The sequence below is a fragment of the Methylomonas methanica genome, from assembly GCF_001644035.1.
GTDB classification, from domain to species: domain Bacteria; phylum Pseudomonadota; class Gammaproteobacteria; order Methylococcales; family Methylomonadaceae; genus Methylomonas; species Methylomonas methanica_A.
Window position 1 is genome coordinate 1 of the sequence record NZ_LUUG01000057.1, and the last position, 115164, is coordinate 115164.

Consider the following 115164-nt stretch of genomic DNA (forward strand, 5'->3'; position numbering starts at 1 on the left):
ATAGCTCAGTTGGTAGAGCACGACCTTGCCAAGGTCGGGGTCGCGAGTTCGAGTCTCGTTTCCCGCTCCAAATTTAAAAAGCCGCGATTTATCGCGGCTTTTTTATTGTCCGAAGATAAGGACATTCCTCATCATCGACAAATGAGAAAGCAGAGCCGACTGAAAAATCAGCCGGCCGCCCTCGACAGCACTACCTCATACCAAAACCCGCTCAATACCGCCTTTACTGACCCGATCCAAATACCCGGTCATCCAGTTATTACCCAACACATGCTTGGCGATTTCCACGACGATGTAATCGACTTCCATCTGATCAACTTCGTCTTCGAACCGCTGCAAACCTTGCATGCACGACGGACAGGAGGTCAACATCTTCACCGCACCGTCGTAGCCATCAGCCCGCAATTTGGCGGTATCTTTCTGCAATTCTTCCGCCTTACGAAACCGAATCTGCGTGGAAATATCCGGCCGCGCCACCGCCAAGGTACCCGACTCGCCGCAACAGCGCTCGGATTTGGCAACCGGCGCGCCAATCAACTGATTGACCACTTTCATGGGGTCTTGCTGCTTGAACGGGCTATGACACGGATCGTGATATAGATAACGTGCACCATTCACCCCTTCCAGCCTGACGCCTTTTTCCAGCAGATATTCGTGAATATCGATCAAGCGGCAACCGGGAAAAATTTTCTCGAATTCGTAATCCTGCAATTGATCCTGGCAAGTACCGCAGCTGACTACTACCGTTTTGATATCCAGATAATTCAGCGTATTCGCCACGCGATGAAACAATACGCGATTATCGGTAGTGATTTTCTGCGCCTTATCGAACTGACCGCCGGCGCGTTGCGGATAGCCACAGCACAAATAACCGGGCGGCAAAACGGTTTGCACGCCAATCTCGTACAGCATCGCCTGCGTCGCCAATCCGACTTGCGAGAACAAGCGCTCGGACCCGCAGCCGGGGAAATAAAACACCGCCTCGGAATCGGTGCCGGTTTTCGTGTGATCGCGAATGATGGGCACGATTTGTCCATCTTCGATGTCCAGCAACGCCCGCGCCGTTTTCGTCGGCAAGTCTCCGGGCATTTTGCGATTCATGAAATGAATCACCTGCTCGCGCACCGGCGGCTTGCCGACCGTGGCCGGCGGCTGGGCGATCTGGACTTTGCTCCAAGGTTTTAACAGCGTATTGCCGATGCGCTGGACTTTGTAAGTCCAATCGATCATCGCCGTGCGCATGGCCTTGACCGTGTTCGGGCTGGATGCGGTCAAAAATGCGATGGCCATCGTTTTGGCCGGATTGAAACTTTGCTTACCCATCTTGCGCAGCAGATTACGCATATTCATCGACACATCGCCGAAATCAATATCCACCGGGCAAGGATTGAAGCATTTGTGGCAAACCGTGCAATGATCGGCGACGTCTTCGAACTCTTTCCAATGGGTAATTGAAATGCCGCGCCGGGTTTGTTCTTCGTACAAAAACGCTTCGATCAATAAGGAAGTCGCCAAAATTTTGTTACGCGGCGAATACAACAAATTGGCCGGCGGCACATGCGTCGAACAAACCGGTTTGCATTTGCCGCAGCGCAGACAATCCTTCACCGAATCGGAGATCGCGCCGATGTCGCTCTGCTGCATGATCAGCGATTCAAAGCCCATCAAACTAAATGAGGTGGTATAAGCCGAACGCAAGTCGGCGCCCGGCATTAATTTGCCACGATTGAAACGGCCTTCCGGGTCGATGCGGTTTTTATAAGCGTGAAAATCCGCCAATTCTTCTTCAGTCAAAAACTCGTATTTGGTGATACCGATACCGTGCTCGCCGGAAATCGCCCCGCCCAGCGAACGCGCCAAGGCCATGATCCGCGCCACGGCGGCATTGGCTTCTTGCAGCATTTCGTAATGATCGGAGTTGACCGGCAGATTCGTATGCACGTTGCCGTCGCCGGCATGCATGTGCAGAGCCACGAACACGCGGCCGCGCAGGACCTCTTTATGCAAAGCCTCGATGCGCTCGACGATGGGCCGGAAATTATCGCCTTCGAAAATTTCCCGCAAGCGTGGTAGTAATTCCTGCTTCCACGACACCCGCAACGAATAATCCTGCAAGCGATGAAACAGAATCGGCTCGGCGGCGCGATTGCTCAATTCGCCGACCTGGATACCTTGTGACTCGAAGGCTTTTTCGGCTTCGGCCAACGGCAAATCCAGACTGTCGTATACCCATTGCCAACGCGTTTTTACCGTGCCCACCGCATCCAAAGCCAAGGCTCGACGCTCGTCCAGCAGTTCGGACTTATTCACGCCTTCCTCATAGGCCCGCAACGGCAGATCGCCGCTCAGCAATTCGGTTAAGGCCCGGCACAAGCGCAATTTATTGTTTAACGACAATTCGATATTGATACGCTCGATGCCGTCGCAATAATCGCCCATGCGCGGCAAGGGGATTACCACGTCTTCGTTGATTTTAAAGGCGTTGGTATGTCTGGCAATCGCCGCCGTTCGGCCCCGATCCAGCCAGAATTTTTTACGGGTTTCCGGATTGACCGCGATAAAGCCCTCGGCACCCCGCCCATTACATAGGCGCACTACTTCCGACGCCGCCATGGCCACCTGATTTTCGTCGTCGCCGACGATGTCGCCGATCAGCACCATCTTCGGCCGACCGTGGCGTTTGGCTTTGGTGGCATAGCCAACCGCTTTCACATAGCGTTCGTCCAGATGTTCCAGACCGGCCAGCATTACCCGATTGGTACCCTCTTTCGGTAAGTCGGCCAGATAGTCGCGAATCTCGACGATCGACGGCACCGCTTCCCGCACCTGCCCGAAAAACTCCAGGCAAAACGTGCGGCTAACCGGCGGCATTTCGTGCAGAATCCAGCGCGCGGAGGTGATGATGCCGTCGCAACCCTCTTTTTGAATCCCTGGCAGACCGCCGAGAAACTTGTCGGTGACATCTTTACCCAGACCGGTCTTGCGGAAAAAACTGCCGGAAATTTCCAGGGTTTCTTCACCCAGCAATTGCTTGCCGCCGGCATCGAAGCGTTTCAGCAGAAAACCGGCTTTGTCTTGCTCGTGGATCTTGCCCAGATTGTGATTCAGGCGCTCGACTTCCAGCCAATTACCGTCCGGCGTCACCATCCGCCAGGAGGCCAGGTTGTCCAGCGCAGTCCCCCACAGCACCGCTTTTTTCCCACCGGCGTTCATCGCGATATTGCCGCCGATGCAGGAGGCATCAGCGGACGTTGGATCGCAGGCGAACACCAAGCCGGCCTGTTCGGCGGTTTCCATCACCCGTCTGGTCACCACACCGGCTCCAGTATGAATCGTCGCATACGAGCACTCCACGCCCGGCAATAGTGTATGCCGCTCCACCGCCCCCATTGCCAACAGCTTTTCGGTATTGATCACCGCGGAATATGCATTGAGAGGCACTGCACCGCCGGTGTAACCCGTGCCGCCGCCACGTGGGATGATAGTCAGGCCAAGTTCGATGCAGCCGCGCACCAAATGTCCGACTTCGTCTTCGGAGGTCGGGTACAGCACCACAAACGGATACTCGACTCGCCAGTCAGTAGCATCGGTAACGTGACTGACGCGAGCGAAGCCGTCGAAACTGATATTGTCCTTGCGGGTGTATTGCGAAAGTAAGGTCCGCACACTCCGGCGCAGTTGTGCGGTGCGTTCGAAATGGGCTTCGAATTCATTCACCGCCTGATGCGCGGCGGCGATCAATTGCGCTACGCGCTCAGCCCGCTCGGCGTGCTGGCTTTCCAACTCGGTTTGCCGGCCTTCCATCTGCCCCAAACGATGCCGCAAGGCTTGCAGCAAGGCGCGCCGCCTTTTACCGTTGTCGAGCAAATCGTCTTCGAGATAAGGATTACGTTGAACCGCCCAAATGTCGCCCAACACTTCGTAAAGCATCCGCGCGGAACGCCCGGTGATCCGCTCCTCGCGCAACGAATCAAGCACCCACCACATGTCTTCGCCAAGCAGGCGAATCACGATTTCGCGATCAGAAAACGAGGTGTAGTTATAAGGAATTTCCCGCAGTCGCGCGGGCGTTGCATCATCGGATACAGGGAATAATTGAGAAGCCACTGGTAATCGGCGCATAGGAAGTCATAATGCGCCGAATTCTAGCATGGCAGCGGATGAGGCATGATCGAAAATCAGCTCACAAACCGCGAAATATCTGAGGTTAATCGCTTTGCTAATTGAATCTGAGCTTATCTCGCAAACTCTGCAAGCCCTTGTGCACAGGATTAACTTCCAAGCCTTCCTGCACTTTTTTCAAGGCCTCCGAGCGGTCGTTCTTTTCGTAAAACTCCCACGCCTGTTGTTCCAGCGTATCGGCGATTTTATTGATACCGTCCACAGCCGCTTTATTATATGGATCGATTTTCAAAACCTCCTGGTAGGCCCAGAACGCGTTGCTACCGGTCGGCGCAGTGAGATAGCCGACATCGAAATGAATATCCGCCAACTCCAGCAAATCTTTGATTTTCTGATTTTGCTCCGGGCTTAATTCCACAGCAACCTTCACAACCTCGGTATTGGTATTTTTTTCGTTTAAGGTCCAATAGACATTCAAGCCAATTAAACAGGCAATAAACAATGCTGTCGACCATAAGCCGTAATATACCGAGGTATGCGGACCGATGGCCGTTAAAAACTCATCAATATTGGCGCTGCGATCCTCCTGCCTAAAGGCCAAAGCCTTTTGTAATCCTTTCCATTGCCGCCGCTTTAGCTGAGTGATGGGCTTGGGCTGCAAATTGACTTCCATGGCTTTTTCCGCCGACAAACGGCCGAACGGATGCTTGCCGCTTAGCAATTCGTAGGTAATACACGCCAAGGCATAAATATCGTCGCGCGGGTCCGGATCGCTATTTTGCAGTTGTTCCAGACTGGCATAGGCCGGGGTCATGGCGCCCAACGAACGGGCATTAAATATCGTCGCGTCGTGACCGTCTTTTTCACTACGACCGATGGCGCAGGCGATCCCGAAATCCAGTACTCTGATTTCGCCGTCGTCGCCGATAAATACATTGCCCGGTTTAAAGTCGGAGTGAACGATATTTTTTTTATGCGCGTGCGCCAATGCTTCTGCCATCGCACTGATGATAGGCCAGGCTTTTTTGAAGGGTAATCCGCTATCGACATGCTCGCGGATCAAATGACTGAGCGGCTTGCCCTGCAAGTACTCCATCGACATAAACACGTGAGTGCCGTCCCGATCAAAGTCGTAGACTTTGATGATGTTGGGGTGAGACAGAGTTTGCGCGCGCTTGGTCTCGCGCTGCAAGGCCACCAGCGCCATCGGATTGAATTGAAAATCCTGGTTCAGCACCTTTAAAGCCACGAACGGCTCTTTATCCGACGCCTCCACTTTGCGCAAATCGGTGGCTTTAAACACCATCCCCATACCGCCCACCCCGAGCAGCTCTTCGAGTACAAAACGGCTTTTCAAGGTACTGCCTACTGTCAGCTCGGCGCGCGGCTGCGAGGGGTCCAAGCCTTGCAATAAGGATTCGGTCGTCAGCGTAGGTGTTTGCGTAGCGGGTGAAACAGGCAGTATCGTCGCCGTTTTAGCCGGCGCGGAAACTACACTGGTCTCATCGTCTTGAACGGATACCCGCGAGGGCGCAATTTTGGTTTGATCGCCGGCAATCCGCGTTTCGTCTTGCATAGCAGATTGCAACCCGCGGTAAACATCCGCGCCAATTTTTCCGCTTCGAAATTCGTTTTCCAAGAATTGGCGGGCTGCATCTAAAACCTGTTCGGGTTCCAAGCTCAAAGCGGCCGCCACGGCCAACAAATCTTCATAGGCTATTTGAGCCTGCTGAAAGGCTTTCAATGCGAGCTCGAATCTGGACATGGCAAACAACAGTCAGGGAAAGTGTAAGGATTTTAGCCGAAGAGCTTGTTCGTGTCGCTGCAATTGCCCTTTACGGGTTAAAAACCTCCAACGCCAAAATCGCCCGCCCAAGCCCGGCAATTCACTCCGCTACTACATTTGCTAATTCGTAGGAATGACGGTCATAAGAAATTTACGTACCACAATAGAGTATGAACAAGCCTAATTGGCCGATGCCGACTCTCCAGGCAAAATTTAATTACTATTGAAAACATTGACATGCATCTATAATAAGTCGCAGAAACTATTTCGGATAAATGCTCATGAAATCACTGTTTTTTTTTGAACCCCTCTGTTCTAAAACCGCCTTTGCACGATTGAGCAAACGCCAATCCCTAACAGCAAGCTCATTAGCCGCATTGCTGCTGGCTTCGCCACTCGCCATGGGTTTGGAATTCGCGAGCGGGACATTCAATCTTACCGGCTCAGGCGCGGGTTCAGTCGGTTATCTGCCCTTTTCGCTAACGCAAACTACTTTGGTCGATATTGCCACCAGCGGCCCTACAACGGACCCCTATATTTACCTGCTGAACGGCACCGGCAATTTTACCAGCCTCTCCGTGCTTACTGCGGACGACGACGGCTGTAGCCAAATAGACTGCGGTGCGGCAGGCGCCTCTCCGGATTATAACTCGCTGATTAACGACTACCCCTTAAGCCCCGGAAGTTACACGGTGGCAGTAGCAAACTTCCCATTTTCGTCAACCGATGCTATCGCCGGATCCAATATAAACAGCAACACCGGCAACCTGTTGTTGATAGTCGGCGACTCAGGGCTGATCATTCCCGGTACCGGCACCGGCTCGGGCAGTGCAAGGTTGATTAGCTACGCGGGCAGCGGCGGGGCAGTCATTTCGCAATCGCAAATTATCGAATCCACCTCTAACGCCAGCGCGACCTCGCTGGCAATCAACAGCTTGTGCGCCTCCCCCACCAGCTCCGCTGTCATTAGCGACTGCGCCAGAATCGCCGGCCTGAGCGCGGCCGCCAAAGCCGACGTTATCGATCAAATCACTCCGGAAGAGATTAATACGATTGCAGCCACCACGGTTGCCACCTCGCGCGCCAATTTCAGCAGTGTTATGGACCGCATCGCGACCTTGCGAGCCGGCAATGCTGGCGGCATCAATCTGGGCGGCACCAAAATCGGTGGCGCCAGCGGAGATGAACTGCCGGAAATATTCCAACGTCTCGGCATCTACGGCAATATCGACGGCAGTTTCGGTAGCCGGAACCGCTCCGCCAACGAACAGGGTTACAGTTTCGACAACCAAGGGGTAACGGTCGGTGCGGATTATGCGGTCACCGACAATTTTTTTGTGGGTCTGGCATTTAACAACGCTCACAACAAAGCCGATTTCAGTAACCGCGCCGGTCAGCTTTACACGGCGGCTTATACCGGCTCGCTATACAGCACTGTCAATATTCAGGATTTTTATATCGACGCTTTAGCCAGCGTTGGCGGCATCGATTACGAATCCGAGCGGGCCATGAGTTTTTTCAACACCGCGGCGAAAGGCAGCACCTCGGGCATGCAGTATGCCTCCAGCTTGGGCGCGGGTTATAACTATCACATAGACCAGGTGGTGGTCGGGCCGTATATCGGTTTCGACTACGCCAAAACCGAAGTGGACGGCTACCGCGAATCCGGCGGTGCCAGTTTCGGCACCAGCTATGGCAAACAAAACATAGAATCCATGCTGACGAAAGCCGGCGCCAGGGCTTCCTATGCCTGGAGCTTGCCCTGGGGCGTAATCGTGCCGCAAGTTAATGCCGAATGGGTACATGAATCCAGCTATAACGCCCAAGTCAGCGTGGTACGGTTCGTGCAAAACAATGCCGGCTTCAACATCCGCTCCGACAATCCGGACCGCGATTTCATGCAACTTGGGTTTAACGTGGCCGGTCAATTTGCCGATGGCATGTCCGCTTTCGTGGCCTACAACACCATCATTGATCGGGAAAACGTTTCAAACCACGCCTTTTCCAGCGGTTTGCGGCTGTCGTTTTAAACCCGCCGGGCAAACGAATACACTGGGTCGATTGCCAGTCGGCCCCACGCTGCAAGCCTCGCAAGCAGCGTGAACTCTTCCGAATAGCATTTACTTCATGCCTGTCGAGCGGCTACATTTGCTGATTAAACTGAGTCTGCTGCTTTTCCTGGCAGCTTGCAGTACACCGGCGATGCGCCTGCATGATCAAGCCATGACATTCGGCTTTCAGCCCCTAGAAATTGAAGCCGCCGGATTCAAACTAAGCTCTTTTAGCCATTTGCCGCTCTCAGCCGGCAAACGCCTGCATGTTTACCTCGAAGGTGACGGCCGCCCTTGGGAACGTGGACTGTTTCCGGCCGCAGACCCGACTACCCGCACCTCCACCGTTCTGACATTAATGGCTTCCGACCCCGAGCCGGCTTTGTACCTGGGACGGCCATGCTACAACGGCCACGCCGACGATCCCGGCTGCTCGCAAAACTTGTGGACCGGCGCCCGCTACGGCGAACGCGTGATAGCTTCTATGACCCAAGCACTAACAGAATTCTGCACACTAAACGGTTACCGCGAAGTGGTATTGATCGGCCATAGCGGCGGCGGCACACTGGCGCTACTGATAGCCGAGCGATTGCCGCAAACCGTCGCGGTGGTGACACTGGCAGCGAATTACGACATTGATATTTGGGCCGATCATCACGGCTACCAGCGCTTGAGCGACTCGCTAAACCCGGCTAAGCGCGCCGTCAAAACCGGCATCGCGGAATGGCATCTGCTAGGCCAGCGCGATAACAACATTCCACCGGAATTGTTCCAACAAGCCCTACGGCAACGCCCCAACAGCAAGGTCGAAATCGTCGATGCCGATCACGGCCATGGCTGGCAAACCATTTGGCCGCAAATGTTAAAACACCTGGAGCACCTGCCCTAGTCATTTGCGGGCTAGCGGATTTCTGCTATGGTTGCCGGATAAAACCATTCATTCTAAGGCGGCACACCATGGCTACACAAAGAGTATTGAACCGTACGCTCGCATTGGCAATCGGCGGCATTTTAATGTCCGCATGCGCCCGCGATGTCAGCCAGGACGAAATGGCCAAGGCTACCGAAGGCTATATCGTGGCCGACACCAGCAAACTGTTTGTAGTCGATTGCTTGCTGCCCGGACAGGTACGCAAACTCGGCTCGCAGATGACCTATCTCAGTGCCCGCCGCCCGATTCGTACTACCGCCGCCGATTGCGAAGTACGCGGCGGCGAATATGTTGCGTATGATCGCGCCAACTACGCCAGCGCCTTAAATATCTGGCTACCCAAAGCCCAGGAAGGCGACGCCGCCGCCCAACTGTATGTCGGCGAGATTTTCGAAAAAGGTCTGGGCACGCAAGCCGACTATAAAGCCGCCGCGCAGTGGTACGAAAAAGCCGCCAATCAAGGTAACTCTCAAGCGCAGTTGAACTTGGGTCATCTTTACGAAAAAGGCCTGGGCGTTACCGAAGATAAGGAAGCCGCACTGCGTTGGTATCGCAAATCCGCAGGCCTTGAGGACGCCGGCATCCAGTTTGCACCAGCCGTGAATGCCCAAGCCATTGCCAACAGCGAAGAATTGGCCACCTTGCGCAGCGAAGTAGCCGAATCCCGCCGCGAAGCGGAGCAGCTGCGCGAGCAACTGCAAAGCACCCGTCAGCAAACCCTGGATCAACAGGAAAATCTGCGTAAGGCTCAAGGCGAGTTGGAAGCCTTGCGTAACAAACTGCAACAACAAAAATCCGTTACGCCTAGCGGCTCCAGCGATATTGAATCGCTGGAAAAACAATTGCGCGAAAAAGAAAGCCAGTTAAAAGACCAACAAGCCAAATTGGGCAGTTTGACGCAATCTCTCAGCCAGGAAAGACAGCGCATGAAACGCGAGTTGGAAGCGGCGCGCCAGCAAAGCCCCAGTGCTAAAGCCGTTGAAAGCAAAACTAACGATATTGAAAACAAGCTCAGCGAGAAAATCGAAACCTATCAAAAACAATCCGCGGAACTGACCGGCTGGCTAACATCATCGGACAAGCTGGATAGAAATCAAATAGATTTGCGCAAGCAGGCCTTGCAACAGCAAGCCAAGGAAATTGCCGCACTGAAAGAAAAACTGCAACAACAAAGCTCAAATCTGGTGGCCAGCGGCAACGGCCCCAACATCGAATTGCTGGAACCCGCGGTCACCGTCACCCGGGGTATACCCAGCATCCAGTTTGGCTTGGGCGAAAGCAGCAAACGTATTGTCGGCAAAATCGACGCAGCCACCGGCCTGAGCCGCTTGCTGTTGAACGACAAGGCAGTGAAAGTCGACGCCAATGGCCGTTTTGAAACCGACGTTAGCTTAAAAGGCGAAGAAACCTTGGTGCGCATCGTCGCTACCGACAAACGCAACCAGAGCAGTGACTTGAGCCTGCGCCTGCTGGCTTCCGGTAACGCAGCAGAGGCAATATTTCCGAGCAGCAACGGCAGCGAATTGAAACGCTCCGGCGATATTCAGTTCGGCAAATTCTACGCAATCATCATCGGCAATAACGAATACGGCGCTTATCCATCCTTGAAAACACCCATCGCCGACGCCAAAAGTCTGGAACTGTTGTTACGCGAACGCTACGGCTTTAAAACCAAGCTACTGATCAATGCCAATCGCCACGCGATCATGTCCGCGTTTAACGAACTGAATCAAAAACTCACCGAACAGGATAATTTACTGGTCTATTACGCCGGCCACGGCGAAATAGACAAGAAAAGCCAGACGGCCTATTGGCTACCAGTCGATTCAGAAACCGGCAATAGCGCCAACTGGATTTCCAGCCAAAGCATCACCGAGTTTTTGAGCATCATGCCGGCCAAACATATTATGGTAGTGGCCGATTCCTGCTATTCCGGCGCGTTGACTGGTTCTGCGGTAGCAAAATTGCCGGAAGGCATGGACGATGCCAAGCGCGAACGCTGGTTAAAAGCCATGAACAGCCGAAAAGCCCGCACCGTGCTGACTTCCGGCGGGGTGAAACCGGTAATGGACCAAGGCGGCGGCGACCATTCGGTGTTCGCCAATGCGTTTTTGAAAGTATTGCGCGGCAACAAACGCATCATCGAGGATTACGACATCTTCCGGGATGTGGCCAATCAAGTAAGAGCGTCGGCGGCACGCGGCGGTTTCGAACAAATGCCGCAATATGCCCCCTTGCAGCACGCCGGCCACGAAGGCAGCCCGTTCTTTTTCGTACCGGAAGTTTAGAAGGATTGGCTATTCCGATTGAAAACCGCCACCCATTTCGATAGGGTGGCACCAGAGGCGAGCAAGGTCATTGGGAACCGGCGAATTGCGAAATCGACCCCAAGCGGACACTTCAACCATCGGGCATCGTATGGCCGGTTATCGACGAGACTGCAGACTTTATCAGCCGATGCTTGCAAGCGTAAGTTAGTGCCCATGGGCGGAGCTAGTACGCGATACTTCCGGTATCCAGCGGTCGTGCTAGCAATGTGCTCAACCGGTTTTATGTATACTTCCAAACGAAATTGAAGAGCGCAGACGAGAAAGTCAGATGGCAAATAATTCAATACCTAGAGCTCGTGCCTTCTGGGAAGCACAGGATTACATGAGCGCGGTGAGGGTGGGGCTTAAGATCGTAGTGCCATCTAAGTACAAGACTTCCAGCCATTTTGCCGAAGTTTTTATTAATATTGCCTATGCGCTATTCAGCGCGTCTCAAGCTAATCTATTCAATGAATTTAAGCGCATTTTCCCAAAGTATATGGCGATCGTCGCGCCGAGGGGTGATGTTGAACCTCCTATTGGATATCACAATCATGCAGTCTTGATGCAACATAACTTATGCGCGACGATTTTTCAGTATTACGTGGACATACGCTCTATCAATGAAGTAAGAGAGGCAGCAGCACTACTCGTGAAATTTTCCGTTCTCGCGCCTAACCCATTGCTGCTGGAAGAACACAACGCAAAGCTTTTGGAAATGGCACGCCTCATCTTAACGGGGAAAGACGCTTACTTTATTGTCGGCTTCAAACTTCCGTTTGCTCTACCCGTCCCTGATGGTAGGTACGAAATGGCGCATACGGTCGGCAAAACGACGATTGCCATCGAGGGCTTCATGGCTGATGACGTGTCCTCTAGGGTGGATGATCGATATTTTTCACGAGTGGAAGTCACCATAAGAGGGTTCACTTGCACTGACAACTATTGGAATGGTCCCGACATCGATAGTGAGCATCAAGAACCACGAAATTGCCGTCTTGCTCTCTCGGTCGTGAATCGCGTTGTTCTGGAAGCGAAGTTAGCGAATGAATCACTACGGATTGTCATGGCTTCTCAGCGCGACATTGGCAACATCGTGACGACGCAGTATGACGGTGATGGTACCGAATTTCATCTATCGATTGGGTTGACGTTCGGAGGCTTCGCTCTGGTAGATACCCTGTCGCGGCAGCAGGTTACTGCTGTGCAATGTAAACTTTTGTCCGAGCGACTGTCGCTCGAAGAGATGGCGTTGTATGAAAGTCTGTATGCCCAAGCGCTGATCCAGCGAGATACTGATAACGTGGCCGGAGCGTACTATCTGTTGAACTCTGCAACAGAAGCAATGATTGACTGTTTCCTGTATTCATTGTGTGAGAAAACCGAGTTGTCCAATGAACTTGAACGCTTTTTGTTGGGGGAATCGATCTGCGCCACCTGCAAGCTATTCAAGGAGTCGCCGAATTTAGTTGACCTGCCGCGCTCGGCCAATCCACCATCGCCGTTTCAACGCCTGAAGTTTCTGCAGGAGTTAAAAATCGCTAAGAATTCTGATGTGCGGCGCCTTTGCAAATTACTTGCGATCATTCGCAACGACAGCATGCGCAATGATCTTAGTCACGGAAGAAAAGGCGGCATTCCTACAGTTGCAGTCGACAAAGCGATAGCAGCATTTCGTGACCTCAGATACGTTTTTCAGGAGTTGGAGCAGGTGAATGAACAAAACATCCGAGATTAGCTCGTCGGATGCGGTAAACAACGTGCACCGCATCGTTCGCGATTGGTGCGGTTCGTAAATTCACCACACCCCTGCTTTTGGCCGGTCCCCGCCCATGCCGGGTTTCGATTGGAGTGCCTGCCGCTTAGAAACAGGAGCGGTGGCGGATGAATTGGAATACGCAGGCAGATTAAGCAGCCGGGCAAACAACGCTTACCCGGCGGGTCTTTAAACAGCGGAAACTATCATTTCCACTTTTTCAGCAACCCTTTTAGCCCGGCAGGCTTGGCGGATTCGACTGCGGCGGCGACTGTTTCGGCAATCGGCTCGGGTTCCGCCGCTACCGGTTCAGGCTTAGCAGCAGGCTCTGCCGGTTTTTTACCGAACAAATTTTTCAGCTTACCGCCAACGCCGGCTGCCGGTTCTTTAACCGCTTCGGCGGCAGTTTCCGCGATTTCCACCACATTTTCTTTAAGCTCAACAGCCGCTTCCATTATAGGTGCGGCGATTTCTTCCAGCTCTTCCTGGATAGTCTCGGCAGCGACTTCGGTCTGTGTGCCCAGCTTTTGATCCAACTTGGCCATTTGCTGCATGGTGTTGTTCAACATTTGCTTGAACTTGCCGAAACCGCCGCTTTTCTCGGCCAATTTATCGACAGACGACTGCTTTGCCGGTGCCGGCTCGGCCACCACTGGTTTGGGCTTATCGACAACCGGCGCAACTTCCCGTTCGACCGGCTTTGGCGGCTCGACAGGCGCCTGAACCACAGCAGGTTCAGCAACCACAGCCGGGGACGGCTGGATAACGGCGGGAGCTTCGTTGATAACAACTTTTGGCTCCGGTTGCGATACCGGCTGCGAGTGAGCCACTGCGGGCACCGCCGAATGTTTGGCCGAGTCGGCGTAACGCGCCAGTTCGGTCTGATGTTTTGCCAAAGTCTCCGCTAGCAGTTTTTCGGCGCTGGCTTGTTCGCGCTCGCGCAGAATTTTTTGCTCTTCCACCGCCAATTCCAGTTTATTCAGCTGTTCGGTTTGCGACTCCAAACGTAACTGTAAAGGCCCCAATAGTGCATCTTTCTCAGCCAGTTTGGAGGTTTCCGCCCACAGGGCAAGTTGCAGCTCGGTTTTGCCTTGCTGTTCGGCTTTAAAGCGTTCGGCAATTTGCGTGGTAAGCGCGAAATATCGGGGCCATAGATCGGTCGATTGCAGATCGTTGGCGGCCGGTAACGCCGGCTCGGTCAATTCAAAACCACTCGCCAAGGTTTTGATGCTGTCGATCACTTGCCGATTAGCCTGTACTAGCATCTCTTCCAGACTCGCTGCCCGTTGCGCTTTGTCCTCAGCAGCAGTTTGGGCGTCCTGCAACTGCTCGATGTTGACAGTTAATTGCTCTTGCAAGGCTTGCTGCTGCTGTTGCGCCGCATCGAGATCGGCTTGCAAGGCCATGCGTGCTTTTAAATGGATGGCATTGGTTTTCTTTAAAAAATAAATCCTGATACTGTAAAACATCGCCGTCAACAACCACACGGCAAGCGCTAAAGCACTGGCATATTCCTGGTTTTCCAGTGTAAATCGATACCAATCCGACAGTATGCTTTGAATCATGGGCAAATAAGCTTCCATAAATAATCCTGGCTAATATAGTTTTTATAATAATGACGTAGGCTTCCGACCAGGAACAGCAGATAGCGATCCTGAAGCAGGCGGAAACCAGTATATCAGTTTGACTCTGCAACTTTACCGTAAGCTGCTGGAATACGACAGAAAAATGCCGACTAAAAAAACTGCTGCACAGTGTCTGCAGCGATTGACAGCAGCCTCGGCAAACCCAAGATTGGTTGTTTATGTCCGGGCTTTATCTTGTGTAGATTCCCGGAACGGCTTAACCTGTGGCCCTTAGTTTTTCAGTTTGGGAGACATCGATGGACGAAATCGTCAAAGCGCTGTTTAGCGCCCCTTTAGCCACGGTATTTGTGATTGCGGGCCTGATATTTCTGCTGGTCGCGGTGGTAGGTAATATCAGCGGCAAGATAGAGCCGGGCCCGAAAGGGCGAGTATTTTCAGGGATATTGGGGTTGGCGTTCGTCGTTGTCGGTTTAGCCATGCATTTCGCGCAAAATTCCGCTCAACCATCAACCACGCCGAATAGCCCGCCAGCTCTCAGTAAACCAGCAGAACAAATTGCCGTGGTGCCGCAAGCACCCCACAGCCTACCCGTTAACACCCCTGCCAACCAAGCACCAGCGACGCTCAATCTGCCGGCAAATGCCGAAATAATCGAAGCGGGTTGCAGTTTTTCCGCCGCACAGATCGAGGGCGAGCCGGGCTCGACTCATTTAGTAGCCTGCCCAGCGGAGTGTGACTCGGCCTATCAAATATTGAACGGCACTGATACCTACACCAACAATTCCTATATTTGCCTGGCCGCTATCCATGCCGGGCTGATCGGCCCTCAAGGGGGCACCGTGCAAGTGATCATCGAAAAAGGCCGCCCCGCTTACCGAGGTTCGATTCGCCATAAAATTCAGTCTTCCGATTATGGAAAGTACGAGGGGTCTTTTCGGCTCGCGCCGCCTACGCAATAGGTGTAAACAGCTTCAGCTTACTCGGTATGTCGCTAGTGGAGATTGGAGCGCAAAGGCTTAGCGACGAGCAGCTACGCAATTACTTTAAAGAAGGGAAATCACGGTGAACATATCTATGAAGGGTCTAAACACAGCCGACACACCTGGCCGGGTGTTACCCAATGAAGGAGGCTTTTAGCACACTAACCTTCACGGCATTTGCTCTGCCCATTTTCAATGGGTCGCCAAGCGCGGGCTTGTTGAATGCTTTAAAAAATACGCTGTAACCAACCCGCTGGGTATCCGATGACTAAAAAAGATCTCGCGTCAATATCCTAGGCTCTTTGCCGCTTAGCCACAGATTGCTCAAGCAGTTCTGAATATTTGCGATAATCCATTTGATAGTCTTTTTGCCACAAAGGATTGGCAAGAATATGCTCGACATCCAAGGCGTAAGGAATACGCTGACCGCGATGATCGCAAGCGCCGCCTACTTGTTGCATTTCGAAACCCTCTTTCTTAACCGCGTAAGCCAAGGATGGCGTCACCAATATGTACCACTGTTTAATATCGTTCTGCGCCGAGTAGACGACCGCAGCGCGGTACAAGCCCCACATAATGCTGCGAGTCTGATTTTTGATGGTGTGCAGATATCTGATGTTACCGCTGTCCTTGGCGGTTTGTTCCGCATCCGTATCTTGTTGCGGGAAAGCCCTTGGCGCGAAGCGTCTGGCTTCTCGCAATACGCAGAGGCGGGATATTTCTATGGATTGCTGATATTGCTGAGCGCTTATCGGTTGGTCGGGAACACATTTGGCTTCGAAAGGGAAAACGGCTTGGTTCTGATAAACCAATCGTAATGCACCCAGCCATTGCCCGGTGTATCTGTGTCGAACCATAAAATGCACGGAATGGCGATCCCACTCGTCGAATTCCATTTGTTCCGGAAAATTTTCTTTATCCTCATAACCCATTTCGTCGCAATAGACTTGGTATCTGAGGTTGTAATGAATGCGTCTGCTTTCAGGCGTGTCAGCTAAAAAAACCTCAAAACAACTATCAAATGAATGCTTTTCAGAAATCAAGATGAAACTCCATAACGTAATTAATCAAATTCCCTAAACATCCGGGCACTACTCTTCAAACTCAAAGAATTGATAACAATGGTTCTGTTATCCCCGCTCTATCAGTGAAAGACCCTATTGGCCTTTATGTACACCCAACAGTGTGTTTTTGCCAAATCTTTGCTGAATCATACTGGCGAGACGCCTACATACAATTAACAGAAAAAACCGGTTCCGACCGGAAAAACACAATGTTGGTTAGGAATCTACAGAGTCAAGATGAAGAAAAACTGTAATTTACATTAGGATAAGATGAAGATTAGATTAATTTTAGAACCAGTTGCGACGTTATTCCGCGGAAATACTGGCTTAATTGATGTCCGGAAATTATCGCGTTACGATCTGCCGTTACCGCTATTTTCAGAAATAGCGCCTACCCAATACGCTTTATGCAAACTAAAGCATCTGTTCAAACTCTGCGGCATTCTAGCGTGCATTGTCCCACCCATTTTATAGCCCAGCCATTTCAAACCGGTGCGCAAACATGCCGACGGTAGCAGCCAAGGCGCATTTTTCAGCAGATATTTCAGCTCTGACACGACAAAACGCCGGCCTTCGCCCGAAGCACCGCCAAAGGTTTGCTGCAACCAAGCGGTATGCGCATGAAACACGCCGATGTCGAAATAGCGCTTAAATTCGTCGGAAAACCCGTAATCGTGCGAATGAAACACGGCGGCATCCCCGCAATATGCCACTTTCCAGCCGTTTAGCAACATCTTGCCGACCACAAAAGTATCTTCGTTCATGATGGTGTTCAGCGGAAACCCGCCAACTCCCATTAGCGCACTGCGGCGGTAAGCGGCATAAGAGTTGGAAATAAACACCGTCTTGATACCGAATTGCGCTTTTTCTTGCAGGCTGCGCAATTGGCTTTGCGGCGGATAATTGAATAAACGGGCATGCGCGCCGATTGGCCCGGCGTTGCGATGCGGCAATTGCCGGCCATAAGCTGCGCCGACACTTTCATCAGCGAACGCTGCCACTAACTTTTCGATGGCATCGGGTTCAGCCAACAGCGCATCCTGAGTCAGAAATACCAGAATGTCCGCATCCGCCAGCCGATTCACGCCAAATTGACGGGTACCGCCATGGTTAAACTCGGACTTGGGTATTACCTGCACGTCAAAGCCCGCTTCAATCGCCAAAGCCACCGTATGGTCAGTCGATGAGGAATCTATCAGCAGTAAATAATCCGGCTTCAGCGTTTGTACGGCAAAGGCTTGCAACCACGATTCCCAAAGTTCGCCGGCATTCAGGGTCGGTACAATCAAGCCCACTTTATTCATAAGAAGAACCCTCTATCAAGGACTGCGGCAATTTAGCTTGATCGATTTTTGTCAACACTTTCCAGACTTTATCACCTAGTTTAACCGGGTCCAACTGCTGTTCGACATATTCACGGCTACGCAGCGACATTTCTTGCCAGGTCGCTTGATTGACCACTTTCGTTTGCCGCAACACAGCACAGACCGAAGTCTCGTTGCGCTCAAACACCAAACCCGCGCCATAGCTTGCCAAATGATCCCAAGCCAAGCCTTTCGCGACCAGCACCGGCCGGCCGGCTGCCATCGCTTCGGCGACCACATTGCCAAAGTTCTCGCGCATGCCGCCGGTTTCCTCTAAACCAGACGGCAACACCAGAAAATGACTGTCGGCCAACAATTGCTTTACGTCAGCAACCGGCAAATAGCCTTTGTAGCTGATAGCACCTTGCGCCTGCGCCAGCAAGGCCTGGAACTCTTCGAAATAAGCGCCATCGACACTGCGGCCGGCCACAACCAAACGGTCATTTGGCCGGCGCGTTTTTAACCAGGCCCGGATAAACGCGTTAATGCCCTTTTCTTGCTGTACATGACCCAGAAAACACAGCTGCGTGCCCTCACCTTGCGGATAGTCCGCGACTTGGAAGTCCCGACTGTCAATGCCGTTCGGCACCAATAAAACCCTGGCATCCTTCCCCAAAACATCGTTTACGCCCATCGCTTCGGTATCGCTGGTGCAATGCACCGCAAGAGCTCGGCGCAAGGTCGGAAACGTCAACCATTTGTAAAACAACCATTTGTGCGGCTTCTGCCGCCGAATCAGCGCGACATGTTCCGGCATCAACCCGCCGTGTACTGCCACCATAAACGGCCGGCGCAGCAATACGCAAAAAACGGCCGCCAAGGTCGAAGGCCAGGTGGCAATACCGTGGATATAGATCCGTGGTGCCTGCCAGCAGAGCTTGAAAATCTTAGGAATGGCTCCCAACCCGAAACCCCAACGCCGAAAAGCGTAACACCGGTAAAGTCTGGCATCGACTTGCCTGCCCAGCTTTACATCCTCCTCACGCAAGCGACCGTCTATCGACTCGTCGGTAGCGACCAGCGCCATGTTGTGGCCGCGTTCCGCCCAAGCTTTGGTCAGAACCCCACAGGTGACCGATACGCCGCCATAGCCTTTAGCCGGCGGCACATGGGTTGTGACAATACCTACATCCATTTCATTTCTCCTGAAACCGTCTTTAAATACATTTTTCTGATTTGCGGTACGCCAAAAATCCGCGCCAGATACCGACCAGGTTGTAAAACGAATACGCCAGTTTTCGCGGATTGAAGGTGATTAGCGCCAAGGCCATTTTTAACACCGGCGCGACAAACATCTTGCGCACGATGTAATACCAAATGAATAGATCATGCTGATTGGTAAACTTACGAATATAAGCGCCGATGCCGGTGGAATACATCAACATCCTGGCAGTGCCTAACTTGTAATGATCCTTGTTGGCATGAAAAATCTTGATCTCCGGCGTGTAGAACGCGTTGCCGCCAGCGCGCAACAAGCGGTACAGCAATTCAAAGCCTTCCGCGCCCGAGTATTTGGAACCGATGCCAAAATCGTGATCCAGATGAAACTGCCGCCGGTCGACCCGTTGCAGATCGAAAAACTGGGTAAACTCCACCCCCATCATCCGGAAACGGTTGAAATAGCCGGCTTTGTGGCTATTCACGCCGATACTGAAACTGGTGGCGGAAAAATCGTAGGAACCCGCCACCAGAATGGCGAGGTCTTTGCGGCGCTTAAATTCCGCCACCACTTTTTCCAACACATCCTTGTCATAGGCGCAATCGTCGTCGGGAAAGGCGACGATACGGCCCTGCGCCAGACCGATGCCGTAATCCCTGGCCCGCGCGTTGCCGGTGAAATCCACCTTTATGTGTTTGATGTCCATCAGCGCTTTGTAGGCGTCAAGGATGGCGTCGATCTTGCCGTCACGATTTTGATCGATTACGATCAATTCGAAGTTTTTATAGGTTTGAAACAGCAGGGATTTCAAAAAATCCAATACTTCGCAGTCCCTGCCCAAGGTTGCCAATACCAACGAAACTTTCATAGCGCACTCCTCGCCCTACTACCGGCTTTTGCTTGCAAATAAATCGTGGCTTCGTACCAAGTAAACATCAACGCAAACTCCAAGCCAGCCGCACCGTCCAAAAAACCGCCGCGCAATAAATAGTGATAACCAAACCGCGCCAGCACCCGCAGCCAGGAGCGTCCCAGCAATACGCTTAAGCGACCGCGCGTGGTCATCACCGCGCCGGCCGTCGGTTGCAACTGCACTTCTTGCGCGGCCTTGCCGACGTGTTTGTGCATCCACTCGATAATTTCGCCGTGATAAAAATAATGCTCGTAAGGAATCTCGGAATAGCCGATGCGGCAAGTATCCAGCACCGCTTCGCCATGCCCGGTGTGATTGCGCACAAAGCGGGTAGTCTCGCGGCGCACCAGCCTGGGGTGATAGATCGGATAGCCGGGCGCATGATTCAGACGTTTGCCGCGCAGATACAACACCGACGGCACCATCAATACATCGATGCCATTTGTCGCGGACAGCTTGGCCTCAAACCAGTCGTAAAAGGCTTGCGGATAGATTTCGTCGGCATCGACGAACAAAATCCACGGCGTGTCTATGCCGCACTGCCGAATCGCGAAATTGCGTTGTTCGGCAAAACCGGGCCATGGATTGCGATGAATCGCGCAGCCCCGTTCTTGGGCAATCGCCAGCGTGTTATCGGTACTGCCGGAATCGACAATCGCGATGGGGTAACGCTGTGGTACGCTCGCCAAACAGCGCGGCAGGTTGGCTTCCTCGTTTTGGGTCAGAATAACGACGGTCAACATGGCTTATTTCTTCACCGCATAGACGTTCAGGTAAATGCCCAAACCCAAGCCATCCATTAACGCTGCAAACGGTATCTGCGCATACTTCACCAATGTGTCGGCCAATTTTGCCAAGCCGCCTGTCAGGCCCAAGCGCTTGGATAGTGCGTTGTACTGAATCCGGGTGACTTGCTCGGTTTTAACTACCTGCAAGCCGTTGCGTTCCAGCAAGCTTTGCAGACCTTGCTCGGTAAAATAATTCACGTGTTCCGGCACCCACAGGCAGGCGTTCTCCTTGGTACCCAACAGTTTGACCAAAAACGACGCATAGTTAGGTACGGCGCACGCCAGCACGCCGCCGCTTTCCAGTAGATCGGCCACTCTGGCGATAGTGCGGTCCGGCTCAAGCAGATGCTCCAACACTTGCGACATCACCACGACGCCAAACGTCTGCTCAGGCCGATACTGCTCGAACATGATCGGCAAAGGCTGGTCGCCGTTTAAATCCTGAAACACCCGGTTTTCATACTGACCGGGATTGATGCTGACGGTGCTGTAACCCAACAAGCGTAGGGCTCGGGTATAAAAGCCAAACCCGGAACCAATATCCAAAGCACGGTGGTTGCCGGACTTGTTCAACTGGTCGGCGTGCAGCGCCATGCGCTTGGCATCGACGGTGCAGTTAGGAAATGCCGCTTCCCTGTCCAACACTTCGTCCAACGTAATCGCCTGCGTCAGCGCCTGACCGGAATATTGATAGATGGCTTGCAACCATTGGCGATGCGGCGGTTGATTCAAAAATCCGGTGCCGCAGCACGCGCAGCGATAAATCTGAAATGCTTTGCTGCTGGCGCTATCGGTATACAGGTAATCTTTTTGCCGCCAAAAACCGATTTTCTCGGCGCCGCAAGCCACGCATGCATGTAGCACTTCGCCGTATGTTTCTGTTGTCATTGTTGCGTATGTCATCGTCTCCACCGTTGTCACGCTTAAGCATCAGCCGCGAGCGGCTCTTGTCTCAATGTTTGAATAGTTCCAGGCATGGGGCTGGTGGCCGCTTGCCAGGGTTTTGCCAATATCGCCAACACCAAGGCTTCGATACCAAAATAAACCGGATTGGCCCAGGCCGCGCCAGGCAACCCGTATTGGCTAACCAGCAAGGGAATCGTAATCGCTGCCGTCACCGCACCGCACAATCGGCCTTTCAGCAAGGTTTTGGTACGCTTATGCGCCAGCAGCGGTTGCGCGACCGCCGTGCCCAAGGCATGCAAGGCACAACCCAGCGCCATGGCCGGCATTAAATCGACTGCCGCATGATAGGACTTGGCCAACACCAGGGAAGCCACCCAGTCCTTGCACAGCAGCAACAGCAACAAGCCGACCACGCCCAGGCCCGCGACGCTGGCTATCCAGAGCCATAAAATCGAAAAGGCTTTTTGCAATTGCTGTGCGGAGAAGGCCTGAAAATAGGCGGGCTGAAAGGTGCGGAGCAGCACCATCGCACTACGGTTGAAGGCCTCGTTGACGATCATATAGGTCGCGGCGTACAAACCCACATCGGCAGCGGTCAGCAGATAGCCGATCACATAACGATCACCCAAACCGTTGATCCAGAAAATCAACTCCATTGGAATTAAAGGCAAGGCATAAACCCAAACTTCGCGGCGGAAAGATCGGCTGGTGGTAGGGGGCATCCGCACGGCCTTGCGGTGCTTCACAACCACCCAAACCAGGTTGGATAGCAAGCTGGCCAGGATATAGCCCAGCAACACCCATTCCGGATTGCCGCCCAGCCACCAGACCAGCGCTATCGCCAATGCGGGCCTTAACACGCTGTCGCTGGTTTGCCAAAGACTGGCTAGGCGCTGCTTGCGCTCACCTATCGCCAATTGAATGCCCAACTCGCGCTGTACCGTAATCGCTAACAACACTCCGGCCAACAAAAACAGCACGGTGCTGGCATCAGTAAAATAGCCGTAGGCAAAACCGCCAAGCATTAGCAAAGCTATCGCCAAGCCCGTGGCTTGAAGCGTCAAGCCGGCTACCGTCGTATGCAGATTTCGGCGCTCGGCCGGATCTTGGCATTCCGGCACGATACGCATGCCGGCGCAGATAAACGGGTAAGAAAACACCGCCACACCCAGCGCGACAAAACCGTTCAACAAGGCCACTTGACCATAAACCGCCGGGCTAACCAGTTCAGTCAGTAAGCGCGTACCCAGTAACAAGGCCAGCGCCGACGCCGCCTGGCCGAACAAAGCCCAAAACGCATCACCGCATAATTTGGAATTTTTTAAGGCACTAAACATATGCAAGGGTTATCGCCAAGGCTGAGAGTAATTGGTTTGCGCGGATACCGGTGCTTGTGCCAAGTCGGAATTAACCGCATGTTTTTTCGCGGCGCAGCCTAACACCATGCCCCACAACAACATCAACAGGGCATTCTGCGGAAAGTACTCCCACATATTAAACGTCAGGCCGGCGGCGAAGATAAACATGGTCACCAGACCTTTATTAGGGTGGACAGACATCCGTGTCGTGATCCATAAAAACGTCAGATAGGCCAGTAAGCCGATCACGCCGTAACCGTTCAACAAGAACAAATACAGGCTGTCGGAATCGAACTGGCCGGGAAAATACTCGGCACCGAACAGCAGATTGACAGTATTGGAACTCAAGCCCAAGCCCCAGCCAAACAACACATCCATCGGCCCGTGCACATGATCGGCAAACACGCGCTGCCACAAGTCTATCCGGCCGTCTTGAGTGGGATCGGCATCGTCGCGGCCGCTCAACAAGGGGCTGGACGCCAAAATCAAGGCTCCCACCGCCAAAATCGGCGCCGGCATGACTAAGGCCCAGCGATCACGCGGCCTTAACGCAGCATAAACCTGAAAAAACACCACCAGCAAGGAACTGATAAACGCCGTACGCGAACCGCTGAGCAAGGCTAAAAATACACTTAACGCCAACCAGCGCCGCATACCCGGCACCAAGGCAAATACCAACGCGCAAGTCGCCATCGTCGCGCCGAACAAGTTTGGACTAACGAAGGTGCCGAACGGCCGGCCGCCGCCCAACATCGATACCCCAAACAACGGCGGTGCCCACAATGCCTGGGCGATGGCTAATACGGTCTGCAACACCAGGTAATAGCGCAGGTAGCTGGCGAACTTGTAAAGCACATAATCGCCAGCCCCCAAACGGCTGGTGACGAAACCGATCAAAGCCACCGGCAGATATTCGAACACCCGCAGGCCGGTCATCGGCACGACCAGCGGCAAATCCAGATATAAGGCATAACCCACTTCAAACAAGACATAGGTACAAATCACCCCCAGAAACGCCAACACCGAGCTGCTAAAAATCCCGTTGCGCAAACGCGGTTCCAGCCAGGCGTAAACGATCAGCACCGCCAACAAGGCCTCGCGCAGAATCCGCAAACCCATTTCCTGTTCGCCGTAGACTTCCTTGATACCTGCCCAAGCCGATTCGACCTGCGGCAGCGAGGCGACCGTTGATGCGCCGACCAACGCAATCAGCAGTATGGGCAGGTCTTTTTCCAGACGGATTCTCATCGTTGCTCGTTAAACCCGCTCATCGGTTTCAGCGGGAACCGGCAGCAATTCCCTATCCAACTGCTTACCCAACCAGTCGCCCACCGCGTGATATTTATCGCTCCAGCTGGACTCGTCCTTCGGTTCCTGATCGGCGCGTTGGTAGGCGTAACCGTAATACGGGTAGTAAGACGAGCCTTCCTTCATATCATTGATGATGAAGCCGTTGGGTTTGATACCAACCTGTTGGAAACGGCGGGCGCTGACTTCCAGTTCCTGCGCGGTGTAGCGGCCCTCTTTCACCACCAGGAAAGTGGCGTCGGCATGCTTGCCTAAAATCGCTGCATCGGTGGCGCCCAGAATCGGCGGGGAATCGATAACGATGTGGTTATAAAAACTTTTCAGTTGTTCCAGGGTTTCCGACAGCTCGCCCAGCACCAGTAATTCGGCGGGGTTTAGCACCATATTGCCGCGCGGGATCAAATCGATACCGACATCCGGCAAGCTGACGATCACTTCGCCCAGCGTAGCTCTGCCGGCCAAGAAATCGGACAAGCCCGGTTGTTTGCCTATCGAAAAAGTATCGTGTAAACGGCCATTGCGCATATCTGCGTCGATCACCAACACCCGTTTTTTTATGCTGGCCAACAAGGCCGCCAAGTTGGCACTGACAAAAGACTTACCCATGCCCGGAGCCGGACTGCTGACCATGATCACCTTGCTTTCATGCTGCGCCAAAGTGGCTTCCAGCGTGGTGCGCAAACCGCGCAGCGATTCGATGGAAATATCCAGCGGATCTTGGCTAACCAGAATGCCGTTGTCTTTATCCTTGCCCAGCAAGCGTCCCAATTTATGCTGTTTTTTACTATGCGGAATCGCGGCGAACAGCGGCAAACCCACTTGATATTCCAGCAAGGCCGGATAGTTGTCGTGGCGTTGCAAAGAGTGTCTCAGAAAAATCAACGCCGAGCCCAAGCTCAACCCCAACAAACCGGCAATCGCCAACAACAAACTAGGTTTGGGCCAATACGGTTTTTCCGGCGTGACCGCGAAATCGACGATACGCGAATTACCCAGGGAACCGGCGGCAGCGATGCGTTGTTCCTGCGCGCTGTTCAGCAAGGAGGTGTACAACTCGGTATTGACCTGCACGTCGCGCGACAAACTCACCATGTTTTGTTGGGTTTTCGGTAGATCTTTAATGCGCTTTTCCAAAGCCGCCAACTTGTTATTCACGCGTTTGATCTGAGCGTTGGTGGAGATCATGTCCGGATGCTCGGATTCCAAACGTTGGCTTTGTTCGTCGTATTTTTGTTTGAGTTGAATGCTCAGGGTTTCCATATCCGACGCCTGTTTCAACAGAATCTCTGCTTCAGCGGAAATATCCACCGCACCGTGTTGCTGGCGATACGCACTCAAACCTTGCTCGGCTTTTTCCAGGCGTTCCTTGACGATGGGCAACTGGCTTTCCAGAAAACCCAGTTTTTGCGAAGCTTCCGCCGACTCCCAGTTCACCGTGGCATTCACATAAATCGCCGCAATGTCGTTCACCGATTTAGCCAACTGCTCAGGGTCGCGACCCTTCAATTCCACGCTGAGGATGTCGGTATCCTTGGAGACTTCTTTTACCGCAAAGGCTTTTTGCAGCGTTTCGATTGCTGACAGCACGGTACGGCGGGTCAATTCGAAATGCGTACCCGGATGCGCTTCCAGGGTTTCGACTTTAATCGTCACCGGAGTTTTCTCGCCGATCTCGGCACTCAATACTTCGCCAACCTGACCCGCCAACAATTCGTCGCCGCGAGGATCGAGTAATTGGAAACGACCGTCTTCAAGCGCGATCAGGGTAAATTCTTTTTCCAAATAGCGATCAGGGACGCTGAATGCGGCGATTTTTAGTTTTTCGCCACCCCAGGCCCAGCGACTGAAGCCCCACCAGGCTTCCGCAATGCCGTCATGGGCATCATGCCGGCGCGCCAAGGTTTCACCAATAAATGGAAAAAAATAAGGCTCGGTTTCTATGGTCAAATTCAGGTTATCCACGACTTTGCCCAACACCGAACGCGAGCGCAAAATCTCAACTTCCCGTTGTGCGCGCGGACTTTCAGCTTCCGCCGGCGCTTGGTTGTTTTCGCTGCGCAGCGTCGCGGACAGCAAGGCCTTGTTTTTGTCGATTCGCAGCAAGGCGTCAGCCTTGTAAGTGCGCGGCGCCAACACCAGATATACGGTGGTAATCAGCAACACTGAACACAGCGCAATGAAAATGGTTTTACGGCCTTCTATCAACAAATCGACATAGTCACGAATACTGACGCTAGGCTCTGCCATTCGCGCCTGATTCACCGTTTGCAATACCGGCGTAGCTTCGTTTTGTGAGTAATACATTGGTTACATCCCCATCATCGCGGCTTGCGACATGATTGCGGTAAACGAGCCAGGTAAAATCTGGTTCAGCACCCGCGACCATTGCGTGACACCGGCGGTACCGATGAACAGCGTGTCGTGGGCTTGTAGCGGAAACTGATCGGCCAGAATCATCGCGTCGGGCGATTCGGCATCCAGTTGGAAAATCTCGGGATGCATGTCGCCGGCGCGAATCACATAAATATCGCCGGGCCGCGAGGTATTGAAGTCAACCCCGGAGGCCTCGGCCAAGGCTTGCGACAGACTCATGCGGCCTTTGTTGATCTGGATGGCTTGCTGGCGATTGGCCTCGCCCATCACAAACACCTTGCTGTCTTTTTGATCGCCGACATTCAGCACGTCGCCGTCTTTCAACAGCAGATTCTGGGTAGTCAGGCCTTTTTCGTACATCGACTGCACATCCAGTTTGTAGAGCTTGCCGTCGCGCGCCAACGCCACATTGGCAAAATCGGAATCTTTCGTAGAACCGCCGGCGCGGGTGATGGCTTCCGCCACAGTTAAAGGTGTTTCGTTCATGGTTTGCACGCCGGGCCGCACTACCTCACCCACCACTGCCACCCGATGTGCCTGGAAGGACAATACGCGGATATCGAGCTTGACCTTTTTGAAATATTTGGACAGCTCGCGGGTCAAATCAGCGCGGGCCTCGCTGACGGTTTTACCGGCCACGTGAATACTGCCGACATAGGGGTAATACAGGTCGCCGTTTTCGTCGACCACTTTCCCGGCCAGCTCCGGCATGATTTTCTCGCCGCCGGGATCGTTCAGTTCCGGATGCTCCCAGACCGTAATCTGCAATCTGTCCTGCGGACCGATGCGGTAGCTGGTTTTGTTGGGGTCTACGGGCGGCAGGCTGTTGATAGTTTGGCGACGGTTTGTCTCCCGATCGATGATCAAATCGGCGGTAATCGGCACGATGCGGACTTTTTCCTTTACCAACTGCCCGTCTCTATTGGTCGGCAGTTCGATTTCGGTCATGCCGTTATCGTTATTCATATCCATGCCCGGCGCCAGGAAACAACCGGGCAAGGTTAAAATCAGCATGATGGGAATCAATCTAAACATGTAAGCGTTTCCTTAGTAGGCGTTTTTATTGATAAAACCGGTCAGCACGGTGCGGAAGGCGATCTCCAGATCGAACCACAGCGACCAATGCTGGATATAATACAAATCGTGTTCGATGCGGCGGTTCAAATCGGTATCGCCGCGCCAGCCGTTGACTTGTGCCCAACCGGTGATACCGGCTTTCACCATGTGTTTTTTCATGTAGTTAGGCACTTGCTCCTTAAACACTTCGACAAAGTCAGGACGCTCCGGACGCGGACCGACCAGCGACATATCGCCGCGCAAGACGTTGATCAATTGCGGCAGTTCGTCCAGGCTGGTTTTGCGCAGGAAGGCGCCGAACGGCGTGGCGCGATTCTCGCCGGGCTTGGCCCAGACTGCGCCGGTTTTGGCTTCGGCATCGACCGGCATGGAGCGGAATTTCAGCATCGTGAACGAACGATTGTTCCAGCCCACCCGCTCCTGCCGATAAAATACCGGCCCGCGTGAACTTAACTTCACACCTACCGCCAGGAACACCATCAAAGGACTGATCAGCAATAACAAGATCAAAGCCAGCAAACGGTCTTCCACTTCCTTGATGTAGCGATTGATACCGTGCAGCGGCGACACGGAGAAATCCAGCGTGGGAATACCGGCGACGGTGTTCAAACTGAGGAATTTACTTTGTTTGAAGGCAAAACAATCGATTACCAGCCGAATACTGACCGGCAGATGGCGCAGCTGATATTGGGCGCGTTCGGTCAAGGATTCGCCTTGATAGGCCACCCATACTTCATCGATGGCTTGCGCCGCGATGATGCTTGGCAGGTCTTCCAGCTTACCGAGACGCGGCAGTGCGAAATCGCTGATAGAATTTCTATCATCACCCCTGTCGTCTACATAACCGACCACTTGCAGGCCGGCCCAGGCCGAATGATTCAGCTGCCTGGCAACCGCCACCGCCATTTGATTCAAGCCGACCATCACGATACGGCCTTGCGACCAACCGCGCGCCCGCAAAAAACCCAGCACTTGCGACAACACGCCCCGCGCCACCAGCACGAAGACCAAACCCAGCACGCCCCAGGACGCAATCCAGCGGTAACTGGAACCAAACCAAAAATGCAGCCTGACTAAAGCGACGATGGACACCACTGCCACCAAGGCCGAAATCCAGGCTCTGACGATACGGGCAAACTCACCGCGCATCGCGTCGTTACGCCAGGGCCGATATACCTGGCCAATTTCGAAGAAGATGATGGCGCCGAGTATGCCCAGCGCGATGACGATCCGATAATCCTGATCGACGACATACTCGCGCAACCAGAAATAGTGAGTCACCCAAGCGGCAGCAAACAACATGGCGACGTCGATGACGCGTAACAACAGAATTACCGTGTGACCGTACTGTTTAAAAAGCCCGTTGAAAATATTTCCCAAACCGAGTGGCATGTGTGTAACCCCTATAGCGTCTTTTTCCAATGACAAGGGTCACCGTCCCTGGAAACCCAACCTGATGCGAACGGGCTAATCATCCCTATTCGCTTAGGTATGCAGATTACAGAGTCAAGATGAGAGAAAGCCTGAGGGTTTAATTAAGATCGTATTAGGAACGGCTTAACTTTGGATGAGGGGGTTTTTGGGGAGGGCGTCTTCGGCTGGGCCAGAGTACTGGCATCCGGTGGGTCTGGTGATGGTGGCGGACGAAGTTCGGCCAATTACGGACTGATAGGGTTGATCCTTGACTGGCCGGATTATGTCATGAATTCCTCGTTTAACGCCCAGTTTCAGCCGTGGATTTTACGAAGCGAAGCGACGGCAAATAAGTCGGCTGGAAGCTATAGTCAGATTCGAATTCCATTATTAGAGTCTAGAAACTGGATTTTCAGAAGGCTCTGCGTTGCCGCAAGCTTTTTACCGTCGTTTTGTATTTCGCGAATCCAATCGATAACACCTTGCTTGATGTCCTCGCAAAATATGTCAACTTGCAACTGCAACTTCGTATCGATCATGTTGCAATGAATGACGCAATTGCGCGGGGCAACGAGAAAATGAAATCTGTCCACTGCCTCTCGCGCTCGCTGACAAGTAGTGTCATCGCTGCCTTCGTGCAGGTAAGCGCATCTCAGCGCATAACAATCGTTACCGCTAAGAAATACTTCTTCCCGGCTGTTCAACCCCGCCTGATGTGTATATTTTGGCCGGATATATCTATCAAACCAGGCTGCATAGCGCCGCTGAGAACCGTTTTCAGCTGGGTTGTCGATCTTTCCGCATATATCTGGAAGTGAAAGGGCCACGAATAGCGCGCCATACCAATTTCCGACCGCTACACTTCTATCGATGGCCTCGATAAATTCGTTCATAAGAACCTAACAAGTTATTAAGCTGTTAATCGCATATCTACTTAAAAATAACCTTTGGCATTCTATTGTGTTGATTAGCACAGAAATTTTCCTTCTGTATATCATCAGTGACAGTTAGTTGTTTCTAGTAATGGCCCAATGGCCGCCATTAAATCACGTTAGATGATAGGCCGCAAAGGGTCCAACTCGCGCATTGAACGCAAGATTTGGCGGAAATCAACTTTGAAACCTGCCTACTTAAACCAGAACTTTTAACCCACAGCCGAACTACACTCTATCCGCCAACAAACGTATCGGATGCACCAGTTTCCTTGCGGTCTCAGCGCGCTCGGTATTGAGATAAAACGCGCAGCTGAAATTGCTGCTGACCACCACATCGGCACCGGAGCCTTCGATGGCTTGGCGCTTGGCGTTGCGCAGTTGCTGTGCATTGTCGGGATGACTGAGCATATAGCTGCCGCCGGCACCGCAGCAGAGTTGATTGTCCGGCAAGGCTTCGATGTTCAAACCGGGGATTTTCCGCAGCAACTCGTGTACGGCGCGGCCGTTTTTCAACACATTACGCTGGCTGCAAGGCTCGTGTACCGCGACGTTTAAATTGGACGCTGCCGGCTCCAGCGTATCCGGCCAATGCGCCAATAAAAATTCGTTGATGTCTTGCAAACTGCGGCCGAACCAGCCGGCGGTTTCGCTATCGTCGCCTTGATACTCGCTAAGCATCGCGCCGCAACCGCTGGCGACATAGATCACCGCTTCCACTTCCAGCTGGTAAAACGCTTCGATATTTTTATCTTTTAAGGTTTGCGCGGAACAGCCGTTGTGCTGGTGAATCGCGCCGCAACAGCCCTGGCCTTCCGGCACCACGACTTCGTAGCCTATGGTATTGAGCAGTTTGATTGCGGCGCGCTGGGTGGCGCGGTCGAAATGTTCGGCCAAGCAGCCGGTAAACAAGGCTACTCGCCCGCGCTGCCGCTGGCGTCTGCCGACCGGATAAATCCCGGCCAAACTGCCCAAGGCCGGCTCGTTAAGCAAACTTTCGGCGGTAGCCAATTTTAATTTGCGTAACAAGCCGCTGGCTCTCAGCGGTTTTCGCAAACCCGAACGCAAATACAAAGACATTAAGGGCAAGAGCATGCGCCGCCGGCGTTTATGTTCGATTAGGTACATCGCCAGCTTGGCTAACCAGGACTGCGAAGCGGTTTGCTGGAGTTTCGCTCTGGCCTGATCGAACAAGGCGCCGTAACTCATCCGGCTGGGACAGGCAGTCTCGCACGCTCGACATTGCAAACAGTTGTCCAGATGCCCTCGCTCTTCCGCGCTAATGGGCACATCCTCAACCAGTACTTTGCTGATGGTGCGTATGCGTTGCCGCGGGGTTTCGGCGTCGGTTTCGAATAAACGGAAGGTCGGGCAGCTGCTAACGCACATGCCGCAGCGCATGCATTCGCTGGCTTCCGGGATATACGGACCGCTGGGCGCAGGCAAATCCGAGCCGTTATCGCCCGTAAATTCACAGATGCCAAAATCCATAATATCGAACATGTTAGCCCTCCATCATTTTTGTGTAAGCCCGGCGCAATAATTCCATTTCGGCGGGCGGACGACCGCGTAACTCCGGCAGCGTGCGCATATGGCAGCCCAAGGTCTGCATCAAGCGATGCGGCGGGTCTAATAGTTTGAACCTGGCCATGTAGACAGTGACGATGCCTTTCGGGGTATCGATGTATTCCTTATAACCGGCTTCGGCATACAGCAAATCGTTATCAAACCCCAGAATTTGATTAATGGCACTAACCAGCGTTGCCGGATGAACGGTGATTTTCCCTTCATTTACCGTCTCGTCTTCATCAAAGGCGACGGAAAGCGGCGGCAAGGAGTGCGGAAAGCACACACTGCCGGCGGCCTGTTGTGCAAACAGGGTTAGGGCACTGATATCGCCTTTGTACATCAACAACAATCTATGGCTGGCAAACACTTCCGGCACTGCAATATTCATGCACTACCCAGCGGCATAGTTGTCCCACAGCGATTTAAAACTGCTATCCAGGCGCGACAACCGGCTGTTGATCTGATCCAGCAAGGAGTAATGCGGAAAGCGCGCCTTATTGCCGTCGCGATACCATTGTTCCATCGCTTCGGTGAGCTGAGTTCTTTCGTTAAAGCAGTCGGCGATTTGCTGTTTCAACCAGCTGATACTGCTTTGCGGCACCAATTCCGCCACGCGATAGCGTAAGCCGTTATTAAAGATCCGCACACCGCCGCCCTGGGCTGCGGTGTGGTACAAGGCTTCCTGATCGACAATTTCCACGCCAGCCAGATAATCGATGCCAAACTCGTGCAACTGCGGCAGCCACGGTACGGTGGGTCCCATCAATACGGTTTTGGCGTGACTGGACAACTCTACCAAACGCGGAAAGGTTTTATTCGGAATGCTGCTGGCAGTCAGGAACACCCAATCGGCTTGCGGCAGCAAAAACTCGCACGCCGAATCCGGCAAATCGGCGGCGGACGGCTGCCGTTCCAGAATCGTTAAATGCATTTTGTCTTGATAGCGTTCGATGCCTGGATACCGACCGATCACCACCACGTTTTTGCTTTGCAATTGCGGCAGAAAATATTCGAATACCGCAAGATTTGCATGTTCGTCGTGACTATCCAGCGCAACCGATTCCGGCAAGGGTCGGGCGTTGATACAGCTATTGATCGCCGCCATGGCCACCGTCGCCTTGTAAGGCTCCCATTCGGTGATCCAGGCAGCCAAATCGGTGACCGGTTTACCGCCCAAGGTGCCGGACCACGGCAAGGTACGGGTGCTCTGCCCCGGACTCATCGCCAAGCCGGCGGTAGCCCTGCCCTTGCATTGGCACAGGGTCCAGACCACACCTATCATCAGGTTGTCCACCACGGCATCGCTGCTGCAATAATCCAGCAGCAGTTCGTACAAACGTTTTGGGTTAGCCATTGCCCCCCCCTTATTGCGGGATGTCTAGCAATTTTGCTTCGGTTTTTATATTGTCTTGCTGCCCCCAGGCATTGATGGCCTCGACGAACCATTGCTTTTTGGTCGGGTGCGGCTGCACGACATCGTATTCGGCATAAAAGCTGCCGTCGCCATGAAATTTGATCTGGCCGATGCGCTGCTTACTCGCGCTGTACCAGTAGCCCACCAGATCCTGGGTTTGAGTAAATGGATCGGTCACTAAACTGAATTCGGCGCTGTCGAATTTCGGCAAGCTGAGTTCGATTTGCAGCGGAAAGCCCAGCTTGACGATATTCTCCGTGATGCGTTGGCAAACTGTCTCGCCGAAAACCCGCCGTGCCGCTACATGCTCTGCGACCAATTCCTTACTCATGCGGCGTCCTCCATCACGGCGTCCGCCAAATCCATAATCACCGACGCACCGGAGCGGTCTTCCGGATCGAGCGCCCGCATCACCACCAAAATGGATTGCGCCTCCGCGTCCAATTGCCGGCGCAGCTTGATAAAGGCCAGGGCTTTTAAGCTATACAGGTAAAACAAGGCGATGTCGCTGGCATACATATCCCACTGACCCAACTCGCGGGCCAATTGCCGATAGTCCGCCGGAAAGTCACCCTGACGAGCGGCCTCGGTCAGCGCGGCCATCACTTCGCACTCGGCTTCCAGCAGGCGGCCTTGATAAAAATAGAATTTGTACAAGGCAAAATAAGTTTGCAGACAAGTACCATCCAAGGCTTGCGCCTGTCTGAAATATTTTTCCGCCAAGGGCTTGTCGGCATGACTGGCAGCCACCGCCATCTGCAACAGTTTATTCACTTCTTCCGGCACATCCGGACTGAATAAAACCCGCTCTTCAAAAAAGCCAAGCTGACTCATGATTTACCAAACCTCGGCTGGAGCGATCAGCGACTCAACCGGGGTACCGCCCAACAGATGTTGATCGATAATGGTTGTTACATCTGCTTTAGTGACTTTGCCGTACATAATGCCTTCCGGATAGACCAGCACGCTGGGTCCGAGCATGCAAGGCCCCATGCAACCGGTGTTGGTTAAACCGATTTTTTCGAACAGATTCCGAGCTTGGATTTGGTTCATAAACTCGTTCATTACATCGGCGCAGCCGCTGGCAGTGCAGGAGCCGCGCGGATGGCCTTGCGGACGAGCTTGAGTACAGACGAATACGTGTTTATCGGGACGAGGCATGATAGCTTTCCTTTTTTGAGATGAAAAATTGGTGTCGCTATCGCGACGGGTATTTGAATGTCGGTTCTCGCACCGACAAGCGAGATACTTTCTTTTGCTCCGCCAAAAGAAAGTATCCAAAGAAAAGGCGGCCCTGATGCCGCTGGTTCCCTGCGCTCCTCGCTTTTGAACGGGGTTGCCGAAAGGGGCTTCCCAGCCCCTGCATGCAACGCGCCGCATCCATGCGGCGCCCCTTCGGGCTGATCCGTTCAAAAGCTCCGGTGCTCGGCGCGGCATACGGGGGGATAAAACCATCCTGTTTAATAATGCCTATGAAGAAACAATATAATTTCCAGTCTAAAATTCTTTCGTTACTAACTTTGGAATAAAAATGCTTTCACAAACCCAGCTGATTCTGTCGTTTATCGCACTATTCCTCATCACTACCTCAAGCAGAGCCTGTATAAAAAACTCCAATTATTTAGTTAAAAAATCTGTTTTCTTTATCGCTTCCTGCTTTGAAAGCATTGCGATCATTGCTGCTATACACCTATATGCAGCAAATATTTTTGCTACATTCACAGCGACGATCTTTGGGCTTCTATTCATCTTCCTAGATAGCAAAAAATTTGTTATTTGCCGTTCTTGCGCGAATACAAATTTTCGAAAAAACATATTCAAAAATGAAAACTGTTCTAGCTGCAATAAACCTCTATAAAAACATCCTGCTTCAATTCAACAGAATGGTTTTCTCCTCCTATGCCGCGCCGAGCACCGCAGCGTTTATCGAGAATAGCCCGAAGGGGCACCGCATGGATGCGGTGCGTCGGCGGAGGGGCTTGGAAGCCCCTTCTGCCGACCCTCGATAAACGCTGCGGCGCGCAGGATCAAAGCGGCATCGGGGTGGCCTTTCTTTTGGTGACTTTTCTTTGGCCAAGCAAAGAAAAGTCACTCGGCTGTCGGTCCGAGAACCGACATAAAAAAGGCCGTCGCGCCAGCGACACATTATTCAGAATCCGCGTGGGCACAAAAACCGTGCCCACCCTACGCAACTAGCGACACAAACTAAGCCGCCGCCTTATGCTCATGCGTAAAACAATCCTTAGGACAAACCTTGGAACACGCCTCACAACCAATACAATCGGCGGCGTTTTTCAAGCTCATCACCATGGTGTTATCGTCATCATCTTCAAAGTCGCCGTAGTCGTCGCCAAAATCTTCGGCCGACAACGCTTCGTCTTTTTCGATCAAATCAAACACATCACGCGGACAAACTTTAAAACAACGGCCGCAGCCGATGCAGGTACGCTGATTAATATCGGTAACGTAGGACGGCGTCCAGACTGTACCGCCATAGGTAACACCGGTTACAAATTCGCTCATACTCGCCTCCTATGCCGTTTCGCTGCTGGCAGCCAAAAACTTCTTGTTGGCTTCGTCCCAGGCTTTGCAAGCATCGTAAGTCGCCTGCGCCACACCCATCAGTTCGCCATAGGCATCCGGCAGTTTGTCCTCGATCAGATCGTGGAGTACCGACGCTGCTTCATTAGCGATACGTTTGGCCTTCTTTACTTCTTTTTCCAGTGCTTTGAGTTCTTCGTCGCTCATTACTCACCTCACGCTTCGGCTACTTCTCGATAGGTTGCGATCAAGCCCAGGGCTTTTTCAATCGTTGCATCGGTTTTGGACGCCAGATCTTCCAAGCTGGGAAACCCAAAGCGATGGACATCGCGCAACACTTTATCGACCACAATCAATTTACCGACCAGGACCAAGGCCCGACCGAACCCTTCGTGGGTAATGTTGATTACCGGCACGGCCATCAGACCGCCCTTCTTCTCGATCAGCGAGGCGATGGAGTTGTAATACGCTTTCACCCGCGCCAGGGTAATTTCATCGGGATCGCCGATAATTGGAATCTCGCGTTTGCGTTCTTTGGTCATCACCAAAGGATCGATGATTTTTTCTTCCGACCATCCTTCGTAGGTATCGTAGGTATCTAGTGCGCGCAATTGTTTGACCATTTCGACAACGATATCCGAAGTCATGAAGGGGTCGCCGGCTTCGACGACTAATGCGGGTTGGGCCATGGTGGTTCTCCTAATTTAGTGTTTGATCAATTTGAATACTTTTAATGACGCTGGGTTAAACCCCGTATGCCGCGCCGAGCAACGTAGCGCTTATCGAGATCAGCCCGAAGGGGTGCGGCATGGATGCCGCACGTCGGCAGAGGGGCTGGGAAGCCCCTTCTGCCGACCCTCGATAAACGCTACGGCGCGCAGGTTCAAAGCGGCATTTCGGGTGTCGTTTCTTTTGGATACTTTTCTTTGGACAAGCAAAGAAAAGTATCGCGGTTGTCGGTCCGCGAACCGACATTAAAATCAGTCGTCGCGTCAGCGACACAAAAATCTGGCCGTTAAGTAGCCGCAACAAAATCATTCATCCCAACCTTCCTCTTCCATCGCATTAAACCGCTCCGGATTCGGTCCTTTGTGTTGGCTGATGGCTTTCGCCAGCCAGCTGGAAGGCCCGGCTTTCATTTCGGACTGCAAGTCCGAGATCAAATCCTTGATAGTACTGCCTTCGTGGACTTTGATCGGCTGGATGCCATGAGACAGGATCTGGTTAACCGCAGAGGCGCCGATGGCTAGGCAGTAAACCGCCGAGCAACCCTCCAGCAGTTGGATCTTTACCGACAACTTGTCTTCGTTGCCATCTTGCGCTAGTTCCCCAAATTGGGCAGCTTCCATCAATTCCGACTGCTCCGGATCGACTGCGTAAACGGCAAACGATTTGGCGGAGCCGAAATGCTGATCCACATGAGCCATGTCGGTAGTGGCAAAAGCGACTTTAATAGCGGTTTCCATGGAAATCCTCTGTTCGTTTGTATGCAAAACTTGTATGCGACGTGTTAATGACATGACGGCGAGCAGGCTTGACGTTCGGATTCGGGTTTTTGCGCATACGGCGAGTAATACGGCTCGATCTCTTCATGGGCAAAATTGATCACCAGATTGGCTAAATCGAACAAGGTTTGCCGGGTGCCGCGATAGCCAATCCAGGTTTTTTGATAGCCGCCGATGATGTCGTATAGCGGAAAGCCGATGCGCAAGATGGGGATGCCCAGCCGTTCGGCGCTGGCGACAGCATGCGAATTGCCGATCAGCAATTGCGCTTTGCGCTCCTTGGCCATCACTTCCAGATCTTCCAGATCGCCGATCTTGATGCTGTCTACCGGCGCCGTCGCCAACACCGGTGTGTTGCCGGCGCAGATGGCGGTCACGACTTCCGCGCCCATGCCTTGCACCAAATGAATCAGGGCATTCAGCTGATCCGGGTCGGCGGCGATAGCCACCCGCAGTTGACCGAGCATAAAATGGGTATCGAGCATCGCATCCTGCAACTGTGCGCGCTGGCGTTCGATCTTTTGCGGCACCGGCATTTCGCTGATATCGGCCAAAGTGGTAATCAACGCATCGTTGGCTTGCAAACCATACAGATGATCGAAATAGTGACTGGGCACGCCGGTTTTTTCCTGCAACAGCTCGCCGGATTTACGCAAGGATGCCCCGATAATCAAGCTGGCTCTGGCCTCGCCCAATGTCGCCAATTCCGAGACCGGCGTACCGCCGATGGTTACCGGCGAAAAGTCGTCGTCGGTCAGGCTGCCATCCAAGGAGTCGGATAAGTCCGGCACCAGGACTGGGCGTAAATTGAATTGCTCGATCAAATCCCGCAAGGCTTCCAGGTCACCCGGCGTCAACATCGGACTGACCAAACAGTTGACCTGACGTTGGCGTTTGCCCGGCTTGGTGCCGGCAGTTTCCGCGTCCGGCACCAAGGCCTTGACGATTTCGTAAATAGTAGCGGCGTAACCGGTCTCTACACAGCCGGTGAAATCCGGAGTGTTGACCGCAACGACCGCAACGTGAGCATATTCGGGGTAACGTTCGCGAAACTCGCGGACGTTACGATGCACATCGCAGCCCTGGGTTTCCGCCAAACCGGTGGTCAACACCGCAATCAAATCCGGGTTGGATTTTTCAGCGATGGCTTTGATGCCTTCGATGACATTTTCGTCTGCGCCCAATACCGAGCTGGCTTGATCCATCGCAGTGGTTTGCAACGGTATCGGCTCGCGGAAATGCCGCACGAAAAACACCTTGGCAAACGCGGTGCAACCTTGCGAACCGTGCAACATCGGGATCGCCCTGTCAAAGCCCAAGCAGGCCAAGGAGCCGCCGGTAGGCTGGCTGGCCTTTAAGGGATTGACCGACAGGGCTTTATTGCGTTTGACGATTTCGGCCATGTTATGCCGCCTGAGCCGACAAAGGCTCTGCTTGAATCTCTGTGACGGCAGACTTTTTCAGGCCGCCGGTCCGCCAAGGCGGTGTGGCCCGCACGGCTTCCCAAACCGGACTTTCCAAAGTCAAAGCCAATTGCCGGACTAACTCCAGCATGCCTTGATACCCTTCGTAACCGAATTCGCGTTCTTGGTTGATGTCCAGGAACGGAATACGGGCTTTCAATGCGGTATACATATTGCGGCCGCCGGCGATCAGGATGTCGGCTTTGTAATCGGCGACGACTTTTAACAAGGCTTTGGGACTACCGTCTTCGATCATCAGCGTGTCTTCGCCCATCAGTTCGCGAATCCGCGCCTTGTCTTCCTCTGTGGATTTTTTGGTACCGGTGGCAACCACCACCATGCCCAAATCCTGCAAGGCGGAAATGACCGACCAACTCTTCACGCCGCCGGTAAACAACAATACTCGTTTACCTTTTAGTCTTTCGCGCCAAGGCGCCAGCGCTTCGCGAATACGGTTTTCTTCGCGGGTTATGATCGCTTCGGTGCGTTCGATTAAATCGGGGTCGTTAATCACCCTAGCAAAATCACGCAAGGCTTGGCTGGTGTCGGTGATGCCGTAGAAACTGCCTTCGAACCAGGGTGTGCCATAGCTTTGTTGCAGTTTACGCGCCACGTTCACCATGGCTTTGGAACAGACCATCATGTTGACTTCAGCTTTGTGCATGGTTTGCACTTCACGGAAACGGGCGTCGCCCGATAAGGTACACAATACCCGCAGACCCATTTCGTCCAGCAGCGGCAGCACATGCCAGAACTCGCCGGCGATGTTGTACTCGCCCACCAGATTGACGTCGTGCACCTTGATGCCGGGCCGTTCGGTGCCAGGTGGCAACGGGTCGGGATCGCGGGTGCCGATCACATGATTAACCATCGCATCGCCGGCAATCCGGTTGCCCAGGTTTTTGGTGCCGTAAAAGCCGGCGCAATCGATAGGCACAACCGGCACACCCCAACGCTCGGCAGCGGATTTGCAGGTGGCGTTGATGTCGTCGCCCACCAAAGCCGGGACGCAGGTGTTATAAATGAACACCGCCGGCGGATTGTAGGTTTCGATAGCTTGTTTAATGGCGTGGAACAGGCGCTTTTCGCTGCGGCCCATCACCACGTCTTGCTCGGTTAAATCGGTGGTCATACCGATTCGGTATAATTCCGATCCGGAAGAGCGGGTGCCGCGGTTATCCCAGGAACTGCCGGCACAGGCGATAGGGCCGTGGACGATATGCGCGACGTCGGCGATCGGTAATAGTGCAATCTGTGCACCATCGAAGGCGCAACCACCTGCTGCTGAACCGGGTTTGGGTTTGGCGCAGCCGGACTTTTCCTTCTTGTTATGCTCGCAAGCCGGTTCGTCCAGCAGTTCCGCAATGTCTTTGGTCGATTTCATAACACAACCTCACGTTTTTATTAAAGCTTCAGCAACGGTTGTGCCAACTTATAAATCACTGAATTTTCTATGGTTTGAGCCAAGCCTGTTTGTAGCAAACCCGACAATCGGCCGCTAGCGCCAAACAAAATATTGTCTGAATTCGTCCGACAAGCAGGGCTGGATTTATACTTTGCCGAACAGACAGCACTCCCCCACCGTTTGCCATCGAGAGCCATGACCGCAAAGCCCAAACGCCAGCACCGCTATAACCAAGGCACGACACTTTCCGCGTGGCGCGAGGCGTTGAACCAAACCGTATTTGGTTCGGAAACTGCTGCCGGCCGGCGTTTCGATATCGCCGTGATCGTGGCGATTTTGTTGAGTATCATTGTCGTGATGCTCGACAGCGTTACCGACTTTCAACAACGCTACGCGGCAGCTTTACTCTGGGCGGAATGGTTGTTTACCGGTTTGTTTACGCTGGAGTACGCCTTGCGTTTGATTTGTGTGCGCCGCCCTTGGCTGTATGCCCGCAGTTTTTTCGGCATCGTTGACTTGTTGTCCATACTGCCGGCTTACTTGGGCTTGCTACTGCCCGGCGCGGAATACATGCTGACCTTGCGGATTTTGCGGCTGTTACGGATTTTCCGGGTACTGAAGCTTTCCGAATATCTGGAAGAAGCCGACATTCTGGTGGTGGCCTTGGTCAACAGCGTACGGAAAATAACCGTGTTTTTATATGCCGTGCTAACCCTGGTCGTGGTGTTCGGCAGCTTGATGTATGTCGTGGAAGGCCCGGCCGCCGGCTTTACCAGCATTCCCAAAGCCGTGTACTGGGCAATAGTCACCATCACCACTGTAGGTTACGGTGACATTGCCCCGAAAACGCCGATGGGGCAGATGATCGCTTCGACCATCATGATTATGGGTTACGGCATCATTGCAGTGCCAACCGGTATATACAGCGCAGAATTACTGAATACCCGCAAAAACCAGAATCTGGATAACCGCGCTTGCCCAAATTGCGGCGCCGCCAGCCACGATTTCGACGCGGCGCATTGCAAGTATTGCGGGCATCGCTTGGACGAGTGATGCCTGACATGAACGCTAAAGCGCCCGTATTGATTGTCGGCTGATGCTGGAAGAGTTTTGGCATTATCTGGGGGTGCGCGCCGCCAGCCGCGAAGCGCGCTTATTGGGTTACGCTAGGGAAATGGCGGCATTGCAAGTCCGCCATCGCCGTTGTCGCCAGGCTTGGGGCGCACATATCCAGGCAACCAAGTACGCATTGTTGAATGCTGCGCAAGCGCTGGACAAACCAGGTGGCGCCGCCCTGATTGTCGGTGGCGGCAGCGCGCACGATCTACCCATCGCCGAGTTATTGCAGCATTTCGAACAAATCGTGCTGCTGGATATCGCCTTTACTTATCAAAGCCGCCGCCTCGCCAAACATTGGCCAAACCGGGTGTTTTGTCATCTGCATGACGTCACCGGTATCGTGGACTGGCTGGTGCAACATCGGCAAATACCGCCACAAGGATTGGTACTGAATCCGATAGTCCCTAAGTTAGTAGTCAAACCACGTTGGGTCGCGTCGGTCAATTGCCTGACGCAATTGCCATTGCTGCCGTTGGATTGGTTGGCAAATGTCGGCTTGGAGACTCTGAAGTTGGAAGCTTTTGGCCGGGCCTTGATGCTGGCCCATCTACATTGGCTGGAAAGCTGGCAAACCCCGGTTTGCCTGATCACGGAAATTGAAGATCAACGTCATGGCCGCAACGGGTTGCTTGATACAACCGACTACCGGCCCGTTTTGGAGGGCTATATTCAGCATGCCAATCAGCTGGCGAGTTGGCCTTGGCCTGTAAATCCATCGGGTGAATTGCCGGACGGGGTTTGGGATTCGCGAATAGTGGCGGCCTATTTAAAATAAACCGCTGTCCTGTATGCGAGAACAAAGAGGCCGAACAGAAATAAAGCCGGATCGCCGCCTGGCAACGATCCGGCCTCTAAGATTTAAGCCCTATCAGAATGCGCAGCCGGATTTAACACCCAACTTTTTCAGAATAATCGCCATCGGACAAAAGCCGCTGAACGACGCCTGCAACAAATTGGCACCGACAAAGGCGGTGAACCACAGCCAATTCGGCGAATGCCAATGCGCCAGCGCCAGACTGATCAGGATAAACGAGCCGGCAAACGCCATAACCATGCGATCTATAGACATATAACCCCCTATTTCAAACGCACCACGCCCAGGAATTTCAATATCATGCGTTCGTAAAACGGCTCGCTGATGCCGTTTTTAATCTTGCGCATAAAATATTTCTCAAAGCCGATTTTCGCCAGATGCACCCATGTGCCATGGTTAGACCAAGTGGTATTTCTGGGCGGAATTTGCGGCACAGCCAAGAACGCCACGCCGGTATCGCCCAAATCGGCCAAGCACAATGCGCTCAGACTGGGTATATCAGACGGCTGTTTGCCGGCTAGTTCATCGCGAATGTTATGGGCCGTGGCGGTAACCATGGATTCGATCATATAACCGGTTTTGGGGGTACCGGTCGGCACCGGGGTTTTTTCCACCGGCGGCAAGGCGATGCAGACCCCAACCGCATAAATGTTTTTGTACGTCGGGTTGCGCTGATGTTGATCGACGATGACGAAACCGCGCGGATTGGTCAAACCTTCCGCGCCGGAGTGGCGCACCGCATCCACGCCGGTAAAAGCCGGCAGCATCATTGAGTGTTTAAACGGCACTTCGTGTTTTTTCTTGTCGTTACCGTCTTCATCGACCTCGGTGACATACATCATGCCGGCTTCGATGCGGTCCACCTTGGCATTGGTAATCCATTTGATGGTTTTGTCGCGTAGCGCGCTTTCCAGCAAGCCTTTGGTATCGCCGACGCCGCCCAAACCCAGGTGGCCGATATAAGGCTCCGAGGTGACAAAAGTCATCGGCACTTTGTCGCGGATTTTGCGTTTACGTAGTTCGGTTTCCAGAATCATCAGGTATTCGTAAGCCGGACCAAAGCAGGACGCACCCTGTACCGCGCCGACCACAATCGGGCCTGGGTCTGCCATGAACTTGTCCCAATCCTGCGCGGCAACTGCGGCATGATCGACATGGCAGACCGATGAGGTATGCCCACCGTGCGGCCCGAGGCCGGGTACTTCATCAAAGGCCAGGCGTGGACCGGTCGCGATAATGAGATAGTCGTATTCAACTGACGAGCCATCCGCCAGCTCAATTTTGTTGTTGGCCGGATCGACTTTTGTGGCCGCCTTTTGAATAAAGTTGATGCCTTTTTTCGCCATTACCGGCGCCAACTCGATCTTTAAGTCTTCGGGCTTGCGCCATTTCGGCGGCACCCACGGGTTGGACGGCACGAAGTGGAAAGTCGGCGAATCGGAAATCACCACAACTTCATGCGCGTTACCCACTGTTTCCTTCATTTCGTAAGCCATCGGCACACCGCCGATCCCCGCACCCAACACTATAATTCTTGCCATGACATTCTCCTCGCTGCTGTTTAGATGAACACACTCTGCGTATTTATTATTTTTATACTGTTGTTATAAGCTTCAAAACCATGCAGCTCAAGAATATTAGAACCTCCTGATGTAATCAACTGAAATATTCCCGGCTTTTGATTGCTTTTGATGCCGAGGTAGACTGAGTACAATGCCCACTACACCTAGCCTGCGGAACCCCACAATGACCGAGAAACACGATAATGAACAAGCCTGGCGCGAGAAGCTAACTCCCGAGCAATATCATGTCTGCCGGGAAAAAGGCACCGAACCGCCCTTCACCGGCAAATATACCGACTGCGACGAAGCCGGTATCTACCGCTGCGTTTGCTGCGGTCACGCCTTGTTTACCTCCGAGCAAAAATTTCACTCCGGCTGCGGCTGGCCCAGCTTTTGGGACCCGCTAAATTCGGAAAGTCTGGATCAGCATCCCGATAACAGCCATGGCATGCGCCGGGTAGAAGTGACCTGCCAATCCTGCGGCGCCCATCTGGGGCATGTGTTCGAAGACGGCCCGCAACCAACCGGACTGCGCTATTGCATCAATTCCGTGGCGCTAACGCTGGATAAGCAATGATGACAGCCCAGCACCAAGCCCAAGACTTACTGGATTTCATCGATGCCAGTCCCAGCCCTTGGCATGCGGTCGCCAGCATAGAAGGACGATTGCAGGCGCATCAATTCCAACGCATCCAGGAAAGCGAGGCATGGTCATTGGCAAGCGGCGGGCGCTACTATGTGATAAGAGACGATTCTTCCATCGCTGCATTTGTGATTGGCAAACAAGCCTTGGCGGCAACCGGCTTCAAAATACTCGGCGCCCATACCGACTCACCCGGTCTGCGCGTAAAACCGCAGCCGCTGCTGGACTCCGACAAACTGTTGCGCCTGGCCGTAGAAGTATACGGCGGCCCGATTCTCGCCACATTTGCCGACCGCGATCTGAGTCTGGCCGGCCGCATCGCCTATCTGGATAGCGACGGCAACATTGTTAGCCAGCTGCTGCGCTTCGCCGAACCTCTACTGCGCCTGCCGAATCTGGCGATTCACATGAACCGCGGCGTCAACGAAGACGGCTTAAAGCTGAAAAAGCAAAGCGAGTTGCCGCTAATTTTCTCGGCCAGTGTCGAGCAACAATTACCCACTGACAAGTTTCGGCAATTGCTGGAACACGCTAGCGGCATTGCTGCCGAGCGAATTTTAAGTTGGGAGCTGAATGCCTACGACACCCAGAAAGGTACTCTTTGGGGTGACGGACAACTGTTTTACGCCAATAGCCAATTGGACAATCTGGCCTCCTGCCATGCTGGATTGACGGCATTATTGGATCCTTCGATCCTAGATGCCAACGGCACGCTGGTCTGCGCGTTTTTCGACCATGAGGAAATCGGCAGTGAGAGCTGCAAGGGCGCGGCCGGCAGTTTCCTACCCGATGTGCTCGAGCGCATCGCCAACGCAGTCGGCAATACCCCGGACGACTACCGGCGCTCGCTAGCCAATAGCTTTATGATCAGCGCCGATATGGCGCATGCCTATCAACCCAACTTTCCCGGTGCCTACGAACCCGGCCACAAAATCATCGTCAATCACGGACCGGTCATCAAGGTAAATGTTAACCATCGTTATGCCTCTGAATGTATTTCAGAGGCTACTTTCATCCGCATTTGCCAAAAAGCCGAGGTGCCTTATCAAAAATACGCGCATCACGGCGATCTGCCCTGCGGCAGCACCATAGGCCCTATAGCCTCTGCGAAATTAGGTATCCGCAGTGTCGATGTGGGGTCGCCAATGTGGGCCATGCACAGCATTCGCGAAAGCGCCGGCGTACTCGATCATGCCTATATGATTCGGGCCTTGCGGGGATTTTTCAGCAACCGATAATTTTTCAACTATCCTTGCCTGATGATTTTATCCGGTAGGGAATAACCTTGGTTTCCGTCTTTTCCACTGATGACGCATTGTCGTTGCGGCGCGCCTTTGAGCTCGTAAAGTGGGTAATATTATTTTGCTTTGTCAGTCAGCCTTCGCCGGCAGACGAACTGAACCTGGAGTATAAGGTCAAGGCAGCCTATATTTATAACTTCACCAAATTCATTACTTGGCCGGAAAAAGCCAGCCCCACCTTTAATATCTGCATTATCGGCCACGACCCCTTCGGGAGTCTGCTGAGCCCGCTGGAGAGCAAGACCGTTCAGGAAAAACCCATTCGGTTGTTCAAGTTCGATGCGCCAAAACAGGCTAAAGATTGCGATATCGTCTATTTTGACAACCCCGAGCAGCGCGCGGACCTTGCTCTACCGGGTGTATTACTGGTCGGTTCGCTGAAAAAGTCACTGACGGTCAGCAGCGAGCCGTTTTTTGCCGAATCCGGCGGAATGATCGGCTTTGCGCTGGACGACGGCAAAGTCAAACTGCACCTCAACCTCAAGGCTTTAAAACAAAGCGGTTTTAACGTCAGCGCCAAACTCATCGAAGTTGCCATACTGGTGGAGGGGGCCGAGCATGAGTAGATTCTTCTCGCGGCTATCCATCAAAGGCAAATTGTTTAGCATCGCCATTACCTCCAGCCTGTTTTCCATGCTGTTGGCCCTGGTGATATTAGTAACGGTGAATGTTACCGAAGTGAAGCGTAAAGCCCAGAGCGATTTAATGGCCGTGGCCAGCTTGATCGCCAATCGAAGTGTCGCTGCCGTAATGTTCGACGACGCCAATTTGGCCAAGGAAAACCTGGTGTCGTTGAATAATCTCCCCGATTTGCGCAGTGCTTGCGTCTACACCAAAAGAGGTCAGTTATTTACCTCGCTGGACAAGCAATCTGCCACCTGCCCGGCCGTATCGCATGGCTTACGCAACTATTTCGATAAACTCAGCATCTATGTTTATCAGCCCATGCGTCTGGATGACGAAATCGTCGGCGGCATTTTTCTTTCCTCGGACCTCAGTGCGGCGTTCTGGCGGGAACTGCAATTTGTCGGTGTGGTACTGATCGTGTTGTTTGTCGCTTTGTCTATTACCTTTTTGCTGACCGCACCCTTATTGAACCGGGTGGCCAAACCCATCGCCCAATTGGCTAAAACCGCGCAGAAAGTCAGCCAGGAACACGACTATTCCTTGCGAGCAGCCAAGCACAGCAACGATGAAATGGGAATTCTGGTCGATGCCTTCAACGGTATGCTGGATACCGTCGAGATTCAAAACAAAGCCTTGATTAGCGTCAAAAATAATTTCCAGGCCCTGTACGACAACAATCCGACCATGGTGTTTAACCTGGATATGCAGGGGCAAATCATCTCGGTAAACCGCTTCGGCGCCCGCCAGTTGGGTTTAAGCGTTGAGGAACTGCAAGGCTGCTCTATTTTTAACTTCGCCCATCCCGAAGATATCAGCAACTGCAATCAGTTCTTCCAAATCTGCCGTAATCATCCCGAGCAAGTCCATAAGTTGGAAAGCCGTATCATCTGTCGTAATGGCAACATCATCTGGGCCAGGGAAACCGCGCGCTTGGTGAAGGATGAAAACAATCGTTCTCACCTGTTGCTGGTTTGCGAAGACATTACCGAAACCCGACGCCTGTCGGAAAAAATTGCCTATCAGGCCAGCCACGACGAATTGACAGGTCTGGTCAACCGCCGCCAATTCGATATCCATATACAGAACTTGGTGTTAGAGGCGCAAGCCAACGATAGCCACCACGTTTTGTGTTATTTAGATTTGGATCAATTCAAAATCGTCAACGATACCTGCGGCCATCTGGCTGGCGACGAGCTGCTAAGGCAGCTCGGCGAGGTACTTCGCCAACAAGTGCGCAGAATGGACATATTGGCTAGACTGGGCGGCGACGAATTCGGCATCCTGATGTCGTATTGCTCGCTCGAACAAGCCATCATCACCGGCGAAAAGCTGCGCAATGCGGTATGCGACTTCCAATTTGCTTGGGAAAACCGTAGTTTCAACATTGGGGTTAGCATTGGTATCGCCCCGATCAATCGCGCCTGCGGCAATGCCGTGGATGTATTGAAAGAAGCTGATGCCGCCTGTTACGCCGCCAAGGAAAAAGGCCGCAACCGGGTGCATATATTTAGTCCGGACGACGAAGAGCTAACGCTCCGACAAGGCGAAATGCAATGGGTGGAAAAAATCCGTCTGGGAATCGAGCGAGACCGCTTCCAGTTATTCGGCCAGCTGATTGTGCCGATCGCCGCTAATCGCGGCGGTCTGCATTTCGAAACCTTAATCCGCTACCGAGACGATCAAGATAAAGTGATTCCGCCCGGCGCCTTTCTACCCGCCGCGGAACGCTACAATATGGCTTCGCCTTTGGATCGCTGGGTAATTTCCCGTTTGTTCCAGTACCTGGCAACGACGCCCGGCTTCCTGGACCGTTTGGAAATGTGCTCGGTCAATCTGTCCGGTTTGTCCTTATCGGACCAAGCCATGCTGGGCTTTATCGACGAGCAATTCCGCAAATGGCAAATACCAACCCATAAAATTTGTTTTGAAATTACCGAAACAGCGGCCATCAGCAATCTTTCCTATGCCCGGCAATTTATCGATTCGCTGCGCCAAAAAGGCTGCTCTTTTTCCCTGGACGATTTCGGCAGCGGTTTATCGTCATTTGCTTACCTGAAGAACCTACCGGTCGATTATTTAAAAATAGACGGGCTGTTCGTGAAGGACATACTGGATGATCGTGTGGATTTGACTATGGTTAAAGCCATTAACGAGGTGGCCCACGTAATGGGCAAAAAGACCATCGCCGAGTTCGTGGAGAACCAAAATATTTTCGATCTCCTACAAACCTTGGGTGTGAATTACGCGCAAGGCTACGGTATTGCCAAACCGGTACCCCTGCGGGAATTATGAGAAACAATATGCTGAAAACAGTCAAGAAGCAGCTTTTCAAACACTCTCTGGTGCTTAGTCTAGTCGGTCAGCAGGCCCATGCAGAACAAACCGTAAACGATTTACTGGATTTATCGCCAGCGGAATTAGCCAATATTTCAGTGAGTATTGCCTCGGGCACCGCCAAACCCGTGTCGCAATCCGCCGCGGTGACCACTGTAATCACCGCCGATCAAATTGCCACGATGGGCGCTACCGATCTGCACGAAGTGCTGGAAACCGTGCCGGGCATGCATGTTACGATTCAACCGGTTACTAACGATTATAGTTACACGATGCGCGGCATGCGTAATGAAACCAATGCCGAAGTGTTGCTCATGCTCAACGGTACGCGTTTTTCGGTGCCTTATCAGGGCACGCATATGGCGGGAATGATTATTCCCGTCGAAAACATTCAACGCGTCGAAGTAATCCGCGGACCGGGGTCGGCGCTTTACGGCGCTGATGCCTTTGCGGGCGTGATTAATATTGTCACCAAAAAGGCGGCGGATATTGACGGAGCCACGGTTGGCGCGCGCGGCGGCAATGCCGATACTAAAAGCGCTTGGGGCCAATACGGCGGCAAATGGCAAGGCTGGGATGTGGCTGGCAGCCTGCAATATAGCCATAACGGGGTCGATCCGGATAGAATCATCACGGCCGACGCGCAAACCCAAGTCGACCAAGTATTGGGCACGAATATATCGCTCGCCCCCGGCCCAATGCAAACCCAAAACGAACGTTGGAACGGCCATCTCAGCTTACAGCGCAAACATTGGGATTTGGGGTTTTGGGCTTTTAACGAATCAGATTACGGCTTTCGCTCCGGCGCCTATGGTGCCCTGGATAACAAAGGCAAGGGCAATGGCAGCAATTACTTGGCGGATGTGCGTTACTCGACCGAGGACGACTTGGAGAACTGGGAATTGCAAGCCCACGCCAGCTTCTTGCATACAGATATCTCGGCCAATATATACGGTTTTCCGGCCGGTGCAATTTTACCAATCGGCGCGGACGGCAACGTCACCGACCAGCTGGCGTCGACTAGAGGCTTAATGCTATTTCCGGAGGGGCTACGTTTCGTAGCCGGTTTTAAAAATACCGTACCCAGCTTTGAGTTCACCGGTATTTACAAAGGTTTCTCCGATCATTTGATCCGCATGATCGCCGGTTTCCGCTATGAGGAAATGAACACGCAAGAAGCACGGAATTATGGCGTAGGCGTTATCAACGGCGCAGGACTATCTGCATTTCCCGCCATCAACGTTGCCGGGGGCTTACAAGACTTAACCGGAACCCCTCTCACATTTATTGACGACCATCATCGCGACATTTGGTCCGCAGCGATACAAGACGAATGGCAATTTGCCGAAGACTGGCACCTGACCACCGGTTTGCGCTTTGACCACTATTCCGACTTTGGCGGCACATTGAACCCCCGCGCCGCGCTGGTCTGGAATATCAATTCACAATTGACCACTAAATTGCTCTATGGTCAGGCTTACAGAGCCCCAAGCTTTCTCGAACAATATCAGCAAAATAGCCCGCTTTTCCTTGGCAACCCAGCTTTAAGTCCGGAAACCATTTCTACTACCGAACTGGCATTCGATTATCGTCCGACGAAGAATCTGAGAACCGCGTTGAATTTATACCATTATGAGATCCGCGATTTGATTAGCGGCCCGATTTCCGGCGCAGGCACCCTGACCGAGCGTAACACGTCAGGTCAAGACGGCTACGGCAGCGAGTTTGAATGGGATTGGAAGTTTCACTCGGATTGGAATCTACGTGGTAACTATGCGTGGCAATTTGCCCGCAACGAAGCGACTCATACCCGGGTTAGCAATGTCCCCGAACATCATGTTTACACCGCACTCGCCTGGAATTTTGCGCCAAAATGGCAGATTCAAACTCAAATCAACTGGATAGGTCACCGCCTTAGCAGCCCAGGGGATACGCGCGTTTTAAAAGATTATGAAACGGTCGATTTAACTTTAAATGCTAAAAAACTGATGGGCTATCTGGATCTAACTGCATCCGCACGGAACCTATTCGATAGCCACGGCAAGGAACCGGCTACGTCCAGCTATCCTTATAATTTGCCCATCGCCGGACAAACGTTTTATTTCGAAGCTGGTTTACACTTTTAACTAATTGCTTGAACCGAATAATTCCGGTGAATGGCGTCCAGAAGGTAAGCAACGATCTTACGGCTCAACCAAGCCTCGCCCGCAGCGACAGCGTGGATCATTCTATTGATATAAGCCGCCAGTGACAAACTGTTTTGATAGCCCTTGGCTCCGGCCAGCACGCAGTGCAGAATTTGCTCTTCATGTAAGTCATCGCCGATGATCACGATATTACTGGTTGGACTGGCCGCCAATAACAAGTTGGTATAATCAGCTGTTTGGCTACCGCGCAACGCAAAATTCAGCAAAATGATATTGGGTTGGAGCTGTTCGGCAGCATTAAGAGCCTGAATCTCATCTGAATAAAAAGCAACATCCGCTTCCGCCATCAGCATCAGTGGCTGGATTTGGCCGATGTTATCGATTACTTGAATTTTCATGATAAATCTTGCTGTCTGTTAGCTGACTGGCTTGCAACTTTGGCCGCCGGAACTAATTTGTTTAATTCCTACGGCATTTGCCCCTGACTATTAAATTCAGTTGGTAACATCGATAAATCCGTGTAATCCACGTTTAGAATCGACTGCCAGCCAACGCCGTAAGTATTGCAGCTCTTCGGTAGATTGCAATTCTTCAAGGCTTTTTTTATTTTTCAACAATCTGAACGCTGCGGAGAGTACTTTGTAATTCTCGCCCACTATACCGGCTCGTCTTAACCCTACGATGTTGAGCCGATAATGTTTCGCGGGCCGCCCACCTATCAGCATAAACGGGATCACGTCCATGTTAATCCCTGTTGTGCCTTGCACGATGGCGTAAGCGCCGATCCGGCAAAATTGATGTACGACTACCGCGCCGCCCATAAACACGTTATGGCCAACCTCAACATGACCGCCAATCGCCACATTATTGGCAAAAATAGTTTTATCGCCCACCGAGCAATCATGAGCGACGTGGCTGTTATTCATGAAATAGCAACCTGACCCGATCCGGGTAGCGCTGCCAGCAATAGTAGCCCTATGCGCGGTAAATCCTTCTCGAAACACGTTATTGTCGCCAACCTCCAGCCACGACTCGGTTTGCGCATCAAACCCCAGGTCCTGCGGCAAGCCACCCAGTACCGCGTGCGGATGTAAGACATTACCGTCGCCCATTTTGACATGCGCATGCACTACGGCATGGGCGCCTATTTGGCTATTCGCGCCAATCACAGCCCCCGCCTCGATCACCGCAAACGGCCCAACGCTGACATTTTCTCCAAGCATGGCGCCGGTTTCGATAAAAGCAGTTGGATGAATCGATGCAGTCATGGTTAGCCTCTTGGATGATGTTGGGTATGTAACGCTTTCAAACGCTGTTGGGCAATATGCGTATAAATTTGGGTAGTGGATAAATCCGAATGACCAAGCAATAGTTGTACGACTCGAAGGTCAGCACCATGATTCAACAAATGCGTGGCGAACGCATGGCGCAGTGTATGCGGCGACAGATGTTTGTCGATACCGGCAAGCGAGGCATAGCGCTTGATAATATGCCAAAAAGCCTGTCTGGTCATAGATGTGCCCCGGCTGGTAACAAACAGATAGTCGCTTTGTCTATTTCCCAGAATTGCTTGTCTGGCAGTGTTCAGATAACGCTCGGTCCAATCCATGGCTTCTTCGCCAACCGGCACCAGGCGTTCTTTGTCGCCTTTGCCGACAATACGCACGCAACCTTGCCGGAAATTGATTTGACCGAACTTAAGTTCGACTAATTCGGAAACCCGCAGCCCGGTGGCGTAAAGCATTTCGAGCATGGTTCTATCCCTGAAACCCAACTTATCGGTAATTTCCGGAGCGTTTAACAATAATTCGACGTCGGTTTCCGACAATGAATCCGGCAACGTGCGACCAAGCTGCGGCGCATCTATCAATTGGGTAGGATCAATACTGATTTTACCCTCGCGCAGCAGATAACCGTAAAAGCGCCGCAAACAGGACACTATTCTGGCCGACGAACGGCTGGTGATGCCTTGTTGCTGACGGTTAGCCAAAAAGTTTTTGATCGTGATTTCGTCAACTGCCGTTATATCCTTATCCTTCAGCCACTTCGCAAACAATTTTAGGTCGCTACCGTAAGCCGATAAAGTATTGTCGCTTAATCCAAATTCCAGCCACAACGCGTTTAAGAAAGACTCTATGGTCTGCGCCGAATTCATTCGCCGGCCAATCCCAAGCCACGCTCGTATTCAAGTAAACGGTGCTTAAGCGCGACAAACTCGCCGTCAGCCTGCCCCATAAAACCGCCGATGCCATGCTTTGCCACCACACGGTGACAGGGGATAATCCCCGCATAAGGGTTATTGCGGCAAGCTCCCGCTACTGCCCTAGGTCCTGAGCCCAACTTCTCAGCCAATCCCGAGTATGTTTCTACTTGCCCGACGGGAATGGCCAATAGCGCGCTCCAAACGGCATTGGCGTATGCGCTGCCCTGGCTTAGCAAGTTGACGTGCAGTTCAGTTTGCATCGGCTTTAACAGATAACTTTGCACGCGGGCAGCCTGCGATGACAAAGCCTTAGTTAACTCACCCCCAACGTGCCAAGAGGCATCCGTAATGATTTCACCAACCATGGTTAATCTCAATTCCGCATCGAGTAGTGGCACGGCAAGCAGGGACTCGTCGCCATCCGCAACAGTTTGCCAAACGATATGTAAAGGCATCACTTCTCTCTTGCTATCGGCAAAAAAAAAGGCAGCTAAGAGGCCGCCTTTTCTAATTAACTGATTCGCTATAAACGAACCAGATTGTAGCGTATTAAGAAAGTTTTTCTTTGATACGTGCGGCTTTACCAGCCAAATCGCGCAGATAATAAAGTTTAGCGCGACGAACGTCACCGCGACGTTTTACTTCGATACTGCCAACCGATGGACTGTGGGTTTGGAAAACACGCTCAACACCCACGCCATGCGAAATTTTTCTGACGGTAAATGCTGAATTCAAACCGCGATTACGTTTAGCAATCACGATGCCTTCAAAAGCCTGTAACCTTTCCCGCGTGCCTTCAGTTACTCTAACTTGCACCACGACAGTGTCGCCAGGTCCGAATTCCGGTACATCTTTTTTCAGCTGTTCAGCTTCCAATTCTTCAATAATTTTACTCATAACCACACCCTATTAAACAACTTCAGTTCTAAATTCTTTCAACAAAGCTTCCTGCTCTGCGCTTAATGTTACTTTTCCAAGCATATCCGGGCGCCTCGACCACGTCCGTCCCAACGCCTGCTTCATACGCCATCGTTTGATGTCGGCATGATTTCCGCCGAGTAGTACATCCGGGACGTCGCCAATATCGCTATGCTCGGGCCGCGTATAATGCGGACAATCCAACAACCCATCAAAATGCGAATCTTGTTTAGCGGATTCTTCATCGCCAAGTACGCCAGGAATTAACCTGGTAACCGCATCAATTACTATCAAGGCTGCCAGCTCGCCACCACTGATTACGTAATCCCCCAGCGACCATTCTTCGTCACAAGCATGCTGGATAAAGCGCTCGTCTATACCTTCATAGCGACCGGACACGAGGATCAATTGATCATAGCAACTCGCATCCAACAACAACTCCTGACTAAGCAAACGCCCCTGCGGACTCAAGCAAATCACTTTGCTGTTAGCCAAGACATTATGCTGTTTGGCGGCATCTACCGCGTCGAGCAAAGGTTGGCATTTCATCACCATTCCCGGCCCGCCGCCATAAGGTCTATCATCCACTGTCCGGTGTTTATCGTGCGCGTAATCCCGAGGATTCCAAACAGACAAATCAACCAAGCCGCGCTCAATTGCTCTACCAGTTACCCCGTAACCAGCGGCATCAGATACCATATCAGGAAAGAGACTGATAACATCGAAACGCATGCCTTGAGTTAAAAGTCGGGATCCCAATCGACGATAATCAGGCCATCGTCAAGATCGATTTTTAAAATAGTACTCTGCTGCAAGAAAGGAATCAGGCGCTCTACGTCGCCATCTACTACCACCAGCACGTCATTAGCGCCGGTCTCTAGCAGATAGTCAACCTTGCCTAATTTGCAACCTTCTTGATTGCGTACTTCCAGTCCGATCAGATCGGCCCAATAATATTCGCCATCGCCGGCTTTGGGTAGTTGTTGCTTGCGTATCAGAATATCCGCCCCCATCAACTCAGCGGCAAGATCTCTATCGCTAATGCCTTGCAACTCTGCCACTACTAAGCTGCCTTGCCGCCTACCACCAAGCAATTTAACTTCTTGGATTTGGCTATTCTTCTGGAGAATCCACGGCGAATACTGCAATATGTTTTCGCGGGGGTCAGTGAAAGAGTAGACTTTTACCCATCCTTTTACACCAAAAACGCCGGACACTTGGCCGACGTTCAAAAATTCCCCTGCTGGCAAAACTAAAATTAAGCGACTGCTTTATCGGCGTCTTTGATCAATCTAGCGACGCGATCAGTAGGTTGCGCGCCATTGGATTTCCAGTATTGGACGCGTTCGCTATCCAATACCAATCTTTGCTCACCACCGCGGGCTAAAGGATTGAAGAAACCTACGCGCTCAATGTAACGACCATCGCGACTGCTTCTGCTGTCGGTAACAACAACATGATAGAAAGGACGATTCTTAGCGCCGCCTCTGGACAAACGAATGCTTACCATTTGGATACCTTAAATAACATTGAATCAAAAAACTTAATCAAACTATTCTACGCGATTTTTACAATAAGTGAAGGACAAATTACGACAATCACATTCTCATGCCGCGCATATTGCTCTTCAAGCCACGCATCATGTTTGCAATATTACCCTTGCTGAATTTTTTCATCATCTTTTCCATCATTTGATGCTGCTTCAACACACGATTTACAGCCTGCAAGTCCAAACCGCAACCATCGGCGATACGTTGCTTCCGACCGCCTTTAATCAGATCGGGAAAACGCCGCTCTTGTTTGGTCATTGAGTTGATGACGGCAATCTGATGCGCCAGATCCTTGTCGTTGACTTTATCCTTAATATCTTTGGGCACGCCGCCCATACCCGGCAGCTTATCCATCATCGCGCCAAGCCCGCCCATATTCTGCATTTGTTCGAGTTGCTCCTTCAGGTCGTTCAAATCGAAGCTCTTGCCTTTTTGCAGCTTTTTGGCTAATTGCTCGGCCTTTTTCTTGTCGACATTTTGCTCGATATTCTCGATCAGCGACAACATATCGCCCATACCGAGAATACGTGAAGCCAACCGATCAGGATAGAAAGGCTCCAAAGCGTCGGTTTTTTCGCCGACACCGATAAATTTGATCGGTTTGCCGGTAATATGCCTGATGGACAGTGCCGCACCCCCGCGCGCATCGCCGTCGGCCTTGGTCAGTATCACGCCGGTCAATGGCAGAGCGTCATGAAAAGCCTTAGCGGTATTCGCGGCATCCTGGCCCGTCATGCTATCCACCACGAACAAAGTCTCAATCGGCTTGATCGCGGCATGCAAAGCCTTGATTTCAGCCATCATCTCGTCATCGACATGCAAACGACCGGCGGTATCGACGATAACCACATCTAAAAATTGACGCTTTGCCGCATCTATAGCTCTGTTAACAATGTCGACCGGATTTTCGCTGGCATCGCTTTCGAAAAACTTTAAGCCAACATCTGCGGCCAATGTCTCCAATTGCTTAATCGCCGCAGGGCGATAAACGTCAACACTAACCACCCCAACTTTTTTCTTTTTCTTTTCTTTTAGATGGCGGCCTAATTTTGCCACCGTAGTCGTTTTGCCCGCACCTTGCAGACCCGCCATCAATACGATTGCCGGCGGATTGGTACGTAGATTCAGCTCTTCGTTAGCCGAGCCCATCACCTTGACCAATTCCGACTGCACCACCTTGATCAGTGCCTGCCCAGGAGTCAAACTGGTTTGAACTTCCTGACCCAACGCGCGCTGAGTAACTTGATCGATAAAATCGGTCACCACCGGCAAAGCAACATCGGCTTCCAGCAAAGCCATTCTTACTTCGCGCATGGTGTCCTGGATATTGCTCTCGGTCAGACGACCTTGGCCTTTAATTTTTTTTAGCGTGCCACTGAGGCGATCGGATAAATTATCAAACATAGCTGCGTCTTTATTTTTCTAGGGTTCCGGCGGATGTCTGCCAACACAAACGGATTACAACAATTGGTCTGCTTAGTTTAACATAACCGTATCGCAACACCTTTTGATTATTCCCCTGCCACCGCCATGTACACCATACCCGTCGGCCTATTTTCGATATTAAGCTATGCGATTGCCGCAACATTGATCGTTAAAGAAATCTTTGGCGCCAAACAGCACCAGTTATCCATGCAACTAGCTTGGCTTGGCGCAGGGCTGCATAGTGTCTATACCGTCATGAACGTGCAAAATCATGAAGGATTCAACTTCAGCTTTTTCAGCACAGCATCGCTGGCAGGCTTGGTTATTTGCCTTCTACTGTTAATTGCCTCGCTGGACAAACCGGTAGCAAAACTTGGGGTATTGATTTTCCCAGTTGCAGCAGCGATGCTGGCTTTAGATATGAGCTATCCGGCAACACCGCACCTTCTGATCAATCATAATTGGCAGATGAGCACCCATATCTTGACATCGATATTAGCATTCAGCCTGTTAAATATTGCTGCATTACAAGCCATTTTATTGGCCATTCAGGATCAACAATTACGCCATCACCACCCCAAACGCTTTATGCTGGCTTTACCGCCTTTGCAGGCCATGGAATCGCTGCTGTTTCAAATGATTGCAACGGGATTACTGTTTTTGACCGCATCCTTGGTCACCGGCTTCTTTTTTGTTGAGGATTTATTTGCACAGCATTTGGTTCATAAAACCGTACTATCAATACTCGCCTGGATAATTTTTTCCGCACTACTGTTCGGCAGAATTCGCTACGGCTGGCGCGGACAAAGCGCAATTCAGTGGACACTCATTGGCTTTACTTCATTACTGCTGGCCTATTTCGGCAGCAAAATGGTTTTGGAATTGATATTGAAAAAAGTTTGAGCATTTAATACAGCCCAAGACTAACAGACACAATATCCGCAGCTAAAATCCGGCGGAAACCAACGCAGCCTTCATGGTCACAGCGACTTCAAGACCAGGTTTTTGAGCCAAAATATAATCCAGCATCATGCCAGCCGCATCGTAGATCCCTTGCTCCGTGTACAAATTAGCCAACTTGATTTGCACCAAAGTATCTTGAGGGAATTGACTTATGTAATTATTGTAAGCATCGATTGCGACCATAACATCACCATGTAGTCGCTGCATTTCCGCATACAAAGGCAAATAAAAGGGATTCAATTGCGACAAACACTGTAACGCCAGATTAGCAGTATGAATATCATCATTGTCGATACCGATATCTGCAATTCTTATCAGAGCCTGCTCGACCAACACCTCGCCACCGTCAACAATTTGTCTATATGCATCCAAAGCCTGAGCAGGTTTGTGTTGCAACTCAGCAGAGTAACCGGCAATCAATTGTCGATATGGCTCGACCACCTGCTGATCTTGGTACTTGTCCAGACTCGCCAGCAAATCGCTCAATTCTTCGACTTTTTTATGCTTGAACAACAAGCCCGCGCGTTGCCTCAGACTTGATAGATTTCCATGACTTTTAGCCTTGGCAAAATGCCGCGTATTTTTATCATGAACAATCTCTACGAAGCGTTTTTCAAACTCGGCAAATTCAGCCTGAACATCTGCCGGTACCTCAGCGGCAATAGCCTTCCACAATCTTACACGCCCAAAACTTCTGTCCTTTCGATATTGCTCCATTACCAAACCAAAACTCGGTACATCCGCATATTCCTGTTGTCTGGCTTCGACTCTTTCGACCGCATCATCCAACAAGCGCATCAACTTTGTTGCACCTTCCTGATAGGCGTCGTAGAAAACGTTGCCTAGCTGCTTCGCTTCTTCAGCACTCCATTCTTCATCGTTAAATGGCTTGGTCAACTTGATAAAACTTCTGATACCAAAGCTCTTTACCAGTTTGCTGTAATGCCTATGTTCTCGCTTAAACTTCTTCTCGATCTGATCTAGCCTTTTTTTATCCTTATAGTTTTCAATGACTCCATCAGCACTATACATCTCGTCGTTTATACGGCGCGCATTTTCCGCCAGACGGGCAATTCCTTTGATCTGAAATTGGGCACGCCCTATTTCATCAAGAATTTTTTTATGGTATTTATCATGTTCAGCGGATTCGCTAACTCGCTCGGCTACGATTTCTGTCACATTAATGGCGCCATCCGTAAACTCGATTTCGGATATGGGCAAATACTCGATATTGTCGACTTTGGCAGAACCGCCGGAAATATTGAAAATCCGACATCCCATTTCCGATAACTGTTTCGCCTGGAAACTTAGCGAGAGAATGGCTTGAGCGAAATCGCAACTAGTAGGCGCCATAAAACCGGCATTTGTCTCTACTTGCAACGATGTCAGATTAAAGCGTGGCCCGGCCAGTTGTTCGTCGCTACCGGTGGCGTGAGTAAAGCCTTCCTTGGTGAAGCATAAGTCTACGCCGGCGAGCACAATTCTCTTGAATCCAAAATGATACGCCACACTTAACGCCGTATTGGTCACGGTCGGCCCCGCACTGCCAATATTCGCTACGTTTAGTGGCGACGGCCACGGCAGTCGCGGACCAAGATAAAGCCCAAGGCCATGCCATTGATTCACTAAAGTTGGGACAGTGTGGTAGGAATATACAAAAATCGGCTTGCTGCTGAACTCGAGCATTTCTTTGCTGATATCGAAGCTCAGCTCAGTCGGATCCACTGAAAACACAAAATCCGGCTCGATATTGGCCTGTACTAACTGGCGAGAAATTCTGGAAACAGCAAAAACCACAACCTCGTTGCGATGCAACCTGAGCCATGGCAAAACCTCATCAAGTGAGGGGCCTCCTGCCAAAAGTAACACCGTCTTGTCGACAAAGGCCTTTTCGAGCAATTTTGCCGGCCTGCCATTATCGGCTAAATTAATAATCTGTCTGGCGATAAACGCCTCGCTACCCAACTCAACACTAATTTGCCAATGCAGTTGCGATAGCACTTCCGCGATGTACCAACTTAACTCTGCATACTCCTCTATATAATCGTCTTGCGCACAAATTGCGTTGTAGGATCGTACTGCGTTGATATATAGATAATCGTTTATTTTGAAATTTTTAATAGCCTCCGGCCATTGTTCCAAACCGATACACAGAATCTTCTCATCCAATCCATCAAGCAATTGGTTGTATTTTAACCCCTGCAATACGCCTTCCGGTTCAATGAAGATGTAGCGCGTACCTTTTGGTAAAAACTTGCTTTGCAAGTATTTTGGCAGCAACCCGGAATCCGTGCCGATAATCACATTAAGCGCATCTTCAGCAAACAGATCCTTACCGTACTTCGCGTCAAACAGCGCTTCGGCACTAACTTTATCGAAGCTGTTTCTATTTAGGTTGAAAAAATATTTTTCGCCAAAGTTATTTACGCATATTGGCCCTAAGTCATATTGTCTCACCTGATCAAGTTCATCAACCATTTGCTACTTCTTGATTAAAGTTTACGGAATCTCACTAGCTACGCATCAGCTTAGCATTCCTATATTCAAATGCACCGACTATTCAGGCTAAATACTGCGGTTACTTCTATTTCAATAATTGCAATACGCCTTGGGTTACTTGATTCGCCTGAGCCAACATCGCCGTACCCGCTTGTTGCAGAATCTGACTGCGGCTTAAATTTGCTGTTTCGGCAGCGAAATCGGCATCCATAATCCGCGAACGAGCTGAACTTTGATTTTCAATGGAAGACTGTAGATTCGATATAGTGGTGGAAAACCGATTCTGAATTGCACCTAAATTCGAACGAAATGTATCGATTCTTCTGATTGCAGTATCAATAGCATTGATTGCTGAGCGCACATTTCCAGAGGTAGCAGCTGATCCAATTGAATGCTTGTTACCAAAAAGCGCGCTCAAACTTGTCACAGCTATCAAATCGGATACCGTAACAGATATCTGATTGTCTGCTGCCGTGTTAGCTCCAATCTGAAAGTTCGCATTCTTTAAAGAACCGTTTAGAATTTTTTTGCCGTTGAATTCGGTATTCTGAATAATCCTTTTAACTTCTGCACCCAATTGCTTAAATTCGGTATGAAGCTTTTGCCTGTCTTCACCACTAACAGCCGCTCTATTGGCCGCCTGGACCGCCAAGTCTCGCATCCTCTGCAAAGTCTCAGTGATTGTACCCATCCCGGCTTCCGCAGTTTGCGCCATGGAGATACCGTCGTTGGCATTGCGCATGGCAACAGTCATACCGCGAATTTGCGATGTCATCCGGTCGGCAATCGCCAAACCGGCGGCATCGTCTTTAGCACTATTGACTCTAAGACCTGATGATAAGCGCTCCATAGACATTTGCAGACTATCGTTAGTCCGCGTCAGAAACTTCTGACTATTCAATGACGCGATATTTGTATTGATGACCATTGATGATGGCATGATCGTTCTCCCGGTTGATACTAAATGGAATAGGCATTATTGCCGCCACTAAACATCAATCACTTTTCATGCCAATATATAAAAATCCCTTTTAAATTCAACAATTAACAAAACAAGAGCTCTCTCAATATCATCAAACACAACTGAAACACACCTGATTAAAGCCCGTTTTGCCGCTTAACCAGCCTTTAGGCAATTAGAACGACATTTTTTTGACTCCCCCCCCTCCGAAAACCATTGCCTAGAAAAACCACATGTCAAATACCTCACAACAAAGCCTAAAAACAAAATTAAAATCAATAACATGGAAAATTTTCGCGTAATTTGAAAATCGATATTTTAATGGATGAAAGGGTTACGAAAATATCGAGGAAAATTGTGAGCTAGAATCCGACAAACAATTGCCGGCCACAAAAGTGGAAGAGAAATGGAAGCGGCATTTCGTTGCCGCTAGGACAACGATCAATGAAATTAAGGGGTATATCGATACGCTGAAAAGCGTGTTTTCGGGATGATCTGGAAAAATACGAGGATAGGCCTGAGCTAGCCGACTTAATAACTGCTATAAGCCAGCATTGCCTTACGGCCACGGTCCAATACCGATTGCTGGGTAGCCGAGCGCATTTTTTGCTCTTCGATATAAGAAATAAAAACAGCATCTTGCTCAAGCATGGACTGAGCTAATTGCTTTAAAAGAAGTTTTTTAGGCTCGGAAAAGGCCGCAGTGGTCACAAAAAACTGTTCTAAATAATTTTGCCTGACGTCCAAAATATCAGCCAGACGCTCCCATTCCGCCTTTACCATGCAATCTTGAATAGTATTGGCAAAACCTTGCAACTGCTGTTGCCACTCCAAGAAATCAGCATCCGCGTCATCGACAGACATTAGGCAATCGCGTCCCAAGCTTCTTTAACCTCTTTCATCAACACAGTTACCTCATTCAATATGTCTTCGCTGTTTTCACTACTCGCCTGTAGCAACCTAAAATTGATGTAATCGTACAATTGGCGAAGATTGGCAGCAATTTCACCACCCTGCTCTAAGTCAAGCACCTCATTTAGACCGCCGACTATGCCGATTGCCTTGGATATATAGATGCTTTTCGCTTCCATATCGCCATGAGTAATTGCACCTTTAGCAGAATTGATTCGAGCCAAAAATCCTTCCATCAACATTTGTATCAATCGATGGGGAGATTCCTCGCCAAAATTGCTGGAGGTATGAACCTCAGCATATTGTCTAGCGCCTTTTCTATGAGCATCAACGTACATGGGAAAAAACCTCTATATTACAAATTGTTGATCCAGTTACTTAAAAAAGAACCGGTTGATTTAAATTTGCCGACTGTAACATCCATCGCTGTAAATTGTTTTTGCAATGTCTTTTGTAGATTATCTAATCTAATCTGCACATCGGCTCTGCGATCTCCCAAGGTAGACAGTTGTTTTTTCAGCGATGTTTGCTGACTATCCAAAGGTCCACCCGATTGCAACAAATTATCCAATTTTGAGTAAAGCCGAGTCGCCACACCGTCAGACGACGAAAACACATCGCTGACCGACTGTAAACTGGCGCTCAATGCAGTGTTAAGCTGCGTGCTATCCAATGACATCACACCATCTTTATCTATCTTCACGCCTATCATGGCTAATGAATTGTAATTCCCGGTCGCGGACGAAACCGGATTTGTCGAATCTTGTCTGATCTGTGAGTTCACATAACGCAGCGTTGCATCGCCGATTAGCGCGCCATTTCCGGAACTGCTACCGCTGGAGCCGCCACCGTATTTACCCAAATCTTTGGCAGTCGTGTGTAGCTTGTTGTATGCGGTTACGAAACTTGTCAGAGTTTTATTGATAGCTTCATTATCCAAACTGACATCAACGTTCACCTTGGTCCCCACTTGAGCGGATTTCAAGTCTAAAGTCAGACCTTGTACTACGTCGGTTATCGAATTGGTGCTGCGCGTTGCGGTCTGACCATCGACTTTGATAATAGCGTCGGCAGCGGTCGCCTGAGCGCTCAAATTGGAGGAAAAAACCTGTGACAATCCAGACGTATCGGTGTTGTTTCCATCGTCGTCACTACCTGTCACGGTAAATGCGTTTGCAAGCCCGGAGTTTTTGGCTGTGAGGACCAGCTTGGAAATTGTACCGGTGCCGGTGGAGTTGTCGACGTTAACGATACTCGCGGTAACGGAGGTATTACCGGAAGCGTTGTTGATGGCATCTCTTATGCCTGTCAACGTATTATTACTGGAACCAACCGTCACGTTGAACGAGACACCCGCTGTGGTAGCAATAGTCAAAGATCCCGTGCCAACGGTGGCAGCCGAACTGGCAAACTCCGCTGAAATGGATTTTTGCGCCTTTGCCAATTGGGTAACTTCCAGGGCATAAGAGCCGGCCACGGATCCCGCGCCAGCGGCAACTTTTAAGATTGACTCGTCGGCAGACGCGGCTTTATGCGTTTTGAACAGATTTCCATCTTTGAGTTTGTTTACCGCAGTCTGAAAATCAGACAACGCGCTTTTCAAGCTGCCAATCCCACTCAGCCTAGTATTTACCGAGTCTTCTTGTCGTTGAATAGCATTTAGTGCCGGCTGCCCGTCAGCCGCCACTAATTGCGTTACTAGGGAGTTAATATCGATACCGCTACCAATACCCGTTGACGATACTATGCTCATGGCACTCTCCTCATCCGACTAACTTACTAAGCACGATCCTGAATCATAGAGCCTTGTTGGCCATCCAACTCCTGCATTCTTCTGATAAACGCCAGCATTTCTTCGGAGGGAATTTGCCGCACAACATCGCCAGTTTCACTATCGACAACTTTCACCACTAATTCCTTGGTTGAATCGTCTACTTTGAATTGGAGATTGCGGTTAACTGATTGAAGCAGCGAATTTCCTCTATCCGCAGCTTTTTTCACCGAATCGAAAGAAGGCTTGGCTTCATTCTGTTTGTCCTGCTCTTGGTTCGAAATTGAAGAGGACACAGTCGAATCACTTTGCAAAGCGGAAACACCAAGGCTGCGCTTTTCAGCGTCGGCCTTGGCACCCGCAAATGATTTTTCATCCGTTTGCTTATCGGCTTTAGCAACAGTCACGGGAGATAGCTTTAACACATTTGAAATCTCACTGTTCATGACATTCACCTTATGCTTTTCGTATTAAATGGGAGGTTACGGTCCGCAACCTCCCTATCAAAACTACCTTAGCAAACTCAACACGGACTGACCGGACTGATTAGCCTGCGCCAACATCGCTGTACCAGCTTGTTGCAAAATTTGCGTTTTACTCAAATTGGATGTTTCAGTTGCAAAATCGGTATCCAGGATTCGGGATCTAGCAGCACTTTGATTTTCTATGGAAGACTGCAAGTTAGCAACAGTAGTCATAAACCGATTTTGAATCGCACCCAAGGTTGATCTGAAAGTATCGATCTTTTTAATCGCACTATCAATAGCTGATATTGCTGACCTGACTTTAGCAGAAGCTGCACCCGATCCAATTGAGTAACCAGCGGCCCCAAACAAGGCACTAAGGCTATTAACTTTTTCCAAGTTAGAAACAGTAACAGAGACTTGGTTGTCGGTCGTAGTATTAGCACCCACTTGGAAGTTGGCACCTGCCAAGGAACCATTCAGAATTTTCTTACCGTTGAATTCGGTGTTCTGAATAATCCTTTTAATCTCCAGACCAAGCTGCTTAAATTCAGTCTGCAACTTATCCCTGTCTGAACCACTTACTGCGGCCCTGTTGGCTGCTTGAACAGCAAGGTCACGCATCCGTTGCAGAGTTTCGGTAACGGCGCCCATACCAGATTCAGCTGTTTGCGCCATCGAAATACCGTCGTTGGCGTTTCTGACCGCCACGGTCATACCACGGATTTGCGACGTCATTTTATCGCTGATCGCCAGACCGGCCGCGTCGTCCCTTGCAGAGTTAATTCTCAAACCAGATGACAAGCGTTCCATTGAGGTCGCTAGCGAATCGTTGGTTTTATTTAAAAAACGTTGACTGTTCAACGAATTGACGTTTGTACTGATTACCATTGCCATGATGCTACCCTCCAAATTTCGAGAACGTTCAGCGCTTCGAAAATTTTGTGTTGTGTTGAATTAAAAAGATTTGTTTCAAACTCGAATGATGTATCGGCCCGGGTTTGGAGAACTTTAACCCTCTAATTCAGAAATATTGGGCGAACTCACCCTGTGCTCTTAAAAAATCGGCTTCGCGGCCAATGTCCAGCCAGTAGTCATTGACCGGAAACATAGATACTGTCTCGCCTCGGGCCACTTGCTGGTTCAATAAAGTCGGCATATCCAACTTTTTCTCGGCCGCGATACTGTTGATCAAACTGTGATCCAGCACATAAATTCCCGCGTTGGCCAAACAACTTTGCAACGGCTTTTCCTCGATACCGATGACACGTTGTTGTTCCAAAGTAACCACGCCGTAAGGAATTTGGTACTCGTACTGCCGCACGCATAGCGTCGCTATGGCTTGTTGTTCGTTGTGGTAGGCCAGCAATCTGGAAAAATCGACCTGGGTCAGAATATCGCCGTTCATCACGATCAGCGGCACGTCGGGCAGATTATCCGGCATCAAGCCAATAGCACCGGCCGTACCCATTGGCTCCGTCTCGTCGATATAATCGATTTTGATTCCCCAACGCCCACCATCACCGAAATAGTCTTTTATCTGCTGCGCCCGATAATGCACAGCGATGTAAAACTGCCGAAAACCCGACTTGACGAAATTTTCGATAATGGTTTCCAGAATCGGCTTACCGCCGATTTCCAACAACGGCTTCGGGCAATCGTCTGTATACGGCCGTAAGCGGGTACCGAATCCTCCAGCCATTAAAAACACCGGATTAGGAAACGTCGGCTGCTTGTAGAGTGCTTGCAACGATTCCAGTCGCACCACCCGCCCCTGATCGTCCACCACAGGCAATTGATAGAGATGATGGCCTTCCATCATCGCAATCAACTGGGTTTTGCTATCCTGCAAGGCGGCAACTTTCGGGCGTTTATTCATCACCTCGCCAACAGGATGCTCTAGGGATAATCCCCGAATCAAGGCTCGGCGGATATCACCATCCGTGACAGCTCCCAGCAACCGCTCTTGTTCGTCCACCACCAAGGCGATCTGTAACGCCGCGCGATCAATCACCTCGATAGTCGCCCGCAATGTCGCTTCCGGTCGAATCAATACCTGTTGCCAATGCTGTCTCATCTGTTAATCCTGTTCCAAATCCTGTACAAGCGAACGGGCCGGATAGACAATCCTGCTGCATCCTACATCTCGAGTCACCACACTCCCTGCGCCAATTACACTACCGGAACCGATACGTATGCCTTGAATAATGGTCGCACCGGTGCCAATATGCACCTTATCGCCCAATTCCACCCCACCGCTCAACACCGCACCTGGTGCTATGTGCACATCACAACCAATCCGGCAATCGTGTTCCACTATCGCCCCGCTGTTAATAATACAGTTTTCAGCAATTTCCGTGCCTGACTGAATAATGACGCCTGCCATCAGCTGCACCCCTTCTGCCAACACTACATCGGTCGCCGTAAAAGCGCGTGGATCGATAAGCGTGCGAAAACGATAACCCTGCGCACGGCATTTCTCGAATAAAGCCGCGCGCAGACCGGCGTCCCTAGGCAAAGATCCTATACCATTGACTAACTCAACACTATCCGCCGGATAAGCCCATATCGCCGAATCGTCACCTAGGATGTTCACGCCCAAATACTCGCTGCCCGCCAAGCGGTTGGGATCTGCGAGGCCCAGTACCTCTACATCCAGGCGCCGCAGCATATCCAACAAAACCCGCGCGTGACCGCCGCTACCCAGCAAAATAACCGGCTTGCTCATTCGATCAAATCATCCGTCTGATAATCCTGGTGGCTGGTGTGGCCGAGCAATCGCCAATATTCCATCGGACTCACCCCGGTTCCAGGCCGCTTGCTTGTCAAATTTTCGGCACTGAATTTTTCGCCGGCTGTTATAGAAGCAGCTGCAACCAAACTTTTGCGAGCGACAATGCGATTTTGTAACTCCACGGCTTGCGGCATTTTGCTAGGCCGACCTAACGCTTGCTCGACCGCGCGAATATCCAGCACCATTTGTTTCAATTCGTCCGGCTCCAACGACACCTGATGATCAGGGCCTTTTTGACGACGATCCAGCGTGAAATGCTTTTCGATAACGACCGCACCACGCGCGACAGCGGCAATCGGCACCACCAGGCCCTCGGTGTGGTCGGAGTAACCAATTGGCAAGCCAAAAGCCTGCTGCAATACATCCATCGCCCGCAAATTCACGTCAGCCATAGGCGTTGGGTATTCGCTGGTGCAATGCAGCAAACTGACTTTTTCTTTTAAAACGGCTTGACCGGCCTCTGCGCTGTAGGCTTTTTGAAACGCCGCCTGCGACGGTTGCTCCCAACCCAGAAAACCAAACGCCAACACCCCCAACGCTGCTTCCACTTCCCCCAAGGTGGCCATGCCAGTAGAGACAATAATATCCTTGCCGGTTTGGGCATGGGCCAGCAAAAAGGGGCCGTTGGTAATCTCGCCGGACGGAACTTTCAGCTTAGCGATTCCGAGTTCATCCACCAAAAACGCCAGACTGTCAAAATCGAACGCGGTCGACAAAAACTCGATATCCTGGTTTTGGCAATAGTCGCGCAACTGAAAATGAAACTCATATTTCAGCTCGAGCTTGCGCAGCATCTCTAATTGGCTCTCGGCCGCGCCCGTGGTTTGTTTTTGGTACTCGGCCTTGCTTGCCGACTGGGTGACCAGTTTCTCGGCTTTGAAGGTTTGGAACTTCACCGCGTCGGCACCCGCAGCCACAGCGGCATCGACCAGTTGCATGGCGGTTTGCAAACTGCCGTTGTGATTCACACCCGCCTCGGCAATGATAAAAACACTCATGCAACCACCTTTAAGTCGTAAAAATGCTTTTTCAGCAGCCCATCCAAAGGCGTCTGTTTGAGTAAATCTTTAATCTTCAGCGACGCCCCGCCTTGACCGTACGGGTTTTCAGCGTGCGCCAAGGTGTTGGCAAACGCCCCGGAAAACACTTTTAGCAATGCATCGCGGATCGCACCGGTATGCGGCGAACAATGCAATACGCTATCCGCACAGATTCGTCCCCGCTGGCGATCACCAATATTGACGGTGGCAACCTTAAATGCCGGCGCTTCTAAAATACCGCTGGAAGAATTGCCCACCACAGCATCGACCAGCTTCAACGCAGATAGATAGCGTTGAGAGCCCATGGAAACAAAGCTGACCACCCGATCCGCATGACGTTGCCGATAATCTTCTATCATCCCGGCAATAGCCCTGCCATCAGCATCGGCATTGGCGTGGGTAAATATGATATGCAGATTGTCGAAGCCATCTAAAGCCCCCAATAGCTGTTCAAACTGTTCGGTAGCAGTGGCAGTTTCCAATGTAACCGGATGAAAGGTGACCAACAAATTATGTGCGCCAAACTTAAAATCGAGTACCTGTTCCAGCTGCTCTTTATCCAGCAACGGCAAGCGATAAACATTATCCAAACCTGGCGCGCCGACGTTGAACACCCAACTGGGCTGCTCGCCGAGTTGAATTACCCGCTGCCGGTAAATCTCGGTTGAAGTGAAATGTAGATGAGACATTTTGGTAATGGCATGGCGAATCGCATCGTCCACCGCGCCTTCGGTGAGTTCCCCGCCGTGGATATGTGCAATGGGTATCCGTTGATTCATTGCCGCTTGAACCGCAGCAAAAATCTCGAACCTATCACCCAGCACCACCAGCAAATCGGGCTCTAAGTCGGCCAGCGCGTCGGCAAAGCCAATCAGCCCTAAACCCATAGCTTTGCTGATCCCGGCCGGAGTATCCGACGACAGCAGCATTTCCACCTTGCGAGAAATCGAAAAACCATCGGCGGCAATTTGTTGCCAGGTCAAACCGAACTCCGGCGACAAGTGCATGCCGGTAACCACTAATTGCAATTCCAGTTCGGTATCGGCCTGAAGCTCTTTCAGCAGCCAGTACAACAGGCCATATTCGGCGCGCGAGCCGGTCACCACGCAAATTTTACGCGCCGTCATAACACCACGCTGCTGGGAATATTCACCAGTCTCTGCGCCAAGCGCTGGGATTCCGGTAAACCGTCATGCTGGCATTGGCTGTACATTGGTAAGCTGGACATCAACTCCCACAACGGCCGAGTCATCACCCCTTGAGCGTTGCTGTCGGTCAAAAACTGCTCGCGCTCGCCAGCGTCGTTGAGCAATAGTGCATTTAACCAATAATTCGACTGGGCGCCATTTGGTTCTTGGACAATCTCAACGCCGGCGCGCCTGCTCCAGGTAATGTAACGTTCGGCTAGTTCGCGCTTACGCTGGATAAACAAGGGCATCTGCTCGAGTTGGGCCAACCCCAGCGCTGCATTCAGATTAGGCATCCGGTAGTTGTAGCCGATTTGATCGTGCGTGAATTTCCAAGCATGCGGCAGTTTGGCGGTGGTAGTCAGATGTTTGGCTTGCCGAGCCAGCTCGTCATCATCAGTCAGTATCATACCGCCGCCGCCGGTGGTGATGATTTTGTTACCGTTGAAACTCAGCACACCCAATTTGCCAAAGGTACCGCAATGTTTCGCCGGCGTAGGTGCGAATTCATTCGCACTCGCAGCCGACGGGTCGAATGAATTCGACCCTACAATACAACTGCCCAGCGCTTCGGCAGCATCTTCGACGACGGGAATTTGATACTGATTACAGACCTGCAACAATGTAGCCATGTCGCACGGATGACCAAAGGTATGCATAGGCAGACAAGCGGCTATGCGCTTGCCGCTAAGTTTGTTCCAGACGCCGTCCTCACGCAATTCGGCAAATTCGGCGAGAAAATCCGCCAGCGCCTGCGCTGATAACCCCAGCGTCGCCGTGTCAACATCCACAAACACCGGCTCGGCACCACAGTAATGAATCGCGTTGCAGGTCGCAACAAAGGTCACAGCCTGAGTAAGCACTTCTTCGCCCGGCTTAACGCCTGCCAACAACAGCGCCACATGTAACGCGGAAGTGCCGTTGACAGCGGCAATCGCATGCTTCGCTCCGGTGTATTCGGCTATTTTGGTTTCAAATTGGCTGACATAGGGGCCAACGCTAGACACGAAAGTGCTGTCGATCACATCCAGCAGATACTGCTTTTCATTGCCGGCAAAGCGCGGCTCGTGTAGCGGAATAAAATCATTAGTTTGATAAATCTCGCGGACCAGGCGGATAAAACTGTCAAACATTGTAAATATCCGCTTTGTATCTTTTCAGGTTGTCAGCGCTGCCGAACCAAGCCACGGTGCGGCGCAAACCTTCTTCCAAACTCACTTGTGGCGCAAAATTCGTCAGTTGCTTGATCTTGCTGTTGTCGCACCACAAGCGGTTCACTTCCGATTTTTCCGGCCTCAGCCTTTGCTCATCAACCAAAAACTCGACATCGCTACCCATGATGCCTTTAATCAGATTTAACGTTTCGCCAACCGAGATTTCGAAGTTCGAGCCGATATTGACCGTTTCGCCTATGGCTTGCTCCGCTTCGGCCAAGGCGATAAAGCCCCGGCAGGTATCTTCCACGTAATTGAAGTCGCGGGTCGGCGAGGCATCGCCGAGTTGAATCTGCTTTTTACCGTTAGCAATCTGGGTGATGATGGTCGGAATCACCGCCCGCGCCGATTGCCTCGGACCATAGGTATTGAACGGCCGAGCTATGGTCAACGGCAGATTGAAGGCATTGAAAAAACTCATCGCCATTGCGTCAGCAGCGATTTTCGACGCGCTGTAGGGCGACTGGGGTTGTAACGGATGCTTCTCGTCTATCGGCACATATTGCGCAGTGCCGTACACTTCGCTGGTGGAGGTGTGAATCACTCGCGCGACGCCATTGTCCCGCGCCGCCTGACAAATATTCAGGGTGCCGCGGACATTGGTATCGACATAACTGTCCGGGGCCTGATACGAGTATGGGATGGCGATCAACGCCGCCAGATGATACACGGTGTCGATATCACGGCAGGCAAGCCGGCAAAACTGCGGGTCGCGGACATCGCCGCAAATCACTTCAATCTCGTGTTTACAGGCCGCATCCTCCAGCCAACCCCAATTGTTGAAGGAGTTGTACTGCGCCAGCGCCCGCACCTGAAAGCCGCGCGCCACCAACATTTCAGTAAGATGCGAGCCGATAAAACCGTCGGCGCCAGTGACTAAAACCTTGTTCATACCAGTCCTTGTTTAATAAAAGCCTCCGCGATAGCCCAGTCTTCTTCGGTGTCTATATCCAGACTTTGGATTGCATTCATGATCAGCGGCATTGTTCTTTCGGGATAAAACGATTTATGTTCGAGCAGGTGCATGGTTTTGCAGCAATACATCGCACCATTGGGTGTCAATAAGGGTTGGACCTGCTGACGCGTAGTCTGGACCGGCTTGGCCTTGTTCAGCGGCGACAAAAAACCGGCATCGCAACGAAACAGTGTGCTCAAGTCGCGGTGGATTTCTTTGCAAGCAACCACCGCATCGGCTGTTCCCGACTCCAGCATGGTCCACGCCTGATGGATTATAGCCGGGGAACGGAAAGGGGACGTCGGTTGTAGCCACATTAGCTGGTCCGGTAAATAGCCATACGCTTGTTGAAACCAAAGCAAAGCATGTTCTACAACCTGGAGGGCCGATGCGGTATCCGTCGCGCAATCATCGGGACGAATAAATGGCGCTTCCAGGCCTATTTGCGCGGCCACCTCTACATATTTCTGCGAATCGGTCGATAAGATGCTCAGACAACCGGGCAAACTAGCTTGCGCTATCGCTTGCGCGGTCCAGGCAAGCAACGGTTTGCCGCCGAGTAACTTGATATTTTTATCCGGCAAGCCTTTTGAGCCGCTCCGAGCCGGAACGACAACGAGTGTGTTAATTTGCATTCCCGTGGTTTAATTTGTCTTGAAGAATTGGAACTGTACATAAGAATAGACCAATCTGCTTTAGCTTTCGGGTCCGCTATCGGCCCCATCAAAACTGGATTTGATACGCTGCAATTATGACTTCGCGACGCTTACGCGCGGCAATATTCATGCCTCGCGCCAACACATTCTACTTATCTTTATTATTCGGTTTAAAAAGAGGCCTGGAACAACACAACGTCGAAGTGTTTGCCTCCGTCAGCCATTATGACGAACCCTGCCTGCTGGAATTTTGCCATCAGTTCAAACCCGATCTGATCTTTGAAATGAACCGTGCCCGCAGTGCCTTACCCAATCTGCCGGCCCACATCAAGCACATCGCCTGGATTGTGGACACCCTGGGCCATACCGTAGATTACTACCATGGCAGCGACATAACCTATTTTTTCGGCGGCAATTGGAAACGCGCGTTTACTGCCGACGGTGGTTTGGTGGACTGGTTGCCGCCGGGTACCTGTGAAACTAGTTATAGCTTTCAACCGCAACCACCGATCTCGGATTTTTCGTTTGTCGGCCATATTCCCAAACCCTGGACCGAGGAAGAGTTGTCGCGAGAAATTTGCCGATATCAACAAGAACCCATCAACTTCGGCAGGCTGCACGACGAACTGATCGATTATTGGCAAAACATCAGTTTCGAAAACTTTGAGAACATAACTTATCTAAACTCTGCTTACCAATTGATCGAAGAACGTTACGGCCATACGGTGGAGATCGCCGATCAAAGGCTACGCTACGATCTGGGCTGTCGCATGATCAGACTACGAAATCGTCATCAGTTGATGTCTCTAGTCCTGGAAAACTCGGCGTCAGTGAGGATTTACGGCTCGGAAAATTGGAAGGACTGGCCGCAATACCGCCCTCACTATCATCACTTTGTCGACCACAGTTATGAGTTAAAGCAAATTTATCAGTCCACCAAATTGAATCTGCATGAAGGTGTTGGCCCGCATTTTCGGGTATTTGATGCCATGTCGGCCGGTGGCCTGATGTTCGTAAAGCGGACACCGGACGATAAAGCGGAGGGCGGCATCCTGGAAATCTTCGAACCTTTCGTGCATTACGTGCCGTTTTCGGAACACGATTTAGCCGAACACGCCGAGAAATATTTGCACGACGCACAAGCTCGACAAATAATCGTCACCAACGCCGCCCAACAAATCCAGGCCAAACATACCTGGACTCAGCGTGCCGCCAAGATCATCAAGGACTATTACCATGTGGTCTGATCCCGAACTACCGGCACAGTTGGCTATGACCGAGTTTTACGCCGAACATGTACACAGCCATATCCACGCCGATCCGCAGCAGACTTTGCAAAAGTATCGACGCAGAATTTGCTCCGAACTGGCCAAATTCGATATTTCGATAGAACAACTCCGCGACAAAACCATACTCGATATCGGTTCGGGCTGGCAGGCCATCGTCTTCCAGGAACTGGGTTGCCGGCAGGTTTACCACCTGGATATCAATTCCAAACACGTCGATTTTCTAAATCGTTACATCGCTGAAAACGGCATAAAAAATATTATCAGTGAACAAGCTGATATCAGCTGCTCGCTGGGTTCCGCGCAACACATTGATCTGGCCTTCGTCGCCGGGGTTTATCATCACCTAGCAGACCGCGAAGGCTTTCTCGGCAAACTATTGCCGAACATGGCCGCAAACAGCGACATTTTATTCAGGGTTTACCGCGCCGGAACCTGGAGCCGCTGGCTGGTGGCAATGTTAAGAACCGCCAGCATCGGCAGATTAACGCCGGAACAGCTGCTAAGCGCTTACCGCCTGTTACATCCCTACGCACTGGACAATCAGTTTGTCGGCGACTTGATTGATGACCTGTTGACCCCGCAATGGCTAGCATTTCGGCCACAGCAATTCATCGCCGATGCCGAACGACTAAAGTTACAGTGGCAGTGTTCGGCTGCGGCATTTGACTTCGATTTCTCGGACCAGGACGAAAACTTTCGCGTGAAATGGCATATAGACGACCCTGTCGCGATCAACCTAAGCAACCGGCTAATCGCAACCGGCCAAGCCCTTACCGAGAACGCTATGCCTACACCGGAAATCGCCGAGCTGGCCGGCAAATTGACCAAGCTTTTGACAAGCCTTAGCCATTACCCCGGGCGCGACGCGGCCACCGTACTCGTAGCATTGTATTTTTTGGTCAGAAAGCACCGCGGCGTCGATGCCTATCGCGGGCAAATCGCCGATGCCACATCCAATCCCAACCTGGCGGATTGGCGTATCGCGCAATTAGACGCCTCGTTAACCTATTTCCGCGACTGGCTTAGCCAATGAATATACTGGGCATTACCTCCGGCAGCGAAAGCGGCGTTTGCCTGTTTCAGAATGGTCGAATAGTTTTGGCGGTGAGTGAAGAACGTTTAACTCGCAAAAAATTTGACGATAGTTTTCCCGCGTGCTCAATAGCCTGGATCCTGCAAGAAACTGGCTTGTTGTGCAGCGATATTGACTTGATCTGTTACGGCTTCAGTCAAGACTTTGCTGACAGCGATGCCGAACAAGCCTATATCGACAGCTTACTGTCAGCGGAAACCACTACCGACGAAACCACTCGCGCCATCATCAGGCAACGCGTCGAAACCGAACGGCAAATCGACAAAACCAAACGCCGGGCATTTTTCGCGGCAATCCGCGACCTGTTTCCGGCTACGCCGATTTACAATTGCAGCCACCACCAATCCCATCAGGCAGCGGCTTTTGCACCATCGCCATTTGCCCAGGCACTCGTAATTACCGCCGACGGCCGCGGCGACTTTAAATCGCTGACCATTAGCCACGGCGACCGCAGCAACGGTATCAAAGAGCTCTATGCCAGCCCTAGTTGGCGCAGCCTGGGTTATTTTTATGGCCGCATCACCCATTTGTGCGGCTTCAGCGCCAATCGCCATGAGGGCAAAGTCACCGGCTTGGCCGCTTTAGGCGATCCACAAGCCGCGCAAGACTTTATCGGGCAGATCATTCGTTTGGAGGATGAGGTAATTTGTCCGGCGTTCGGCGAGCTCTACACCCCGTTTTTCAGCAATTATTCGGCGGCATTGACCGGACAGGCAGCGCGCTTCAAACGCGACGATTTGGCCGCCGCCGCGCAGCAACAGCTGGAGAATATCGTCTGCCGCTTAATCGAAAAACACGCCAAATCCACCGGCTTAAAGCAAATCTGCTTGGCAGGCGGCGTCTTTGCCAACGTTAAATTAAACCAGAAAATCCGTCAGCTAGACTGTGTCGACGAGGTATTCATCTATCCAGCCATGAGCGATGCCGGCATCTGTGCCGGCAGTGTTTATCATTACTTGTTGAGTAAGGCGGAAGTTCCGGCCTTACTTGATCATGTCTATCTGGGCCCAAAGTGCGAACTATCGACCGATGCCAATGCCTGGCTCAAACATGGCGTTCGCGCAGTGGTCGAAGTCAATGCAATCGAAAAGCTGATAAGCATTCTGCAGAACCAGGCTATCGTCGGCCTCGTATCGGGTCGCAGCGAATTCGGCCCCCGGGCCTTGGGGCATAGAAGTATTTTGGCCTCGGCGCGGGATAGAAATATCACTGCCAAAATCAATCATAGCTTGCAACGCGATGATTTCATGCCTTTTGCACCCAGCATAGCGGAAGACCTAGCGGACCGTTGCCTACAAAATTATCAGAACACCTGTTTATCCGCTGAATTTATGACGCTGAGTTTTCCGGTTACCGCTGAGTTCAGCTTAAATTCACCCGCAGCAATTCATGTAGACCACACCGTCAGGCCGCAGATCGTCACCCGGAAAGCCAACCCATTTTTTTATGATTTGTTGATGGCCTGGCACGAAAAAACCGGTGGGCTATGCCTATTGAATACGTCTTTCAATATGCACGAAGACCCCATCGTTAACAGTGCCGAAGGCATCATCAAAGCGCTCGAACATGGCGCTGTTGATTGGGTATTTAGCCTACCCAATCTATTTCTGAGTTATTCACAAGACGTTATGAAATGAACAAACCGGCGACATTCTCGGATTTGCAAAATACCGCGAAGCATCACCATTGCATACACCCCTGGGCCGATCTCTGGATCAATGCCGCAGGGCACGTCACCTGCTGCCCGCAAAACCGTAGCCTCTTCGGTAATATTCATCAACACAGTATCGAACAACTCTGGAATTCGGACGCCGCACAAACTGTTCGAAGGCTGATAGCAGAGGGAGATTACATAGCCGCCGGCTGTGAAATCGAGTGTCCCTATTTGCGTGGCCGTAAGGACGCACCAGAGGAGCCGCCGCCAGCGAACGAATTGATTAACTTGGACTTCGAACTGCCCGTCGCAGAGTCTGCCATGCAGCGCAATATCGCCACGGTCATCGCCGAATACAGCAATAAGTCGCAAGTGCTGTCCGGCTTGCCAATCTATGTGGACACCCAGCCGGTATTACGCTGCAATGCCGACTGCATAATGTGTCCGCAACCGCACATGAGCGACATGCGGCATTCGGAGGAAATATTGCAAAAACTGGAAACACTGCGAGCAACAGCCAAAGTATTCCGTTGGCAAGGCGGCGAGGTATTCAGCAGCAAGCGCTTTTTCCATTATCTGCATCAATTCGACACGACCGACAATCCCGATCTCGTCAAATATGTGATCACCAACGGCAGCCTGCTGACCGAAGAGCGGATTGCCGCGCTGACCGACCATGACAATCCTGTGTTTTTTCTGCTGTCGATAGACGGCGTTCAGCAATCGACATTCGAAAAAATACGGCTAGGGCTGAGTTACCGGCAAGTGATGGCGACATTGCACTTTTTGGCATCGGCTCAAGCGACTAATCGGAGCGGCCGTAAACTGGTCCGTTGGAACTATGTGGTGATGAACAGCACCTTGGCTGAGATGCGTACCGCCATAGATCTGGCAGATGACTTAAAAGTTGACTTGAATTTTGCTGCGCTGCAAGGCGATTACCCCGAGGAAAACATTTTCCGCTATCCGTTGCACGATATTGATACTTTGCTGGATAGATTTGCCGACCTGGCGACTTACAGCAGCAGCAAATCCATTCAGGTAGACGGGCTTTCAGGGCTAAGTTACCGGCTAAGACAACACCTTTCAGAGCCGCACGGCTAATAACTTTCGGAAAGGCGGTTCAATTCGTCCTTCAGACTGAATTTGGGTGAGAACTGCCAGGTCCGAGACTCAAGCCGAATCCGCCCAATATCCTGCACCACACCGTGCACAGCGTAATCGATACGCGAATTGGACTTAAAACTGGATACGACCAAGGCCGCCAACTCTTCGGCGGTGTAAGACTCATCCGACCATAATTCGAAACACCGCTGCCTATGTCCTGATGTTTGCAGCAGCATAACAATATCCAAAATCGAATCGATGACATCCTGGATGTGAGTAAAATGAAAGCGGGTTTGGTTATTCAACACTCTTACCGCCTGATTTTGCTTGGCGCGTTTTACAAACGTCGGCAACAACTTGTTGACGTGATCGCGCTTTCCACCGTAAACATCCGAAAGCCGGCAAATCGCTAAAGGCATCTCATAACTATTGGCAAAAGCCAACAGCAGTTGCTCGGCAGATTTCTTGGATATTGCATAGATGTGATCGACATTGACCTGAGTGTCGTCCAAAGTATCGTAGTAACTGACTTCGCGGGTGCTAAGATAGATAATCAAAGGCTTGCGAGCCGCTCCGGCGAGTAACTCTATCAAGTTGGTGGTAGCCAGAACCGTGGAGTTGATGCAGTCCATCGGGTTGGCTCGAGCATCGCTAACCCGTGATACGCCGGCAGCATGCACCACAATATCTATATCGGTCAGTAACGGTGCCAAGCCACTCCTGTCCAGTAAATCCAAATGATGAAACCGAATACCTAGCGATGCAAACTCGTCGGCGGTGTCGGCGTGCGGCATCATTCTGTCCACGCCCGCAACCCGATAGCCTGCTTTCGCCAACGCGATAGCCAGTTCACTGCCGACGAAGCCGCACATTCCCGTAATGAAATAATTAACGGCCACCGGCAAACTCCCGGACTGACGCAATCACATAATCGCATTGCGCATCGTCCAGAAATGGATGTATCGGCAATGACAACACTTCGCGGGCCACCTGTTCGGTCATTGGCAGAGAAACCGGTGCCAACTGCAAATGCGGATTTAGATGTAAGGGCTGCGGCCAATGCACAAAACACTCGATGTGGCGCGAGTGCAAATGCCTGATCAACCCATCCCGGTCTCGACAAAGTATCGGATAAGCGCTGAACACATCAAAATACCCAGTGGGCTGACAGGAAACGGGCAAACGCACAGCTTGGCAATCGCTAAGGCCGACATGGTAACGAGCAGCTATCTGCCGACGTCTATCAATATCGTCCGCAAAATATCGCAAGTTCACATTCAACAAGGCTGCTTGCAGATTATCCAGCCGGGAATTGAAACCAAACGCCATCAAATCCTTGTTTTCATTCTGGCCGTGGTTGCGCAGCATCCGAATTTTCTCCGCCAGCAACGGATCGTTAGTGGTCACCAATCCGCCGTCTCCGTAACAATGCAGATTTTTCATCGGATGCAAACTAAAGGCACCTAGTCGGCCGAAACTGCCGGCATACCGACCATCAATATGCGCCCCCAGCGCCTGGGCAGCGTCTTCAACCACTGACACCCCGTACTGATCGGCTATTGCCAATATAGCCGGCATGTCGCAGCAACGACCATTCATATGCACAGGAATAATCGCCTTGGTAGCTGGCGTAATCGCTGCCTGCAAAGCGTCGGGCGCGAGGTTAAAGTCCTGGCCGATATCGATAAGCACCGGCTTGGCGCCGCAATGCACGATAGCCGCCAGCGTTGCCACAAACGTATGCGCAACGGTTATCACCTCATCGCCGGCACCGATACCCAAGGCTTTCAACGCCAAAAACAATGCGTCGGTACCGCTGTTGACACCTATCGCAAACTTCACCGCCAGTTTATCGGCGATAGCTGCCTCGAACGCTCTTACGTCATCTCGCAAAATATAGCTGGCGGAATGCCCTACCGACTCGAAAGCGGCTGTCAGCAATTGTCGGCGTTCGGCAAACTCCTGCTGAAGCCCGACGAAGGGAACAGCACTAACGTGATATTCCTGTAAAGTTTTTTTTGAATAATCTATTAACACTCGGTCGCGATTCAATTTAAAAATTAATAACTAGTCCGGACGTACTACAACGCTTGAATATGTTCGAGAATCTGCTCGGCGCGGACACCCCAAGTATGATGACTTTTAATAAGTTCCAGCGTTTGTTTTTGCGCCTGACTGCCTTGATATCGAATACTTTTCAATTGCTGGTAAACATCGTCAAAATCCAGCCATTTAAACTCGTAATAATGAAATTGCGGAGTGAAAAAATCGGAAAGTCCGCGAGTATAAATTGCTCTTCCGGGATTATAGCTATCGTACTTATCGCCATCGCGATAGTCATACCACATCAACAATCCGCCCGAGGCCATGCAATCGATGGCGCGAAAATGAAAGGAAATCCCATCGTGCAAATTGATATTGGATTTTTGATGAACTCTGTTGAGTTCCAACGGATTCTCTATAAACCGACGATAATATTGCCGATACTTACTCCAGACACGCCAGTTCTGACTACCGTAAATAGCAATTGACTCGGAATATCGCAATGCAAAATCGATCAATTCGGTACGATTACTCATGCGTTTTATGCGAATTAGCAGATCGTAATAAACATCGTCACTCAGCGCGCACGAATACCCCAGCAATTCGCTTGCGATCCGATCAATTATACCGACACAGGACTCGTGAGTTTGCTCACAATAGGTATTGATATCCATATATTCGCTATATCGTTTGAGCAACATCTCAAAAGTGACGCGAGGATTATCCGGATGCAAAACCCGCGATAACTCTTGTGTCGTCCACGGTTGAGGAATATGACCAATAAAGCTGAACTCAGTATTGCTATCTCTCGCAATATTTTCAGGAAAATAGGTTTCAACACAGGTACCGGGCGGCATCCAATCCAGATACCCGCCAGGATTAAAATTTACCAGCCATCCAGGGTCCAAGGCATAGGTAATATCGCTACCGGTAATGTCACTTTCACATCGACCCTGCATATCCACTACCCAGGAAATATGCAAAATATTCAGCTCGTGCAATATCGGAATTTCATCCTTGACCCGGTTCATTTCAAAAATAGCACACGGTTTTTTCTCCCTGACCCAGTCCCTTATTTCCGTCTCGTTCAATAGTTTGCAAGCCCCGCTGACTAATAACCCCTGCTTTTGAAACGCTAAACCTATAAAGCCGAACAGCCGCCGATGAAACGCACTTTCGGTGGGCATGAAAATAGAAATATGCTTAATCATTCCTGTAATATCTGACTTATTTAACGACTATCCAGTCTGCTTCTGAATCCTCTTTGTAAAATAGCTTAGGCGGTTGGAACTGCATATCGCCAAAAATCTCGCGCTTCACCACCTGAGTTAGCATAGCTAATGGATTCATCTATTTTCTCAAGAGAATAATACTCCCGCGCTGGCTTTCCGAAATGATCGGTTACTTTATCCAAGGACATAATCTGGCAAAACGTGCAGGCCTGACAAATAGGATTTCCCGGCTCGGTCACTTTTCGCTTATAACTGGCGTAAGTATCGGAAGCTATCAGCCCTTCCAGACCGTTTTCGAATATATTGCCTAATTTCTGTTTGCCATAGCAAGTCCACAGATCACCGGCATGATTGACGTATAATCTGTCCTGATATCCGGTACAGTGTTCGCGCCGCAACAAGCCGACGCCGACTTTAAAAATACTGTCATCAAAATGCATAGCTTTTGGATGGCACTCCACAAGTTTTCTGACCCGCGCCACAGTCTCTATCGCCTTCGGAATATCGTAAATCAGCAGTTCTCCAACCAAGTCGTTATTAGGTTGCCGTAGCTCCAAAAAACCAATGCGAAACGAGCAAAAACCGTTATCGAGTAGATAGCGCGCAAGGTCCGGCAACTCATCCAAATTACAGCGCATGGCAACAGCGTTACTGGCTAAATGCGGAGTACTAGAATTCAAGCGCAATTTAGCCTCGTTGATTAAATCTATAGCCCTGGAAATTTCGCTAAACCCCAGGCCGCCACGGATTTTGCGCACCGTAGCGTCGTTGACGCCGTCGACCGAGAGCGACAACAGCATCAATCCGGATTTAACCAGTTTCTCGGCATCGGCGGCAGTTCTAATCAATTTGGCATTAGTCTGTACCGACACTTTGGCACCCATATCGCTTAAATATCCGACGATTTCGAATAAATCCGGATTGATATACGGTTCGCTACCGTCGCCAATATGAATTTGACCGAAATAATCGAAACCCGATTTCAAATTTTTAACTTGAGCAGCGGACATCACTCGGAATTTTTTCAACTTATCGTGAAAAGTACACATGGCACAACTGATATTGCAGCCCAGTGATATTTCCAGATGTAAGTTTGGCAAGGGTTTAACCCCCAATAACTCGCCAAACTCTTGACCACTCATCAACATGCCATTACTCCGCTATCCTGAAATACACTAACCGACTAATTAGCACCGAATCGATTACATATAGCATCCAAAACCCGCCCTGAAATAGCCTGATAAGAAAATAAACCGACAGTTTTTTGATAGGCTCGCTCGGCGATTTTCCTGCGTATTTCGCCGTTGGCTAGATAATACTTAACCTTCTCGACGAGATCGGCTTCATCGTTGTAATAGGCCACTTCATGCTCGTCATAGTAATCGGCTAGTGGCGCGCCATCTTTATAGATGGCCCGGGACAGCATGAATGCGCCAGCCGCCATTATTTCCAAAGCATGCATATGTAGCGTAGTCCCCGGACTGCCGTTAAAACAGATTTTCGAGCAATTCATTAGGTGGTTAATAAATTCGCCGTTGTCGGCAACACCTTTGGCATAAGGCGCAAACCGGTCAAATCTGTCCCAATTTCTGCCATAGAGCGCCAATTTAATATCCAAATCGGCATCGATCAACGCGGCAATCGGTGCCGTTTTCATTCTCAGCAAATAGTCAAAATGAAACCGGGTAGCGCTTCCGGCCAGCAATAAATTCACTGCCGCAGCGTCCACCAAAACACCTTGGCTTTTCAACAACGCCACAATGGCGGAAAAGCCGTCGCTTTGACTATCTACTCTGAGTTGATGAAACTGGTTGGCCGACAATCCTTGCAGATACTCGATTACGCATCGGTAGATGTCGACTAATTCGGCACGCTCGAATTTTCCCTGATCCAATAGCGCAGTTTCATGATGATCGAAACACCAATGCTCGGAGGGAACACTTTCAAACGCTAGAAACGTCCGTTCCGCATCGACTAAATGACTGATCACCAGAAAGTCGTATTCGAAAACGTTGGTCCGCTGCGGATGATAATAATGATCGTTAAATCCCACAGGCAGATACTCGGCCGGAAAATCTTTGAATAAAGATCCACCGTTCATTGCCAGCCAATGTTGAGAAAACATGAAGGTAAAATCCATTTTAGTCATCGTCAGTGTGTTACCGGTGATATTGGGCAACATATCCTGTATCCAGTTTACAAATGGCACGGACTCGGGAATGCCAGCAAACTCATGCCGAAAATGATCTATGGTCAGGATAATGTCCGGCTTGAAATAATTAATCTCGTCTAGCAAATGCTCGATATTGCTCAAGTAATAATTTTCAGTTTCGCTACATAACCGGATCGTCGCGCCCAAACGCTCGAAACCGTCAAGCCAGTCGCGCATGCAGTATTTGAGAAAACTGGAGAAACGCGAGATATACCCCAGCACGCGCAATTGGCCGGCGTGTTCCGGACTAAATTTCCGCCGCCACTCATCTGCGGTTATACCGCGATAGTAATCGGCAATTTGCTGCAAATTTACAAGATGCCGCTCGGCTTTATCTTGCTTGGCTGCCATGGATAATTGATAAACTCGCTCTGCGCCAATCGGCGCTTGCGGATCGAGATTGAACAACACGTCCGGTACGGCGGCTTCGAATTTTGAAAACTCGACAAATAAATCGGCCTCGGCATGTTCATCGTGATAAATGCGCACACGCGGGGCAAGTAATAGAGGCCGTAAATCATGCAATAGCAGATTCAATAGCCATATTTCCGGCTTGGCTTCGATCAGATAAACTGGTACTTCAAATTCTGCCATCTCAGTAATCGGTAGAGCGGTCGCGTTAAATGCTGCCAATAACTCGTAACCAGAACCCAAGCCCACCAAAGCATAGCAGCAGGTATTTTCGCGGGTCATCTCGGCAACATTGTTCTCGATCAAGCCTTTATGCTCAAGCAGTGCAATATTATCGAGCCGATAGCTTTCTTTGCCATCCGTCTCCACCGAAATCCGCCAATATTCACCGGCGATAGCTTGCTCGACCGTGATGACTATCTGCTGCCGCGGCCAGGCGGCCAGTAAGGCTTGGCCTAACTCAGGGCGGTATTCGGCCAGGCACAACAGATTGTTTTGCAGATTGGCAAGACAGGTTTGCTGCGCAGACTCCAAGCTACTGATTAGCAATACGTTCTCGCCAAAAAGTGCGGGCAAAACTGCTACCGGTTCCGACTCCAGTTCGCTGACATGCTCAGCATTACTCAGCGCGCGTAAATCGGTTAAATCGATTAAACGCCGGACTGCGGCCTTATACGTAAACTGTCGGGCCAGGCCCTCCGGCGGCTTGGCCGGCTGCAAGCGCTGACGCAGGATATTTTGCAATTCTTCGGCTGTTTTGAAGAACAGACAATACTCGTCCCAATGCGGCGGCTCGGCGACATCCCGGCAATCGTATACCAGCGGAATACAGCCGCAGGCGGCTACTTCGGCAAGGCGCTGGGAGTTGATTTCGAAAGGATGGCAAACCAAGGCATAGCGCGCCGAACGATAAACATCCGCCACCGCCACGCCATGTTGCAACTCGCCGCGATAATACGCCGCCACCTCGGCGTCCTGACCCCAATAGCGGCCATAAACATCCACCTGCAAACCGGGGGCGGAGGCTGTTTCCGGCATGCTGCCTGCCGCGACATTGGCACATCCCTGTGCGGCGGTCGCTTCCGGCATCGTGCCTCCCGCAACACCAGCACATCCCTGTGCGGCGCATAACCATTTCACGGCATAGTCGCGGATTACGTAATGCAGCAGCTTCCAGAATACGAACTCATAGCTTAAAGAACTAGCTGCGGCGATTTGAGTAACAGTCGCTTCGTCAAAGCGGCCACCTTGCTCCATAACCGCGAGTAGTGCGGCCAACGCCTGTTTATGCTGACTGTTTTCCGGATCAATCACCGGCAAATAGGAACTGCCGACAAACACAATTTTGTCTGTCCGGGCGGTTTGGCGGTCGCCATGGAATATATCATCGTCGATCACGAAATGTAGACGCTCCACTTTCGACGCCCCGCATTGCTCCAGATAGCGGTCGAACAGCGGCGAAATCGACAAATTGAAATCCCGATCTCGCCATTTTAACGGTTGCCGATTCTTCAGCTGCGGCATCAAATCTTGCCACCACACCAGATTGACGATGTCATCGTGCATGAAGCTATTATTCAAACTGTTGACATAAAAACAGGCATGCGGATCGAAGCTGATATATTTTTCCAGCATATCCACCATATTGCTGCCTTCCATTTCATTGTCTTGAACATAAAGCAGCACATCCCAACCCAGATCAGCAAAAGCCTTGGCTACGCCCCGCGAGCTGTATTGCATGACCGTAGTCAAACGGCTGGTAGGAATAAAAATCCTGGGCGGTCTATTGCAGACTAGCCGGGGTTTTAAGGTTTTGGCTTTGTTCAATAGCTGCTGAAGTAAGATCCGGCGCTGACGTTCGACCGCACTACGAACAGTGGCAATATCTTGTTTGAGCTCGGCTTTAACGTCGTCGTCCAATCCTTCCGGAATCTCTACATTCTCCGGGAACCGCATGCGAGAACGAATAAAAAAATCCTGCAAATCCGGTAGTTCCAGATGGATCAGATTCTCAAAACCATGCGCGGGCAATTCGCCTCGGTAATAACAAACCTGCAAGCCATCGATAGTCGGATGATCGCAAGCCACCCGATTGCGCTGCTTTGCCACATTCAGCGCCTGTAGCGGATCTATAAAATAGGTATCGAAATGTACATAGTCCGGCACCCTATATTGACTGCGGTATTGCGAGACTTCCTCAATCACATCCGCCGGCATGTCATTGAATTGCACGGCACCGTCTTGAGACATCGCAATGAGTTGGGGTATCGGCAATTGGTTATGGGAAAAAAATTCGACAAATTTATCGGCGGGAACCTGGATAAAATTCGGTAGGACGATGTCGGTAAGCAAGCCGTCGTAATAGCAATATTGCAGGCGCTCAACACCATTGGCATCACGCAGCCATTGTTGCTTGGCCGCTTCGGCGTAAGCATCCTGGATATCCAGAAAAAATATGTCTGCCAACGCCGAGGTCATCAAAGCGTCCGTGTCGATCAAATAAAATTGATGTGTTCCGGCGGGTTTTTTAAATCCCACAGAAACTTGTTCACATAATCCTGCCGGCAGCCGATCGCGCAGTCTTTATGCACATCCACCGACTCGGCCACATCTTTATGCACCTGCCAGTAACGTTCGCTAGTGGCGACCAAATCGTAAAAAGAGTCGGTGTGTAGATCACCGATGTAAAAGCGCTCTTTATTGAAAAACGGCCCGCAGGGATAGATTTTGCCGTTACCGGAAATCTGCAGCAAAAACGGAGTGCCGAAACATTGGTCGTATTTTCGAAAGCCGTCTTTGTACAAATTGGTTTCGCCCGCTGCATTGATCTTGTTCCATTTGGCTTGGACCACGTAGGTGTCGGTGCTCAGGGCTTCCGCTTGTTTCAGGACGTCGCCGATTTTTAGGTAGGCGTCGTAATCGATGCCGATCTCCTTGTATTCAGAGTCTGAACAATGCTTGATCACGAAATAATCCACGCCTAATTCGGCGCCCAGCTTGGCCTCGGCCAATACTTCGTCAAAGCATTCCGGGATTAACACCATCTGCAAACCCAGCGTACATTTGTAATTGTTTTCTTTCTTGATTTTCACCAGTTCGCGGATCTTGTCGATCAGCAAATGAAAATTGACTTCTTTGGATTGGTGCACCCGACGAAAGCCCTCCGGTGTCCCGGCGGATAGATTGAAGCGGATATAGCTCATATTTTTCAGTAAGTCGTGGGCCCGATCCATATCCAGCAATAAGCCATTGGTAGCCATCGCGGTATCGATACCCAATTCACCCGCCAACACGGTGGCATCGTAGAGGGTCGGGTTTAATGTCGGTTCGCCGTCGCCGATGAATCCCAAGGAGCGCACGCCCAACTTGCCGCAGTCGCGGACAAAGTTCAACAAAGCATCCCGGCCAATCATGGTGCCCTTGGTCATGTTCTGTACCACCGCGTAGCAATACAAACAGGCGGTATTGCAAAATTTGGTCAGCCCCATATCTATATGCACCGGCGCAAAGCGTTGGCCGTTTTGCCAAGCCTGCACTCTATCTAAATGATGCATCATTTTGTGGCCGTCGAAGCGGAAGCGTTCTCTCTGCGTGCGAAAACTGGGGCCGGTGAACTGGTTCGGAACATGTTGTTCATGCTCGCTGCCGGCTTCCAGACGAATGATGCCTTCCTGGTCGTCGTGGGAAATGCTCTGCAATTTCTGTCCGGGCAATTTGGCCAACTGGCTGGTATCGATTACCTGATAGTCATTTGATAACGCACTGCGATCGACGATGTTATTCGACGTACGTAGTTTATGTCCGGGTTGACTGAACATCGGCACATTGTCGGGTATATCGGTTACGGCGCTGTTGCCGAAACGATTGGTTTGTTCACTTTTAGCCATGGTCTGATGCTCTTTTTTATACGTTAAAACGGGCCGACAAAGCTGCGGTCGGGTTGATCTTTAGGCAAATCGGATTGCAAATCCCTGTTCACCGACTCTATTAATTCGGGTTTATCCAACATTGCCAAAACAGCAGAGGCGATTTGCTCGGCCCCCGGATAATAGTGGTTGGCTGCAAAATGCGAGGTCGGTACCGGATGGTTGGGATAAGCAATCAAACGCGGCACTTGTTGCAAACGATGCCCATGGGTTAACACGAGCTTCGACAAAAGCTGATGTCCCATCGACGCCATTTCAGGCGCGCAGTCGGCTATTACCAATTTACCGCCGGTTTTAGCCAACGATGCGGCAACACTCTCTATATCCAAGGTGCTGACGCAACGCATATCCAGTACTTCGGCGTCGATACCATATGAAGCCAGCACAGTGGCGGCTTTCAAGGCTTCGATGCTCATGTGCGAAAACGCGGCTACGGTAATGTCAGTACCCTGCCGCAGCAAGGCCGCGCCCGATAAAGTCGATAGCCCCTGCTGTTTATCGACCTCGCCTTGGATGTGGTGCAGCCAGCGGTGTTCGATAAACAGCACAGGGTTGTTATCGGCAATCGCCGCCAACATAAAGTGGTAGGCATCGCCGGCAGTAGTCGGCATCACCACTTTCAAGCCCGGCACTTGCGCGAACATAGCTTGCAGACTTTGCGAATGTTGCGGCCCCTGCCCCCAGCCGCGACCGATAATCACTCGAATCACCAACGGAACTTGCTGCTGACCGTCGAACATGTAATGCCACTTCGCGGCGTTATTGACTAATTGATCGACCGACAACAAGGCAAAATCGATACGCTGATGCACCAGCACCGGTCGCATACCGGCCAGGGCCGCGCCAATGCAGATGCCGGTCATGCCGTTCTCGGCCAGCGGCATATCCAGCACACGCTGCGGGCCGTACTTTTCCTGTAAGCCTTGGGTAGTACCAAAGATGGTTTTTGGATCGGGCACGCCCTCACCGATTAACAGCATTTCCGGAAATTTGGCCAACGCATCGTCCAAGGCTTCGCGGATGGCTTCACCGTAAGTCATCATGCTCACATCACGCATACAGATGCTGCCTCATACTGTCGATCGTTGGGTGAGTACCTTCCAAAGCCGACGCAAACGCTTGTTCAATTTCCTCAGCCAACTGGCTTTCCATCTGCGCAAGTTCGGCGTCATTGCTCAATTGCAATCCGAGTAACATCTGCCGGGTTTGCAGCAAGGGACAACGCAATTTCCACTCCGCCAGCTCGCCGGGGCTGCGGTAACCCAAGTCGTCATCTTCGTTGGGTCCGCAATGCTCCGGCCATCGATGGGTATGCAATTCCAAAAACTGCGGCCCCAACCCATTCCGGGCGTTGGTCACTGCTGTTTGCGCCAACTGAAAGACTTCATCGACCCGATTACCATCGCCGCTAACCGCAGTTAAACCATGGGCAGTGGCAATTTTGTGAATATCACGTTTGGGCTGACGTTCCGCCAACGGCGTCATTACCGAGTATTGGTTGTTCTCGCAGATAAACAGTAAAGGAAGTTGCTTTAGAACTGCGAAATTCAGGGTTTCGTGCATCACCCCTTCCTCAAAACAACCGTCACCGAAGAAAATCACCACCACGTTGGTCGCTTCCGGCATCCTGCCTCCCGCGACACTTGCATATCCCTGTGCGGCGTCGGATTTTTTCATCTGCTCGGCCCAGGCATAACCGGCGGCTAATGGCACGGTACCGCCGACAATGGGCGTGGACGCAATAAATCCGGCGTCCAAGTCGGTCAGATGCATGGAGCCGCCCCGACCACCGCAGCAGCCTTCGGCAAAGCCATACAACTCCGCCAATAGACGCGGCAGATCGCCGCCTTTGGCCAAGTAGTGGCCGTGGCCGCGATGATTGCTGAACGCCTTGTCTTGCACCGTCAAATGCGCGCAAACACCCACTGCGATGGCTTCTTCGCCGATGCAAAGGTGAGTTGGGCAACGCATTTGCTGCTCGGCATAGCGCCGGGCAATCGCTTCCTCGGCGCGGCGGATGCGCAGCATTTGATAATACAAGTGCTTCAAGTTGGCAGATGCGGGACTCATGACGGTCATTTCAACAAGGTGGTAATGTATTTGAATAAAGCCACGGCTCGCACCGGCTCGCGGTTACAGACGATCTGCACGTCCAACGCGGCAGCGGCGCTGCCGGCAAACAAGGCTTGCTCCGGCGACAACCCGCCCCCCAAACACAAGCCGGCCACGGACAGAAAAGCATCACCGGCGCCGATCCGATCCACCACTTTGGATGATAGGGCGGGAATTTTGTACGCGGTCTTGCTAGGGTCCAGCATCAAAGCACCTTTGGTTCCGCGGGTGATAGCGATATGCCCGGCATGTAATTTATCTGCCAGTTGTGCCGCCAATTCCTCGATGACGCCTCCCCTATCATGCGTCGCCAAACGTAACTCCGGCTCGTTCAAGGACAAGAAATCGGCTTTCGGGTAGCGGGTGATCAAATGATAACCGCGGTTACCACTGTTGACCTGCGCGTTGACGGCCAGAAATTTGGCCTTTGCGGATAACGCCGCCACCATTTCGCTGGAAATAAAGCCGTTGCCAAAATCAGGGACGATCACTACATCGTAATCCTGTAAATGCTTCTCCAACCAAGTGACGATTTTGCGGTTAGTCTCGGCCGGCAAGGGTGCATCATTGTAAAAATACACCTCAAACAACTTGGCAATGTCAGCGTCGACATAGCGGCGCTTGACGATGGTCGGCCGATCTTGGCTGAAGAAAAACACCGGATCTATGCCGGGATTCAGATTCGTGCGAATAAAATCTTCGTGGCTTTTGGTGGCGCCCAGGCCGGACAGCAAGGTCACATTGTGGGCGAATTCCGCAACGTGATTCGCCACGGCGATCGCACCACCGGCAAAGCGTTCGTAGTCGTTGTATTTCACCGAAAACACATTACCCTTGCCGGTCTGCCCCAGGGGCGAGGTGTAATGGTATTCGTCAACAATTGCCTCGCCAACCACCAGCACATTCAAACCGCTCAAGGCCTTGAGCTTGTCGATAATCTCGTTGGCGCCGACCGTTTCCTTGAATTGATCGAGGTACGCGGAAATTTCCGGGGAAAACACCTCAAAATATTCGTTCAATAAGCGTGTCGAACTCGACGTTAATTCATCGGTAAAGTAAATCTTGCCGCCATGCCGTTCCACCGCGTCTTTTTCGTGTTGGATATTGCCGGTGAGATCGTCGCTGGTGCTTTTGTAATCGCTGCCCTTCACATACAAATCGGGTTTGACCTGATCCAATACCTCCACCGCGGTAATCGCATGATTGATCGCCACACTATCCACACAAGCCAGAGCCGCGATGTTTTCAGCACGCAAATATTGATTGAACACCGGCCGCCCAGGGCCTTTATTGACGTATTCGTCGGCGGTGACGCTAACCAATAAGGCATCGGCCTGCCTTGCACCGCTTTGCAAATGACGGATATGGCCAATGTGCAGTAAATCGAAGGTACCGTGGCATAAAGCTACGGTTTTGCCTTGCGCTTTCAGTTCGGCCGCACGCTGAGCGAGTTGTTCGATAGAAACGATTTTTTCCGTGGACATGAGCTTATTTCCTGAGCAAATGATCGGTTATGTGGTGCAACACGAAGAGATGCCCTAACTCGACCATGCCGTAATGACTGCTATCCAACCAGCAATTCCAGCGTCCCAATTTCCGCAGGGGATTGTCGGCCTTAAAACCACTGAGCGTCATCACCGGCAAGCCCTTGGCATTGGCCGCTAATACCGCATTGACGATATTCAAGGATTGTCCGGAACTGCTGATAGCAATCAATAAATCGTCGGGATTGGCAAACGCGGTGATTTGTTTGGCAAAAGCCTGTTCGTAACCGAAGTCGTTGGTAAAACAAGTCAAGGGCGCGGCTTCGTGCAGGGTCAAGGCGCACAAGCCGCCGACATTACGCAAGTCGGTGATCACATGACTGGCAATGGCCGCGCTGCCGCCGTTGCCCAACACCATGATCTTGGCCTGCTGCTCGCGGACTCTGGCAAATTCGGCCAGCAGTTGCTGAATCACCGTTTCGCCGTCCAAGGTTTGACTTTGCGCGTCGGTAAAGACGCTGTTGTTTAGCAAAGTCGCAAAATCCGCTGCCGCTTGTCTGATAGCCATGGGCTTCTCCCTACTTATCCAGGTATTTAAACCAATCGGCGGTGGCGTCGGCTATGGAAGCCGAGGTCCACAGCGGGGCGTTTTGCCAGTAATCGATGTGCTCCAGCATATTGCCCACACCCTGCTCGAAACTAACTTGCGGTTGCCAGCCAAGTTTTGTCTTGATTTTACGGGTATCGGCAAAGGTGCAATCGGGTTCGCCGGGCCGTTTGGGAATGTATTCGATGGGGCCGCCCAACAATCCCACCAACTGGTTGACGCTGTAGGTGCCGCCGCTGCCGACATTCATAATCTCGCCGCGCAGTTCGGATTCGGCAGCCGCAATAAAGGCGTTGGCGACATCGGTGACATAGGTAAAGTCGCGGGTCTGGGTGCCGTCGCCAACCACGGTGAAGGGTTTACCGTTAAGTTTTTGCGCCAGAAACACGCCAAACACCGCCCCATAGGCGCCAGTCGTGCGGGCATGCGGGCCATAGACATTGAATAAGCGCAGAGACACAGCGGGTAAGTCATAGAGTTGCGCCCAGTGCATCACCAGCTCCTCGCCCAAATATTTGGTCAAGGCATAAGGATATTGCGGCTGAACGGGTGCGGATTCCGGCGTAGGAAACTGTTCTGGGATGCCGTAGCACGACGATGACGCGGCATAGACAAAACGCTTGATACCGGCGGCGCGGGCCGCTTCCAGCACATTGAAGGTGCCGCTAACATTGGTTTCGTAATAAGCGCACGGTTGCTCGATGGACGGTACGATGTCGGCCAGACCGGCCAAGTGAAATACCCAGTCGATACCTGCAAATAATGGCGCGATGGTTTCGGCGTCGCGAATATCGGCCTGATTAAATTCAAAATGCTCCTGACCGAGCAAATCGGCAATGGTTTCTTTACGGCCGCCAACCAGACTGTCGATCACGCTGACCTGGTGGCCTTGCCGCCAAAGCTCGCGGCTTAAATGACTGCCAATAAACCCCGCGCCGCCGGTAACCAATACTTTCATGCGTCTGTCCTAGATAAAGTTGATATGGGCCGGCTGGTTGGCCGTGAGTTTGTCCAGATATTGATTGACCGCTTCCATCCGGCAGTTTTTACGGCATTGGCTGATATCCAAGTCCTGGGTGATGTACTGCCAGTTCTGCCGACGTTTCTCGCCTTCCCAAATGGCTTGAAACGATTGCTGATGGATATTGCCGTAAGCAAAGCGTTGATCGGTCAAATAGGCACTGCAACCGTAGACTTCACCGTCAGCCATGATATAGCCCCAAAAATACGGGGTGGCATGGCAGGTTTTGTAACGCTCGGTTTCCGATTGGCTGTAGTTCTTCATGGTCTGTTCGCGAAATACCACGTTAAAGCCGTCGCCATTGAATTGGGCCAGTTCCTCGGCCATGCCCAACAGATTGTCGTAACGCAGGCTTTCGTAGCGGCGGGTTTCGCTGAATAAATGTTGGGAGTAAGGTTTGACGACCAGATAATCCAAACCGACATCGCGGCAGATTTTTGCCAGCGCGGTTACTTCGTGCTGATTTTCCGGCAACAATAGAATTTGTGCGCCCAGAGTACAGCACAATTGCTGGGATTTTTTATGTTCGACCGCGCGGCGCAGATTGTTAAGAACTAAGTCAAAGTCGGACGCTTTGGTTTGATGAATCGCCGCATAATTTTCGGCGCTGCCGGCATTCAAGGAGACTTTGATCCAGGATACCAACGGCAACGATTGCTCGACAAAGCGCTGATTCATCAAGGTACCGTTGGTGGTGAAAGACACATCGATACCGGCGTCGAAAGTCCATTTGACGATGTCGTTAATGTCCTTATGCAGCATCGGCTCGCCTTCCCCAGCGTACATGATGCTTTTCACGCCGAGCCGGCCCATCTCGACCAAGCGTTCCGCCAGAATTTTGACATCCAACCGCTGCGCTTTATAGCCAATGTAATCCACCGCGCAAAATGTGCAGCGATGGTTACAGGCACCTACCGGCGACACCTCCATATAGATTGGATATACGGCTTTCGCTTGCTGCCAATCGTGCCTGCCATCCAACCATTGCGCCACCCGCTGCGGGTGATACACCAGTTTATGACTGTCTATGCCGTATTTGTCTGCCATGTTTTTGTCGTTTAATGTGCTTTCGGAGTGAAAAACCGCTATAGAACTGGATAAAGCGATTTCTATGCCAATAACCGGTTCAGGTAACGTGCCGCTGTTGATTGTTATATCGGCATCACAAAGCTTAGCATTAAACAATTAGTTTCAAGCCTGGAGGTAACGCTTCGCCGAAGACTTGCTTTTCCTGTTGTTCATCCAACTGTTTGAATTCGGCGACCATGTCTATCCAGGAAACTGGGGATTTAGCTTGTTTGAGTTTGTCTATCACCTGCTCCCGCAGGCTATCGTCGATATCCCGAGCCCGGTCGTCGCAACGCCTGGCCAACAAGGTGGCGGCAAAGCCGGCCTGGGTTAGCTTTTTCCAGTCAGCTTTCAATAGCTGTTGCAGCCAGACTTCGGCCGTCGCAGATGGAATTACCTGATGATTGTTACCGTGAAACAAAATCCGCCCGCCGATACGTCCGACCGCCCACCAACTTTGCTCGGGTTCGCCGGCTTTTTCCAGACGCTTGAGCAACCATTCGCCAAGCTGGGTTTTATCGGTAATCGTCAATCGCTCCAGCGCGGCCGCCAGCCGCACCATATCTTCGTAACCTCGTGTCGCCAGTTGCTTCACGACGCCGGGTTGGCGCGCGGCAGCCGGATTGATGAATTTGGCGATGTCGTTAAAGATGCGTTGCTGGGCATCGGCATTCAAGCCGCCGGCAACGCGCCGCCACAAGGTCCACCATTCGGCCCAGTTCTGTTTTTCGTTAACGAATTGCAAGCCTTCGGCATACAACTTCCAGAGCTGTTCTACCCGCCAATCGTCGAGCGGATAGCCAAAGCCCGGACGCAAACAAAAGCCGGTCAAACTTAACCAGAGGCGTTCGTGCTGTTCACTACGCCGCCGGTATTTACTGCCTTCCAGCAAGGCCGTAAACAATTCGCGCAGCAATGGGGTTTGCCAGGAGCCCCGCGGTGCGGCGAGAACGTTTTCCAGATCGGCGCGCAAGGTTTTTACTGCTTGCGGATCGACTTGTTTGGATTTGGCTCCGAATACGGCCTGGATTTTTTCCAGCGCTTGCGGCAATTGGTTAGGTAATTCGGCATTGACGGCAGCTTGCGCCTTTTTGCGAATTTGAAACTCTACATCCCAACGCAGAGTGGAATCTGCCACCGCCACACACTGCAATTGCAAAGTACCGACTTCTGTATAAGTAGCCAGCAATTGCACCTCCACTTCACATTTCTGCTGGCCTTCGAATGCCACTGCCAACGGAGGCAAGCTGTGAAAACGTTCGTCATCGAGCTCGACAATGTCGCCGGGTTGGTAAGCACCATCCCCGCTACTGGACAGCAAATGAAAACGCACCGGTTGTCCCACCCTGAGAGCGAATTGCCGATCGCTCAACAGAATCTCATGACCTTCCTCGCTACCTTTTGGCAGGATACAAACCCCACGGCCTGCCTGCTTATTATTGCCGCTTGTAGCGTTGAGGGTATCGACCAGCAGAAAGTAACTCCGTGCAGCACCGCCGCCGATTTTCAATTTCTTGTCGCGGCGGGCAATGGCGTAACTCACCGCGCCGTAAGCAACCGCCAATTCCGGATGATTATTATCCAGCAATAATGGCGCTTGCCCGCCACGCCAACCGGCTAATAAATCAATCAAGCGTTGCACCATGGCCGGACTGCGAAACACGCCGCCGTTCAGCAATAATGCGTCGGGGACTATTTGATGCTCTGTGTCCGCGCAGCCCAGCGCCGCTTGTGCCGCTTGCGCATGCAACTGCAAAAAAGCGGCAATATGCTTGCTGATAGCAGGCTCCGCCGCGTAGGGCAAGCCAAACTCCACCACGCCGCTACGCTTTCTATCCGGCAGGTCTTGCAAGCCTGACATAGGTAAAAAGCCATCCAAGGCAATTTCCTTAACTTCCTCCCTGTTTAGCGTGGTGCTTTTAGTGCCGCCGATCAACCTGGAACCACCACCCAATAAGGTCACAGCAACGTGTTCGGGCGCATCTGCAGCCAAAAGTTGCTCTTTGGCGATCCGGCATTGCTCCAGTAATTGCGACAGATCGGCGGTGGAGAGTTTTTTATCGCCGGCTCGCAAGCGGCTTTCCGCTAAATGCGCCAGAGCCAGATCAATGTTGTCGCCACCCAACATCAGGTGGTCACCGACACCTATGCGCGTCAGCTGAGGTTCCTCTGAGCCCTGCTCAATCTTGATCAAGGTCAAATCGGTAGTACCGCCGCCGACATCGCAAACCAGTAATAGCCGGCTACCGGCCAGACTGGCTTTGATGGTACCGGCATGCCGGCGTAGCCAGTCATAACAGACCGCTTGCGGCTCTTCCAGTAACCTGACACCGCTCAAGCCGGCCATCTTTGCCGCTTCCAGGGTTAAGGATCGCGCGGACTCGTCGAAGGAGGCTGGCACCGTAATCACAACTTCCTGGCAGGCAAGTGGCGCAGAGGGAAAACGCTGCTCCCAAACGGAACAGACGTGTCGCAAATAACTAGCACTTGCTTCCAGCGGCGAGACTTTAAATACTGATTCGTCGCTTCCCCAAGGCAAAATAGCCGCGCTGTGATCAACGGCGGTGTGCGACAACCAACTCTTGGCGCTGGTAACCAAACGGCCTTGTGACTTAGCCCCCAACAGACGCGCCGCTTCACCGAGCACAGCGCCACTTTCCTGGGTTAAAAACCCTGCCTCGGCGCTTATTTCCCCGAGCGCGGGGTGGTAACGCACCGACGGCAATAATGGCTTGGCATTCACTTCCCCTGGTGCGATCAGCTGAGGAATTTCGAACAGGTGAATAGCTTTCGCCGGATCGTTGGCGTCGGAGTACGCGACGACCGTGTGAGTGGTGCCCAGATCGATTCCGACTGAGTAAGTAGCAGCGCTGTTTTTCAAAGGTACTAAATCTAATTGTTCTAATAATGTTATGCCGTCTGCCACTTATCGAAGCAAACTAGCGAATGGGATATTTTAATCGGCTTTCTGATCGGACACTCTCGTTTTTCTCGATCACGCTTTATCCAAACAATTACCGCCAATTGAAATAAAACGTCAGCAAAGAACATTCTTTCGACGTGTTTCGAATAAAATGCTTGCGCGGCTAATCTTTGCGATGTTACTTTTCGCCTACGGCAACTGTCAGTTTATTGCATTACTGAACACCCCCAGCAAGAGCAAGGATTGGCACTGCATACTGCTCAAATCTGAATCTAGACCAAGAAAACTACAGCGATTATTAACCAATTTAGCGAGTTAAATTCATGTTTATTAAACCATCCGCATTAGCTGGCGTCGTGTTGCTGGCCGCCAGCCAATCAGCCGACGCTGTCGTCATCACTTTTGACTATACCTACGATGGCGGCTTTTTCTCCGGCAGCAATTCAAGTAGACGAGACATCCTGGATGCCGCTGGCGGCTTTTTGGGAAGCATCTTGACCGACAGCTTGACAGCTATCTCATCCGGCGGTGGCAATAATTTCAGCGCGGTATTTAATCGTCCGGATACTGGCGCAGAGACTACATTAAGCAATTTCAGCGTTGCAGCCGACACACTCACCGTGTTTGTTGGCGGACAGACCATGGGCGCCGGCAACTTGGGCTATGGCGGCTACGGCGGTTACAACGTCAGTGGAACCCAAGATTTTTTGAACAATGCGACACAGCGCGGCCAATCCAATGCTACCTCCGGCCCGTCGGCAACCGATTTTGCACCGTGGGGCGGTCAATTGTCCTTCAGCAGCTCGGCAAACTGGTATTTCGACGCCGATCTTTCAACCACAGAAGCCTTCAGCGGCAACGATTTTTATTCGGTGGCGCTGCACGAGTTAGGCCATTTATTAGGTCTGGGGAGTTCGGACTCTTGGGATAATAAAATATCAGGCTCTAGCTTTACCGGGGCCAATGCAGTAGCGGTCTATGGCGGCAATGTAACGCTGGAAGGGGATAAGGTTCATTGGTTAGACGGTACCAAAAGCACTGTAAACGGCATTGAGCAAGAAACCGCAATGGACCCAACTATACGCGTCGGCACACGCAAAGTGTTTACGCAACTCGATCTCGCTGCACTGAAAGATGTGGGCTGGCAAGTTTCTGTGACCGCTGTGCCGGTTCCTTCGGCCGTTTGGTTGTTCGGCTCTGCTTTACTAGGCTTTATAGCAAGCAAACGTAAGCAAATTTGAGTTTCTAGCAAATTCATCACTGTCGCGCCGGATAAGCCAAATGGCTAATAAATCCGGCGCGATAAAGCGATTAAAACCTATTGACTGACACCTGATAAAAACGGCACGAAACTGACCCGCTCTATCACCTCATCCTCAAAACCCTGCTCCGTGCGGGTTATCCGATGCAATTCCTGCATCCCTTCCAGACCGACCGGAATCACCATCACTCCCCCTACGGCCATTTGCTCAAGCAATGCTTCCGGAATTTCCGCCGGAGCGGCAGCGGCTAAAATCCCATCGTATGGTGCATGTTCAGGCCAACCCCACCCGCCATCGCTATGCTTAAAGCCGACGGTCTTGATATTCAACTCCCACAACGTATCTCTAGCTTTTTTCATCAACGGCGCGATCCGCTCCACCGAATAAACTTGCTCTACCAGCCTGGCTAGTATTGCGGTTTGATATCCGCAACCCGTACCGATTTCCAGCACCTTGTGCAGCGCACCTTTTTCCAACAGCAATTCAGTCATTTTGGCGACAATATACGGCTGAGATATAGTTTGATTGTGGCCGATCGGCAAAGCAGTATCCTCGTAAGCGCGACTCTCCAAAGCTTCGTCGACAAAAATATGCCGCGGCGTGTCAGCCATTACCGCCAAGATTTTGCTGTTGTAGATACCTTGCTCGCGCAACCGAGAAATCATGCGCTCTCTGGTCCGCCGCGAAGTCATGCCTATACCCTGAATGCGCCGACTCATACGAGCGCCTCCATTGCCAGCCAATCGCGTAACCCCTCTAATCGTTCGTAACGCGTCAAATCCAGCTGCAACGGCGTCACTGACACATAACCGTTTCTTATCGCATCGAAATCGGTACCGGGCCCGGCGTCTTGTTCGCTACCGGGCGGCCCTACCCAGTAAATAATGTGCCCGCGCGGGTCCTGCGAGCGTATCACTGCTTCCGCTTTGTGCCGTTGCCCGAGGCGGGTAGATTGATAGCCTTTTAACTCGGCAATCGGTAAATCGGGCACGTTCACGTTTAATAAAGTATCTTCCGGTAATGGCTGAGCCAGGATTTTTTGCATTAACGTCACGGCTACATGTGCTGCCGTCTCAAAATGTTTGGGATCGCTGGACGCCAAAGATATGGCGACAGCCGGCAAGCCCAGAAAACGCCCCTCAGTGGCGGCGGCCACAGTGCCTGAATAAAGCACATCGTCTCCAAGATTGGCGCCATGATTGATTCCGGCAAATACCATATCTGGTTCTTGCGCCAATAAGCCGGTAATCGCCAGATGAACGCAATCCGTCGGCGTACCATCCACCCTAACAAAACCGTTGTCGCATTGAGTGACCCGTAAGGGCATGTCCAAGGTTAAAGAGTTGCTTGCGGCACTCCGGTTTTTATCCGGTGCCACTACCGACACATCGGCGTAAAGACGCAGAGCCTCAGCCAGCGTATTAATGCCCAGAGCCAAATAACCATCGTCGTTGCTGATAAGTATGTGCATACCGCTGTGAAACGCTTTAAAATTCCCGCATAGTAGCAAAAAAACCGCAAAACCAGCAGCTTACGTGACAAAAAAAACCAATCCCTCAGACGACGCACTCTTGTTTCGGAATACAATCGGCACAGTCACACCGATAGACACCAATACGGTGATTCTTAAGCCTGATAAAAAACCGCGGCCAATACCCTTATTCAAACCGTTGGAGCAGGTCGACCCTCTGCAAAAGGATGTTGAGGGCAGCTTGGAAACCTTGTTTCAAGAAGACAAGATTGCTTTCCTGGTACCTGGCATGCAAAAAAACGTACTCAGAAAGCTTCGTAAGGGATATTACGGTTTGGATGCCGATATCGATCTACATGGCTTAAACAGTCGCGACGCGCAGCAGCAACTACTGCGCTTTTTACACTATTGTGTTGAGGACGGTTTTCGCTGCGTACTAATTATCCATGGTAAGGGCTACAACTCCCCGAACAATCAACCAGTGTTAAAAAATGACATTAATCTCTGGCTACGCCAACATAAAGACGTACTAGCGTTTTGCTCCGCCCCATCCAAAGTTGGCGGAACGGGTGCATTGCTCGTGCTATTACGTTTGTCAGAAAAATTTGTTACGTCCGAAGAGGAGTATTAGATAGATCGGCCCTGGCATCCCCCTCTCCGCTAAACCAATTCATCTACCCGTCGATTACACACCCAAACCTGTCCCGCCGGACCCTTATTGCACTAATATTTCGTTTTGCCTTGACTTGCTCAACTTGTTGCTCTAGTTTTTCAAGTATTGCTCTTCCAATTTTTTGAGAATAACATTCAGCGCCATGACGACAACTCACCTTCAGCGAACTCCCGGCCTGCAACACAAAGTAAAGCCTGAAGGAGATATTCAGCAATGAGCCTTAACGTCGGGATCGTCGGCTTAGGCAGAATCGGCCGCGGGGTATTAAGAGGAAATTTCACGCATACGAAAGGCGGCAGATTCGATATTCGAGTGGTATGCGACGTAATGGCAATAGACCACGTCGCCTATCTGCTGGCTAACGATAGCACCTACGGTCGCCCTCCGTTTCACGTGGATTGCGATGGCGACGACCTGATTATTGATGGTAAAAGAGTTCACTATCAAAGGGTGGACCGGCGGCGCAGTTCGCCCGATGATGACAGCTTTGGCATATTGCGCCGATTTAATCTTGATGTCTTATTTGACGCTACCGGCACCGCCACCATCCATGATTTCCGTTCATTAATAACACAGGATGTCGCAAAAAAAGTCCTCTGCACATGGAATGTGAGTGGTTGCGATATCAGTCTGGTATTCGGTGTAAATAATTCAGCATACGATCCAGGGCACCACGACGTCATCTCCGCCAGCACATGCACAGGCAATGCACTGGTTCCTATCTGTCATGTGCTTGATCAGCACATCGGTATCGATTACGCCCGAGCCATCACCATCCATCCGCAACTTTCGGATCAACGTGTACTGGATGGTTATCACGCATCATCCCAACTTGGTAGAGGGTGTGCGACTTCAATTATCCCAACCAGCACTAACGTCGGCAAATCCACGACATTGGTATTACCGCAACTCGAAGGCAAATTGGAGGCGATGTCATACAGAGTGCCAACTGCGATTGTCTCTGTCATTGATTTGACGGCCACTCTTTCTCGAAAAACGTCGCAGGAAGAATGCGTAGAGCTGTTTGAAGATTACGCCAGCAAACAATTGGCAGGTATCATTCATTGCGACTACGGCGCATGGGGCCATCAGAAGGCTAGCATCGATTATATGGAAACTGAATATTCTTCAATCTTACTGATGCATCATCTCACTGTCAGCCAAGGCCGCCAACTCGGCTTGTCTTTGATGCATGACAATGAACATGCATATTGCTGCCGCGTACTAGACGTATTAGGGGTTTTACAAAACTAGCGTAGCAAGCTGGCAAAAGTCCTAATACACTCTGATCGAGTTATGGCGGAATGAACCAAAAAATAGCAAGCTTTGCAGCGGAGTCTTCACCTAACGCAACAATTTTAATCCTTGGCAGCATTCCTGGGAAAGCTTCTCTTGCCGCCCATCAATATTACGCACATCCGCGTAATCATTTTTGGCCTATCATAACCGAGCTTCTGGCAATAGATCCTGCCAGCCCATACTCAGCGAGAATCGAATCCTTAAAATTAGCCGGCATAGCACTATGGGATGTAGTCAAGTCATGCTATAGGCACAACAGTAGTCTCGATACAAAAATAGACAAAAACAGTATTGTTACGAATGATTTTCCAGGTTTTTTCCTAACCCACCCAAATATTACGCATTTATTTTTTAACGGTTTAACTGCGGAAAAAACGTTTCAAAAGCATGTTCAACCTTATATTGGCACAGATCGGTTAATATACCATCGATTACCCTCTACAAGCCCGGCGCATGCGGCGATGTCATTTCAAGAAAAACTGGAAAGTTGGCGCATATTGACAAAGGTATTAGCAAAAACCTTGTGCGTATAAAAATGAGAGATACTTCGGAATCAAGCCAAAATAATCAGTGCCAGAAATATATTCTAGGAATTTAAATTAACACTGGAAGGCGAAATTGAAAGGGTCAAACAGAAACGGCAGATTAGCTGTCCAGCTAAAATCTGCCGCCTAAAAGCCGTAGGTTGAAAACCTGACTAGGTTTATTCTTCTGTTTGAATTGGTTCCGGTCTGTCTACCAATTCAACATATGCCATAGGCGCATCATCGCCAGACCGAAACCCGCATTTAATAATCCTTAAATACCCACCGTTTCTGGACTGGTATCTTGGTCCAAGTTCGTTAAATAATTTAGTTACAACATCTCTATCACGTAGTTTAGAGAAAGCCTGCCGGCGTTTTGCAACCGAATCAATTTTAGATAGCGTAATCAAAGGCTCGGCGATTACACGTAACTCTTTAGCCTTAGGTAAAGTAGTCTTGATTAATTCGTGTCTAAACAGCGAGCACGCCATGTTACTAAATAGCGCTTTTCTGTGGCTACTATTTTTATTTAACTGTCTTCCAGATTTACGGTGTCTCATTTTTCAAATGCCTTATATTCAAATTCCAGCTTGCGATTGATCAGCCAGATTTTCAGGTGGCCAGTTTTCCAACCGCATACCCAATGACAGACCTTTAATTGCAAGAATATCTTTAATTTCTGTTAACGATTTCTTACCTAAATTCGGTGTCCTCAACAGCTCTACTTCAGTGCGTTGTATCAGATCACCAATATAGAAAATATTTTCTGCCTTTAGGCAGTTGGCAGAACGGACCGTCAACTCCAAATCATCTACTGGGCGCAACAAAACAGGGTCGAACGACTCCTCTTCAATAGCCACCTCTTCATGTATCTGTTCGTTAACTTTTTCGAAATCAACAAAAACTGATAATTGATCATGAAGAATAGAAGCAGCTAGCTTGATTGCCTGCTCAGGATCAACAGTGCCGTTTGTCTCTAATTCGATAACAAGCCTGTCAAGGTTAGTGCGCTGTTCTACACGGGTACTTTCTACATGATAAGCAACTTTCACTATAGGGCTAAACGCTGCATCGACCATTAATACGCCGACAGGAGCATCGTCATACATCTCTTTCCTCAGACTGGCAGGGACATATCCTCTACCTCTCTCGACTTTAATTTTGATGTTGAGCGAACAATCCTGGTTATTAATGTTTGCTATTATCAGATCGGGGTTTACCAACTCTACGTTATGAGGCAGATCAATATCCCGAGCAGTGACAACACCAACACCGTTTTTTGACAGCGTGAGAGTTACCTCGTCCTTAGAATGGACGACGACAGCTAGTTTTTTAAGGTTCAGTATGATGTCTATAACATCTTCTTGAACACCCTCTATAGTAGTGAATTCATGCAATACACCTTCAATAGAGATTTCCGTGACTGCGCAACCTGGAATTGAAGACAGCATAACCCGTCTCAAAGCATTGCCTAAAGAATGCCCAAAGCCGCGCTCCAGAGGTTCGATAACGATTCTCGAGTGGTTGGCCGATTCGTTTATCACCTCGACAAGTCTAGGCTTCAGTAGGCCAACAATAGAACTCTGCATAATTTAAATCCTGGACTTATTTATTACTTAGAATAAAGCTCAACAACCAGCTGTTCATTGATGTCAGAGCCTAAATCTACGCGGTCAGGCACAGACTTGAATGTTCCACTCATCTCTTTCGAATTCACTTCGACCCAAACTGGAAAACCGTACTGTTCTGTCACGACCAGTGAGTCTTTAATACGCTGTTGGCTCTTGGCTTTTTCTCTGATCTTGATTATGTCGCCAGCAGCTACTTGATAAGAAGGTATATTAATTAACCTATCATTTACCAAAATCGCTTTATGAGACACTAACTGCCTGGCTTCCGCGCGAGTAGCCGCGTAACCCATGCGGTAAACGACGTTATCTAAACGTGACTCCAAGAAGTCAAGGAGATTCTGGCCGGTAGCGCCTTTTTGTAGATCAGCAGCTTTATAATAATTCCGGAATTGTTTTTCTAACACTCCGTATATGCGACGCAAGCGCTGTTTGGCGCGGAGCTGCATAGCATAATCAGAATTCCTTGTACGCTTAGCGCCATGTTGACCAGGTCTTTGTTCCAATTTACATTTGCTTTCCAGAGACTTCCCTCTGCTTTTCAAAAATAAATCAGTACCTTCCCTACGACTCAGCTTGCAAGCAGGACCAAGATATCTTGCCATTAATTTTACTCCACTATCCTAAACACGACGTTTTTTGGGGGGGCGACAGCCATTATGAGGTATAGGCGTCACATCCACGATATTTGAAATTTTGAATCCCATGCTGTTCAAGGAGCGAACAGCGGATTCCCTACCAGGCCCAGGCCCTTTTATCATGACATCCAGATTCTTCATACCGTATTCCTGGGCTACAGCTCCAGCTTTCTCGGCAGCCACCTGCGCTGCAAAAGGCGTACTTTTACGTGAGCCACGAAAACCGGATCCACCAGATGTTGCCCAAGATAACGCGTTACCTTTTCTGTCTGTAATAGTAACGATTGTATTGTTAAAGGAAGCATGAACATGAACGATACCGTCCGCGACTTCTTTCTTAATACGCTTTTTAACTCGATTCTGGGTTGCCATCAAAAATGCCTATCTAGATGTTTTTATTTAGTAACTGACTTACGCGGACCTTTACGAGTCCGAGCATTTGTTCTGGTTCTTTGGCCTCTCAATGGCAAGCCGCGGCGATGCCGGATACCACGATAGCAACCTAGATCCATTAATCTTTTTATATTCATCGAAACTTCCCTACGAAGATCACCTTCTACAGTCATCGCAGAAATAACCTTACGTATCGACTCCACTTGATCCTCAGAAAGGTCTCGAATCTTGACGGTTGGCTGCACCCCAACTTCATCGCAGATATTTCTAGCAGTTTGCCTGCCAATTCCATAGATAGCAGTCAATGCTATCTCCGCATGCTTATGGTCAGCCACGTTTATACCGGCAATACGAGCCATTCAAATACTCCAAAAACAGTACTATAAGGTTAAACAGGGGATTATATCACCCTGCAAAATAAATCACAAAAACAAATCAGCCTTGACGCTGTTTATGCCTGCCATCTTTGCAGATAACGCGTACAACGCCATTTCTTTTAATTACTTTACAACTTTTGCATATGGCTTTTATTGAAGCTCGTACTTTCACGGCAAACTCCTAGAAATTTTAAGATTTTTTCAAATTAGCTTTTTTCATCAAGCCTTCATATTGCTGTGACATTAAATGCGTCTGCATTTGAGAGATAAAGTCCATCACAACAACCACAATGATTAATAAGGAGGTACCACCAAAGGAAAACGGCACGTTCCAATAAACAATTAAAAACTCAGGCAACAAACAGATAAGGGTGATGTACACAGCACCTATCAGAGTAAGACGAGTCATAACCTTGTCGATATAGCTCGTCGTGTGAGCACCCGGCCTAATCCCTGGGAGATAGGCACCTGACTTTTTAAGGTTTTCTGCGGTTTCTTTTGAATTAAAGACCAAAGCGGTATAAAAAAAACAAAAGAACACTATCGCCAACGCATAACACAAAACGTATATAGGTTGACCCGGGGAAAGCACAGAAGAAATATCCTGGAGCCATGAGAAGCCATCAACATTTCCGAACCACCCTGCTATTGTGGCGGGGAATAGAATAATGCTTGAAGCAAAAATAGGAGGGATCACGCCTGCCATATTCAACTTAAGCGGCAAAAATGAACTCTGCCCTGAATATACTTTATTACCTTGCTGCCGTTTTGGGTAATTAATGGTTATCCTTCTTTGCCCTCTTTCGACAAAAACAACGATACCAGTGACCACTACAGACAAAGCGAACAGTACGACAATAAACGCACCATTCATTTCCCCGGTACGAGCCAATTCTAGCGTTCCACCGATAGCGGAAGGTAATCCAGACACGATACCAGCGAAAATAATTAGCGATATACCGTTACCAATACCCCGCTCAGTAACCTGCTCCCCGAGCCACATTAAAAATATGGTTCCAGTAACTAATGTAATGGTTGTAATCAGTACAAAACTTACACCGGGCTGGATAACAACAGCTAGCCCACCAGCGGTTTGATTTTGCAGTGCAACAGAAATGCCTATCGATTGGAACATGGCCAAAACAACAGTACCGTAACGAGTATACTGGGAAATTTTTCTACGCCCGGACTCCCCTTCTTTTTTCAGCTGCTCCATAGCAGGAATGACGATAGTCATAAGCTGCATAATGATAGAAGCCGAAATGTAAGGCATTATACCCAGCGCAAAAAGGCTCAAACGCATCAAAGCCCCACCCGAAAACATGTTAAACATGTTTAAGATAGAACCGGACTGTTGCTCAAACATTATTGACAACGCTTTTGGATCAATTCCTGGAACAGGAATATGTGCACCAATTCTGTATACAACAAATGCGCCTAAAACAAATAACAATCTAGACTTAAGCTCACCGAACCGAAATGTGCCGGCTGAAACATCAACTCCTTTAGCACTCACTTAAGCCTCGACTTTGCCACCAGCAGCTTCAATAGTTAATTTTGCACCAGCCGTTACACCGATTCCTTTTAAAGTTAAAGATCGAGAAACAGCTCCAGTGTTAACTACCTTAACTTTTTTCGAAAACGCAGGAATGATGTTTTGGCTAATCAATAACTGAATGTCGATAATTTCGGCTTGGAGGACATCTATTTCTGCCAAACGAACCTCTGCAGTAAATTTTTTAGTCCTGGAAGTAAAACCGACTTTTGGCAGCCTGCGTTGCAAAGGCATCTGTCCACCTTCAAAACCCACCTTATGAAAACCGCCAGAACGGGCCTTCTGACCTTTGTGGCCTCTACCGCAAGTTTTACCGTCCGTAGATCCTATGCCTCGCCCAACGCGCTTCGCTTTTTTTCTTGCGCCGCACGCAGCTTGTATTGTGTTCAGATACATTAAACTTCCTCAACTTTTAGCATATACGCGATCTTATTGATCATTCCGCGATTTTCAGGGGTATCGATAACTTCAACAACCTGTCTAATTCTGCTCAGACCCAATCCTTTCAAACATTGCTGATGACTCTTTAAGCGACCATTTTTACTTTTAGTCATCATTACGCTTAATTTTTTGCCACTCATATTTGCTTTACCCTGTTATTTGATCAACAGTTAAACCGCGCTTTGCTGCGATTTTCTTAGCATCATGCATTGCAGTTAAACCATTAATTGTCGCACGCACAACATTGATCGGGTTACTTGTGCCGATACACTTAGCCAACACATTATGCACACCGACGACTTCAAATACTGCACGCATAGCGCCACCGGCGATAATACCCGTACCTTCTGAAGCAGGCTGCATATATACCTTAGCGGCGCCAGTGTTCGACATTATTGAATATTGTAATGTGCCCTCTTTCAGAGCTACTTTGCGCATATTCTTTCTGGCTTGCTCGAGCGATTTTTGAATCGCCACAGGCACTTCTCTGGCTTTGGACACGCCATAACCAACACGCCCATCGCCATCACCAACAACTGTCAGTGCAGCAAAACCAAAAACTCGACCGCCTTTTACAACTTTTGCAACACGTCTAACAGAAACTAATTTTTCCTGCAATCCGTCTGTACTACCTTGAGATGGTGCTGTTGCCATGCTATTCCCCTAAAACTTCAAGCCAGCTTCACGTGCAGCGTCCGCTAACGCTTTTACGCGGCCATGATATTTAAACCCAGAGCGATCAAACGCAACTTCCGTTACACCTGCCGCTATAGCTCTTTCAGCAACAATACGACCAACCTCGGTAGCGGCCTTAATATTACTTGTATTACTAAGACCTGCCTTAACATCAGCTTGTAATGTAGATGCCGCAGCTAGGGTAGCAGTGCCATCAGCACTAAGCACCTGCGCATAAATATGCTGGGAAGTTCTATGTATAGTAAGTCTGTTTACATTTAACTTTTTGATTTTGCAGCGCAGTCTTAGCGCTCTTTTTAATCTTGAAGACTTCTTATCCATCACTTCACCTATTTCTTTTTGGCTTCTTTTCTAGCCACGTATTCGTCAGCTATTCTCACACCCTTCCCCTTGTAAGGCTCGGGCGGGCGAAAAGCTCTGATCTCAGATGCGACTTGGCCGACTTTCTGTTTATCGTTGCTCTTCACATGCAATTCTGTTTGGGTTGGCGCTTCAACAGTTACGCCCTCGGGAATTAAATATTCAACAGGATTTGAATAACCCAAGGACAGTGTTAAAAGATTATCTTTAACTTGCGCTCTATAGCCTACCCCTACCAGCAGCATCTTTTTGACGAAGCCTTCAGAGACCCCTTTCACCATATTATTAATTGAAGCTCTGGCAGTACCAGCGTGGGCCTTAGCTCCTTTTACGCTATCGTCCCATTTAACTCTGATTACGTTGGATTCGATTTCAAGATCAACAGCATCACAAAGATCAAACGCAAGTTGACCTAGTTTGCCGTTAACTATCATTTGCTTGCCGTCAACCTTCACATCAACACCTGATGGCAAAGTTATAGGCGCGTTCGCTACTCTAGACATGATATACCTCTTAAATTAGCAGACTGTGCATATGACTTCGCCGCCATGCCCAATAGCACGCGCAGCACGATCTGTCATCACACCATTAGAGGTTGAAACTATAGCTATGCCTAAACCGCCTAACACTTTGGGCAACTCGTCTTTAGACTTGTAAATTCTAAGACCGGGACGGCTAACTCGCTTAACGCTCTCAATGACAGGGACTCCGTTGTAATATTTTAACTCAACGGTCATTTCTGTATGGCAACCGGTAACTTCAGTTTTAAAATCGGTAATATATCCCTCTTCTTTCAAAACCTTCGCAATAGCGAGCTTCAACTTGGATGAAGGGATTTTTACACTTTTCTTTCCTGCAGATTGACCATTTCTAATTCTGGTTAGCATATCTGCTATTGGATCTGTCATACTCATTTTCTATTCTCCAAAACTTAAACAGAACTACCAGCTGGCCTTTGATAAACCAGGCACGTCGCCACGCATGGTCGCTTCTCTTAACTTATTTCTGCTAAGACCGAATTTTCTGTAATATCCATGAGGTCGACCGGTCAGCTTACACCTGTTACGTAATCTGGATTGACTGGAATCTCTGGGTAATTTTTGAAGTTGAATTTGAGCATTCTCTTTTTCTTCAAAAGAGCTATTTGGAGATCTAATTACTTCCTTCAATTGGTTTCTTTTTGCCTGATATTTTTTAATCAGACCTTCACGCTTTACTTCGCGTGCAATCATTGATTTTTTTGCCATGTCGATACGCTCTAGTTTTTAAATGGAAAATTGAATAATTTCAACAGTGCCAAACCTTCTTCGTCAGTTTTAGCGGTTGTTGTAATACAAATATCCATACCACGGAGCGCATCGATCTTGTCATAATCTATTTCAGGAAAAATAATTTGTTCTTTAATTCCCATTGAATAGTTACCACGACCGTCGAAGCTCTTAGAGCTCATACCTCGAAAATCCCTAATTCTAGGTATTGAGATCGTAATCAATCTATCCAAAAACTCGTACATCTTATCGGCACGCAAAGTGACTTTGCAACCGATGGGCATGTCATCACGAATTTTAAATCCGGCAATAGATTTTCTTGCCAACGTAACCACCGCTTTTTGTCCTGATATCTTTTCCATATCAGAAACAGCAGACTGTAGGACTTTCTTATCTGCGATAGCTCCACCAACACCCATATTGAGAGTTATTTTGGTAAGCTTTGGGACTTGCATTATTGTTTTGTAGCCAAATTGCTCCTGCATCGCTGGAACAATTTCAGATTTATATTTACTTTGTAGTCTAGCCATAGCCTTATTACCTTAGAGACCAACGTTTTCGTTAGTGGATTTAAAATATCTGACTTTTTTTCCATCATCTAGAATTCTAAAACCAACTCTGTCGCCTTTTTTAGTTTTTGGGTTAAATAAAGCAACGTTCGAAATGTCAATGGGCATGTTCTTATCAACAATACCACCAGAAACACCCAGATTCGGATTACCTCGCTGGTGCTTCTTTACTAAGTTAATACCTTCGACTAGTAGCTTGTTATCTTCAAGCACCTTAATTACTTTCCCTAGTTTACCCTTATCTTTTCCTACTATCACGATGACTTCATCGCCTTGCTTAATCTTTTGCATCTTTGGGCCTCTACCTATAATACTTCTGGCGCTAGAGATATAATCTTCATGAACTTATCGCCTCTTAATTCACGAGTAACCGGCCCAAAGATACGAGTACCAATTGGTTGTAGTTGGTTATTTAAAATTACTGCTGCGTTGCCGTCAAAACGAATAACTGAACCATCAGCCCTACGAACACCTTTACGAGTCCTTACAACTAATGCGTTATATACATCGCCTTTTTTAACCCTAGTACGCGGCATGGCGTCTTTGACGCTTACCTTGATGATGTCACCAATGCCAGCGTAGCGGCGGTGCGAACCTCCAAGAACCTTGATACACATGACCTTTTTTGCACCACTGTTATCGGCGACGTCAAGGCTAGTTTGCATCTGAATCATTTTTAAAATCCCAACTAAAATTATTGATTATCTATTGGAAGCTTCTAACACTTCCAATAGTTTGAACGCCTTATTTTTAGAAATAGGGCGACACGATGTAATCGAAACTACATCGCCTTCTTGACATATATTGTTTTCATCGTGAACGAGAAGCTTAGTGGATCGCTTAATGTACTTTCCATATACGGGATGCTTAACCAGCCGCTCCACCAAAACAGACGCAGTCTTATCCATTTTGTTGCTAACTACCCGACCAGTTACTTTACGTACAGTATCTAGATTTTCGCTCATATCTATACTCTTACCATTTCATTCAGAATAGTATTAATGCGAGCAATATCTCGCCTAACCTGCTTTATTTGACTTGGCTTGCTAAGCTGTCCAGTTCCTTTTTGCATTCTTAAATTGAACTGTTCGCGAGACAACTCCAAAAGACTGGAATTCAACTCTTCTTTTGTTTTGCTTCTTAAATCTTTCGCTTTCATTACATTATTGTCCGTGCAGAGAAAGTCGTTTTCACCGGCAGCTTGGCAGCGGCTAACTCAAAAGCCTCTCTTGCCAACTCTTCAGAAACGCCCTCAATTTCAAACAGCATCGTGCCTGGTTTAATTTGTGCAACCCAGTATTCTACACTACCTTTACCTTTACCCATACGAACTTCTAATGGTTTTTTAGTAATAGGCTTGTCTGGGAAAATCCTTATCCAGATTTTTCCGCCACGCTTTACGTGCCGACTTATCGCCCTTCTGGCTGCCTCAATCTGGCGGGCGGTCATTCTACCACGGCTAATAGATTTTAAACCATATTCTCCGAAGCTAACTGAGGAGCCGCGCAATGCGGTACCGTTATTTCTACCGGTATGCTGTTTACGAAATTTTGTTCTTTTTGGCTGAAGCATCTCTTATATACTCCTTCAACTATTTTTTTGAGTCGGCGTTTAAAGACGCTGCATGCGCATCCATATCAAACACCTCACCCTTAAATATCCAAACCTTTATACCGATAATTCCGTAAGTGGTTTTGGCTTCAGCGGTTCCGTAGTCAATATCCGCACGTAACGTGTGAAGAGGCACACGGCCTTCGCGATACCATTCCGTTCTGGCAATCTCAGCTCCGTTTAACCTACCGGCTACGGTGATTTTTATACCTTCGGCACCCAACCTCATCGTGTTAGTTACAGCCCGCTTCATCGCGCGACGATACATAATACGTTTTTCTAGCTGCTGAGCTATACTCTCAGCAACTAAATAGGCATCAAGCTCCGGCTTCCGAATCTCTTCGACGTTCAGCTGAACAGGCACACCCATCATTGCGGATATACTCTGTCTCAATACGTCTATATCCTCACCCTTTTTACCGATCACAATGCCAGGGCGCGCAGTATGCACTGTTATGTTGGCGTTATTCGCAGGTCTATTGATTTGCACTCTGCTAACAGACGCATGAGCCAGTTTTTGCTTTATGTATTCCCTAACCTTCAAATCCTGCAACAGAAACACAGGGTAATTCTGGCTATTTGCATACCATCTCGAAGTCCAATCTTTAACTATCCCGAGACGAATCCCAGTGGGATGTACCTTTTGTCCCATTTGCTACCTCTATTTCTCTGCTACTTTAATTGTTATATGACAAGTTCTTTTCAGGATGTGGTTCGCACGCCCTTTTGCCCTTGCGCTAACTCTCTTTAACGTCCTGCCTTCATTAACGAATACGGTCGAAACCTTCAACTCATCAACATCAGCACTTTCGTTATGTTCCGCATTAGCTATTGCCGACTCTAGAACTTTTTTGATTATCGCAGCAGCTTTCTTAGAGCTGAAACTCAGCAAATTCAATGCTTTTTCAACAGGTAACCCGCGTATTTGATCCCCTACAAGCCGTGCTTTTTGCGCAGAGAGAGGAGCATTACTTAATTTAGCCGAAACTTCCACATTCACTCCTTATCTTGATTTCTTGTCTGCTATATGGCCTTTATAAGTCCTTGTAGGGGAGAACTCACCCAGCTTATGTCCGACCATATTTTCTGAAATCAATACCGGCACATGCTGTTTGCCATTATGCACGGCTATGGTCAATCCCAACATATCAGGGCTGATCATTGACCTTCTAGACCAGGTTTTAATCGGTTTCCTATTATTAGCTCTCACTGCTTCTTCAACTTTTTTTAGCAAGTGATGATCTATAAATGGACCTTTTTTAATTGAACGTGGCACGTCAGATACCTCTTATTTTTGCTTACGGCGTCTGACAATCATATTGTCAGTACGTTTGTTTTTTCGAGTTTTATAGCCTTTTGTTGGCGTTCCCCAAGGAGACACAGGATGTCTACCACCCGAGGTCCTACCTTCACCACCACCATGAGGATGGTCTACAGGATTCATCGCCACACCCCTTACAGTTGGCCTAACACCGCGCCATCTTTTGGCACCGGCCTTTCCCAATGAAATAAGATTGTGCTCAGAGTTGGAGACTTCGCCGACTACACCTTTGCAATCAGATGGCACCTTTCTCATCTCGCCAGAACGGAGACGAATAGTAACGTATGCGCCATCTTTAGCAACCAATTGAACAGAGGTTCCAGCGCTTCTTGCAATTTGAGCACCTTTTCCGGGCTTCAGCTCGATACAATGAATTGTGGTACCCAAAGGCATATTCCGCAGAGGCATACAATTTCCAGGCTTAACCGGAGTTGTTTCTGCGCTCAATATCTCTTGACCGACCTCGATGCCTTTTGGCGCGATTATATATTTGCGATCGCCATCTTTAAAAAGAATCAACGCTATATTCGCAGTTCTGTTCGGATCGTATTCGATACGCTCAACTAGCGCGGGAATATCAGTTTTGTCGCGTTTAAAGTCTACTATCCGATAGAACTTTTTGTGTCCACCACCAATATGGCGAGTCGTTATTCTACCCAGATTGTTACGACCACCGGTGTTGCTCTTTTTGTCAAGTAGTTGTGCAAATGGCTTACCCTTATGCAAATCATTATTTTGTACACGCACTACAAACCGAGAACCCGGAGATGTCGGTTTTGATTTTAGAATAGCCATGCTCTTCTACCGCTCCTTATTTGCTTAAAGTATTATGCTGTCGCTAATTCGATGTTATGACCAGGCTGAAGCTTTACATATGCCTTTTTCCAGTCAGATCGCTTACCCAGTGTACGTCCGAATCGTTTAATTTTTCCTTTAACATTCAGAACGCGAACGGCGGCTACTTCAACACCAAACATAAATTCAACTGCATTTTTAATCTGCAATTTCGTCGCAGATTTTTTTACTTTGAATACAAATTGATTATTTTGGTCAGCAGCATTGGAGCTTTTTTCTGACACAATTGGCGCATACAGAACACTTGCTAGTTTAATTTGCTCAATACTCATGCCAAACGCTCCTCAATCTGTTTCAGCGCTGTTGCTGTCGCAATTACCTTGTCAGCGGAAACCAAAGAAACTGGATCTACACTACTTGGAGTAACTACCGCTATGTAAGGAATATTTCTAGCTGCAAGAATTAAATTCTCGTTTAAGTCATCCGCAACCACTAACAATCTTTTTGCATCGATACCTTTTATCTTGCTCAGAAAGTCTTTTGTTTTTGGCGTTGCAGGCGTAATGTCATTACACACAGCCAATCTACCCTGCCTTAACAACTCTGAGAAAATAGATCTAATTCCAACCTTATACATCTTTTTATTCAGCTTCTGATCAAACGATCTAGGTTGGGCTGCAAACGTGACACCACCTGTGCGCCATATTGGACTTCTGGTTGTTCCCGCACGCGCACGACCCGTACCTTTTTGACGGAATGGCTTAGCACCTCCACCACTTACCGCAGCCCGGTTTTTTTGGCCTTTAGTACCAGCCCTTGCTGCAGAAAGATATTTTGTTACCAGCTGATGCACCAGCGTTTCATTAAAATCTTGCCCGAAGACTGCCTCGGAAACATCAAGCGCCTGTGCAGAATCTTGACTATTGATTGCAGGTATTTGCAAAGTCATAAATTAACCCTTATTTAACATTTTTACTGCTGGGGTGATAACCACATCGCCACCCTTGGCACCAGGTACCGCGCCTCTGACTAAAATCAGGTTCCGCTCTGCATCTACAGCATGGATCGTCAAATTCTGTATTGTAGTTTTGACCGCCCCCATATGTCCGCACATTTTCTTACCTTTAAATACGCGACCGGGGGTTTGGTTCATACCGCTCGAACCAGGCACCCGATGGGACCGCGAGTTACCATGCGTCGCATCTTGAGTTCTGAAATTATGACGTTTAACTGTACCGGCAAAACCTTTACCAATACTGGTACCAGAGACATCGACTACCTGCCCAGCCTCAAACACATTAACTTTTAACTCTGCTCCTGCGGAAAATTCGGCTGCCTCGCTTTCGCTGAGCCTGAACTCCCACAAACCACGACCTGCGGTGACATTGGCAGATGCGTAATGCCCAGCCATTGCTTTGTTGACTTTTGAAGACTTAACATCACCCGCCGCTACCTGAATAGCGCGATAACCATCAGTTTCAACGCTCTTCACCTGAATGACTCTGTTGGAGTCAATATGGAGCACGGTAACAGGTACCGAAGAGCCATCTTCGCAAAAAATTCGGGTCATACCACATTTACGACCAATAAGACCTATTGACATCTGCCAATCCCTCTAAATTATAACTTGCTGCTATTTAAGCTTAATTTGAACATCGACCCCAGCCGCCAGATCCAACTTCATCAGGGCGTCAACAGTCTTATCGGTTGGCTCAACGATATCAAGCAACCTTTTGTAAGTTCTCAGTTCATATTGATCACGAGCATCTTTATTAACATGCGGTGAAATCAATACAGTAAAACGTTCTTTTCTAGTAGGCAAAGGGATAGGACCTTTTACTTGGGCACCTGTTCTCTTCGCTGTTTCTACTATCTCACCCGCCGACTGATCAATCAATTTATGATCAAACGCTTTTAATTGGATTCTGATAGTTTGATTAGCCATCTTGATTACTCGATAATAGAAGCA

At 50.3% G+C, this 115164-nt stretch carries 116 protein-coding genes; 21 read left to right on the forward strand and 95 right to left on the reverse strand.

Going from position 1 to position 115164, the window contains the following annotated elements:
• Window positions 1-195: 195 nt before the first annotated feature.
• Together A1332_RS07620 and A1332_RS07625 are read right to left on the reverse strand one after the other, a co-directional pair.
• Window positions 196-4122, reverse strand: a complete 3927-nt coding sequence (locus A1332_RS07620) for a DUF3683 domain-containing protein (RefSeq protein WP_064007915.1) — start codon at window positions 4120-4122, stop codon at window positions 196-198.
• Window positions 4123-4219: 97 nt separating this feature from the next.
• Complete coding sequence (locus tag A1332_RS07625; protein ID WP_064007916.1) at window positions 4220-5887, reverse strand: serine/threonine-protein kinase; 1668 nt, start codon at window positions 5885-5887, stop codon at window positions 4220-4222.
• A 302-nt stretch (window positions 5888-6189) separates the two neighbouring features.
• On the opposite strand from A1332_RS07625, the gene A1332_RS07630 reads away from it, so the two are divergent.
• The 4 genes from A1332_RS07630 to A1332_RS07645 all read left to right on the forward strand — a co-directional run bounded on the left by A1332_RS07630 (window position 6190) and on the right by A1332_RS07645 (window position 12937).
• A complete protein-coding gene (locus A1332_RS07630; RefSeq protein WP_064007917.1) occupies window positions 6190-7938 on the forward strand; it encodes a DVUA0089 family protein in 1749 nt (582 codons plus the stop codon).
• 97 nt (window positions 7939-8035) lie between these two features.
• On the forward strand, window positions 8036-8848 hold the full coding sequence (locus A1332_RS07635; protein WP_064007918.1) for an alpha/beta fold hydrolase: 813 nt from the start codon (window positions 8036-8038) through the stop codon (window positions 8846-8848).
• 68 nt (window positions 8849-8916) lie between these two features.
• Window positions 8917-11178: a caspase family protein gene (locus A1332_RS07640; protein ID WP_064007919.1), complete on the forward strand. Its 2262-nt coding sequence runs from the start codon at window positions 8917-8919 to the stop codon at window positions 11176-11178.
• A gap of 310 nt (window positions 11179-11488) precedes the next feature.
• The gene (locus A1332_RS07645; RefSeq protein WP_064007920.1) at window positions 11489-12937 is read left to right on the forward strand and encodes a hypothetical protein; all 1449 of its coding nucleotides are present in this window, start codon (window positions 11489-11491) and stop codon (window positions 12935-12937) included.
• Window positions 12938-13161: 224 nt separating this feature from the next.
• Here the strand turns inward: A1332_RS07645 and A1332_RS07650 are convergent, their stop codons facing one another.
• Entirely contained in the window at window positions 13162-14538 is a 1377-nt protein-coding gene (locus tag A1332_RS07650) for a hypothetical protein (RefSeq protein ID WP_064007921.1), read from the reverse strand.
• Window positions 14539-14837: 299 nt separating this feature from the next.
• On the opposite strand from A1332_RS07650, the gene A1332_RS07655 reads away from it, so the two are divergent.
• The gene (locus A1332_RS07655) at window positions 14838-15500 is read left to right on the forward strand and encodes an LCCL domain-containing protein (protein ID WP_064007922.1); all 663 of its coding nucleotides are present in this window, start codon (window positions 14838-14840) and stop codon (window positions 15498-15500) included.
• A 314-nt stretch (window positions 15501-15814) separates the two neighbouring features.
• Here the strand turns inward: A1332_RS07655 and A1332_RS07660 are convergent, their stop codons facing one another.
• The 24 genes from A1332_RS07660 to nifE all read right to left on the reverse strand — a co-directional run bounded on the left by A1332_RS07660 (window position 15815) and on the right by nifE (window position 40052).
• Window positions 15815-16564 carry a PEP-CTERM/exosortase system-associated acyltransferase gene (locus A1332_RS07660; protein WP_064007923.1) on the reverse strand — a complete coding sequence of 250 codons (750 nt, stop codon included), beginning with the start codon at window positions 16562-16564 and terminating at the stop codon, window positions 15815-15817.
• Window positions 16565-16938: 374 nt separating this feature from the next.
• Window positions 16939-17889, reverse strand: a complete 951-nt coding sequence (locus A1332_RS07665) for a glycosyltransferase family 2 protein (RefSeq protein WP_064007924.1) — start codon at window positions 17887-17889, stop codon at window positions 16939-16941.
• On the reverse strand, window positions 17882-19084 hold the full coding sequence (locus A1332_RS07670; RefSeq protein WP_064007925.1) for a glycosyltransferase family 4 protein: 1203 nt from the start codon (window positions 19082-19084) through the stop codon (window positions 17882-17884). Before A1332_RS07670 ends, A1332_RS07665 begins: the two co-directional genes overlap by 8 nt.
• A 22-nt stretch (window positions 19085-19106) precedes the next feature.
• Complete coding sequence (locus tag A1332_RS07675) at window positions 19107-19976, reverse strand: glycosyltransferase family 2 protein (RefSeq protein WP_064007926.1); 870 nt, start codon at window positions 19974-19976, stop codon at window positions 19107-19109.
• Window positions 19973-20764 carry a glycosyltransferase family 2 protein gene (locus A1332_RS07680; RefSeq protein WP_064007927.1) on the reverse strand — a complete coding sequence of 264 codons (792 nt, stop codon included), beginning with the start codon at window positions 20762-20764 and terminating at the stop codon, window positions 19973-19975. The genes A1332_RS07675 and A1332_RS07680 overlap by 4 nt, the downstream gene beginning before the upstream one ends.
• A 3-nt stretch (window positions 20765-20767) precedes the next feature.
• On the reverse strand, window positions 20768-21697 hold the full coding sequence (locus A1332_RS07685; protein WP_082879591.1) for a class I SAM-dependent methyltransferase: 930 nt from the start codon (window positions 21695-21697) through the stop codon (window positions 20768-20770).
• 35 nt (window positions 21698-21732) lie between these two features.
• Entirely contained in the window at window positions 21733-23052 is a 1320-nt protein-coding gene (locus tag A1332_RS07690; RefSeq protein ID WP_064007929.1) for a lipopolysaccharide biosynthesis protein, read from the reverse strand.
• A gap of 9 nt (window positions 23053-23061) precedes the next feature.
• A complete protein-coding gene (locus tag A1332_RS07695; RefSeq protein WP_064007930.1) occupies window positions 23062-24321 on the reverse strand; it encodes an O-antigen ligase family protein in 1260 nt (419 codons plus the stop codon).
• A gap of 9 nt (window positions 24322-24330) precedes the next feature.
• Window positions 24331-26685 carry a polysaccharide biosynthesis tyrosine autokinase gene (locus A1332_RS07700; RefSeq protein WP_064007931.1) on the reverse strand — a complete coding sequence of 785 codons (2355 nt, stop codon included), beginning with the start codon at window positions 26683-26685 and terminating at the stop codon, window positions 24331-24333.
• Window positions 26686-26688: 3 nt separating this feature from the next.
• A complete protein-coding gene (locus tag A1332_RS07705) occupies window positions 26689-27789 on the reverse strand; it encodes a polysaccharide biosynthesis/export family protein (RefSeq protein WP_064007932.1) in 1101 nt (366 codons plus the stop codon).
• Window positions 27790-27801: 12 nt separating this feature from the next.
• Window positions 27802-29223 carry an undecaprenyl-phosphate glucose phosphotransferase gene (locus A1332_RS07710; RefSeq protein WP_064007933.1) on the reverse strand — a complete coding sequence of 474 codons (1422 nt, stop codon included), beginning with the start codon at window positions 29221-29223 and terminating at the stop codon, window positions 27802-27804.
• Window positions 29224-29615: 392 nt separating this feature from the next.
• On the reverse strand, window positions 29616-30137 hold the full coding sequence (locus tag A1332_RS07715) for a hypothetical protein (protein ID WP_064007934.1): 522 nt from the start codon (window positions 30135-30137) through the stop codon (window positions 29616-29618).
• Window positions 30138-30404: 267 nt separating this feature from the next.
• Window positions 30405-31679 (reverse strand): (Fe-S)-binding protein, encoded by a 1275-nt coding sequence (locus A1332_RS07720; protein ID WP_082879592.1) that lies wholly within the window; start codon window positions 31677-31679, stop codon window positions 30405-30407.
• Window position 31680: 1 nt separating this feature from the next.
• Window positions 31681-32133: a hypothetical protein gene (locus A1332_RS07725; protein WP_064007935.1), complete on the reverse strand. Its 453-nt coding sequence runs from the start codon at window positions 32131-32133 to the stop codon at window positions 31681-31683.
• A 3-nt stretch (window positions 32134-32136) separates the two neighbouring features.
• Window positions 32137-33099: a DUF364 domain-containing protein gene (locus tag A1332_RS07730; protein WP_064007936.1), complete on the reverse strand. Its 963-nt coding sequence runs from the start codon at window positions 33097-33099 to the stop codon at window positions 32137-32139.
• A gap of 10 nt (window positions 33100-33109) precedes the next feature.
• Window positions 33110-33490 (reverse strand): hypothetical protein, encoded by a 381-nt coding sequence (locus tag A1332_RS07735; RefSeq protein WP_064007937.1) that lies wholly within the window; start codon window positions 33488-33490, stop codon window positions 33110-33112.
• On the reverse strand, window positions 33487-33993 hold the full coding sequence (locus tag A1332_RS07740; RefSeq protein WP_064007938.1) for a hypothetical protein: 507 nt from the start codon (window positions 33991-33993) through the stop codon (window positions 33487-33489). Before A1332_RS07740 ends, A1332_RS07735 begins: the two co-directional genes overlap by 4 nt.
• Window positions 33994-33996: 3 nt before the next feature.
• Window positions 33997-34320 (reverse strand): (2Fe-2S) ferredoxin domain-containing protein, encoded by a 324-nt coding sequence (locus A1332_RS07745; RefSeq protein ID WP_064007939.1) that lies wholly within the window; start codon window positions 34318-34320, stop codon window positions 33997-33999.
• 1044 nt (window positions 34321-35364) lie between these two features.
• Window positions 35365-35682: a ferredoxin III, nif-specific gene (gene fdxB / locus A1332_RS07760; RefSeq protein WP_020484885.1), complete on the reverse strand. Its 318-nt coding sequence runs from the start codon at window positions 35680-35682 to the stop codon at window positions 35365-35367.
• Between the two features lie 9 nt (window positions 35683-35691).
• Window positions 35692-35907: a CCE_0567 family metalloprotein gene (locus A1332_RS07765; RefSeq protein ID WP_064007942.1), complete on the reverse strand. Its 216-nt coding sequence runs from the start codon at window positions 35905-35907 to the stop codon at window positions 35692-35694.
• Window positions 35908-35915: 8 nt separating this feature from the next.
• Complete coding sequence (locus A1332_RS07770) at window positions 35916-36389, reverse strand: NifX-associated nitrogen fixation protein (RefSeq protein ID WP_064007943.1); 474 nt, start codon at window positions 36387-36389, stop codon at window positions 35916-35918.
• Between the two features lie 345 nt (window positions 36390-36734).
• Entirely contained in the window at window positions 36735-37166 is a 432-nt protein-coding gene (gene nifX / locus A1332_RS07775; RefSeq protein ID WP_082879593.1) for a nitrogen fixation protein NifX, read from the reverse strand.
• Between the two features lie 44 nt (window positions 37167-37210).
• Window positions 37211-38608: a nitrogenase iron-molybdenum cofactor biosynthesis protein NifN gene (nifN, locus tag A1332_RS07780; protein WP_064007945.1), complete on the reverse strand. Its 1398-nt coding sequence runs from the start codon at window positions 38606-38608 to the stop codon at window positions 37211-37213.
• 1 nt (window position 38609) lies between these two features.
• Window positions 38610-40052, reverse strand: a complete 1443-nt coding sequence (nifE, locus tag A1332_RS07785) for a nitrogenase iron-molybdenum cofactor biosynthesis protein NifE (RefSeq protein WP_064007946.1) — start codon at window positions 40050-40052, stop codon at window positions 38610-38612.
• Window positions 40053-40268: 216 nt separating this feature from the next.
• Here nifE and A1332_RS07790 point away from each other — a divergent pair, with 216 nt between their 5' ends.
• Both A1332_RS07790 and A1332_RS07795 read left to right on the forward strand, forming a co-directional pair.
• The gene (locus A1332_RS07790; protein ID WP_064007947.1) at window positions 40269-41126 is read left to right on the forward strand and encodes an ion transporter; all 858 of its coding nucleotides are present in this window, start codon (window positions 40269-40271) and stop codon (window positions 41124-41126) included.
• Between the two features lie 43 nt (window positions 41127-41169).
• A complete protein-coding gene (locus tag A1332_RS07795) occupies window positions 41170-41967 on the forward strand; it encodes a hypothetical protein (protein ID WP_064007948.1) in 798 nt (265 codons plus the stop codon).
• Window positions 41968-42060: 93 nt separating this feature from the next.
• Here the strand turns inward: A1332_RS07795 and A1332_RS07800 are convergent, their stop codons facing one another.
• Together A1332_RS07800 and A1332_RS07805 are read right to left on the reverse strand one after the other, a co-directional pair.
• The gene (locus tag A1332_RS07800) at window positions 42061-42261 is read right to left on the reverse strand and encodes a YgaP family membrane protein (protein ID WP_064007949.1); all 201 of its coding nucleotides are present in this window, start codon (window positions 42259-42261) and stop codon (window positions 42061-42063) included.
• Window positions 42262-42269: 8 nt separating this feature from the next.
• Window positions 42270-43547, reverse strand: coding sequence for an NAD(P)/FAD-dependent oxidoreductase (locus tag A1332_RS07805; RefSeq protein ID WP_064007950.1), 1278 nt, complete (start codon window positions 43545-43547; stop codon window positions 42270-42272).
• A gap of 205 nt (window positions 43548-43752) precedes the next feature.
• Here A1332_RS07805 and msrB point away from each other — a divergent pair, with 205 nt between their 5' ends.
• The 5 genes from msrB to A1332_RS07830 are packed head-to-tail and all read left to right on the forward strand — an operon-like array spanning window position 43753 to window position 50599.
• Window positions 43753-44145, forward strand: coding sequence for a peptide-methionine (R)-S-oxide reductase MsrB (gene msrB, locus A1332_RS07810; protein ID WP_020484875.1), 393 nt, complete (start codon window positions 43753-43755; stop codon window positions 44143-44145).
• Complete coding sequence (locus tag A1332_RS07815; RefSeq protein WP_064008008.1) at window positions 44145-45449, forward strand: M18 family aminopeptidase; 1305 nt, start codon at window positions 44145-44147, stop codon at window positions 45447-45449. The genes msrB and A1332_RS07815 overlap by 1 nt, the downstream gene beginning before the upstream one ends.
• A 47-nt stretch (window positions 45450-45496) precedes the next feature.
• Entirely contained in the window at window positions 45497-46078 is a 582-nt protein-coding gene (locus A1332_RS07820) for a YfiR family protein (protein WP_064007951.1), read from the forward strand.
• The gene (locus tag A1332_RS07825; protein ID WP_064007952.1) at window positions 46071-48431 is read left to right on the forward strand and encodes an EAL domain-containing protein; all 2361 of its coding nucleotides are present in this window, start codon (window positions 46071-46073) and stop codon (window positions 48429-48431) included. The genes A1332_RS07820 and A1332_RS07825 overlap by 8 nt, the downstream gene beginning before the upstream one ends.
• Before the next feature lie 8 nt (window positions 48432-48439).
• Window positions 48440-50599, forward strand: a complete 2160-nt coding sequence (locus tag A1332_RS07830; RefSeq protein WP_064008009.1) for a TonB-dependent receptor plug domain-containing protein — start codon at window positions 48440-48442, stop codon at window positions 50597-50599.
• Here the strand turns inward: A1332_RS07830 and A1332_RS07835 are convergent.
• From A1332_RS07835 to ffh, 9 genes are all read right to left on the reverse strand, one after another.
• On the reverse strand, window positions 50596-51018 hold the full coding sequence (locus A1332_RS07835; RefSeq protein WP_082879595.1) for a response regulator transcription factor: 423 nt from the start codon (window positions 51016-51018) through the stop codon (window positions 50596-50598). The two genes, A1332_RS07830 and A1332_RS07835, sit on opposite strands and share 4 nt — an antisense overlap.
• Before the next feature lie 96 nt (window positions 51019-51114).
• Entirely contained in the window at window positions 51115-51888 is a 774-nt protein-coding gene (gene lpxA, locus A1332_RS07840) for an acyl-ACP--UDP-N-acetylglucosamine O-acyltransferase (RefSeq protein WP_064007954.1), read from the reverse strand.
• 2 nt (window positions 51889-51890) lie between these two features.
• Window positions 51891-52775 carry a site-specific tyrosine recombinase XerD gene (gene xerD, locus A1332_RS07845; RefSeq protein ID WP_064007955.1) on the reverse strand — a complete coding sequence of 295 codons (885 nt, stop codon included), beginning with the start codon at window positions 52773-52775 and terminating at the stop codon, window positions 51891-51893.
• Window positions 52772-53278: a methylated-DNA--[protein]-cysteine S-methyltransferase gene (locus A1332_RS07850; RefSeq protein ID WP_064007956.1), complete on the reverse strand. Its 507-nt coding sequence runs from the start codon at window positions 53276-53278 to the stop codon at window positions 52772-52774. Before A1332_RS07850 ends, xerD begins: the two co-directional genes overlap by 4 nt.
• A 94-nt stretch (window positions 53279-53372) precedes the next feature.
• A complete protein-coding gene (rplS, locus tag A1332_RS07855; protein WP_020484866.1) occupies window positions 53373-53720 on the reverse strand; it encodes a 50S ribosomal protein L19 in 348 nt (115 codons plus the stop codon).
• A gap of 12 nt (window positions 53721-53732) precedes the next feature.
• Window positions 53733-54473 carry a tRNA (guanosine(37)-N1)-methyltransferase TrmD gene (gene trmD / locus A1332_RS07860; RefSeq protein WP_064007957.1) on the reverse strand — a complete coding sequence of 247 codons (741 nt, stop codon included), beginning with the start codon at window positions 54471-54473 and terminating at the stop codon, window positions 53733-53735.
• An 8-nt stretch (window positions 54474-54481) separates the two neighbouring features.
• The gene (gene rimM, locus A1332_RS07865; RefSeq protein ID WP_082879596.1) at window positions 54482-54973 is read right to left on the reverse strand and encodes a ribosome maturation factor RimM; all 492 of its coding nucleotides are present in this window, start codon (window positions 54971-54973) and stop codon (window positions 54482-54484) included.
• A 26-nt stretch (window positions 54974-54999) separates the two neighbouring features.
• The gene (gene rpsP, locus A1332_RS07870; protein WP_064007959.1) at window positions 55000-55251 is read right to left on the reverse strand and encodes a 30S ribosomal protein S16; all 252 of its coding nucleotides are present in this window, start codon (window positions 55249-55251) and stop codon (window positions 55000-55002) included.
• 88 nt (window positions 55252-55339) lie between these two features.
• On the reverse strand, window positions 55340-56695 hold the full coding sequence (gene ffh, locus A1332_RS07875) for a signal recognition particle protein (RefSeq protein WP_026602076.1): 1356 nt from the start codon (window positions 56693-56695) through the stop codon (window positions 55340-55342).
• Between the two features lie 126 nt (window positions 56696-56821).
• On the opposite strand from ffh, the gene A1332_RS07880 reads away from it, so the two are divergent.
• On the forward strand, window positions 56822-57619 hold the full coding sequence (locus A1332_RS07880) for a cytochrome C assembly family protein (RefSeq protein ID WP_064007960.1): 798 nt from the start codon (window positions 56822-56824) through the stop codon (window positions 57617-57619).
• Between the two features lie 42 nt (window positions 57620-57661).
• On the opposite strand, the gene A1332_RS07885 is transcribed toward A1332_RS07880, so the two are convergent.
• The 14 genes from A1332_RS07885 to A1332_RS07950 all read right to left on the reverse strand — a co-directional run bounded on the left by A1332_RS07885 (window position 57662) and on the right by A1332_RS07950 (window position 72111).
• Entirely contained in the window at window positions 57662-60157 is a 2496-nt protein-coding gene (locus tag A1332_RS07885) for a 6-hydroxymethylpterin diphosphokinase MptE-like protein (protein ID WP_064007961.1), read from the reverse strand.
• Between the two features lie 106 nt (window positions 60158-60263).
• On the reverse strand, window positions 60264-61118 hold the full coding sequence (locus A1332_RS07890) for a flagellin (RefSeq protein WP_026147176.1): 855 nt from the start codon (window positions 61116-61118) through the stop codon (window positions 60264-60266).
• A 552-nt stretch (window positions 61119-61670) separates the two neighbouring features.
• On the reverse strand, window positions 61671-62003 hold the full coding sequence (locus A1332_RS07895) for a hypothetical protein (protein WP_064007962.1): 333 nt from the start codon (window positions 62001-62003) through the stop codon (window positions 61671-61673).
• On the reverse strand, window positions 62003-62389 hold the full coding sequence (fliS, locus tag A1332_RS07900; RefSeq protein ID WP_064007963.1) for a flagellar export chaperone FliS: 387 nt from the start codon (window positions 62387-62389) through the stop codon (window positions 62003-62005). Before fliS ends, A1332_RS07895 begins: the two co-directional genes overlap by 1 nt.
• A gap of 17 nt (window positions 62390-62406) precedes the next feature.
• Window positions 62407-63804, reverse strand: a complete 1398-nt coding sequence (gene fliD / locus A1332_RS07905; protein ID WP_064007964.1) for a flagellar filament capping protein FliD — start codon at window positions 63802-63804, stop codon at window positions 62407-62409.
• Window positions 63805-63830: 26 nt separating this feature from the next.
• Window positions 63831-64268 (reverse strand): flagellar protein FlaG, encoded by a 438-nt coding sequence (locus A1332_RS07910; protein ID WP_064007965.1) that lies wholly within the window; start codon window positions 64266-64268, stop codon window positions 63831-63833.
• A 63-nt stretch (window positions 64269-64331) separates the two neighbouring features.
• Entirely contained in the window at window positions 64332-65183 is an 852-nt protein-coding gene (locus A1332_RS07915) for a flagellin (RefSeq protein ID WP_064007966.1), read from the reverse strand.
• Between the two features lie 127 nt (window positions 65184-65310).
• A complete protein-coding gene (locus tag A1332_RS07920) occupies window positions 65311-66363 on the reverse strand; it encodes a nucleotidyltransferase family protein (RefSeq protein WP_064007967.1) in 1053 nt (350 codons plus the stop codon).
• A 3-nt stretch (window positions 66364-66366) separates the two neighbouring features.
• Window positions 66367-67014, reverse strand: a complete 648-nt coding sequence (locus A1332_RS07925) for an acetyltransferase (RefSeq protein WP_064007968.1) — start codon at window positions 67012-67014, stop codon at window positions 66367-66369.
• Window positions 67011-68078: an N-acetylneuraminate synthase gene (gene neuB / locus A1332_RS07930; RefSeq protein ID WP_064007969.1), complete on the reverse strand. Its 1068-nt coding sequence runs from the start codon at window positions 68076-68078 to the stop codon at window positions 67011-67013. The genes A1332_RS07925 and neuB overlap by 4 nt, the downstream gene beginning before the upstream one ends.
• A complete protein-coding gene (neuC, locus tag A1332_RS07935) occupies window positions 68075-69247 on the reverse strand; it encodes a UDP-N-acetylglucosamine 2-epimerase (RefSeq protein WP_064007970.1) in 1173 nt (390 codons plus the stop codon). Before neuC ends, neuB begins: the two co-directional genes overlap by 4 nt.
• Window positions 69244-70440, reverse strand: coding sequence for a LegC family aminotransferase (locus A1332_RS07940; protein ID WP_064007971.1), 1197 nt, complete (start codon window positions 70438-70440; stop codon window positions 69244-69246). Before A1332_RS07940 ends, neuC begins: the two co-directional genes overlap by 4 nt.
• The gene (locus tag A1332_RS07945) at window positions 70433-71413 is read right to left on the reverse strand and encodes an NAD-dependent 4,6-dehydratase LegB (RefSeq protein ID WP_064007972.1); all 981 of its coding nucleotides are present in this window, start codon (window positions 71411-71413) and stop codon (window positions 70433-70435) included. Before A1332_RS07945 ends, A1332_RS07940 begins: the two co-directional genes overlap by 8 nt.
• Window positions 71410-72111 carry a cytidylyltransferase domain-containing protein gene (locus A1332_RS07950; protein WP_064007973.1) on the reverse strand — a complete coding sequence of 234 codons (702 nt, stop codon included), beginning with the start codon at window positions 72109-72111 and terminating at the stop codon, window positions 71410-71412. Before A1332_RS07950 ends, A1332_RS07945 begins: the two co-directional genes overlap by 4 nt.
• 149 nt (window positions 72112-72260) lie before the next feature.
• On the opposite strand from A1332_RS07950, the gene A1332_RS07955 reads away from it, so the two are divergent.
• Genes A1332_RS07955 through A1332_RS07970 form a run of 4 tightly spaced genes read left to right on the forward strand, consistent with a single transcriptional unit; the run spans window position 72261 to window position 77272 of the window.
• Window positions 72261-73379: a glycosyltransferase gene (locus A1332_RS07955; protein WP_064007974.1), complete on the forward strand. Its 1119-nt coding sequence runs from the start codon at window positions 72261-72263 to the stop codon at window positions 73377-73379.
• Window positions 73369-74454, forward strand: coding sequence for a methyltransferase domain-containing protein (locus A1332_RS07960; RefSeq protein ID WP_064007975.1), 1086 nt, complete (start codon window positions 73369-73371; stop codon window positions 74452-74454). The genes A1332_RS07955 and A1332_RS07960 overlap by 11 nt, the downstream gene beginning before the upstream one ends.
• Window positions 74451-76151 carry a carbamoyltransferase C-terminal domain-containing protein gene (locus A1332_RS07965; protein ID WP_064007976.1) on the forward strand — a complete coding sequence of 567 codons (1701 nt, stop codon included), beginning with the start codon at window positions 74451-74453 and terminating at the stop codon, window positions 76149-76151. The genes A1332_RS07960 and A1332_RS07965 overlap by 4 nt, the downstream gene beginning before the upstream one ends.
• Window positions 76148-77272, forward strand: a complete 1125-nt coding sequence (locus A1332_RS07970; protein ID WP_064007977.1) for a radical SAM/SPASM domain-containing protein — start codon at window positions 76148-76150, stop codon at window positions 77270-77272. Before A1332_RS07965 ends, A1332_RS07970 begins: the two co-directional genes overlap by 4 nt.
• On the opposite strand, the gene A1332_RS07975 is transcribed toward A1332_RS07970, so the two are convergent.
• From A1332_RS07975 to A1332_RS08035, 13 genes are all read right to left on the reverse strand, one after another.
• Window positions 77269-78174, reverse strand: coding sequence for an NAD-dependent epimerase/dehydratase family protein (locus A1332_RS07975; protein WP_157203969.1), 906 nt, complete (start codon window positions 78172-78174; stop codon window positions 77269-77271). The genes A1332_RS07970 and A1332_RS07975 overlap by 4 nt on opposite strands.
• On the reverse strand, window positions 78164-79312 hold the full coding sequence (locus A1332_RS07980) for a DegT/DnrJ/EryC1/StrS family aminotransferase (protein ID WP_197491420.1): 1149 nt from the start codon (window positions 79310-79312) through the stop codon (window positions 78164-78166). Before A1332_RS07980 ends, A1332_RS07975 begins: the two co-directional genes overlap by 11 nt.
• A 44-nt stretch (window positions 79313-79356) precedes the next feature.
• On the reverse strand, window positions 79357-80529 hold the full coding sequence (locus A1332_RS07985; RefSeq protein WP_064007979.1) for a glycosyltransferase: 1173 nt from the start codon (window positions 80527-80529) through the stop codon (window positions 79357-79359).
• 65 nt (window positions 80530-80594) lie between these two features.
• Window positions 80595-81698 carry a radical SAM protein gene (locus A1332_RS07990; RefSeq protein ID WP_064007980.1) on the reverse strand — a complete coding sequence of 368 codons (1104 nt, stop codon included), beginning with the start codon at window positions 81696-81698 and terminating at the stop codon, window positions 80595-80597.
• Between the two features lie 35 nt (window positions 81699-81733).
• A complete protein-coding gene (locus tag A1332_RS07995) occupies window positions 81734-85651 on the reverse strand; it encodes a glycosyltransferase (protein WP_231890242.1) in 3918 nt (1305 codons plus the stop codon).
• A gap of 17 nt (window positions 85652-85668) precedes the next feature.
• A complete protein-coding gene (locus tag A1332_RS08000; RefSeq protein ID WP_064007981.1) occupies window positions 85669-87060 on the reverse strand; it encodes a radical SAM protein in 1392 nt (463 codons plus the stop codon).
• A 23-nt stretch (window positions 87061-87083) separates the two neighbouring features.
• Complete coding sequence (locus tag A1332_RS08005) at window positions 87084-88157, reverse strand: alpha-ketoacid dehydrogenase subunit beta (RefSeq protein ID WP_064007982.1); 1074 nt, start codon at window positions 88155-88157, stop codon at window positions 87084-87086.
• Window positions 88150-89169 carry a thiamine pyrophosphate-dependent dehydrogenase E1 component subunit alpha gene (locus tag A1332_RS08010; RefSeq protein WP_231890243.1) on the reverse strand — a complete coding sequence of 340 codons (1020 nt, stop codon included), beginning with the start codon at window positions 89167-89169 and terminating at the stop codon, window positions 88150-88152. The genes A1332_RS08005 and A1332_RS08010 overlap by 8 nt, the downstream gene beginning before the upstream one ends.
• 5 nt (window positions 89170-89174) lie before the next feature.
• Complete coding sequence (locus A1332_RS08015; protein WP_064007984.1) at window positions 89175-90695, reverse strand: PfkB family carbohydrate kinase; 1521 nt, start codon at window positions 90693-90695, stop codon at window positions 89175-89177.
• 4 nt (window positions 90696-90699) lie between these two features.
• Window positions 90700-91263, reverse strand: coding sequence for an SIS domain-containing protein (locus tag A1332_RS08020; protein ID WP_064007985.1), 564 nt, complete (start codon window positions 91261-91263; stop codon window positions 90700-90702).
• 10 nt (window positions 91264-91273) lie between these two features.
• Window positions 91274-92260 (reverse strand): SDR family oxidoreductase, encoded by a 987-nt coding sequence (locus A1332_RS08025; protein ID WP_064007986.1) that lies wholly within the window; start codon window positions 92258-92260, stop codon window positions 91274-91276.
• 9 nt (window positions 92261-92269) lie between these two features.
• A complete protein-coding gene (locus tag A1332_RS08030) occupies window positions 92270-93370 on the reverse strand; it encodes a radical SAM protein (RefSeq protein ID WP_064008012.1) in 1101 nt (366 codons plus the stop codon).
• A gap of 130 nt (window positions 93371-93500) precedes the next feature.
• On the reverse strand, window positions 93501-96272 hold the full coding sequence (locus A1332_RS08035) for an Hsp70 family protein (RefSeq protein WP_064008013.1): 2772 nt from the start codon (window positions 96270-96272) through the stop codon (window positions 93501-93503).
• Window positions 96273-96637: 365 nt separating this feature from the next.
• On the opposite strand from A1332_RS08035, the gene A1332_RS08040 reads away from it, so the two are divergent.
• A complete protein-coding gene (locus A1332_RS08040) occupies window positions 96638-97555 on the forward strand; it encodes a matrixin family metalloprotease (RefSeq protein WP_064007987.1) in 918 nt (305 codons plus the stop codon).
• A gap of 77 nt (window positions 97556-97632) precedes the next feature.
• Here the strand turns inward: A1332_RS08040 and A1332_RS08045 are convergent, their stop codons facing one another.
• Entirely contained in the window at window positions 97633-98295 is a 663-nt protein-coding gene (locus A1332_RS08045) for a protein-L-isoaspartate(D-aspartate) O-methyltransferase (protein WP_064007988.1), read from the reverse strand.
• On the reverse strand, window positions 98292-99047 hold the full coding sequence (surE, locus tag A1332_RS08050; protein WP_064007989.1) for a 5'/3'-nucleotidase SurE: 756 nt from the start codon (window positions 99045-99047) through the stop codon (window positions 98292-98294). The genes A1332_RS08045 and surE overlap by 4 nt, the downstream gene beginning before the upstream one ends.
• Window positions 99048-99111: 64 nt before the next feature.
• On the opposite strand from surE, the gene A1332_RS08055 reads away from it, so the two are divergent.
• The 3 genes from A1332_RS08055 (at window position 99112) to A1332_RS08065 (ending at window position 101552) form a co-directional block, all read left to right on the forward strand.
• Complete coding sequence (locus tag A1332_RS08055) at window positions 99112-99678, forward strand: Smr/MutS family protein (RefSeq protein WP_064007990.1); 567 nt, start codon at window positions 99112-99114, stop codon at window positions 99676-99678.
• A gap of 255 nt (window positions 99679-99933) precedes the next feature.
• Window positions 99934-100974 (forward strand): type I glyceraldehyde-3-phosphate dehydrogenase, encoded by a 1041-nt coding sequence (locus A1332_RS08060; RefSeq protein WP_064007991.1) that lies wholly within the window; start codon window positions 99934-99936, stop codon window positions 100972-100974.
• A 50-nt stretch (window positions 100975-101024) separates the two neighbouring features.
• Window positions 101025-101552: a DNA-deoxyinosine glycosylase gene (locus A1332_RS08065; RefSeq protein WP_064007992.1), complete on the forward strand. Its 528-nt coding sequence runs from the start codon at window positions 101025-101027 to the stop codon at window positions 101550-101552.
• A gap of 170 nt (window positions 101553-101722) precedes the next feature.
• Here the strand turns inward: A1332_RS08065 and rplQ are convergent, their stop codons facing one another.
• From rplQ to rpsJ, 28 genes are all read right to left on the reverse strand, one after another.
• Window positions 101723-102103, reverse strand: a complete 381-nt coding sequence (rplQ, locus tag A1332_RS08070; protein WP_064007993.1) for a 50S ribosomal protein L17 — start codon at window positions 102101-102103, stop codon at window positions 101723-101725.
• A gap of 18 nt (window positions 102104-102121) precedes the next feature.
• On the reverse strand, window positions 102122-103132 hold the full coding sequence (locus A1332_RS08075) for a DNA-directed RNA polymerase subunit alpha (protein WP_064007994.1): 1011 nt from the start codon (window positions 103130-103132) through the stop codon (window positions 102122-102124).
• Window positions 103133-103155: 23 nt separating this feature from the next.
• On the reverse strand, window positions 103156-103776 hold the full coding sequence (rpsD, locus tag A1332_RS08080; protein ID WP_064007995.1) for a 30S ribosomal protein S4: 621 nt from the start codon (window positions 103774-103776) through the stop codon (window positions 103156-103158).
• An 18-nt stretch (window positions 103777-103794) separates the two neighbouring features.
• On the reverse strand, window positions 103795-104181 hold the full coding sequence (rpsK, locus tag A1332_RS08085) for a 30S ribosomal protein S11 (protein WP_020484822.1): 387 nt from the start codon (window positions 104179-104181) through the stop codon (window positions 103795-103797).
• Between the two features lie 23 nt (window positions 104182-104204).
• Window positions 104205-104561, reverse strand: coding sequence for a 30S ribosomal protein S13 (gene rpsM / locus A1332_RS08090; RefSeq protein WP_020484821.1), 357 nt, complete (start codon window positions 104559-104561; stop codon window positions 104205-104207).
• Window positions 104562-104637: 76 nt separating this feature from the next.
• Window positions 104638-104751 carry a 50S ribosomal protein L36 gene (gene rpmJ / locus A1332_RS24715; RefSeq protein WP_081607976.1) on the reverse strand — a complete coding sequence of 38 codons (114 nt, stop codon included), beginning with the start codon at window positions 104749-104751 and terminating at the stop codon, window positions 104638-104640.
• Window positions 104752-104769: 18 nt separating this feature from the next.
• Window positions 104770-106095 carry a preprotein translocase subunit SecY gene (gene secY / locus A1332_RS08095; RefSeq protein WP_064007996.1) on the reverse strand — a complete coding sequence of 442 codons (1326 nt, stop codon included), beginning with the start codon at window positions 106093-106095 and terminating at the stop codon, window positions 104770-104772.
• Window positions 106096-106530: a 50S ribosomal protein L15 gene (rplO, locus tag A1332_RS08100; RefSeq protein ID WP_064007997.1), complete on the reverse strand. Its 435-nt coding sequence runs from the start codon at window positions 106528-106530 to the stop codon at window positions 106096-106098.
• Window positions 106530-106715 (reverse strand): 50S ribosomal protein L30, encoded by a 186-nt coding sequence (rpmD, locus tag A1332_RS08105; RefSeq protein WP_020484818.1) that lies wholly within the window; start codon window positions 106713-106715, stop codon window positions 106530-106532. The genes rplO and rpmD overlap by 1 nt, the downstream gene beginning before the upstream one ends.
• A 7-nt stretch (window positions 106716-106722) precedes the next feature.
• Window positions 106723-107229, reverse strand: coding sequence for a 30S ribosomal protein S5 (gene rpsE, locus A1332_RS08110; protein WP_036277031.1), 507 nt, complete (start codon window positions 107227-107229; stop codon window positions 106723-106725).
• 9 nt (window positions 107230-107238) lie between these two features.
• Window positions 107239-107592 (reverse strand): 50S ribosomal protein L18, encoded by a 354-nt coding sequence (gene rplR, locus A1332_RS08115; RefSeq protein WP_020484816.1) that lies wholly within the window; start codon window positions 107590-107592, stop codon window positions 107239-107241.
• 8 nt (window positions 107593-107600) lie between these two features.
• Window positions 107601-108134, reverse strand: coding sequence for a 50S ribosomal protein L6 (rplF, locus tag A1332_RS08120; protein WP_064007998.1), 534 nt, complete (start codon window positions 108132-108134; stop codon window positions 107601-107603).
• A 15-nt stretch (window positions 108135-108149) separates the two neighbouring features.
• Window positions 108150-108545, reverse strand: coding sequence for a 30S ribosomal protein S8 (gene rpsH / locus A1332_RS08125; RefSeq protein ID WP_020484814.1), 396 nt, complete (start codon window positions 108543-108545; stop codon window positions 108150-108152).
• Window positions 108546-108572: 27 nt separating this feature from the next.
• Window positions 108573-108878, reverse strand: coding sequence for a 30S ribosomal protein S14 (gene rpsN / locus A1332_RS08130; protein WP_064007999.1), 306 nt, complete (start codon window positions 108876-108878; stop codon window positions 108573-108575).
• Between the two features lie 11 nt (window positions 108879-108889).
• Window positions 108890-109429 (reverse strand): 50S ribosomal protein L5, encoded by a 540-nt coding sequence (rplE, locus tag A1332_RS08135; protein WP_064008000.1) that lies wholly within the window; start codon window positions 109427-109429, stop codon window positions 108890-108892.
• Between the two features lie 12 nt (window positions 109430-109441).
• Window positions 109442-109759, reverse strand: a complete 318-nt coding sequence (rplX, locus tag A1332_RS08140; protein WP_064008001.1) for a 50S ribosomal protein L24 — start codon at window positions 109757-109759, stop codon at window positions 109442-109444.
• Between the two features lie 14 nt (window positions 109760-109773).
• Window positions 109774-110142: a 50S ribosomal protein L14 gene (gene rplN, locus A1332_RS08145; RefSeq protein WP_013820378.1), complete on the reverse strand. Its 369-nt coding sequence runs from the start codon at window positions 110140-110142 to the stop codon at window positions 109774-109776.
• Between the two features lie 27 nt (window positions 110143-110169).
• Window positions 110170-110433, reverse strand: coding sequence for a 30S ribosomal protein S17 (gene rpsQ / locus A1332_RS08150; protein WP_064008002.1), 264 nt, complete (start codon window positions 110431-110433; stop codon window positions 110170-110172).
• 2 nt (window positions 110434-110435) lie between these two features.
• Window positions 110436-110627 (reverse strand): 50S ribosomal protein L29, encoded by a 192-nt coding sequence (gene rpmC, locus A1332_RS08155; RefSeq protein WP_036277051.1) that lies wholly within the window; start codon window positions 110625-110627, stop codon window positions 110436-110438.
• A complete protein-coding gene (gene rplP, locus A1332_RS08160) occupies window positions 110627-111040 on the reverse strand; it encodes a 50S ribosomal protein L16 (protein ID WP_026602118.1) in 414 nt (137 codons plus the stop codon). Before rplP ends, rpmC begins: the two co-directional genes overlap by 1 nt.
• A gap of 19 nt (window positions 111041-111059) precedes the next feature.
• The gene (rpsC, locus tag A1332_RS08165; RefSeq protein WP_033157219.1) at window positions 111060-111731 is read right to left on the reverse strand and encodes a 30S ribosomal protein S3; all 672 of its coding nucleotides are present in this window, start codon (window positions 111729-111731) and stop codon (window positions 111060-111062) included.
• 9 nt (window positions 111732-111740) lie between these two features.
• Window positions 111741-112073 (reverse strand): 50S ribosomal protein L22, encoded by a 333-nt coding sequence (gene rplV, locus A1332_RS08170; protein WP_033157220.1) that lies wholly within the window; start codon window positions 112071-112073, stop codon window positions 111741-111743.
• A gap of 9 nt (window positions 112074-112082) precedes the next feature.
• Window positions 112083-112355 (reverse strand): 30S ribosomal protein S19, encoded by a 273-nt coding sequence (gene rpsS, locus A1332_RS24720; protein WP_081607975.1) that lies wholly within the window; start codon window positions 112353-112355, stop codon window positions 112083-112085.
• 12 nt (window positions 112356-112367) lie between these two features.
• A complete protein-coding gene (rplB, locus tag A1332_RS08175) occupies window positions 112368-113195 on the reverse strand; it encodes a 50S ribosomal protein L2 (RefSeq protein WP_064008003.1) in 828 nt (275 codons plus the stop codon).
• 32 nt (window positions 113196-113227) lie between these two features.
• On the reverse strand, window positions 113228-113521 hold the full coding sequence (gene rplW, locus A1332_RS08180) for a 50S ribosomal protein L23 (protein ID WP_197491422.1): 294 nt from the start codon (window positions 113519-113521) through the stop codon (window positions 113228-113230).
• 2 nt (window positions 113522-113523) lie between these two features.
• Window positions 113524-114144 carry a 50S ribosomal protein L4 gene (gene rplD, locus A1332_RS08185; protein WP_064008005.1) on the reverse strand — a complete coding sequence of 207 codons (621 nt, stop codon included), beginning with the start codon at window positions 114142-114144 and terminating at the stop codon, window positions 113524-113526.
• Between the two features lie 3 nt (window positions 114145-114147).
• On the reverse strand, window positions 114148-114798 hold the full coding sequence (gene rplC / locus A1332_RS08190) for a 50S ribosomal protein L3 (RefSeq protein ID WP_064008006.1): 651 nt from the start codon (window positions 114796-114798) through the stop codon (window positions 114148-114150).
• Window positions 114799-114828: 30 nt separating this feature from the next.
• Window positions 114829-115140: a 30S ribosomal protein S10 gene (rpsJ, locus tag A1332_RS08195; RefSeq protein ID WP_020484801.1), complete on the reverse strand. Its 312-nt coding sequence runs from the start codon at window positions 115138-115140 to the stop codon at window positions 114829-114831.
• Between the last annotated feature and the right edge of the window lie 24 nt (window positions 115141-115164).

What these genes read in the sequence shown, in the direction of transcription:
- A1332_RS07620 (WP_064007915.1), bottom strand. Translation starts at nt 4,122, where the DNA reads ATGCGCCGATTACCAGTGGCTTCTCAATTATTCCCTGTATCCGATGAT.
- A1332_RS07625 (WP_064007916.1), bottom strand. Translation starts at nt 5,887, where the DNA reads ATGTCCAGATTCGAGCTCGCATTGAAAGCCTTTCAGCAGGCTCAAATA.
- A1332_RS07630 (WP_064007917.1), top strand. Translation starts at nt 6,190, where the DNA reads ATGAAATCACTGTTTTTTTTTGAACCCCTCTGTTCTAAAACCGCCTTT.
- A1332_RS07635 (WP_064007918.1), top strand. Translation starts at nt 8,036, where the DNA reads ATGCCTGTCGAGCGGCTACATTTGCTGATTAAACTGAGTCTGCTGCTT.
- A1332_RS07640 (WP_064007919.1), top strand. Translation starts at nt 8,917, where the DNA reads ATGGCTACACAAAGAGTATTGAACCGTACGCTCGCATTGGCAATCGGC.
- A1332_RS07645 (WP_064007920.1), top strand. Translation starts at nt 11,489, where the DNA reads ATGGCAAATAATTCAATACCTAGAGCTCGTGCCTTCTGGGAAGCACAG.
- A1332_RS07650 (WP_064007921.1), bottom strand. Translation starts at nt 14,538, where the DNA reads ATGGAAGCTTATTTGCCCATGATTCAAAGCATACTGTCGGATTGGTAT.
- A1332_RS07655 (WP_064007922.1), top strand. Translation starts at nt 14,838, where the DNA reads ATGGACGAAATCGTCAAAGCGCTGTTTAGCGCCCCTTTAGCCACGGTA.
- A1332_RS07665 (WP_064007924.1), bottom strand. Translation starts at nt 17,889, where the DNA reads ATGAATAAAGTGGGCTTGATTGTACCGACCCTGAATGCCGGCGAACTT.
- A1332_RS07670 (WP_064007925.1), bottom strand. Translation starts at nt 19,084, where the DNA reads ATGGATGTAGGTATTGTCACAACCCATGTGCCGCCGGCTAAAGGCTAT.
- A1332_RS07675 (WP_064007926.1), bottom strand. Translation starts at nt 19,976, where the DNA reads ATGAAAGTTTCGTTGGTATTGGCAACCTTGGGCAGGGACTGCGAAGTA.
- A1332_RS07680 (WP_064007927.1), bottom strand. Translation starts at nt 20,764, where the DNA reads ATGTTGACCGTCGTTATTCTGACCCAAAACGAGGAAGCCAACCTGCCG.
- A1332_RS07685 (WP_082879591.1), bottom strand. Translation starts at nt 21,697, where the DNA reads ATGACAACAGAAACATACGGCGAAGTGCTACATGCATGCGTGGCTTGC.
- A1332_RS07690 (WP_064007929.1), bottom strand. Translation starts at nt 23,052, where the DNA reads ATGTTTAGTGCCTTAAAAAATTCCAAATTATGCGGTGATGCGTTTTGG.
- A1332_RS07695 (WP_064007930.1), bottom strand. Translation starts at nt 24,321, where the DNA reads ATGAGAATCCGTCTGGAAAAAGACCTGCCCATACTGCTGATTGCGTTG.
- A1332_RS07700 (WP_064007931.1), bottom strand. Translation starts at nt 26,685, where the DNA reads ATGTATTACTCACAAAACGAAGCTACGCCGGTATTGCAAACGGTGAAT.
- A1332_RS07705 (WP_064007932.1), bottom strand. Translation starts at nt 27,789, where the DNA reads ATGTTTAGATTGATTCCCATCATGCTGATTTTAACCTTGCCCGGTTGT.
- A1332_RS07710 (WP_064007933.1), bottom strand. Translation starts at nt 29,223, where the DNA reads ATGCCACTCGGTTTGGGAAATATTTTCAACGGGCTTTTTAAACAGTAC.
- A1332_RS07715 (WP_064007934.1), bottom strand. Translation starts at nt 30,137, where the DNA reads ATGAACGAATTTATCGAGGCCATCGATAGAAGTGTAGCGGTCGGAAAT.
- A1332_RS07720 (WP_082879592.1), bottom strand. Translation starts at nt 31,679, where the DNA reads ATGTTCGATATTATGGATTTTGGCATCTGTGAATTTACGGGCGATAAC.
- A1332_RS07725 (WP_064007935.1), bottom strand. Translation starts at nt 32,133, where the DNA reads ATGAATATTGCAGTGCCGGAAGTGTTTGCCAGCCATAGATTGTTGTTG.
- A1332_RS07730 (WP_064007936.1), bottom strand. Translation starts at nt 33,099, where the DNA reads ATGGCTAACCCAAAACGTTTGTACGAACTGCTGCTGGATTATTGCAGC.
- A1332_RS07735 (WP_064007937.1), bottom strand. Translation starts at nt 33,490, where the DNA reads ATGAGTAAGGAATTGGTCGCAGAGCATGTAGCGGCACGGCGGGTTTTC.
- A1332_RS07740 (WP_064007938.1), bottom strand. Translation starts at nt 33,993, where the DNA reads ATGAGTCAGCTTGGCTTTTTTGAAGAGCGGGTTTTATTCAGTCCGGAT.
- A1332_RS07745 (WP_064007939.1), bottom strand. Translation starts at nt 34,320, where the DNA reads ATGCCTCGTCCCGATAAACACGTATTCGTCTGTACTCAAGCTCGTCCG.
- fdxB (WP_020484885.1), bottom strand. Translation starts at nt 35,682, where the DNA reads ATGAGCGAATTTGTAACCGGTGTTACCTATGGCGGTACAGTCTGGACG.
- A1332_RS07765 (WP_064007942.1), bottom strand. Translation starts at nt 35,907, where the DNA reads ATGAGCGACGAAGAACTCAAAGCACTGGAAAAAGAAGTAAAGAAGGCC.
- A1332_RS07770 (WP_064007943.1), bottom strand. Translation starts at nt 36,389, where the DNA reads ATGGCCCAACCCGCATTAGTCGTCGAAGCCGGCGACCCCTTCATGACT.
- nifX (WP_082879593.1), bottom strand. Translation starts at nt 37,166, where the DNA reads ATGGAAACCGCTATTAAAGTCGCTTTTGCCACTACCGACATGGCTCAT.
- nifN (WP_064007945.1), bottom strand. Translation starts at nt 38,608, where the DNA reads ATGGCCGAAATCGTCAAACGCAATAAAGCCCTGTCGGTCAATCCCTTA.
- nifE (WP_064007946.1), bottom strand. Translation starts at nt 40,052, where the DNA reads ATGAAATCGACCAAAGACATTGCGGAACTGCTGGACGAACCGGCTTGC.
- A1332_RS07790 (WP_064007947.1), top strand. Translation starts at nt 40,269, where the DNA reads ATGACCGCAAAGCCCAAACGCCAGCACCGCTATAACCAAGGCACGACA.
- A1332_RS07795 (WP_064007948.1), top strand. Translation starts at nt 41,170, where the DNA reads ATGCTGGAAGAGTTTTGGCATTATCTGGGGGTGCGCGCCGCCAGCCGC.
- A1332_RS07800 (WP_064007949.1), bottom strand. Translation starts at nt 42,261, where the DNA reads ATGTCTATAGATCGCATGGTTATGGCGTTTGCCGGCTCGTTTATCCTG.
- A1332_RS07805 (WP_064007950.1), bottom strand. Translation starts at nt 43,547, where the DNA reads ATGGCAAGAATTATAGTGTTGGGTGCGGGGATCGGCGGTGTGCCGATG.
- msrB (WP_020484875.1), top strand. Translation starts at nt 43,753, where the DNA reads ATGACCGAGAAACACGATAATGAACAAGCCTGGCGCGAGAAGCTAACT.
- A1332_RS07815 (WP_064008008.1), top strand. Translation starts at nt 44,145, where the DNA reads ATGACAGCCCAGCACCAAGCCCAAGACTTACTGGATTTCATCGATGCC.
- A1332_RS07825 (WP_064007952.1), top strand. Translation starts at nt 46,071, where the DNA reads ATGAGTAGATTCTTCTCGCGGCTATCCATCAAAGGCAAATTGTTTAGC.
- A1332_RS07830 (WP_064008009.1), top strand. Translation starts at nt 48,440, where the DNA reads ATGCTGAAAACAGTCAAGAAGCAGCTTTTCAAACACTCTCTGGTGCTT.
- A1332_RS07835 (WP_082879595.1), bottom strand. Translation starts at nt 51,018, where the DNA reads ATGAAAATTCAAGTAATCGATAACATCGGCCAAATCCAGCCACTGATG.
- lpxA (WP_064007954.1), bottom strand. Translation starts at nt 51,888, where the DNA reads ATGACTGCATCGATTCATCCAACTGCTTTTATCGAAACCGGCGCCATG.
- xerD (WP_064007955.1), bottom strand. Translation starts at nt 52,775, where the DNA reads ATGAATTCGGCGCAGACCATAGAGTCTTTCTTAAACGCGTTGTGGCTG.
- A1332_RS07850 (WP_064007956.1), bottom strand. Translation starts at nt 53,278, where the DNA reads ATGCCTTTACATATCGTTTGGCAAACTGTTGCGGATGGCGACGAGTCC.
- rplS (WP_020484866.1), bottom strand. Translation starts at nt 53,720, where the DNA reads ATGAGTAAAATTATTGAAGAATTGGAAGCTGAACAGCTGAAAAAAGAT.
- trmD (WP_064007957.1), bottom strand. Translation starts at nt 54,473, where the DNA reads ATGCGTTTCGATGTTATCAGTCTCTTTCCTGATATGGTATCTGATGCC.
- rpsP (WP_064007959.1), bottom strand. Translation starts at nt 55,251, where the DNA reads ATGGTAAGCATTCGTTTGTCCAGAGGCGGCGCTAAGAATCGTCCTTTC.
- ffh (WP_026602076.1), bottom strand. Translation starts at nt 56,695, where the DNA reads ATGTTTGATAATTTATCCGATCGCCTCAGTGGCACGCTAAAAAAAATT.
- A1332_RS07880 (WP_064007960.1), top strand. Translation starts at nt 56,822, where the DNA reads ATGTACACCATACCCGTCGGCCTATTTTCGATATTAAGCTATGCGATT.
- A1332_RS07885 (WP_064007961.1), bottom strand. Translation starts at nt 60,157, where the DNA reads ATGGTTGATGAACTTGATCAGGTGAGACAATATGACTTAGGGCCAATA.
- A1332_RS07890 (WP_026147176.1), bottom strand. Translation starts at nt 61,118, where the DNA reads ATGCCATCATCAATGGTCATCAATACAAATATCGCGTCATTGAATAGT.
- A1332_RS07895 (WP_064007962.1), bottom strand. Translation starts at nt 62,003, where the DNA reads ATGTCTGTCGATGACGCGGATGCTGATTTCTTGGAGTGGCAACAGCAG.
- fliS (WP_064007963.1), bottom strand. Translation starts at nt 62,389, where the DNA reads ATGTACGTTGATGCTCATAGAAAAGGCGCTAGACAATATGCTGAGGTT.
- fliD (WP_064007964.1), bottom strand. Translation starts at nt 63,804, where the DNA reads ATGAGCATAGTATCGTCAACGGGTATTGGTAGCGGTATCGATATTAAC.
- A1332_RS07910 (WP_064007965.1), bottom strand. Translation starts at nt 64,268, where the DNA reads ATGAACAGTGAGATTTCAAATGTGTTAAAGCTATCTCCCGTGACTGTT.
- A1332_RS07915 (WP_064007966.1), bottom strand. Translation starts at nt 65,183, where the DNA reads ATGGCAATGGTAATCAGTACAAACGTCAATTCGTTGAACAGTCAACGT.
- A1332_RS07920 (WP_064007967.1), bottom strand. Translation starts at nt 66,363, where the DNA reads ATGAGACAGCATTGGCAACAGGTATTGATTCGACCGGAAGCGACATTG.
- A1332_RS07925 (WP_064007968.1), bottom strand. Translation starts at nt 67,014, where the DNA reads ATGAGCAAGCCGGTTATTTTGCTGGGTAGCGGCGGTCACGCGCGGGTT.
- neuB (WP_064007969.1), bottom strand. Translation starts at nt 68,078, where the DNA reads ATGAGTGTTTTTATCATTGCCGAGGCGGGTGTGAATCACAACGGCAGT.
- neuC (WP_064007970.1), bottom strand. Translation starts at nt 69,247, where the DNA reads ATGACGGCGCGTAAAATTTGCGTGGTGACCGGCTCGCGCGCCGAATAT.
- A1332_RS07940 (WP_064007971.1), bottom strand. Translation starts at nt 70,440, where the DNA reads ATGTTTGACAGTTTTATCCGCCTGGTCCGCGAGATTTATCAAACTAAT.
- A1332_RS07945 (WP_064007972.1), bottom strand. Translation starts at nt 71,413, where the DNA reads ATGAACAAGGTTTTAGTCACTGGCGCCGACGGTTTTATCGGCTCGCAT.
- A1332_RS07950 (WP_064007973.1), bottom strand. Translation starts at nt 72,111, where the DNA reads ATGCAAATTAACACACTCGTTGTCGTTCCGGCTCGGAGCGGCTCAAAA.
- A1332_RS07955 (WP_064007974.1), top strand. Translation starts at nt 72,261, where the DNA reads ATGCCTCGCGCCAACACATTCTACTTATCTTTATTATTCGGTTTAAAA.
- A1332_RS07960 (WP_064007975.1), top strand. Translation starts at nt 73,369, where the DNA reads ATGTGGTCTGATCCCGAACTACCGGCACAGTTGGCTATGACCGAGTTT.
- A1332_RS07965 (WP_064007976.1), top strand. Translation starts at nt 74,451, where the DNA reads ATGAATATACTGGGCATTACCTCCGGCAGCGAAAGCGGCGTTTGCCTG.
- A1332_RS07970 (WP_064007977.1), top strand. Translation starts at nt 76,148, where the DNA reads ATGAACAAACCGGCGACATTCTCGGATTTGCAAAATACCGCGAAGCAT.
- A1332_RS07985 (WP_064007979.1), bottom strand. Translation starts at nt 80,529, where the DNA reads ATGATTAAGCATATTTCTATTTTCATGCCCACCGAAAGTGCGTTTCAT.
- A1332_RS07990 (WP_064007980.1), bottom strand. Translation starts at nt 81,698, where the DNA reads ATGTTGATGAGTGGTCAAGAGTTTGGCGAGTTATTGGGGGTTAAACCC.
- A1332_RS07995 (WP_231890242.1), bottom strand. Translation starts at nt 85,651, where the DNA reads ATGACCTCGGCGTTGGCAGACATATTTTTTCTGGATATCCAGGATGCT.
- A1332_RS08000 (WP_064007981.1), bottom strand. Translation starts at nt 87,060, where the DNA reads ATGGCTAAAAGTGAACAAACCAATCGTTTCGGCAACAGCGCCGTAACC.
- A1332_RS08005 (WP_064007982.1), bottom strand. Translation starts at nt 88,157, where the DNA reads ATGCGTGATGTGAGCATGATGACTTACGGTGAAGCCATCCGCGAAGCC.
- A1332_RS08010 (WP_231890243.1), bottom strand. Translation starts at nt 89,169, where the DNA reads ATGAGTCCCGCATCTGCCAACTTGAAGCACTTGTATTATCAAATGCTG.
- A1332_RS08015 (WP_064007984.1), bottom strand. Translation starts at nt 90,695, where the DNA reads ATGTCCACGGAAAAAATCGTTTCTATCGAACAACTCGCTCAGCGTGCG.
- A1332_RS08020 (WP_064007985.1), bottom strand. Translation starts at nt 91,263, where the DNA reads ATGGCTATCAGACAAGCGGCAGCGGATTTTGCGACTTTGCTAAACAAC.
- A1332_RS08025 (WP_064007986.1), bottom strand. Translation starts at nt 92,260, where the DNA reads ATGAAAGTATTGGTTACCGGCGGCGCGGGGTTTATTGGCAGTCATTTA.
- A1332_RS08030 (WP_064008012.1), bottom strand. Translation starts at nt 93,370, where the DNA reads ATGGCAGACAAATACGGCATAGACAGTCATAAACTGGTGTATCACCCG.
- A1332_RS08040 (WP_064007987.1), top strand. Translation starts at nt 96,638, where the DNA reads ATGTTTATTAAACCATCCGCATTAGCTGGCGTCGTGTTGCTGGCCGCC.
- A1332_RS08045 (WP_064007988.1), bottom strand. Translation starts at nt 98,295, where the DNA reads ATGAGTCGGCGCATTCAGGGTATAGGCATGACTTCGCGGCGGACCAGA.
- surE (WP_064007989.1), bottom strand. Translation starts at nt 99,047, where the DNA reads ATGCACATACTTATCAGCAACGACGATGGTTATTTGGCTCTGGGCATT.
- A1332_RS08060 (WP_064007991.1), top strand. Translation starts at nt 99,934, where the DNA reads ATGAGCCTTAACGTCGGGATCGTCGGCTTAGGCAGAATCGGCCGCGGG.
- A1332_RS08065 (WP_064007992.1), top strand. Translation starts at nt 101,025, where the DNA reads ATGAACCAAAAAATAGCAAGCTTTGCAGCGGAGTCTTCACCTAACGCA.
- rplQ (WP_064007993.1), bottom strand. Translation starts at nt 102,103, where the DNA reads ATGAGACACCGTAAATCTGGAAGACAGTTAAATAAAAATAGTAGCCAC.
- A1332_RS08075 (WP_064007994.1), bottom strand. Translation starts at nt 103,132, where the DNA reads ATGCAGAGTTCTATTGTTGGCCTACTGAAGCCTAGACTTGTCGAGGTG.
- rpsD (WP_064007995.1), bottom strand. Translation starts at nt 103,776, where the DNA reads ATGGCAAGATATCTTGGTCCTGCTTGCAAGCTGAGTCGTAGGGAAGGT.
- rpsK (WP_020484822.1), bottom strand. Translation starts at nt 104,181, where the DNA reads ATGGCAACCCAGAATCGAGTTAAAAAGCGTATTAAGAAAGAAGTCGCG.
- rpsM (WP_020484821.1), bottom strand. Translation starts at nt 104,561, where the DNA reads ATGGCTCGTATTGCCGGTATAAACGTGGCTGACCATAAGCATGCGGAG.
- rplO (WP_064007997.1), bottom strand. Translation starts at nt 106,530, where the DNA reads ATGTATCTGAACACAATACAAGCTGCGTGCGGCGCAAGAAAAAAAGCG.
- rpmD (WP_020484818.1), bottom strand. Translation starts at nt 106,715, where the DNA reads ATGAGTGGCAAAAAATTAAGCGTAATGATGACTAAAAGTAAAAATGGT.
- rpsE (WP_036277031.1), bottom strand. Translation starts at nt 107,229, where the DNA reads ATGGCAACAGCACCATCTCAAGGTAGTACAGACGGATTGCAGGAAAAA.
- rplR (WP_020484816.1), bottom strand. Translation starts at nt 107,592, where the DNA reads ATGGATAAGAAGTCTTCAAGATTAAAAAGAGCGCTAAGACTGCGCTGC.
- rplF (WP_064007998.1), bottom strand. Translation starts at nt 108,134, where the DNA reads ATGTCTAGAGTAGCGAACGCGCCTATAACTTTGCCATCAGGTGTTGAT.
- rpsH (WP_020484814.1), bottom strand. Translation starts at nt 108,545, where the DNA reads ATGAGTATGACAGATCCAATAGCAGATATGCTAACCAGAATTAGAAAT.
- rpsN (WP_064007999.1), bottom strand. Translation starts at nt 108,878, where the DNA reads ATGGCAAAAAAATCAATGATTGCACGCGAAGTAAAGCGTGAAGGTCTG.
- rplE (WP_064008000.1), bottom strand. Translation starts at nt 109,429, where the DNA reads ATGGCTAGACTACAAAGTAAATATAAATCTGAAATTGTTCCAGCGATG.
- rplX (WP_064008001.1), bottom strand. Translation starts at nt 109,759, where the DNA reads ATGCAAAAGATTAAGCAAGGCGATGAAGTCATCGTGATAGTAGGAAAA.
- rplN (WP_013820378.1), bottom strand. Translation starts at nt 110,142, where the DNA reads ATGATTCAGATGCAAACTAGCCTTGACGTCGCCGATAACAGTGGTGCA.
- rpsQ (WP_064008002.1), bottom strand. Translation starts at nt 110,433, where the DNA reads ATGAGCGAAAATCTAGATACTGTACGTAAAGTAACTGGTCGGGTAGTT.
- rpmC (WP_036277051.1), bottom strand. Translation starts at nt 110,627, where the DNA reads ATGAAAGCGAAAGATTTAAGAAGCAAAACAAAAGAAGAGTTGAATTCC.
- rplP (WP_026602118.1), bottom strand. Translation starts at nt 111,040, where the DNA reads ATGCTTCAGCCAAAAAGAACAAAATTTCGTAAACAGCATACCGGTAGA.
- rpsC (WP_033157219.1), bottom strand. Translation starts at nt 111,731, where the DNA reads ATGGGACAAAAGGTACATCCCACTGGGATTCGTCTCGGGATAGTTAAA.
- rplB (WP_064008003.1), bottom strand. Translation starts at nt 113,195, where the DNA reads ATGGCTATTCTAAAATCAAAACCGACATCTCCGGGTTCTCGGTTTGTA.
- rplD (WP_064008005.1), bottom strand. Translation starts at nt 114,144, where the DNA reads ATGACTTTGCAAATACCTGCAATCAATAGTCAAGATTCTGCACAGGCG.
- rplC (WP_064008006.1), bottom strand. Translation starts at nt 114,798, where the DNA reads ATGTCAATAGGTCTTATTGGTCGTAAATGTGGTATGACCCGAATTTTT.
- rpsJ (WP_020484801.1), bottom strand. Translation starts at nt 115,140, where the DNA reads ATGGCTAATCAAACTATCAGAATCCAATTAAAAGCGTTTGATCATAAA.